Genomic DNA, 114456 nt, shown 5'->3' with positions numbered 1-114456 from the left:
GTGCGGGCCAGCAGCAGGGCCACATCGTCGGTGGAGCCGCCCGGCGGGAGCAGGGTGTGCAGCACGCGGTCGCAGGTCTCGCCCAGGGAGCCGGAGGGCGCTGACAGTGCCTCGCGGAGTATCCGGTTGCCCGCGTCGACGTCCCGCTCGCGGCTCACGAGCAGCCCGTCGGTGTGGAACGCCAGGACGCTGCCCTCCCGCAGCTCCACCTCGGCGCACTCGAACGGCAGCCCTCCGACGCCCAGCGGGGGACCCGAGGGCAGGTCGAGCTGCTGTGCCGGGCCGTCCGGCGGCACCAGCAGGGGCAGCGGGTGACCGGCCCGGGCCAGGCTGCAGCGCCGCGACACCGGGTCGTACACCGCGTACAGGCAGGTCGCCCCCACCTCGCCGGTGCCGTTGTCGCCGCCGGACTCCTGGGACAGCCGGACGACGAGGTCGTCGAGGTGGGTGAGCAGTTCGTCGGGGGCCAGATCGATGTCGGCGAGGGTGCGGACGGCGGTGCGCAGCCGGCCCATGGTGGCCGAGGCCTGGATGCCGTGGCCGACGACGTCGCCGACGACCATGGCGACCCGCATCCCGGACAGCGGGATCACGTCGAACCAGTCGCCGCCCACGCCGGAGCGGGTGGCCGGCAGATAGCGGGACGCCGCCTCCACCGCCGCCGTGCGCGGCAGCGTGCGGGGCAGCAGGCTGCGCTGCAGGGTGAGGGTCGTCTCCCGCTCGCGGGAGTAGCGGCGCGCGTTGTCGATGCAGACGGCCGCCCGGGCGGTGACCTCCTCGGCCAGCAGCACGTCGTCGTCCGTGAACGCCTCGGGGCGCCGGAAGCGGGTGAAGACGGCGACGCCGAGGGTCGTGCCCCGGGCCTGGAGCGGCACGGACATCGTGGAGTGGATGCCGTACTCGCGGATCCGCCGGTAGCGGACCGGGTCCCAGGCGAGCCACTGTTCGAGGTCGCCGGAGGCTCCCGGGGCCACGACCGTGTGCCCCGCGACCAGCGAGGCCGCCTGCGGGGAGCTCTCCGGGTAGACGTCCACCTGCCCCGGCTCGGCGACGGCCTCGGGGCTGCCGGTGCTGACCGATCGGTGGGCGGCCCGGCGCAGGTTCACCGGCGGGACCGGCGGTCCGGCGGACTCGCCGCCGTGCTCCCGCGGGTCGAGCAGATCGACGCTGACGAAGTCGGCGAGCGCCGGGACGCACACGTCCGCCAGTTCCTGGGCCGTACGGTTGACGTCGAGGGTGGTGCCGATGCGCACGCTCGCCTCGTTGACCAGTTGCAGCCGCTCCCTGGACCGGTACTGGTCGGAGAAGTCGTGGGCGGTCACGCACACACCCCGCACCCGGCCGGTGCCGTCGGTGAGCGGTGCCATCCGGGCCAGCCAGGCGTGCGGTCCCCGGCTCTCGCCGGTCGCCTTCATGTATGTCTGCATGTCGAGGGGCCGCCCGGTGTTCAGCACCCGGCGCAGATGCTCTTCGAGCTCGGTGTTCTGCGGCCGGCTGCCGAGGTCGGTGGGCCGCAGGCCCAGCAGCCGCTCGGCGGGCAGCCCCAAGAGGGTCGCCATGGCCTCGTTGACGCCGCGCAGCCGCAGCCGCTCGTCGTAGACCATCGTGGCGCAGGGCGACTGGGTCAGGGCCATGCGCACCAGTGGGTCGTCCTCAAGCCCCTGGCCGGAAGACTCCGGCGGGGACACCGCGAGCCAGTCGGTCGTCTCCCTGCCGTCCGGCGGTCTGCTGTGGGCGACCACCCACACGGAGACGGGGTGGCCGTCGCGGTGACGCAGGGTGAGTGTGCCGCTCCAGCGGGAGTCGTCCGGCGCGGGCGGCGGGTCGTCGCGGTCGGCCAGCAGCGAGACGGCCGGGCGGCCCACGACCTCGGCGGCCGTGTGTCCCAGCAGACGGCGGGCGCCCTCGCTCCACCCGGTGAGCGTGCCGTCGGCGGCGATGACGGCACGGGCGGCCAGGCCATCGTCGAACGGCTCGTCCGGGCTCATCGTCGCGACTCCATGCGGACACTCACAGTGAACAGGGAGGTCAGTTGAGTTCCAGCGTAGTCCGTAGGTGCCCGGCGTGGACTGCCAACCCCTGCACCGCCTCCCCGGCCGGGTGAAGGAGCACATCCGGCCCGAGCGTCCCGTGGGGCGGAAGGAGGCCCCCGCACCCTTGACGGCCCGGTGTGACACATCGACAGAATCTGTTTGGTCGCGATCAGTTGTGAGTACTTCTGGGTTTTGATGAGGGAGAGTCCCCGTGTCGGTCACACGCAGATCGGTTCTGCTCGCCTCCGCTGCCGCACCCGCGGCCGGAACACTGCTCGGCACCCCGGAGGCGTGGGCCGCCGGGGAGGCTCGCGGAACGTCCGGCCGGCGCACCGTCGCACTGCGCGACGGCTGGCGCTTCGCGCTGGTGAACCCGGGTGGCATCACCGACCCCACCGGCGCCTACGCCGACGCCCACCTGCCCGGCCACGACGACTCCGGATGGCGCGAGACCGCCGTCCCGCACGACTGGAGCATCGAGCAGACCCCCACCACCGAACACGGCACCACCAGCGGCACCGGTTTCCTGCCCGGCGGGCTCGGTTGGTACCGGCTGGCCTTCACCCTGCCGCCCACCCTCGCCGGCAAGCGGATCTCGGTGGAGTTCGACGGCGTCTACATGGACTCCACCGTCTACTGCAACGGCAAGGAGGCAGGCCGCCACCCCTACGGTTACACCGGCTTCGCCCTCGACCTCACCGACCTGGTGCACACCGACGGCGCCACCGAGAACGTGATCGCCGTCAAGGTCCAGAACCGGCTCCCCAGCAGCCGCTGGTACTCGGGCAGCGGCATCTACCGCGAGGCACGCCTGGTGATCACCGAGCCGGTGCACGTGGCCCGCTGGGGCACCCGCGTCACCACGCCCGAGATCACCGCCGAGCGGGGTGTCGTACGGGTCGCCACCTCCGTCGTGAACGCCTCGGGCAGGGACGCGGACGTCGAGGTCGTCTCCCGGATCGCCGACCGCAAGGGCCGGACGGTGGCCCGTGCCTCCTCCATCGCCACCGTCACCGCCGAGCGGACCGTGACCCACGAACTCACGGTCAGCAGACCGCAGTTGTGGGGCTTCGAGGCTCCGCACCGCTACACCCTGCACACCGAACTGCGGGTCGGTGGCAGGACCACCGACACCTACCGCACGGTCTTCGGCTTCCGCACCTTCCGCTTCGACCCGGACGAGGGCTTCTTCCTCAACGGCGCCCACCACAAGATCAAGGGCGTCGACCTCCACCACGACCTGGGCGCACTCGGCGCCGCCGTCAGTATCGACGCCGTCCGCCGCCAGATGGAGATCATGCGGTCTATGGGTGTCAACGCCCTGCGCACCTCCCACAACCCGCCCGCGCCCGAGGTGATCCGGGTGTGTGAGGAGCTGGGTGTCGTCATGCTGGTGGAGGCGTTCGACTGCTGGCGCACCGGAAAGAACCGGTACGACTACGGCCGCTTCTTCGACCAGTGGTGTGAGAAGGACGCCACCGAGATGGTGCTCGCGGCCCGCAACTCGCCCGCCGTACTGAGCTGGTCCATCGGCAACGAGGTCCCCGACTCCACCTCCACGGCCGGTCTCGCCATGGCCGACCGGATCATCGGGGCGATCCGGGCCGCCGACGACACCCGCCCGTTGGTCATCGGCTCCGACAAGTACCGCCGCCTGCCCGCCAAGGGCTCCGCGGCCGACCTGATGCTGGCCAAGCTGGACGGGCTCGGCCTCAACTACAACACCGCCCTGTCGGTGGACCAGCTGCACGCGGCCTACCCGCACCTCTTCCTCTTCGAGTCCGAGTCCTCCTCGGAGACCTCGACCCGGGGCGAGTACCAGGAGCCCGAACATCTCAACACCGGCGAGAACCACACGTCCGGAAGGCGCGGGACCTCCTCCTACGACAACAACCTCGCCTCCTGGACCATGAGCGGCGAGTACGGCCACAAGAAGGACCGGGACCGGAAGTGGTTCGCCGGTCAGTTCCTCTGGTCGGGCATCGACTACCTGGGCGAGCCCACGCCGTACGACGTGTTCCCGGTCAAGGCGTCCTTCTTCGGCGCGGTCGACACCGCGGGCTTCCCGAAGGACATGTACTACCTCTTCCAAAGCCAGTGGACCGGCGAGCCGATGGTCCATCTGCTGCCGATGACCTGGAATCACGCGCGGGGTGACACGGTCGAGGTCTGGGCGTACGCGAACGTCGACACCGTCGAGCTGTACCTCAACGGGAAGTCCCTGGGCGTACGGCGCTTCGACACCAAGAAGACCCTCGACGGCCGGGTGTACCTGGAGACGACCGAGGCGACCGGTGACGACAAGACCTTCACCGGCGGCCCGTACCCCGGCAGCTACACCAGCCCGAACGGCAGCGCCGGCAAGCTCCACCTGACCTGGAAGGTGCCGTACGCGCCGGGCGAGCTGAAGGCCGTCGCGCGGCGGGACGGCAAGGTGGTCGCCACCGACGTGCTGCGCACCGCCGGAGCCCCGCACGCGATTCGGCTGACCGCGGACCGCACGGCCGTCGCCGCGGACGGCCGGTCCCTGGTCTTCGTGACCGCCGAGGTCGTCGACCGGCACGGTGTGGTGGTGCCCGACGCGGAGCACCTGCTCTCCTTCGAGGTGGCGAACGGCTCCCTCGCCGGGCTCGACAACGGCCGCCAGGAGAGCGCCGAGCGGTACCAGGCGAGCACCCGGACGGCCTTCCACGGCAAGGCCCTCGCCATCGTCAGGTCCGGCACCGAGGTCGGTGCGGTGAAGGTGACCGCCCGTGCCGACGGTCTGCGCGCGGGTACGGCGACCGTACGGGCCACCTGGGCCGAGGACCGGGCCGAGACGGCCCCGGCCGCCTTCGAGCCCGAGCATCCGGCCCCCGTCGGTTACCCGCACGCGGACGCCGGTTACTCCGGACGCCCGGACACCCTGCCCGCCGCCATGCTCGACGGAGATCCGGCCACCGGCTGGTCCAACGGCTTCTTCAAGCAGGCGACGGCCCTGCTGCCCGCCTTCGACGGGGCACGGGCGCAGGACTGGGTCTCGGTCGACCACGGGCGCACCCGCCGCTTCGACCGGGTGGACGTCTCCTTCACCGTGGACGCCACGCACAGCCTGCCCACGGCGATCGGCGTGCAGGTGTGGGACGGCCGCGCCTGGCAGTCCGCGCGGAACACCGAGATCGGCTGGGCCACCGCCTCGGACACTCCGACCGTGATCACCTTCGAGGCCGTACGAGGCTCCCGGATCCGGCTCACCCTGACGAGCCGCCACCCCGGGGAGCCCCGGGGAGCGATCCGCATCACCCGGCTGGAGACCCCGGCCGCCTGACCCTCAGGGAGCCACGGTCCGGACGGGCGGCGAAACCAGTCCTGTCCGGACCGTTGACGACGCGTCACATCAGCAACAACCATGGCCTGCGTCCGCATCTGGGAGCGCTCCCACGCCGAGCGCCACCCGCACCTTTCGGAGGAGCCCAGACGTGAAACGACGTAGAACCGCCCTGCTGTCCCTGACGGCCCTGCTGGCGGCCGCGCTCACCGCGCTGCCCTCCGCGCCGGCCGGGGCCGACGAGGTCGAGCAGGTCAGGAACGGCACCTTCGACACGGTCACCGACCCCTGGTGGACGACCAGCAACGTCACGGCGGGCCTGTCCGAGGGCCGGCTCTGCGCCGATGTCCCCGGCGGCACCACCAACCGCTGGGACGCCGCCGTCGGGCAGAACGACATCACCCTCGTGAAGGGGGAGTCGTACCGCTTCTCGTTCAGCGCGACCGGCACGCCCGCCGGGCACGTGGTGCGGGCGATCGTGGGCCTGTCGGTGTCACCGTACGACACCTACCACGAGGTGTCCCCGCAGCTCAGCGTCTCCGGTGACACCTACTCGTACACGTTCACCTCGCCCGTCGACACCGCGCAGGCCCAGGTCGGCTTCCAGCTCGGCGGCAGCGCGGAAGCCTGGCGCTTCTGCATGGACGACGTCTCGCTGCTCGGCGGCGTGAAGCCGGAACCGTACGAGCCCGACACCGGGCCCCGGGTCCGCGTCAACCAGGTCGGCTATCTGCCGGCCGGTCCGAAGAACGCGACCCTGGTCACCGACGCCACGGCGAAGCTGCCCTGGCAGCTCAAGAGCTCCGGCGGGACGGTCGTCGCCCGGGGCACGACCCTGCCGCGCGGCGTCGACGCCTCCTCCGGGCAGAACGTCCACACCATCGACTTCGGCGCGTACCGCACGAAGGGCACGGGCTTCACGCTCGTCGCCGACGGCGAGACCAGCCGTCCGTTCGACATCGGCGCGAGCGCCTACGAGCGGCTCCGGCTGGACTCGGCGAAGTACTACTACACCCAGCGCAGCGGCCTCGCGATACGCGACGACCTGCGGCCCGGCTACGGTCGCCCGGCCGGTCACCTGGGCGTGGCCCCCAACAAGGGCGACACCGCCGTGCCCTGTCAGCCCGGCGTGTGCGACTACACCCTCGACGTCAGCGGCGGCTGGTACGACGCCGGCGACCACGGCAAGTACGTCGTCAACGGCGGCATCTCCACCTGGGAGCTGCTGAGCACCTACGAGCGCGCCCGGCACGCCCGCACCGGGCAGGCCGACAAGCTCGGCGACGGCACGCTCGCCATCCCCGAGAGCGGCAACAAGGTGCCGGACCTCCTCGACGAGGCCCGCTGGGAGCTGGAGTTCCTGCTGAAGATGCAGGTGCCCGACGGTGAACCGCTGGCCGGCATGGCCCACCACAAGATGCACGACGAGCAGTGGACCGGCCTGCCCCTGCTGCCCAGCGACGACCCGCAGAAGCGTGAACTGCACCCACCCTCCACCGCCGCCACCCTGAACCTGGCCGCCACGGCCGCGCAGGCGGCCCGCCTGTACCGCTCCTACGACAAGCCGTTCGCCGCCAAGGCACTGGCGGCGGCCCGCAAGGCCTGGTCGGCGGCGCTCGCCCACCCCGACCGCTTCGCCTCCGAGAGCGACGGCATCGGCGGGGGCGCCTACCCCGACAGCGACGTCACCGACGACTTCTACTGGGCGGCGGCCGAGCTGTACCTCTCGACCGGGGAGAAGCGGTTCGAGGAGTACGTCCTGAAGTCCCCGGTCCACACGGCCGACCTCTTCAAGCCCCTCGGCTTCGACTGGGCCCGCACCGGCGCCGCCGGCCGGCTCGACCTCGCCCTGGTGCCCAGCAGGCTCCCGGGCCGGGACAAGGTGCGCCAGTCCGTTGTCAAGGGCGCCGACCGCTACCTGGCCACCCTCAAGGCACACCCGTACGGCATGCCGTACGCACCGGACGGCAACACCTACGACTGGGGCTCCAGCCACCAGGTCCTCAACAACGCGGTCGTCCTCGCCACCGCGTACGACATCACCGGTGCCTCGAAGTACCGGGACGGCGCGTTGCAGAGCATGGACTACATCCTGGGCCGCAATGCGCTGAACATCTCCTACGTCACCGGCTACGGCGAGGTCAGCGCGCAGAACCAGCACAGCCGCTGGTACGCCCGCCAGCTCGACCCGAACCTGCCCAACCCGCCGAAGGGCACCCTCGCGGGCGGGCCGAACTCGAGCATCCAGGACCCCTACGCACAGAGCAAACTCCAGGGGTGTGTCGGTCAGTTCTGCTACATCGACGACATCCAGTCCTGGTCGACCAACGAGCACACGATCAACTGGAACGCCGCCCTGGCCCGCATGGCCTCCTTCGTGGCGGACCAGGGATAGGGACCGGAGCGTGGTGCAGCGTGCCGGGGGAGTCCGCCGACAGGACGCCCCCGGCACGCGCGCGTAGCCTGGTGTCATGCCAGCGGTGCGGGTCGACGGCATCGAGGTCGCGTACGACCGGGCGGGTCGGGGCCCGCCCCTCGTGCTCGCGCACGGCGCCACGACGGACGCCAGGCTGTTCGGTGGCCAGATCGACGACCTGGCCGACGAGTTCACCGTCGTCGCCTGGGACGAACCCGGCGCCGGCCGCTCCTGTGACGTACCGCCCTCGTTCACCCTGGCCGACTACGCCCGCTGTCTGGCGGCCGTCATCGAGGACGTAAACCTGGGCCCGGTCCATGCCCTCGGCCTGTCCTGGGGCGGGACCGTCGTGCTGGAGCTCTACCGGAACCACCCTGCGCTCGTGAGGACGCTGCTGCTCGTCGACACCTACGCGGGGTGGAAGGGCTCACTGCCCGCGGCGGAGGTGCGGTCCCGGGTCGAGGGGGCGGAACGGATGCTCGCGGTCCCGGCGGAGGCGTTCGCACCGACCATGCCGGGCCTGTTCGCCCGGCAGCCACCCGCCGAAGCCGTACGCCTGCTGTCCCTGATGTCGGCCGACACTCGCGCCCAGAGCATGCGGACGGAGCTCACCGTCATGGCCGAGGCCGACCAGCGGGACCTGCTGCCGAACATCGAGGTCCCGACGCTCCTGTTGTGGGGCGAGCTCGACGCGCGCTCGCCCGTGGAGCCGGTGGCCCACCAGTTCCTCGAAGCGATCCCGCAGGCCACCCTGGTGGTGCTGCCCGGTGTCGGGCACCTCACCAACGTCGAGGCGCCGGAGCCGTTCAATCGGACCGTCCGGGAGTTCTGCCGCGCCCACTCCTGACCGGCCCGCGACCGCCCCGTGTCCCGGTTCGTGGCGTGACGGGTTCCCCGGGCGCTCATGGGCGGTCAGGGTGTGCAGCCGGGCCGGGCCGAGCGGCTCGTGCACCTCGGCGTACTCGCCGCGCGGCAGCTGCTTGATCATTGCGAGCCGGGCGGGCACCGGAATGTGACGTCGCGCGACCCGATGTGACCCACATCTCAGGCGTGTCATCTCGCCGGTACCGCTTGGACACCTTCCTGAGCTGGGCGTATTTACGAGTCAGTACCCGAGCGGTACCGTGCAGGCATGCCAGCTCTCAACGTGGAGTTCAGCGACCGCGAACTTGAGGACCTGCGGCAGATCGCCAAGGAGCGGGGTACGTCCATGAAGGCCCTCGTCCGGGAGGCGGCAGCGGCCGACATAGCCCGCCACCGCGCGCTTCAGGAGGGCGCCGAGGCCTTCCGCCGGTTCTTCGCCACCCACGCCGACGAGTTCGCCGCCGCGTTCCCCGACGACGAACGGCCCGCCAAGGGCGAAGGGCGGGCCGCCTGACCCATGGCACCCGTGATCCACATCGACGTGCCCTGGCTGCTTCAGCGCCACGAGGAGGTCCTGCCGGACCAGCCCACCGTCAACGACTTCTCCGCGCTGGTCGCCGCCGTCGCCCGGCACCGCGTCGACCCGCCGCGCCTCGGGGTGAACTCCGACCCGGCCTGGCGGGCCGCCGCGCTGCTGCACACGATCACGGTGCTCCGGCCGCTGCCCTCGGCCAACGCCCGCTTCGCCTGCGCGACCGCTGTGGCGTACATGTTCGTCAGCGGCGTCGGTATCGACCCGCCCTACGGCGCTCTGGTCGACCTGGCCCGCGACCTCTTGTCCGGCACCACCGACGTCTACGGCGCGGCGGGCCGGCTGCGCTCCTGGCAGATCTGAGGACCCGCCCGATTCACGCGGGCCGCATGGAAATGTCGAAAACGGGTGCGAGTCGCGCGTATCCGTTCTCGCGTTTCTGACTTTCTGTCAATGGCGGGGATGTTGTCCGGGCGCCTTGTTGGCCGTGTGGGGGTTGTGCAAGAGTGAAACGCGCGTGCGGGGGGAATGGCCGGATGTCGCACGTGATTTGTGGACCACGTCCGATGTGCCGTCGGTGAATTCGCACCTCCCGCGCCACGCCTAAAGAGGTCGCATCGACCGGGCCTCCTTTTCGGCGGCAGGACTTCTGTGTGTCTCACATGCGTGGGAAGGAACCATCTCAGTGCCCACCCCCCACCCCCCTCGTCCTCCGTATCCCCCGCCCGGCGGGGATCCCGGGGAAGCCGATGAATCACTCGCCGCTCCACTGAGAGGCAGCCCGGAGGGCGGGGTGGCCGCCCATTCCGTCGCGTTGCTGATGGCGCGGCACTACGAGCCGGCGCACGACTACGCGGTCATCTGTCTCGCCTCGTCGGCGCAGGTCGCCGCCATGGTGACCGGAACCGCCTTCCACCGGACCCTCAACCGTCTCGCCTTCGGCGAGTCGGCCGTCGCGCTGCGCCCCGCCCTTCTGGTGACCGTGCGCGACACGGTCCGCGAATGGTCCGGCGACGATCGAATATCAGCCGTTCTGCCCGCGTTGCAGAAACCGGCCGGAGGACGTGGGCTGCGCGCGGCGACGTCCATGACCCCGGAAAATCGCACCCTCGCGGAGCGGGCATTCCAGGCACTTCCCGCCGCCTCACGCTGTTTGCTCTGGCATGTCGAGGTCGAGGCGGATCCCATAAGCGTCCCCGCCGGGCTGCTGGGCATGGACACCGGCATCGCTTCGGCGGCCCTCGAACAGGCGCGTGCCACATTCCGTGAAGGCTGCGTCCTCGCCCATCGCGAACTCGCACCGACCCATGATTGCCGGTTCTACAACCGCCTCCTGGATGTCCCGATACGCCGGGGCGGCGCCCTGCTGCCGGACGTCGAGCAGCATCTGGCGGAGTGCCGCTACTGCCGGAACGCGGCAGAGCAACTGAGCCATTTCGAGGGCTCCTTGGGGCCGCTGATCGCCGAGGCGGTGCTCGGCTGGGGCGCCCGCCGCTACCTCGACTCGCGCCCGGGACGGGCGTCGCACGGCACGCGGGGCGCTCGCGCGGGCCGGCGCGGTGGCGGACGGCGGGGCGGCGGACGGCACGGGCTGCTGTCCCGGCTTCCCGTGCCCGCCCGGGTACCGCAGACGCTGCGCTCCTCCCGGGTGCTGCTCTCGGGCGTCGGCGCGCTCTCGGCCGGGGTGCTGGCGACGGTGCTCATCATCAGTGCGTCCTCCTACGACGGGGAAGAGGCCGACCCGGCGGGCTCCGGCAGCGCCGCCGGCGGCAAGGACTCCGCGTCGGTGGCACCGCCGGGTACGGCAGGACTCCCCGCGGCACGGGGGGTGACACGGCTGCGCAACGCGGGTGCCGACCTGTGCCTCGACATCCGGGACCTGCCGAAGGAGGGCTCGGGCGCGAAGCTGGCGGAGTGCTCGACGGTGTGGACCCAGCAGTGGACCTACGAGGACGACGGGCTGTTGCGCAGCGTCGCCGATCCCGGGCTGTGCCTGGATTCCCACAAGGACGCCGGCGTCGTCGTCCTCGGTACCTGCGCCGACGAGGATGGCGAGCGGGGCGACGACGTGCGCTACGACCTCACCGTGCAGGGGGAGTTGCTGCCCCGCTGGGACGAGCAGCTCGCCCTCGCCCCGGCTGACGACGACCCGGACGCCGACATCGTCGTCAAGGTTCGCGACCGTTCCTCCGGCATTCAGCGCTGGCAGCCGGATCCCCTGCCGACGGCCTCGGGTTCCCTGTCGATCGAGGAACAGGACGACCCGGCGGCCCGCCGCGTGACGGTGTCCGACGGCCGGACGGCGTGACGACGGGTCCCGCAGCGCGAGCGGGGCTGCACGGCGTGCACGCCGTGCAGCCCCGCCCTCACGCCGGGGTCTCGACGAGGTCGGCCGGGCCGATCGTGTCAGGGGCGGTCCGCCGCCGTGTGCAGCAGGCGGGCCAGTGCGCGCGGCCGGGAGAACATCGGCCAGTGCCCGGTGTCCAGCTCCACCAGCTCCCAGGAGTCGCTCTCCAGGAGGGCGGCCACCGCCGGCATCGGCTCGTCCCCGTCGAGGAGGCACTTCACGTACGTCGCCGGGAGTTCGCCGAGGGAGCGGCCGAGAACGGCCGGTTCGGTGAGCGTGACACCGGGGTGCGGGGTCGCGCCGTCCACCATGCGGGCGATCTGCTCGCCCGTCAGCCCCTGCCCCGCGCAATCCTCCGGGCCGAGCGGTGGCCAGTACCCGGAGTGGTCGGCGATGGCCTGCCGCACCTGTCCGCTCGGCCAGTCCGACAGGAACGATTCTCCGTCCACCGGTACGTTCGCGTCCACGAACACCACCCGTCGCAGCCGGTCGCCGATGCGTTCCGCGGCCTGCCCGACCGGGATGCCTGAGTAGCTGTGCCCGACCAGGACGACGTCCCGCAGGCCGAGGCGCTCCACCTCCTCGACGACGTCACGGACATGCGTCTGCTGTCCGGCCGGCTGTGTGCCGCGCTTCTCGGCGAGGCCCGACAGCGTCAGCGCATGGACGTCGTGCCCGGCGGTGCGCAGCTCCGCGGCCACCTCCTCCCATGCCCACGCCCCGAGCCATGCCCCTGCCACCAGTACGAAGTCCGTCATGCGGGCAACGTAGCCGAGGGATCCGACAACGCCCCCCGCATCCGGGCCCGTTCGATGGTCACTCCGGACCGTCCGGGGACGGTGTGCGGTCCGGCTCGGTGTCCGGACCCCGGGCCCGGACGCGCTGCACGTGTTCGAGCGAGTCGCGCAACTCCGCGAGCCAGTCGTCCGTATGGCGTTGCACCAGGCGCACGCACCAGGCCAGCGCGTCGCTGCGGCTGCGGGCGACGCCGCCCGCGATCAGGGTGTCGAGCACCCGGCGCTCCGGTTGACGCAGGCGTGTCATGACCGGCACGGCCACGTGCGTGAAGAGCGTCCGCCGCCCGCCGCACTCCACGCCCCAGGACACCTTTCTGCTGAACCGCTGTTCGGCTTCCCGGGCCACGGCCATCCGGTCCTCCCGGGTGCGCTCCCGGAACTCCTGCACCCGGCTCTCCAGGGCCGCCTCCCGCTCGGTGGCGGAGGCGTCCTCGGTCAGCCGGGGTTCGGGGATGCGGCCGATCACGGTGATCTCCTCGCGGTCGACCGTGAGCTCGGTCAGCTCCTCGAAGAGGTCGTCCGGCAGACGGCCGGTGAACCAGCCCCGAACCCTGTCTCGCTGTTCTGCCGTAATCATGTAATGACGATTACTCGGCCGGACCATGAACACAAGGGGTTACCAAGCGGTCGGCCGAGAGCGAAATCGGAATGTTTCAGGCCGATTAACGAACACCTGGATTTCGGCCATCTGGCCGCTTCACGGCCCTGCGGACCGTGCGGTTACAGGCTTCGGCCGTGCGGTTTCCGTAACTTCGCGCCACTGATTCAATACGCAATGTTACTGAAACCTATGGGGTCGATGTGTGTTTCCGCGGCGGACTCGGCAGACTCGCGCTCGTCGCTCCGGGCACCGATCGAGCTCGGGCCGGCACACCCTGTAATCGATGCGGAAGGATGCACACAATGCGGAACACCGCGCGCTGGGCCATGACTCTCGGCCTGACGGCCACCGCCGTCTGCGGCCCCCTCTCCGGGGCCGCGCTCGCCGCCCCGGGTCAGGCCCCCACCGCGCTCTACGCCCCGTCGGCCCTCGTCCTCACGGTGGGCCACGGTGAGAGCGCGATCGCAGCGACTCCGGAACGCGCGGTCACCCTGTCCTGTGCCCCGAAGCCCTCCGGCACGCACCCGGCGGCCGGCCCGGCCTGCGCGGAACTGCGCGGCGTCGGCGGGGACTTCGACGCCCTGACGGCGAAGGAGGGCGTGATGTGCACCAGGCAGTACGACCCGGTGGTCGTCACCGTCGACGGCGTCTGGCAGGGCAAGCGCGTCTCCTACGAGCGCACCTTCTCCAACGACTGCATGAAGAACGCCTACGGCACCGGCGTCTTCTCCTTCTGAGAGGGCCGGGCCCACAGACCGGGATCGCGCTGAGTCCGTGAAGCGCAGCGGGCCGTGGCTGGGGAGCCGGGCCGTTGTCACGGGAATTCGCGATCTCGCGCAAGGGAGCCGGCGGGCGGAGTGGGGCCGCCCGCCGGCTCCTGGGCTTTGCTACGCCCTGGGCCTCACGCCCGGTCGCGATGACTGGTGTCGCACCACGGGTAGCGGCGACTGCGGCGGCACGTGCACAGGGCCACGCGGAAGCGGTCGGAGGTGACCACGGAGCCGTCCTCCAGCTCCACCTCCACCGGGCCCTCCATCAGCAGCGGGCCCTTGCGCTGCACGGCGACACGACGCGGCGCCGCCGACCGGTCAGACGGGGAGTTCGGCACGGACGACCACCAGCTCTTCCTTGTCATCGGCGGCGGGCAGCAGCCCCCGCTCCCGCAGCCAGCGTTCCCGGCCGCGCAGCACGGGCCCGAACTCGATCCGGTGCCGGCGGGTCACCGCGGCCTTCAGACCGGCGGCGTGCAGCTGTTCGACGGTCACGTCCGGGCCGCTGAGCGCCGACTGCACGAGCAGCAGTACTCCGCCCGGGCGCAGCAGGCCGGGCGCCTCACGGCAGATCCGGTCGACGACCAGGCGTCCGTCGTCACCGGCGTCCCAGGCCCGGGCCGCACCGCGCGGTGGCCTGCGATGACCGTCCGGCGCCGGTACGTACGGCGGATTGGCGAGGATCAGATCGAACGTCCGTCCGCGCACGGGGTCGAAGAGATTCCCGTGCCGGATGCGGACCGAAAGCCCGGCCAGCCGGGCGTTCAGCCGGGCGGCCCATACGGCGCTCCAGGACACGTCCACAGCGGTCACACGGCCGCCCCGGCGCGCGGCTTCCAGTGCCAGGGCTCCGCTGCCGGTGCCCACGTCGAGGACTTCCGCGCCAGGGGGCAACGGCTCGTCGGACAGGGCACCGGCCAGCAGCTCGGTGTCTTCCTGCGGGGCGTACACGCCCGGGGGTACCAGTGCAATCACGGACGCCGAGTACCCCGGTCATCAGGAGATATGAGCAGCTTCCCGGGCAAGCGGTTCACGCAGCGACGAACGTGACGCACGCCAGTCCGCGAGCAGCCGGGTGCCGAAGCGTTCCTCGACGAACTCGGTGGCGTCGATGCCGAAGGCGACGTCCGCGGCGAGATGCGGCTCCTGTTCCAGGAGTCCGCCGATGACATCGTGACGCACCACCTGCTCGTGGACGGCGTCCGCCTCGACGTGCTCGTCGTAGAAGTGCTCGGCGGCGGGGCCGGCGCCCGTGCGGCGCATCGCCTCGGCGAGCCGCCGCGACCCCGGTGAGGAGGTGATCTCCACCGCCGCGAAGTGGCCGACCAGGGCGCCCCTGAGGGCCCGGTGCAACCCGAAGAGGGACATCATGTTCACGGTGGCCAGGGCCTCGGCGGACGAGGCGTCGAGATAGCGGCCGTACCTGGTGTCCAGGCCGAGGTCCGTCATCAGGTCGGCGAACAGGACGGCGTGCACGCGGTCGGCGCGGCCGCCGCCCCACTCGTCGAACTCCACCGCCGCCATCCCCGCCTTCGCCCGGCCGTACAGCCGCGGCAGCACCCAGGCGTGCGGGTCCGCCTCCTTGAGGTGGTACAGGGAGCGCTGTGCCGCGTACTCGCGCAGCTGCCACAGTTCGCCCTCGTCGCGCAGGAAGTGGCTGACGCCGGTGCCGTCGACGGGCTCGACCAGCAGGTCGGCCAGTGCCTCGTCCAGGGTGTCGTGGACGTGTGCGTCGGTGCGCAGCGCGGACAGGAAGCGGTGTTCCATGGCCGCGCGGACGCGCAGCAGGTCGGGGTCCCACTCGCGCTCAGGGGGTACGTCCGCGAAGCCGCGGTAGTGCAGCTCGTAACAGAGGTACAGCGCGAGCTGGAGGTCGTCGCCGTACACCTCGGCCCGGGCGACATCCTCCAGGCGGGGCAGCCGGCCCGCGCCCCGCAGATGAGCGTCGACACCCCTGCTCAGCGGGCCGCGCGGGGTGGGCAGTCGTGGTCCTTCGTGCTCCATGCGCGCCGGGTACCCGTCCGGCGGCGAAGGTCACCCGCCCCGCGGTGCGGGCGCAGCCGCCCGGGCCTGCGGTGGCCCGGGCCCGGCCGGCCCCCGTCAGTCGCTCAGCCGCCCTCGGACTCCTCCTGTTGGGGGTGATGGCCTCGCCGGCCTCGCCCCGGTGCCGGCGGTGGTCGGCGGAGTCCCGGGTGCGGGTCTCGGCGTCCTCGACCTCCCGGAGCACCTCTTCGAGCGCCGTCGCGGGCGGCGGGGTGTGCTGGTCCTCGTTCCGGTCGTGACCCCTGTGCTCGGACACGGCGGTCTCCTTCCTGCGTTCGGTACGTCCGCTCACGGCGGTGGGTGTTCAGCTGGTGGCGGAGGAGGCGATGCGCAGCGGCACCGGGTCCGCGGGGGCCGCCTCCTCGCTGCGGCGGACGACCTCCGCCCACCAGGAGGGGCCGTCCTCGATGTGGCGCAGCAGCACGCCCTCGCGGATCGCCCAGGGGCAGACCGTGACGGCCTTGATGCCGGTCAGCTTCAGCGCGGTGTGCCCGACCACCGCTCCCGCCAGACTCTGCGCGGCGCGCGGGGCCGAGATGCCGGGCAGATGCGCGCGTTCGGCGGCGGGCAGGGCGGCCAGCCGCGTGATCGCCGCCCGCAGGTCCGAGCGGTGCATCTGCCGGTCCACGAACGGGCCGTGCCGTCCGGGGGCCGCGCCGCACAGCCGCCCCAGCTGCTGGAAGGTGCGAGAGGTGGCGACCGCGGTGCGCGGGCCCTCCCAGCGGATGCGTGCCGCGACGTCCCGCAGCTGATGGCGGACCTTGCGGCGCAGCGCCCTCACGCGCTCCGGCGAGGGCGGGTCCTCGTCCTCGAAGAACTCGTGCGTCAGCCGTCGCGCACCCAGCGGCAGCGACGCCACGAAGTCGGGCAGCCGACCACGCCCGAAGGCGACTTCGAGGGTGCCGCCGCCGATGTCGAGCAGGGCGAGCGGGCCCGACCGCCAGCCCATCCAGCGCCGGGCCCCGAGGAACGTCAGCTCGGCTTCGACCTCGCCCGGCAGGGTGCACAGGTCGACGCCCGTGCGGGCCCGGACGGTGTGCAGCACCTCGTGCCGGTTCGGCGCGTTGCGCACCACTGCGGTCGCGAACGCCAGCGGGCCCGCCGCGCCCCACTTGGCGGCGGTCCTGTTCGCCTCGGCCACCGCGTCGACGAGTTGCCCCACGGCCTGCTCCGGGATGGGTCCCCCCGGTGTGACCTGCTCGGACAGCCTGAGTCGCCACTTGGCGGTGTGCACGGGCAGCGGCACCCCGTCCGCAGCGTCCGCGACCACCAGTCTGACCGTGTTCGATCCCACGTCCACCACGCTGATTCGCATGGGCGGTGGGTACCCACATACGGGGCCGGCCAACAGGCGGCACGCTCCGCACCGGCGAGGACGCGCCACCGGCGGGCGGGTGCCGCCGTGTCCCCGCGCACGACGGCCCCGGCAGCTCCCGATGGTCACCTGCGCACGATGGGCCGGCGCCTGCGCGTCCTGCTCCCGCACGCGCGCCGGCGCAGGACCAGGGTGATCAGCGCGCCGCGGCGAAGAACCCGGCCGACGGCCGGAAAGGCGGTGCAGCTCTCGACCGTGGCCGGGGCTCGCGGAAACGGCACCGTTTCGCAGGGGCTGCACGGGAGCGCCCCACGTCACGCCATCTGGCGGCGGACCAGCTCGTGGAGGCGGCCGTTGGTGTCGGCGAGGAGCTGTGCGGGCGGACCCTGCTGGATGACCTTGCCCTCCTCCATCACCACGACCCGGTCGGCGTCCATCACGGTGGACAGCCGGTGCGCGATGACGATCCGGGTCGCGTGCAGGGCCTTGGTGCTCTCGATGACCGTGCGCTGCGTCTCGTTGTCCAAGGCGCTGGTCGCCTCGTCGAAGAAGAGGATCCGGGGCCGGCGGATCAGCGCCTGGGCGATCATCAGCCGCTGACGCTGTCCGCCGGAGACGGCTCCACTGCCCGCCACGATGGTGTGCAGGCCCATCGGCATCCGCTTGATGTCCTCGGCCAGACCGGCCATCTCGGCGGCCGCCATGGCCTCCTCCGGCGTGTACGGCTCGGTGCCGCAGATGACGTCCAGGATCGAGCCGGAGAACGGCTGCGCGTGCTGGAGCACCACACCGCACTGGCGGCGCACCGCCGACTGGTCCAGTGCCGCCAGGTCCTGCCCGTCGTACAGCACACTGCCCGACACGGGCCGGTCGAAGCCGATCAGCAGGCGCAGCAGCGTCGACTTGCCGCAGCCGCTCGGGCCGACGACCGCGACGAACTCGCCCGGCCGCACCTCGAACGACACGTCGTCCAGGACCAGCGGACCGTCGTCCGAGTAGCGGAATGACACCCGCCGCGCCTCGATCGCGCCGGTCAGCGGACCCGGCCGGGTGCTCGCCGTACGCACCTCCGGCGTGGCGTCCAGCACCGGCTTGATCTCCTCGAACAACGGCAGCGCGGCCACCGCCGAGACGAACGCGCCGGTCAGCTGGGTGACGGAGGTCAGCAGCATCGTCACCGACGTGTTGAAGGTGAGGAACGCGGCCGCCGACATCGACCCCCGGGCCGGACCGGCCAGCAGCATGAACATCAGCAGGGTGCACAACGGCAGGTAGACCGCGCCGAGCACCGTCGTGAGGTTCTTGATGGTGCCGACCTTCTGCTGGAGCTCCCGGCTGCGCGCGAACTGAGAGGCCCACGCGGCGTACGCGTAGTTCTCGGCGGCGGCCACCCGCAGCTTGGGCAGGCCGCGCAGCGTCTGGAACGCCTGGTTGTTCAGTTTGTTGGAGAGCACCACCAGCCGCCGCTGCCAGCGCACCTGCCACAGACCCAGCCCCAGGAAGACCGCCGCGATCACGACGAGCATGCCGATCGCGGCCATCGCCATCGGCACGCTGTACCAGAGCAGCAGCCCCAGGTTCATCGCGCCGACCGTCACCGACTGGGCGACCGTCGGGCCCACGCCCGCGAGCAGCCTGCGGATCGCGCTGATGCCCATGGCGGCGCTGGCCAGCTCGCCCGTGGAACGCTCGGTGAAGAACTTCGTCGGCAGCCGGAGCAGCCGGTCCCACACCGCAGGCTGGAGCGTGGCCTCGATCCGGCCCTCCAGTCGCAGGATGGTCAGGTTCTGCAACAGCATGAAGGCCGCCGCCACCACGCTGCTCAGCATCACCGCCAGGCACACCTGCGCGATCAGCCCGGTCTGTGCCTCCGGCACGAACTCGCCCAGCACCTTGCCGGTCGCGACGGGCACGAGCGCGCCGATCGCCACCGTGACCAGACCACTGAGCAGCAGACCGGTCAGGTCGCCGCGCATGCCCTGCATGCAGAACCGCAGCAGCCTCAGCGGAGTGAGTCCGCGCTCGGGCAGCGGACGGTAGAACATCACCGCGCGCGGCTCGAACTCGTCGGCGTTGGCCTTCTCGACCGGCGTCTCACGACCGGTCGACGGATGCACCGCGACATAGCCGCCACGCCGCCACAACAGCGCCACCGGCGCCCCCGACAGGGCCCGCCGTCCGACCAGCGGCCCCACGTCGTCCCGCCACCAGCGGCCGTCGAGCCGTACGGCCCGGGTACGGACGCGGGAGGCCAGGGCGACCTGCTCGACCGGGTCGAGGCGGTCGCCGCCGGTGCCCTTCTGGGTCGGCTCGGTGAGGTGGATCCCGGCCGCCTCACCGACCAGCTTGCAGGCCGCGTAGGTGGCGTCCGCGTCGGCCGCGGTGGTGCGCCGGGAGGAGCGCTCGCCGATGGAGGCGAGCAGCGTCCGGTCGGCCTGGACGCGCACCGCCTCACCGGCCTTGATGCCCTCCGCCGTGCGTGTCTCGTGGGTGCGCTCCAACTGCTCGATCCAGCGGTCCAGCGTGGTCAGCAGCCGGTACTGCTGGTCGACCATGGACTGCCACAGCACGGGGTCCATCAGCAGGTCGGCCGCGGCCTGCGCGCCGTACAGCGAGCCGTACTGCAGGCTGCCCGGCGGCACCTGCATCCAGAACACGTCGTCGTCGGTGGGCGCGGCGGCCCGCTCGGTGGCCATCGGTGCCTGGAACAGGATCGACAGGCTGCGGCCGACCCCCAGGGCGAGCGCGTACTCCAGCGGGCTCGTCGTCGGCGGCACGTACTGCGGGTTGCCGTACTCGTCGTACGACCAGGTCGCGGTGTCGGCGGGCTGGTAGAGCTCGCGCAGGCCGATGCGGTGCACCACGCAGTCCCGCAGCGGCCGGGCCACCAGGGTGTGCTGCGGGCCCGGCACCGGGCCGAGCACCAGCGAGCCCGCCTCCAGCCGGCCCAGATGATGCCAGTGCCCCTGCTGTCCGGCGTCGACCGCGAACAGGTCCACGGCCCCGGACGCGACCAGCCACAGCACCTGCGGGCCTTCGAGGTCGAGGCGGTTGAACCCGGCGCAGTCGATGCGCGAACCCATCTGTCCGAAGGCGCCCAGCACGAGGTCGCCGTCGTGCCCTTCGTGAACGGCCGTCATCTCACCGCTCCCTGACCAGTGCCGCGTACGCGCCGCCGCGGGCCACCAGGTCCTCGTGCCGTCCCCGCTCCACGACCGTGCCGTGCTGCAGGACGACGATCTCGTCGCTGTCGCGCACCGTGCTGAGCCGGTGCGCGATCACCACGCAGGCGCAGCCGCGCCGGCGCAGGTTGTCCATCACGACCTGCTCGGTCTCGGCGTCCAGGGCGCTCGTCACCTCGTCGAGCACCAGGATGCTCGGCCGGCGCACCAGTGCCCGCGCGATCTCCAGGCGCTGGCGCTGTCCGCCGGAGAAGTTGCGGCCGTCCTGCTCGACCTTGCTGTGGATGCCGCCGGGGCGGCGGGTGATCACGTCGTACAGGGCGGCGTCGCGCAGCGCGTCCTCCACCGCGTCGTCCGGGATCGAGGGGTCCCACAGCGCCACGTTGTCGCGGACCGTGCCCTCGAAGAGGAACACCTCCTGGTCGACGAAGGAGACCGAGGCGGCCAGCGCCCCGCGCGGGATGTCCTCGATGCGCTGCCCGTCGATGCGGATCACGCCCTCCCACGGCGCGTACAGCCCGGAGATCATCCGGGACACCGTGGACTTCCCGCTGCCCGAGCCGCCCACCAGCGCGACCTGCTGCCCGGGGCCGACCGTCAGATCGAAGCCGGTGAGCAGGGGCTTGTCGAGCGGGCTGTAGCCGAACGTGATGTTCTCCAGCTCGACATGGCCCTGGAGGCGGCGCGTGGACTCGCCGGCGCCGGGGCGGCCGTAGAGCGGGTCGGCCTTGAAGTTCTCCACGTCCTTCAGGCGGGCCACGTCGGCGGCGAAGTCCTGGATGCGGCCCGCGACGCCGTTCAGCCGGGTCAGCGGGGCAGTGAACCGGGTGACCAGGGCTTGGAAGGCGACCAGCAGACCGACCGAGATGTGCCCCTCGACCGCCCGCATGCCGCCGATCCACAGGATGAGCGCGCTGTTCAGGGTGGCGAGGGTCGGCGCGACCACGCCCAGCCAGGCGCTCGGCACGCCCAGGCGCTGCTGCTCCTCCAGCGTGGTGGCGTGCTGCCCGGCCCACTTGCGGAAGTAGCCGTCCTCGCCGCCGGTCGCCTTCATCGTCTCGATGAGCTGCAGACCCGTGTAGGCGGTGTTGGTGAGGCGGGCCGTGTCCGCGCGCAGCTTCGCCGTGCGCGTGGCGCGCAGCCGGATGACGACGCGCATGGCCACGATGTTCAGCAGCGCCACGCCGATGCCGACGAACGTCAGCTGCGGGTCGTAGGTGTACAGCAGGACCGCGTACAGGACGACCACGACCGCGTCCACGCCCGCCGCCGCGAGGTCGCGGGACAGCGTCTCGGACACCGCGTCGTTGGACTGGAGCCGCTGCACCAGGTCGGCCGGGCTGCGCTGGGAGAAGAACGTCACCGGCAGCCGCAGCAGATGCCGCAGGAAGCGGGCGCTGGAGAGCGTGGAGGAGATGATGCGGCCGCGCAGCAGGTTGGCCTGCTGGAGCCAGGTCAGCACGACCGTGAGCAGCACACACGCGCCCATCGATGTGAACAGCACACCGAGCAGCGAGGTCTGGTTGCCGATCAGGAATTCGTCGATGTAGGTGCGGCTGAGCGCGGGCACCGCCGCGCCGACCGCCACCAGCAGCAGGCTCGCCAGCACCGCCGCGGGCATCGTGCCGGCCGTGCCGCGCAGCCGGGCGGGCATCGCGCCGAGGACTCCGGGCTTGCGGCCGCCCCGGGTGAAGTCCTCGCCGGGCTCCATCACCAGCACGACACCGGTGAAGCTGCCGTCGAAGTCCTCCATGGGCACGAACCGGCGGCCTTTGCCGGGGTCGTTGATGTAGACGCCGCGACGGCCGAAGCGGCGGCCCATGCCGTCGTAGACGACATAGTGGTTGAACTCCCAGAACAGGATGGCCGGTGACGTCACCTCGGAGAGGGCCGCCAGGTCCATCTGCATGCCCTTGGCCGTCAGGCCGTAACTGCGGGCGGCCTTCAGCAGATTGCTGGCGCGTGAGCCGTCACGCGAGACGCCGCAGGCGATGCGCAGCTCCTCCAGCGGGACGTGCTTGCCGTGGTGGCCGAGCACCATCGCCAGGGAGGCGGCACCGCACTCGACGGCCTCCATCTGGAGCACGGTGGGTGTGCGGACGGTCTGCGCCCGGGCCTTGGGAACCTTGCGCTTGGGCGGGGCGGCGCGTCGCCTGTTCCGGGGCTCCTGTGCGGTGGCGCTCATGGCAGCAGCCAGTCGACGGGGCGCTGATCGGCCAGCCGGATCGAGCCGGAGGCCAGCGTCATGGAGGTCAGCTTGAACGGCGGTCCGTCAGCGGAGGACCACCTGTAGCCGCTCTTCGTGGCGGACGACCTGTCCAGCCGGACCGTCACGGCCACCGGCCTGCCCTTCTCGGTGAACTGCTCGCCCAGCTGGCTGTCTCCGAGGAACGCGGTGATCTGCTGCGGGGACTGGGCGGAGCGGTCCACCGACTTCACATGGCCGCGCAGCACGCCGTATTCCTGCGTCGGCACCGACTGCACGGTCAGGTCCACGGGGGCGTCGCCGGGGATCGAGGCGGCGTTGGCGGCGGGGACGTACACGGTCGCGTAGAGCGGGTCCTCGGCGTGGGCGACCTTCTCGACGGCGGCGACGTTCGCGCCGGTCCGGATGATCTGCCCGACGGTCGCGGCGAGCGTGGAGACCCGGCCCGCGTCGAGCGTGCGAACGACCGCTTCGCCCCTGGCCGTACGGACCTTGAGCACGGCAGAGCCCGCGGGCACCTGCTGGCCCTGCTTCGCGAGCACGGCGGTGACCTGGCCCGCGACGGGGCTCTGGAGGACGTAACTGCCCTGCCCGTGCGTGAGGACGGCGGGCGCGCTGACGGTGGAGGTGACCGAGCCGGTCACCGCCCAGACCGAGGCGGCCGCCATCGCGACCACCGTCACCGAGAGCACGAGCCAGCCCTGCGGGCGCGCGAACCGCACCGGCAGGTCGAGTTCCTCCGGTGACTGGAGCTTGGCGAGGGCCTGTTGGCGGAACTGCAAGGGAACTTCCCTCACCCGTAGAAGAGGTACCGACGGCCGTGACAGAAGCTGTCACGGCACCCGAAGAACCCGGAACCGCCGGCTGCGGCTCCGGGACTCAACGGCACTGTGGCTCGATCAGAGACCGGCGACCAGGTTGGTGACCGGGGCCGTGTTCAGGCCGGCGACACCCTCGACGGTGCCGACGGCCGTGTCGACCAGGCCGGAGACCGGAGCGATGCCGTTCACCGTGTCGGTGACGGTGTTCACGGCGTTCACGGACAGACCACCGGAGACGGCGTCGAGCTCGGCGTCGGCGATCTCGACGGTCTCGACCTGGGGGGTGGAGTTCATGATGGAACTTCCCTTCATATGGATATCTCACAAGGGGGGAGCGGCCCCCTCTGGGGACAGATGACGGCCGCGACCGCGAGTGCCGGACTTTCGTTTCCGAATGCCCTGGGCGGCCCCCGCGGTGCGATGGATCAAAGCACGCTGCGGGTTCGCCCTTCCAATCAACCACCTGCCTCACCAGGGAACTTGCGCATCAGTGGCACCGGTCCGTGCAGGTTTGGACACCGCATGGGAGCGAGTTCTTCACATGGGGCACCGCATCGGCGCATTCAGGCCCTAGCTTCAAGGGGTGGCGAATCCGGCACTCCCGCCCCAAAGGCGTGACCGCCGCGGGCCGGGGTGTGGATAACCCCTTTTTCGGTGACCGGGTTGAGCATTCGATGTGCAGATTCGCTGAAGCCAGGACTCGACTCCGTGATGGCGACGGATCGCTTCCGGGCGGATACGGAGCGTTCCGTTCCGCTCTTTCGCGGGATCCCGCTGCCTGAAAGGCCGTCATCCGGCCATGACCCTCCACGGGCCCGCCGGACCCGCCCCTGGCGGACCGGCCCGTGTGAGCAGGCCGGGCGCGGACCGAGGGGTCGGCCTACGGGTGGCGGGAGTTGGCTGATTCGGTGATGCGAAGGGATCACTTGCAAACGGAATTGAACGCCCCGTGCGGCCCGTGCGTACCAACAGCCATCCAGGCGCCCCCCAGAAGCTGCCGGACGGCGGCACACACTCCGTCCCCCAGGAGGAGAGAAGTTTGAGTCACAAGCGAATTCCGAAGCGCAAGGCCGCGATAGCGGCGGGCAGCGTGGTGGCGCTCGGCGCGGCCGCGATCCTGCTCCCCAACGCCAACGCCTCCCAGGACGGTTCGTCCGGTGACGCGGCGGCAGCGCCGAAGACCCTGAAGGCGGGCGACGCCTCGGACCTCGCCTCGCAGCTCTCCGGGCTCCTCGGTGAGGCGTTCGGCGGCTCCTACTACGACAGTGCCGGCAAGCAACTGGTCGTCAACGTCGTGCCGGGCGACAACAACAATGTGGTCGTGCAGGCGAAGGCGGCCGGCGCGAAGGTCCGCGAGGTCGACAACAGCTGGTCGGAGCTCCAGGACGGGGCGTCGACGCTGAAGTCCGAGGCGACCATCGCGGGCACCTCGTGGGCGATCGACCCGCGCACCAACAAGCTCCTGGTGACCGCCGACAGCACCGTGACCGGCGTCAAGTGGGACAGACTGGAATCCACCGTGCGCAAGCTCGGCTCCGGCATGGCCACGCTCAAGAAGTCCTCCGGCACCTTCAAGCCGTTCGTCTCCGGCGGGGACGCCATCTTCGCGGGCGGCTCGCGGTGCTCCCTCGGTTTCAACGTCACCGCGGGCGACGGCTCCCCGGCCTTCCTGACGGCCGGTCACTGCACCCTCGGCGGCAACGAGTGGTCCGACACGCAGGGCGGCCAGCCGATCGCCACCGTCGATCAGTCGACCTTCCCCGGCGACGGTGACTTCGCACTCGTGAAGTACGACGATCCGGCGACCGAGGCCCCCAGCGAGGTCAACACCGGCAACCAGACGGTCCAGATCACCGAGGCCGCCGAGGCGACCGTCGGTCAGCAGGTCTTCCGGATGGGCAGCACCACCGGGCTCGACGACGGTCAGGTCCTCGGCCTCGACGCCACGGTGAACTACCCGGAGGGCACCGTCACGGGTCTCATCCAGACCGATGTCTGCGCGGAGCCGGGTGACAGCGGCGGCTCGCTGTTCACCCAGGACGGTCTCGCAATCGGCCTGACCTCCGGTGGCAGTGGTGACTGCACGGCCGGCGGCGAGACGTTCTTCCAGCCGGTGACCACCGCCCTGGAGGCGGTCGGCGCGACCCTCGGCGCGGGCGGCGGCGCCGGCGACGACGCGGGCGCGGGCCAGGAAGCCGGTGCGGGTGCCGGTGATGAGGCCGGTGCGGGTGCCGGTGATGAGGCCGGTGCCGGTGCCGGCGAGGAAGCCGGTGCCGGTGGCGAGGCCGGTGCCGGTGAGCAGGCCGCCGGCGACGAGGCGGGTGCCGGAGCCGGTGCCGGTCAGGACGCCGGTCATGACGTCGAGGACAACTCCGGTCTGACCGAGTCCCGCTGACCCGCACCACCGTCGGCAGCAGGTCCGACGCGGCCGGCCCGGTTCCGCCCCCTTCCTGGCGGGACCGGGCCGGCCCACCGGCGTCTTCCGTCCGAGTGCCGGTGCCCGCGGCGCTATCCGAGGGCCCTGATCAGCAACAGGGCGATGTCGTCCCGCCGTTCCTCCCCGTCCGCGTGGTACCGCTCCTGGTGGACGAGGCTGTCGGCCAGTTCGTCCAGCGGCCGGTCCCCGGCGTCGGCCAGCCACCCGCCCAGATCCGCGAGAGCCTCCTCGAAGTCCGTGCCGGGCGACTCGACCAGCCCGTCCGTATAGAGGACGAGCAGCGAACCGGGAGGCAGGGCGACCTCCGTCGTCGGATACACCGCTGAGGCGTCGATGCCCAGCAACGGGCCGCCCGCCAGGTCCAGGACGCGCACCCGCCCGTCCGGCCTTCTCAGCAGCGGCGGGGGATGCCCCGCCCGGGACATCACGGCCCGCCCGTGCGCCGGGTCGAGCCGCAGGTACAGGCAGCTGGCGAAGAGGTCGGACCCCAGGTCGAGCAGCAGCCGGTTGGTGCTGCGCATGACCTCCTCGGGCGCCTGCCCGACGGTCGTGTACGCGCGCACCGCGGTGCGGACCTGCCCCATCAGCCCCGCCGCCGTCACGTTGTGGCCCTGCACGTCCCCGATCACGGCGGCCGCCGTCCCCCGGGTGCCGACCAGGTCGTAGAAGTCGCCGCCGATGTCCATGCCCTGCGTGGCCGGCACATAGCGGCCGTCCGCCTCGATGCCGGGCAGTGAAGGCAGGGAGTGCGGCAGCAGCGCCTCCTGAAGGCCGTGCGCGAGCCGGTGCTTGGCGTCGTAGAGCAGCGCCCGTTCCAGCGCCTGGGCGATCAGCCCGGCCATGCTGATCATCACCGCCCGCTCCTCCGTCGGGAACGGGTGCGGCTCGGCGTAGGACAGGACGCACGTCCCCACCGGGCGGCCTTGGGCGATCAGCGGCAGGTAGGCCCAGGCCGCGAACCCGTCGGGGGTCGCGGCCCGGGCCGGGTACAGCCGTTCCAGCTGCTCCTGCGACTCGAGGAACGCGGGTACGCCCGTCCGCAGCACCTGGGTGCCGGGTGTGGGCTCGGTCAGGGGCATCCCGTCGAACCGTTCCACCAGATGCGGGTCCCGGTATCCACGGTGTCCGAGCACCCGCAGCCGGTTCGCCCGCGAGCCCAGCACGACCAGCGCCTGACTGCCCACGGTCGGGGCGATCTCGTCCGCGACCAGCTGCACCACGTCCTGCACCCCGACCGCCTCGGTGAGTGCGCCGGCCAGGTCCAGCACCTGCGAGATGGTGACCAGCCGGGACGGCGTCCCGTCGGGCGGCGGTTCGGTCCGGTTCATCTGCGACACGGCTCTGGACCTGGTGATCCGGACGCTCAGGCCCGTCGTGCTCGGGTACAGCCGGAACGAGAGCCACTCGCCGGGCGGGCGCAGCGCCACGAACGACGTGACGTGCTGGCTGAGCAGAGCGGCCCGGTAACGGTCCTCGTACACCGGGTCGTTGAGCCACGGCACCGAGGCCCACAGCTGGGTGCCGAGCAGTCGGCTGACCGGCACGTTCAGCAGCTCGCCCGCCGCCGCGTTGACGAAGCCGATCCGGCCGTGCAGGTCCAGCGAGACCAGTCCGTACGGCAGCCGGCTCACCATCCGGGCGGCCTCGACCGTGCCGAGCGTGCCGGCCATGCCGCCCACCAGGGGTGCAGCGAGCAGATCGGTCTCGGCATGGGGCGGGACGCTGTGCTCGGCGGCCCGCTCCAGCCGGACGGCAAGCCGGCCGCAGGCCGCGGTCAGATGTTCGCGCTCGTGGTCGGACATCTCCGCCGGATGCGCGCCCGGCCAGGTCACGAAGACCGCGCCGTACACGGTGGACTGGGTGGCGACGGGCACCGCCGCGAGGGCGAACGGATAGGGCAGGACCACGGCGATCCGCGGGTAGAGGCGGGCCATCTGCTCCTCGCCGCCGACCCACACCAGCCGTCGCTCGCGCGCCGCGTCGGCGACCGGGATCGACGCGCTCAGGCCCACCCGTTCCCAGGGCGCGGCGAACGCCCGCGGCAGACCGGCCATCACCGCCATCTCGAGCACCGGCTGGTCCGGCGCCATCAGGTACACCGCGCCGGAGTGGGCGTGCACCTCATCCATCATCGACGCCAGAGCCAGGGAGAGCACGGGACGGCCGACAGGCGTCCTGGCGGCTGCCGGCGCCTGCGCGGACGACTGCCCGTCGGACACGCCGACCACCTCCTCGCACGGCCGCGCGACCGGGTCCAGGAACAAATCTCCCCCTTGGCGGCCCGTCCCGCACGACGAGCGGTCCCGTGGACGACCACGGTTACCGTCGGTCACAGGCGCTGAGGCCCCGCAAGGGGCGCCCGCCTGCCCCGACCGTCCCGACCATGCCCCGTAGTCGCCGGGTGTACGGGCGCTGGGCGTGCGCCCTCTCGCACCGTGACGGCCGGGTCCTCGCGCCCACGCAGGGTCACGGTCGCGCACCATGGGCACGCGCTCAACCGGACGGGTGTCCCCGCCCCGTCCCGCGCCAACCGGGCCGGCGCCTCGTGGAAGTGCCGGTCGGCCGGCGCGTACACCCCGTACCGCCTGTCCATGCGTCCCTCCTGAAGACGCCGAGCCGTCCAGCCGCGCACCGTGTCCGGACCGTCACGCCTGTCGCGAGAACACCGTGCGGAACACATGCGTCAAGACATGTTCGGTTTCTTTCGAGCGGCCCGTGTCGGAGTGGGTCCACGGAACGCCCACAGGGGCTGCGCAGGTGTCCTATTAGCGCTGTAATGGCCAACGTGGTCAGTCAGGGCGCCCAAGAGCGCGGAACGCGATCGTTGCGTGCCGAAGGTGCCCTCAAGGCGATCGCGGTCGATCACGAGTCGCCCGACCGGTTGCGCCGCGTCCTCGAACAGGCACTCGTGTTCGCCGGTGCGGCGTTCGCCGCGGTGTACGCGCCCAGCGAGGACGGCGAGCTGCTGTGCCTGATGGAGTCGGCCGGCGTCCCGAGGACGCTCTACGGACTGCGCGACAGCTACCCGCGCGCCGGGCGCTCCCCGGTCGCCGAAGCCCACCGCGGTGGACGGCCGGTGTCACTGGGCCCGGCGGAACTCGCCGAGCACGTCCAGGCGCGGCGCGTGCCGTCCGGGGGCTTCTTCGTCACGGCACTGCCCGTGCAGGAGGACGGCGGCTGCCTGCTGGCCGTGAGCGAGCGCCCGGAGGGGTTCGCCGCCGACGACCTCAGGTGCCTGGAGCTCATCTCCGAGGCGGTGGCCTTCACGGCCCCGGCCGCGCCCGCCGAGGCAGGCGACCTGCCGCCGAGCGCCTTCAGCCTCGCCATGGACACCGGCCGCGTCCGGATCGGCGACGACCTGCTGGACCTGTTCGGCCTGGACCCCGTGGAGTTCGACGGCCGGATCGAGACGCTGCTCAGCCTGACCGTGCCCGAGGACCTGCCCTCGCTGATGTCGGTGGTGGAGGCGGACCACATGTCCATCGGCGACCGGGAGCTGGAGTTCAGGGTGCTCCAGCCCGCCGGGCCGCCGAAGTGGCTCCGGCTGCGCGGGCGCCTCCTGCCCGGTGGCGAAGGCCGCCCGGCCCGGCTCGTGGGCACGGTCGTCGACGTCTCCACCCTGCGCTCCGACGTCACCGACGTGGCCCGCGTCCAGCGTCTGGCCGCCGCGCTGGCCACCGCCGTCACCGTCCGCGACGTGGGCAAGGCCGTGGTCGCCGCGCTGCGCCGGCCGCTGAGGGCCGACCGGATCGCACTGGCCGAGCTGGAGAGCGAACGGCTCGTCGTCACCGTTCTCGACCCGCCCGAACCCGAGGCCTGGCCCGAGCTGTGGCGGTCGGAGTGGCGCACCGAGTGGCCCGACGCGCCCGTGCGCGCCATGCCCACCCTCGCCGCCGCGCTGCGCGAGGGCCGGGCCCGCATCTGGCCCGCCGGCAGCCCGCTGGAACGCGCCCTGGCAGAGGTCGGCCCCGGTGGCCTCGCCGTCCTGCCGCTGCCGGCCGGCAACCGCATGGCCGGCGCCTGCCTGATCGGCTGGGACACCCCGCACGACTTCGGCACCGACGAACGCGCCCTGCTCACCGCCTGCGCGGGCCTCGCCGGGCAGGCCCTGGTGCGGGCCCGGGCATTCGACGCCGAGCACGAACTCGTCGGCATGCTCCAGCGCCAGCTGCTGCCACGCAGCCTGCCCCGGCTGCCGGGCGCGGAGGCCGTCGCCCGCTACCTGCCGAGCACGGCGGGGCTCGAACTCGGCGGCGACTGGTACGACGTCATCCCGCTGCCCGACAACCACGTCGCCCTCATCATCGGCGACGTCCAGGGCCACAGCGCCGGCGCCGCCACCCTCATGGGGCAGATGCGCACCGCCCTGCGCGCCTACGCCGTCGAGGGGCACCCCCCGGACGTGGTCGTCGCGCACGCCAACCGGCTGCTCATGGACATGGAGAGCGATCTCTTCGCGACCTGTTGCTACGTCGATGTCGACCTGGAGGAGGGCGCTGCCTGGTGCGTGCGAGCGGGGCACCTGCCGCCGGTGCTGCGCTACCCGGACGGCCGGACCGAGATCGCGGAGGCCGAGGGCGGGCCGCCCCTCGGGGTGGTCACCCGGGCCGACTTCCCCATGAGCCCGCTCCGGTTCCCACCCGGCACCGTGATCGCCCTGGCCACGGACGGGCTCGTCGAGACGCCCGGCTCCGACATCGACGACGGCATGGACCACCTCGCCGAGCGGCTGGCCGACGCCGCACCCGCCGACCTGGGGCTGGTCGCCGACGCCCTCCTGGGCGACGCCCCGCGCAGCGACGACGTCGCCCTGCTCCTCCTGCGCTACGACGGCATGGAGCTGCGTCCGCTGCGGGAGAGCTGGACGGTCTGGCGCGTCCCGCAGGCCGTCGGACACGCCCGCCGCTTCGCCCGCCGCGCCCTGCGCTCCTGGGGCGTCACCGTCGACCAGGACGCCGCCCTCCTCGTCGTCTCCGAACTCGTCACCAACGCCCTGGTGCACACCGACGGCCAGGTCCGCATGGACCTCACCCTCGTCAACAACCGCCTGCGCATCGCCGTCGCGGACGCCTCGCCCCGCTCGCCGGTGAGACCGACCAGCATCGGCTGGGAGGCCACCGGCGGCCGGGGCATCCTCCTCGTCGAGGCCCTGACCGCGACCTGGGGCACCCTGCCCGTCAGCGGCGGCAAGCAGGTGTGGGCGGAACTGACGCTCGGCCGCTGAACGGTTCACCGGCCCGCCTCCGCGCCCCCCAGGGCGTGACCGCACGCCCCCGGAGTTCAGCCCAGCCGCTTCAGCAGTTCCTCCGCCAGCGGGGCCGACGACGCGGGGTTCTGGCCCGTGACCAGATTGCGGTCGGTGACCACGTGCGGGGCCCACGGCTCGCCGGCCCGGACGGTCACCCCGGACTCGGTGAGGCGGTCCTGGAGCAGCCACGGGGCGCGGTCGGCGAGACCACCCTGGATCTCCTCGGCGTTGGTGAACGCCGCGACCTCGTAGCCGGCGAAGACGTTCGCGCCGTCCTCCCCGACGGCGGCCAGCAGTGCGGCCGGCCCGTGGCAGACGACACCGAGCGGCCTGCCCGACTCCAGGGCCCGGGCGAGCAGCCGGCCGGACGCGGCGTTGACGGCGAGGTCCTCCATCGGGCCGTGACCGCCGGGGTAGAAGACGGCCGCGTAGTCGTCCAGCCGGACGTCCTCGAGGCGGACGGGACGCCGCAGCTCGGTGAAGGACTCCAGCGCCTTCGCGATCCGGTCGGCGTTCTCCTGGCCCCCGTTCACCTCCGGCGCGAGGGAGGCCCGGTCGACGGTGGGCTCGACCCCGCCGGGTGTGGCCACGACGACCTCGTGCCCGGCGGCCCGGAACGCCTCGTACGGGGCGACGGCCTCCTCGGCCCAGAAGCCGGTGGGGTGCTCGGTGCCGTCGGCCAGGGTCCAGGTGTCGGCTCCGGTGACGACGAAGAGGATCTTCGACATGGTGGGTGATCTCCAGGGGACGGGCCGCGGTCGGACAGCGCGGCGATGACTCGGACGGTGACGACCGTAGGCAACCGTATTGCCGCTTTTCCAATGGGTGAACCAATGACTTCCATAGGAATTTCAATGGCGGTACGCGGTAGGGTCGGATCACGTGAGGCCCATCGACCCCGTCGGCGCGACCGGCACGCCCGCGCAGCCCGACCTCAACCTGCTGCGCACCTTCCTGGCCGTCTACCGGTCCGGTTCCTTCACGGCCGCCGCGCAACTGCTGGGCCTGTCCCAGCCGACCGTCACCACGCAGATCCGCTCGCTGGAGCGGCAGACCCGCCGTGAGCTGTTCCAGCGGCTGCCGCGCGGCGTCGCCCCGACCGCCGTGGCCGACGAACTCGCGGCCCGTGTCGCGGCCCCGCTCGACGCACTGGCCGAGGCCACCGGCCACGGCCCCCGGCAGGAGTCACGCGCCGAGCCGGTCCATCTGGCCGGACCCGCCGAACTGCTGTCGGCCCGGGCCCTGCCCGCCCTCGCCCCGCTCGTCACCGAGGGCGTGCGGCTGCGCGTCGCCCTGGGACTGACCGAGCCCCTGCTCGACGAACTGCGCGCCGGCCGCCACGACCTGGTGATCGCCACCGCCCGGCCCCGCGGCCGCACGCTGTCCGCCGTGCCTCTCACGGACGAGGAGTTCGTCCTGGTCGCCGCCCCCGTCTGGGCCGACCGCATCGCGCGGCGGCCGGTCGCGGACGGCCCCGCCGCGTTGCACGACGTCCCGTTGATCACGTACGCCGAGGACCTGCCCATCGTCCGCCGCTACTGGCGGCACGTCTTCGGCCGGCGTCTGAACTGTCGTGCCGCCGTCTCGGTACCGGACCTGAGGGCAGTCCTGGCACTGGTCACCGCCGGTGCCGGTTTCAGCGTGCTGCCGCGCTACCTGTGCGCCGGGGAGCTGGCGTCCGGTGCTCTGGTGCTCCTCGACGCCCCGGAGGACGGGCCGATCAACACCGGCTTCCTCGTCCAGCGGCCGGGTGCCTCGGGCAACCCGCATGTGACCCTCGTCCGCGACCGTCTGCTGGAGGCCGGCCGTACCTGGTGACACCGCGGGCCGACCGGGTACCCGACGCGGCACAGGACGGAGAAACCGCCACGAGCCGAAGGAAGAGGGAAGAGGAACGTCATGGCACAGCATGTCCGCGACATCATGACCAGCGACCCTGTCACCGTCGGGCCGCAGACCTCTGTCGCCGAAGTGGCGCGCATCATGCGCGACGAGGACCTCGGAGTCGTCCTGGTGACGGACGGCGACGACCTGCGCGGCCTGGTCACCGACCGTGACCTGGTCGTCCGGTCCATCAGCCGGGGCGGCGACCCGGAGCAGACCACCGTGGCCGGCGCCTGCAGCGACGACCTGGTCACCGTCGGTCCCGACGAGGACCTGGGGCACGCGGTGGAACTCATGCGCGAGCACTCCGTGCGCCGCATCCCGGTCGTCGACCACGGGCACCCCGTGGGCATCGTCTCCCTGGGCGACATGGCCATGGAGCGCGACCCGGAGTCGGCGCTCGGCGACATCAGTGCCGCGCGCCCCAACGCCTGACCCGCACCCACCCACCGGACGGTCCCGCGCACCCCGTCGTGCGCGGGACCGTCGTGTGTCGCAGGAACGCGCGGCCGAACGCACGTGGTGAACACGTTTACCGAACACCTCACGGCAGGAGGGGGGTTCGGGAGCGGCACAGGCGCCCCGGGCCGGGTTTGTTCGGTTTTCCGCTGGGGACTCGAACAAAAGCGGAAGCAGAAGGAAGATGATGAGTCGTGGAGTCCATGGACACCAGTGAGAAGCCCGTCGTCCGTCAGCACGAGACCGGCTGGTCCAAGGCGCGCCGTCTGCGCGGCAAGGCCGCGCTGCGGACCTGCCTCCCGGCCGTCGAGGACCGGGGCTGCCCCGGGGCGGTGCACTCCGGGGCGGAGTGGAACATCGTCCGAGGTGAGGACTGACCCCTCCCCGCAGGACAGCGCGGTGACGGTCCGAGTAACTGCGCGCATCGACAACTAAAAGAAGTGATGTTCACATCCGCCGGATCACGACTAAGGTGAGCCGAATGAAGGCTCTCGTGCTGTCCGGCGGCGCAGGAACGCGGCTGAGGCCGATCACCCATACGTCGGCCAAGCAACTGGTGCCCGTGGCCAACAAGCCCGTGCTGTACTACGGGTTGGAGTCGATCGCCGAGGCCGGCATCACCGACGTGGGCATGATCGTCGGGGATACGGCCGGGGAGATCGAGGAAGCGGTGGGGGACGGGTCGAAGTTCGGTCTCGACGTCACCTACATCCCCCAGGAGCGGCCGCTCGGGCTGGCCCACGCGGTGCTGATCGCCCGGGACTACCTCGGCGACGACGACTTCGTGATGTACCTCGGTGACAACTTCATCGTCGGCGGCATCACCGGCCTCGTCGACGAGTTCCGCCGCCATCGGCCCGACGCCCAGATCCTGCTCACCCGCGTGGCCGACCCGCGTGCCTTCGGAGTCGCCGAACTCGACCCGTCCGGCCAGGTGATCGGCCTGGAGGAGAAACCCGACCAGCCCAAGAGCGACCTCGCGCTGGTCGGCGTCTACATGTTCACGCCCCTCATCCACGAGGCGGTCCGCGCCATCGAACCGTCCTGGCGCGGCGAACTGGAGATCACCCACGCCATCCAGCACCTGATCGACGCCCGCGCCGACGTGCGCTCCACGGTCGTCAAGGGCTACTGGAAGGACACCGGCAACGTCACCGACATGCTCGAGGTGAACCGCACGGTCCTCGAAGGCATGGAGCGCCGCATCGACGGCCGGGTGGACGACGCCTCGGAGATCATAGGACGCGTGGTGGTCGAAGAGGGGGCGCGGATCGTCGGCTCCCGCATCGTCGGGCCCGCCGTCATCGGCTCGGGCACCCTCGTCAGCAACTCCTACGTGGGCCCCTTCACCTCCGTCGCCGAGAACTGCCGCATCACCGACAGCGAGCTGGAGTTCTCGATCGTGCTGCGGGACTCCTCGATCCTGGGCGTCGCCCGGATCGAGGCCTCGCTGATCGGCCGACACGTCGAGGTGACCCCGGCCCCCAGTGTCCCCAGCGCCCACCGCTTCGTCCTCGGAGATCACAGCAAGGTGCAGATCACTTCATGAACCTCCTCGTCACCGGCGCCGCCGGGTTCATCGGCTCCCGCTACGTGCGCGCACTGCTCGCCTCGGACGCGCCCGACGCGCCCCGCATCACCGTGCTGGACAAGCTCACCTACGCCGGCACCCTCGACAACCTCGAACTGACCCACCCGCGGCTGGAGTTCGTGCAGGGCGACATCTGCGACGCCGAGCTGGTCGACAAGCTGATGGCCGGTGCGGACCAGGTGGTGCACTTCGCCGCCGAATCCCACGTGGACCGCTCCATCACCGGCGCCGCCGACTTCGTCCGCACCAACGTCCTCGGCACCCAGACCCTCCTGGACGCCGCCCTGCGCTACGACGTGGGCCCCTTCGTGCACGTCTCCACCGACGAGGTCTACGGCTCCATCGAGTCCGGGTCGTGGCCCGAGGACCACCCGCTGCGGCCCAACTCGCCGTACTCCGCATCCAAGGCATCCTCCGACCTGCTCGCGCTGGCCTACCACCGCACCCACGGCCTGGACGTGCGCGTCACGCGCTGCTCCAACAACTACGGCCCGCACCAGTTCCCCGAGAAGGTCGTCCCGCTGTTCGTCACCAACCTCCTCGACGGCCGCAAGGTGCCGCTGTACGGCGAGGGCCGCAACATCCGCGACTGGCTGCACGTCGACGACCACTGCCAGGGCGTCGACCTCGTCCGCACCCACGGCCGGCCCGGCGAGGTCTACAACATCGGCGGCGGCACCGAGCTCACCAACAAGGAGCTCACCGGGCTGCTCCTGGACGCGTGCGGAGCGGACTGGGGCCGGGTGGAGTACGTCGAGGACCGCAAGGGCCACGACCTGCGCTACTCGGTCGACTGGTCCAAGGCCCGCGACGAACTCGGCTACCGCCCCCGCCACGACTTCACCACCGGCCTCGCCGAGACCGTCGCCTGGTACCGCGACAACCGGGCCTGGTGGGAGCCCCTGAAGCGGCGCGTCGCCCAGGAGCGGGCATGAGGTGGCTGATCACCGGGGCGGGCGGGATGCTCGGCCGTGACGTCGTCGAGGAACTCACGAGGCGCGGCGAGAGCGTCATGGGTCTCGACCGCACCGCCCTGGACATCACGGACGCCGGGGCCGTCGACGCCGCCGTACGGGAGCACCGCCCCGACCTCGTCGTGAACTGCGCCGCGTACACGGCCGTGGACGACGCCGAGACCGACGAGGCCCGTGCCCTGGAGATCAACGGCGACGGCCCGCGCCTGCTGGCCCGGGCCTGCGCCGCGCACCACGCCCGCCTCCTGCACGTCTCCACGGACTACGTCTTCTCCGGCGAGTCCCGCACCAGCCCGTACCCGGAGGACCACCCGACGGGTCCGCGCACCGCCTACGGCCGCACCAAACTGGCCGGGGAACGGGCCGTACTGGAGGAACTCCCCGGGGCGAGTGCGGTGCTGCGCACGGCGTGGCTCTACGGCGTCCACGGCTCCAGCTTCGTTCGGACCATGATCGGACTGGAAGCGCGCCGGGACACCCTCGACGTCGTCGACGACCAGCGCGGGCAGCCCACCTGGAGCGCCGACGTCGCCGAGCGGATCGCCGACCTCGGCCCCAGGCTCGGCCCAGAGGCGCACGGCGTCTTCCACGCCACCAATTCCGGCGAGGCCACCTGGTACGACCTCGCCCGCGAGGTGTTCACCCTCATCGGCGCCGACCCGGACCGGGTGCGCCCCACCAGCAGCGCGGCCTTCCACCGGCCCGCCCCCCGCCCGGCGTACAGCGTCCTCGCACACCGCCGGTGGCAGGAGATCGGCCTGCCCCTGCCGCGCGACTGGCGCTCCGCTCTGCACGAAGCACTGCCCCGCATCCGCAAGGAGAGGTCCCAGTGAGACGGCACGGGTTCCCGCCCCGTGCGGCGTGGCGTGCCGAGCAACGCCGAATGTCAGCCGCGGCGACGCGTACGTCACATCGACGCGCGTGAGGCGTTCCCGCCCGCCCGGCGTCGGCCACGTCACCTCGCAGCCCGCCGACAGTGAATCGCTCCACCGTCCGGTGTCCGACCGGTAGGCCCCCATGAAAGGAAACGCCCCCGCGATGTCGATGCGTACGATTGTGAAGTCTGCCTTGGGCGAGAAGAACCTGAGGGTTCTGCGCCGGCTGAAGAAGCGCCTCTCCAGCCAGCCGCCCAAGCCGGCCAAGCCGACCGGACTCGCAGCGATTTCCGACGATCTCAACAAGCTGGCCGTGCATTTCAAGACGGACAAGTGGGGAACGCACCGGTACACCCAGCACTACCAGCGCCATCTCCAGCACCTGAAGAACGAATCGTTCAACCTCCTGGAAATCGGAATCGGCGGTTACAGCCGGACCGGCCAGGGCGGGGCATCGCTGCGCATGTGGAAGCACTTCTTCCCGAAGGCGCAGATCTTCGGAATGGACATTCACGACAAGTCTTTTGTCGACGAAGACCGCATCACGACGTTCGTCGGCGACCAGTCCGACCCCGCGTCCCTGAACGCCGTCGCCGACAAGATCGGCGAACTGGACGTCATCATCGATGACGGCAGCCACCGCAGCCCGCACGTGATCACGACGTTCGAGACGCTCTTCCCCCGGCTCAAGGACGGCGGCATCTACGTCGTCGAGGACACGCAGTCGTCATACTGGCCCGAATGGATGGGCAGCGAGGACCTCGACGCCCGGCACACCAGCATGGCGATGCTGAAGCGGTTGACGGACGGGCTGAACTACGAGGAATTCGTGGATGAGAACTATCAGCCGACCTATACGGACCTCAACGTCGTCGGCGTGCACTTCTACCACAACCTGGTGATCATCGAAAAGGGCAGGAACGCCGAAGGCAGCAACAAGCGGAGTGCGCTGAAGCAGCGCTACGCCAAGTCCTGATCCCGGCGAGTGCGAACAACACCCTCCCGCCGGGTCTGCTCGTCGGCTGTTCCGGCGGCATCTCCAAAAGCGAGGTCGGGCCGACGACGTCACTCCGGCCGGCGGCGGGCGGAGTCCGGCAACCGCCGGGCTCTGCCCGCTCAGGCCTGACTGAACGGTGCGGTGCCTACCGGATGCGTGGGTAGGCGCACGACTTCACGGCGTCGCCCGCGTACTGGCACACCTTGATGGATATGTGGCTTGTCTCGCTCAGGTTCTGCGCGAAGGCAACGCAGTTCCCGTCATTGCTCGCGTCGTTCCCCTTGATGAGGTGGCTGGGTGAGTGTGTGGTGCCCTGTGGTGTGGGCCGGGCGGAGAAGAGCGGAGAGGCGGCCAATTCGACGGTCTTGCTGTCCGGTTCTCGGTCGGCGACGGCGGACACCGTGCCGCACGGTCGGGCGGAGTCCCGGTACGCCACCGCGACCAGGTGGGCCACTTCTTCGACTGCGTCCACAGCGGGGCTCAGCTGTTGAGCCGCCCCCGCAACCGCTCGTAGTGGGCGACGCAGTCCGCGTACGTGGGAAGCAGTCCTGACCGCTCCGCCTCAGCCAGGGATGGCGCCGCGGCGTCCTTGTCGGACAGCACCGGAGTGATGCCCTCGGGCCACTCGAGGCCCAGGGCCGGGTCGAGCGGGTGGATGCCGTGTTCGCGGCCCGGGGCGTAGCCCTCCGAGCACAGGTAGACGACCGTCGCGTCGTCCGTGAGGGCCATGAACGCGTGGCCGAGGCCCTCCGCGAGGAAAACCGCGTGCCGCGTGTCGTCGTCGAGCCGTACGGCCTCCCACGTCCGGTAGGTGGGGGAGCCGACGCGAATGTCGATCACCACGTCCAGGACGGCACCACGGACGCACGTGATGTACTTGGCCTGGCTGGGCGGCACATCGGCGAAGTGCACACCCCGCAGCACGCCCCGCCGCGAGACCGAGCAGTTGGCCTGCGCCACGGACAGGTCGTGCCCCGTCGCCTCGCGAAACTCCGCACCGCGATACCACTCGTGGAAGCTGCCCCGGTCGTCCGGGAAGATCTTGGGCTCGAGTACCCAGGCGCCCTCTATCCCCAGGGGTCGCATGCCCTCACCGCCCTCCGGTCCTGATACGGGAATTCACCTTCCGGCGCACGGCACCGAGCACGCGTCGGGCGCGCCGGGCCAGCCGCAGCGCGACACCGGGTCCCGGCACCGGCGTCACCAGCACGCTCCCGCCACCGGCCCGCAGCGCGAACGGCAGACCGGTGAAGCGGGCCCGGTCGGCACCCGGGTTCAGGCACACGGCCACCCGCCAGACGTTGTCCGAGAGGTCCTCGGGCAGGACCGCCTCCAGCACCGAGCCCGGCCGGTCCGCGTCGGGGGAGAGCGTGCCCGACGTCTCCAGGATCCCACGGGAGGAGACGAACCTCAGCCGCACCTCCGAGCCGCCCGGGACGTGCACCGGGAGCAGCACCCGGAACCGCTCGCCGGAGACGGAGACGTCCCCCAGTTGCACGCGGCCCAGCCCGAGCCGCTTGCCGCGCGCGCCGAGCTCCAGGGAGAGGTTGCCGTGCGGTGCGGTCCAGTACGGCAGGACCGGCCGGTCACCGACGACGCCCACGCCCGGCGCGGGCCGGTCCTCGCGCGGCGCCGGTCCCAGCCGGCACTCCTTGGTCCAGCCACCCGTCTTCACCCGGACGAGCGCGTCCCAGGCGCCGTCACGCGGCAGGTCGGCCGGGTCGACCGTGGCGGTGGCCCGCAGCACCAGCCGGACCTCCCCGCCGTCCCCGGCCGGCACGGTGTCGCGCGTGAACTGAACCGGCTGGAAGTACTGCGCGGCGCTGGAGCGCTCCCGAAGCAGCAGATCGGCCGTGGCCTGCCCGAATCGCGCGGCGGTCTGCGAGGCCACCCACCGCACCGCCTCGGGCACGTCCTTCGGAGCATCGGTCAGCGGCGCGGCCTCGGCGTCGGCGGGGAACAGCATCGGCTCGCCGTCGGACAGGTACTCGGCCGTGAAGCCGATACGGAGCGAGCCGTCGCGCCACTCGATGTCCCCGGGGGTCGCCCGGGGTGCGACACCCGCCTCCCACTCCGCGAAGGCCAGCACGTCGTCGTACCGATCGGCCGCCGTCAGCGTGGCGATGACCTGCTGGGTCGGCTGCAGACCGGCCGCGACGCCGGGCCCGAAGCGCTCCACGACGACTTCGTGAATCTCGCCGAACAGCTCCCTGCGGTAGTCGTCCGGCAGGTTCAGGAACCGCCGCGCCCGCAGCCGCTCGACCATCTCCACGCGCAGCCAGCGCCGGAACAGCCGGTCGCGCACCGGGCCGGGCTCCGTGTACCGCTCGACGACGTCGAGGGCCTCGCGGAGGTTCTTGAAGTAACCGACGGGGTCGAAGCGTTCGAAGCCGGCGTTGGAACCGTCGTCCCGCCGGAGGTGGTAGTAGCAGACGTAGTCGCTGAGCACGGAGACGTTCTCCGCGCGCAGATACGCCTCGGCAATGAAGACGTGGTCCTCCAGGCGCCGCCTGCCCTCGGGAAAGCGCAGGCCGATGCGGTCCAGGAAGGCTCGGCGGACCATCTTGTGCGGGGTGAGGCTGTCGATGAGCGGGGCATTCTCGACGGTGGCCCGCGGGTGGTTGCGGCGGAACAGCTCGACCGGAACCCCGCGGCCCTTGCCGGCCATCTTGCCGACCACGACGTCGGCGCCGTTGGCCACGCCGTAGTCGTACATCCGCTCCAGGGCCTCGTCGCCCAGGTAGTCGTCGTTGTCGACGAACATCACGAACTCGCCCCGGGAGGCCTCGATGCCGACGTTGCGGGGCTTGCCCGACCAGCCGGAGTTCTCCTGGTGGATGACCTTCATCCGGGGGTCCTCGGCGGCGAGCGCGTCGAGCCGGGCCGGAGTCTCGTCGGTCGAGCCGTCGTCGACGAAGATCACCTCGAACTCGTCGGGAGGCAGCGACTGCCGCTGCAGCGAGGAGATGCAGTCCTCGATGTAGATCCCCGGGTTGTACACGGGGACGATGACGCTGACCTTGACCGGCATCGAGTTTCCGGGCCCCTTCGGGTCGCTTGCCGTAGACGTCCTGTTGTACTGCCTGTTGCCCGATGCTAACCCGGTCGGCGGCGCCGTCTCACCTTTCGAGACCTGGCCGTGATCATCTCCGCTCTACGGCAACTGAGCTGCGCTGTCTGTCTGTTCGCGGTCAAGCTGCCTTACGGGCGTGAGCACCCGGCAGCCCCTAGGCTGAGGACGTGCGCCTGCTTCTCATGTCCGATACTCACCTGCCCAAGCGGGCCCGGGAACTGCCCGCCCCCCTGCTGGCCGAACTCCCGCACGCCGACATCGTGTTCCACGCCGGGGACTGGGTCGACACGGCCACCCTCGATCTGCTGCGGGCCCGCTGCCGCAGGCTCATCGGGGTGTACGGCAACAACGACGGGCCGGAGCTGCGCGCCCGGCTGCCCGAGGTGGCGTACGCGGACCTGGGCGGGGTGCGCTTCGGCGTGATCCACGAGACGGGACCCAAGCAGGGCCGGGAGCAGCGGTGCGCCGCCCGCTTCCCCGACCTGGACGTGCTGGTCTTCGGCCACAGCCACATCCCCTGGGACACCACGGCCCCCACCGGCCTGCGCCTGCTGAATCCGGGCTCCCCGACGGACCGCCGCGCACAGCCCCACTGCACCTACATGACCACCACCGTCGCCGAGGGGCTGCTCTCGGACGTTCAACTGCACCGGCTGCCGCCCCGTCCACCGCGCTGAACGTCCCGTCCGGGCCGGGGGCCGACGCCTGCTTCCCGGTCACGTCGCCGGCCTGCGACGTCCTGGTGACGGCCACCGTCCGGCAGGTGCGCGACGAGCTCGTCACCGTCGGTCTCGCCGCGGACGTGGAGATCGAGGGGCACCTCGCCGCCGTCGAGGCGGCACGTCTGGACCTCGCCACCTCACCGATGATCCCGGCCCGGGGCCGCAGACCGTCGGGCGATGGCTGGTGGCGAGGCCTCCGGAGCCGGTCCTGTGACGGATGGCGACCGATCGTGCGGCCTGCCGTCGCGTCACTCACACCTTGCGGCCGGTCAGGTCAGGTCAGGTCACGGGCCGGTGGCTCCGGAGCCCTCACTGTCGCTTGTCTCCCCCTCCGCGAAGCCGGTGCTGTCGAAGCCGGACTCCAGTTCCACCCCGGTGGCATTCAGGAAGAAGGCCACCATCTGGTATTGCCCCACCAGCACGACGATCTCGATCAGTTCGGCGTCGCCGAAGTGCTCGGCCAGACCCTCCCACGTCCCGTCGGACATCGTGGCATCGCCGTGCAGCTCGTCCGCCGCGCGGATCAGGAGCCTCTGGAGGTCCGCCCAGCCGGGTGCCTCAGGCCCTTCGCCGATGCGGTCGATGTCCGCGTCCGTCAGGCCCGCGGCCCTGGCCAGGGGGAGGTGCCGACCCCACTCGTACCGTGCGCCGGTGTTCCACGCGGTGCGCAGGATCAGCAACTCGCGCACTTCTCCCGGCAGCCGGCTTCTGGCGAGCAACTGGCCGCCGAAAGGCATGAACTGCTCGTAGAGATCGGGATGGCGCACCAGCGTGGTGAAGATGTTCGGGATCCCGCCCCCAGGGTCGTGGGGAGCGGCGGCCAGCAGTTCCCGGGTCCGTGGGTCCCATCGTTCTTCGGGGAGCGGCTCCAGCCGCGGACGGGTGGGGCGGGCGGCGTGGGGCTGTGACATGGCGGCCTCCGGTTTCCGGGGGACTCACCTTAGGACCCGCTGAACGCCTGGCAGTGAATGGCCTCGACGTGGCGCGCTCGCATCGGGCGGTGAATCCGGCCGCGCACTGCCGGCGCTGCGCACAGCCGACGGAGGCGGGCACCAGGACCCGGTCGCCGGGCTTGAAACGAGTGACCTGGTCGCCGGTGCCGACGACCACGCCGACGCACTCGTGCCCCGGTGCGGAGCCCAGTTCCGGGCTGAACGCGTTACCGCCGTAGAGGTGCGGGTCGCTGCCGCAGAGGCCGGCCGCGGTCACCTGCACGACCGCGTCGGCGGGGTGGGTGACGGCCGGGCGGGGAGGTCCACGCAGCGGATGTCGTGAAGGCCGTGGGAGATCAGTGCCTTCATCGGATCTCCCCTTCCCCCTCGGCCCGGTCAGTCCGCGATCTTCAGTACCAGCTTGCCGTGGTTGTCACCACGGAACAGGCGCATCAGCGTCTCGGGGAAAGCTGCGACCGAGCCGGACACCACGTCCTCCAAGGACTTCAGCCGCCCCTCCGTCCGCCACGTGGCCATCTGTGCGATGCCCTCCCCGTACCGTTCGGCGTAGTCGAACACGACGATGCCCGTCATCGAGGCACGGTTCACCAGCAGCGACAGGTAGTTGGCGGGGCCTTGCGGCTTGGTGCTGTTGTACTGGGAGATCGCGCCGCAGATCACGACGCGGGCGCCGCGCGCCAGCCGCAGCAGCACGGCGTCCAGCACGTCGCCACCGACGTTGTCGAAGTACACGTCCACGCCGTCGGGAGCGTGCTCGCGCAAAGCCTTGCGCACGTCCTCGCTCTGGTAGTCGATCGCGGCGTCGAAACCGAACTCGTCCACCACCAGGCGGCACTTGGCCTGGCCGCCGGCGATGCCGATGACCCGGCATCCGAGGATCTTGGCGATCTGTCCGACGACGCTGCCGACGGCCCCGGCCGCTCCGGAGACCACGACGGTCTGCCCCGGCTCGGGACGCCCGACCTCGATCAGGCCGAAGTAGGCCGTCAGGCCCGACATGCCGAGCGTGCCGAGATAAGTCGGCAAGGGAGCGGCCGCGGGGTCGACCTTGGTCACGCCGCGCCCGTCCGACACGCAGTACTCCTGCACGCCGAACGTGCCCGACACGTGGTCGCCGACCGCGAACCCGGAGTGCCGGGAGGCGACCACCCTTCCCACCGCGCCGGCGCGCATCACCTCGCCGATCTCCACCGGGCGGATGTAGGACCTGCCCGCGTTCATCCAGCCGCGCATCGCCGGGTCGATCGACAGACAGAGCACCTGGACCAGGAACTCCCCGTCGCCCGGCTGCCCCGCCGGCTCCTCGACATGCTCCCAGTCGGTAGGGCGCGGCTCTCCCACAGGTCGTGCGGCCAGGCGTATCTGGCGGTTGATCGTGCTCATCGGCGGCGACTCTCCTCGGCTGCATACCGTCCAGTCGGTACGGCGGTGAGCGTACGGGGGAACGCGGTCCGAGGCAAGAGCCGGTCCGCTACGACTTACGGGCCCGCCACGACTGACGGCTCACGCGGGCTCGGCACCGGCGCCGCAGCCGCTCCGGCCACGGCGGCGCCCGCGGCACCGGGCGTCGGTCGCGGGCAACGTTGTTCCTGTCCCGGCACCGCCATCTCTTCGAGCAGCGACCAGTAGTCGTCCTGCGGGACGTTCGTTCACGATGCGCGGCGTCTCGGTCAGATGGGGAGGCAGCGTCTGCTGCGCGGTCTTGAAGCGCGCGGACTGGACGGGGGCGGCTCCGGCCTCGTCGTCGCGGAAGGCCTCGACGGGGCGGTACTCCGGCGGCTCGTCCACGCCGCGCGACCAGCCGAACCCCGGGCAGCCGGGTTCGGCGCGCGTCGTTAGGTGAAATCCGGCGGTCCCGGGCCACCGGTCGGCGTGCTCGGGGCGGACTCGGAACTTCACCGTGATGAAGATCATGCGATTCCCCTCGGTGAGGTGCTGGGCCGAGGTGCTGAACGCCGATGTGGTGCTGATGTGCGATGGGCTGATGGCGACACGTTCGTACGAAGTCCGCTCGATGGCGACGTGCCGGGAGCGGCTCCCGTGATCAGGAGGATCGGTGTGGGTGCACCGCCCCTTCCGTCGCGGTGAGCGGCGCACCGGTGCCGCCCCAGCGCAACGCGACGATCTCGGCGGCCACGGACACCGCCACCTCCTCGGGCGTACGGGCCCCGAGGTCCAGGCCGACCGGTGAGCGCAGCCGGGACAGCTCGCGGTCCGTGAGACCGGCCTCGGCCAGCCGCTTTGCCCGGTCGGTGTGGGTGCGGCGGCTGCCCATCGCCCCGATGTAGGCGGCCGGGCGGCGCAGCGCCTCGGTCAGCAGCGGCACGTCGAATTTGGGATCGTGTGTCAGGACGCAGATGACCGTGCGCTCGTCGGTGTCGGTGTCCCGCAGGTACTGGTGCGGCCATCGCGCGACCACCTCGACGCCGTCGGGGAATCGCCGGGGCGTGGCGAAGGCGGGGCGGGCGTCGCAGACGGTGACGCGGTAGCCGAGGAAGTCCCCGATGCGGGCCACCGCCGCCGCGTAGTCGATCGCGCCGAAGACCAGCATCCGCGGCGGCGGCGCGAACGACTGCAGGAACACGCTCACGGAGTCCTCGCGGCGCTGCCCCTCGGGCCCGTAGTGCCGCAGGCCGGTGGCGCCGAGAGCGAGTTCGCCGCGGGCATCGGAGGTCACGGCCGCGTCCAGGCCGCTCGCGCCGAGCGTGCCGACGGTCCGGTCCGGCCGGACCACCAGCGCCGCCCCGCGCCGCGCCGGGCCGTCGGTGACGGTCGCCAGGGTGACCGGCTCGCCCGCCGCGACCGAGTTCACGAGCACGCCGAAGCCGGGATCCCGCTCGGGCGCGACCGCGCGCACCAGCAACGTGATCTCGCCGCCGCAGGTCAGACCGGCGGCGAAGGCGTCCTCGTCGCTGTAGCCGAAGGTCTCCAGCCGGGCCTCGCCACCCGCGGCCGCCTCCCGCGCCAGCTCGAAGACCGCGCCCTCGACGCAGCCTCCGGACACACTGCCCACGACCTCGTCGCCCGGGCCCACCGCCATCGCCGCGCCCGGGTCGCGCGGTGCGCTGCGGCTGACCTGGACGACGGTGGCGAGACCGAACGGGGCCCCGGCCGTGTACCAGCGGCCGAGCACCGGGAGAACGTCACGCACGAGCCGCTCCCTTCCCTGTACGCCCACCCGCCGGGTACCCCGGCGGCGGCAAATTCCGTTGTGGCCCTCCGTGCCGGTCTGCTGCACTGGACAGCAGACGTCACTGAATCCGAAGGAGCTCCAGATGCGCGCAACGTTCATGTCCCCCCAGCCAGGAACGGACCTCTCTCCGAAGGACATGACGCTTCGTGCACATGCTCAACCTTGGAATCCTCGCCCATGTCGACGCGGGTAAGACCAGCCTGACCGAGCGGCTGCTCCATTCGGCCGGGGTGATCGACGAGATCGGCAGCGTCGACGACGGGAACACCCGCACCGACACCCTCGACCTGGAACGGCAGCGCGGCATCACCATCAAGTCGGCCGTCGTCTCGTTCCCACTCGACGGTGCGATCGTCAACCTCATCGACACTCCCGGTCACCCCGACTTCATCGCCGAGGTCGAGCGGGTGCTCGGTGTGCTGGACGGCGTCGTCCTCGTGATCTCCGCCGTCGAAGGGGTGCAGGCCCAGACGCGCGTGCTGATGCGCACCCTCCAGCGGCTGCGCATCCCGACCCTGCTCTTCGTCAACAAGATCGACCGGAGCGGGGCACGCCACGAGGAGGTGCTGCGGGAGATCTCGGCCCGTCTGACACCCGCGATCGTGCCGATGGGGACCGCCGACGGTCTCGGCACCCGGTCGGCCCGCTTCGTGCCCCGCAGCGCACCGGCCGCCGCCCTGGCCGCCGTCGACGTTCTCGCCGACCACGACGACGCCCTGCTGTCCGCGTACGTCGGGAACACCGTCACGGACCCCCTGCTGCACCGGTCCCTCGTCGCGCAGACCCGGGAGGCGCTCGTCCACCCGGTCTACTTCGGTTCCGCCGCCACGGGCGCGGGCCTGGAAGCGCTCCTGTCGGGCATCGAAGAGCTGCTCCCGGCGGCCGACGGGGATGCGGACGGGCCGGTGTCCGCCAGTGTGTTCAAGGTCGAGCGGGGACCGGCGGGGGAGAAGCTCGCCTACGCCCGGATGTTCTCCGGGACCCTGCGCGTCCGTGACCGGGTCCCCTTCGGGGCGGACGGAGCCGAAGGCCGGATCACCGGGATCAGCGTCTTCGGCGACGGCACGGACACTCGCCGGGACACCGTCGCCGCCGGCCGGATCGCCCGCCTCACCGGGCTGGACGACATCCGGATCGGCGACGCGATCGGCGAACCCCGCAAGGCCTACGAGCACTTCTTCGCCCCGCCCACCTTGGAGACGGTCGTCGTTCCGGGCCCGGGCGTGCACCGGGGAGCGCTCCACCTCGCGCTCACCCGGCTCGCCGAACAGGACCCGCTGATCGGCCTGCGCCACGACGAACGCCGCCGGGAGACCTCCGTCTCCCTCTACGGCGAGGTGCAGAAGGAGGTCATCCAGGCCACCCTCGCCGACGAGTACGGCCTCGACGTCACCTTCCGCGAGACCACGCCGCTGTGCGTCGAACGGCTCGTCGGGACCGGGCAGGCCGTCGAGTTCAACAAGAAGGACCCGAACCCGTTCCTCGCGACGGTCGGCCTGCGCGTCGAGCCCGCGCCGGTCGGCTCGGGTGTCGCCTTCCGGCTGGAGGTGGAGCTCGGCTCCATGCCGTACGCGTTCTTCAAGGCCGTGGAGGACACCGTGCGCGAGACGCTCCTCCAGGGGCTGCACGGCTGGCAGGTTCCCGACTGCGCGGTCACGATGACCCACAGCGGTTACTCGCCCCGTCAGAGCCATGCCCACCAGGGCTTCGACAAGAGCATGTCGAGCACGGGCGCCGACTTCCGCGGCGTGACCCCGCTGGTGCTGATCGAGGCGCTGCGGCGGGCCGGGACACGCGTCCACGAGCCGATGCACCGTTTCCGCATCGAGGCTCCGGCCGACACCCTCGGCGCCCTGCTGCCGGTCCTCGCCGGGCTCGCGGCCGTGCCCGAGACGACGCTGAACCAGGACGACCGCTGCGTCCTGGAGGGCACTGTGCCGGCCGCCCGGGTGCACGCGCTCGAACAGCGACTGCCCGGACTCACCCGGGGCGAGGGCGAACTGGAGAGCTCCTTCGCCCACTACGCGCCAATCACCCACGGCACGATCCCCGAGCGCCCGCGCACCGATCACAACCCGCTGAACAGGAAGGAGTACTTGTTGAACGTGACACGAAGGGTGGGCGGCTGAGGTGTGCGCGGCGGCCGAGCGGGAACTTACTCCAGAGTCAGGGGTGTTGACGGTGTCCTGATATGGCCTGACTGTAGTGGACATGCCGACTATCCGAGCGCGTCTGCTGGTCGTCCTGGCTGTCCTCTTCGGTTCCCCCTCGGTGGTGGGTGTTCCGCCGGCCACCGCCGCGTCACCTCCCGGCTCCCTCTGGTTCGACGACCCCACCGTCACCGTGCGGAACGGCCGCTTCACCGATGCGCACGGCCGCGAGGTGGTGCTGCGCGGCTACAACGTCTCCGGCGAGACCAAGCTCGCGGAGAACAAGGGCCTGCCCTTCGCCTCGGTCGCCGACGCCCGCACGTCGGCGACCGCGCTGCGCGCCCTCGGCGGCGGCAACACCGTCCGCTTCCTGCTCTCCTGGGCGTACGCCGAGCCCGAGCGCGGCCGGGTGGACACGGCCTACCTGGCCGCCGCCACCGATCAGATGAAGGCCTTCCTCGACGCCGGCATCCGCGTCTACCCCGACTTCCACCAGGACCTGTACTCGCGCCACCTCTTCGACGACGACAGCTGGTACACCGGCGACGGTGCGCCCAAGTGGGCGGTGGACGCCGGGAACTACCCGGACGAGTCCTGCGGGATCTGCCTCTTCTGGGGGCAGAACATCACCCAGAACGAGGCGGTGAAGCGCGCCACGCACGACTTCTGGCACAACGCGCACGGCGTGCAGGACGCGTTCCTCACCACCGCCGAGAAGACCATGGCCTACGTGCGACAGCACCTGAGCGCCGACCAGTTCAAGGGCATCGTGGGCTTCGACCCCTACAACGAGCCGCACGCGGGCAGCTACGACTCCGGGCAGACCAGCCGCGCCTGGGAGAAGGACGTGCTCTGGCCGTTCTACGAGAAGTTCCGGACCCGCATGGATGCGGCCGGGTGGCGCGACAAGCCCGCCTTCGCGGAGCCCAACCTCTTCTGGAACGCCAACCTCGACTTCCAGAAGCACGAGGGCGGTCTGCTCGACGCCGGGACACTCGGGCCGCGCTATGTCTTCAACACCCATTTCTACGACCAGAAGGCCATCTCCGGCGTCTTCATGTGGGGCAAGGCGGCCGACGGCCAGTACGCGGGCGACTTCCGCACCGTCCGGGACCGGGCCGCCGCCGCGCAGACGGCAGCGGTGGTCAGCGAGTTCGGGCACCCCCTGGCCGGCAACGTCGCCGACAAGGCGCCGACCGTCCTCAAGGCGATGTACCAGGCCCTCGACTCACGCCTGAAGGGCGCCGACTGGTGGTCCGACCCGGCCGCCTCGGGACCCCTGCTGTCGGGCACACAGTGGCAGTGGGACATCTACAACGGCCGTCACCACGAGCTGATGAACGGCAACCCCGGCAAGGTCCTCACCAGCGGTGACGCCTGGAACGACGAGGACCTGTCCGCCGTACGCCTGGACGACGCGGGCAAGCCCGTGCTGCGCCAGGACGCCCGGCTCCTGGACCGCGTCTACCCGAGTGCCACGGCCGGTCGGACCGTCGGTTTCACCTACGAGGACCGCTCCCGGGACGGCTCGACGACCCTGACCTGGAACCCGGTGCCCGGGTCGCTGCCGAACGTGCAACGGCTCGTGGGGTCCGGGCAGTACGGGCTGCTGCTGTGGCGTTCGGACGGCGGCCCGGCCCCCACCGAACTGCACCTCCCGGCGAGCTTCCCGACCGGGTCCACCACGGTCGTCTCCGACCTGGGCACGGTCCACGCCCCGCCGGCGTACACCCCAACCACCCCGGTCGGCGTGGCGCAGGAGCCCGGCGGCACGGGAAGCCGCCGCCTGCTGCTCACCGCGCCGGACTCGGGCGTCCTGCACTACGCGCTGGTGACCAACGGGGCGGCGGCTCCCTCGGCGGAGCTGCTCAGCGCGGCCCGCTCCGAACTGGCGACGTGGGCGGCGAAGGAGGTCACCTAGCGGACGGACTCGTCCAGTCGGCCGTCACATGGCCGAGCCGGACGCGCTGCGGATGGTCACCGACCGGCACGGACACGACCTTCTTCCCGGTGGCGAAGTCGATGGCCGTGACCTGGTCGGTGCCGCTCTCGGAGACCACGCAGGACCTGCCGTCACCGCTGACCGTGGCCCAGTAGGGCTTGGAGGCGGTGACGAGCGGACCCTCCTGGAGGGTGGCGCGGTCGACGACGGTGGCGTAGTCGTCCATGGTGCCCGCGACGCACAGCTTGCGTCCGTCCGGGCTCATCGAGATGCCGTGGTGACGCGAGTCGTTTACGAAGGTCGTGCGGTCGTCGCTGGTGGCCGCGTTCTTCGGCAGGGTCTTGGTGCGGGTGATCTTGTCGGCGGCGATGTCGTACTCGAAGAAGCCGTTGAAGAAGGAGACCTGGAAGTACAGCTTCGACTCGTCCGGCGTGAAGACGGCCGGGCGGACCGCGTCGGAGTAGTCCTTGAGGCCGAGCGCGTCCAGCCGCGGGCGCATGTCGATGACCTTGACCTGCTTGAACGTCGTGGCGTCGACGACGGTGATGCGCCGGTCGCCCTTCGTCCAGTCCAGCCACGGTGCGTCGGTCTGCGTGTTCACGTCGCCGATGGCCATGTTGTAGATGTACTTGCCGTCCTGGGTGAAGATGTTCTCGTGCGGCTTGTCGCCGGTGCCGAACTTGCCCAGTTCACGGCCGGAGACGATGTCCAGCACGTGCACGGTGCCGGAGGTCGACGCCGACACCGCGACCCGCTTGCCGTCGGGGGAGACAGCCATGTGGTCGGAGCGGTAACCCGACACCGGGAAGCGCCAGTTGAGCCGCCCGGACGCGAGGTCGATCGACACGACGTCGGCGAAGCTCGGCCGCGAGACGACCACCGACGTCCCGTCCGGCGTGGAGTACATGTCGTCGACGAACTGGTCGTGGCCCTCACCGACGCTGTTGCGGATCGCCATGAAGTAGATCCACCTGATCGGATCAGCGTTGATCTCCGCCATCCGCTCGGCCTTGTCGGGGACGACGTTGATCCGGCCGATCTTCGCGAAGTCGCCCGTGGAGCGGATGACATCGGCGGTGCCGCCCCAGTTGTTGCCCACGAAGAGCACCTCACGCAGCGCGGTGGAGGAGTCCGGGGTGGCCGCGGTGGCGGCGGTCGCGGGAGCGGTGACGATCAGGGCGAGGGCTGCCGCTACGGAGCACAGGTGCCGGCGTCGGAAGACGGGCATGACTGCTCCCCTCTCTGCTGTGGGGTGAGCTTTGTGAGTGGAACATGCCAAAGCGGGGGTCTGGAATCTGAACACTCGTGCTTTCAGAATGAACTTACTGCAAAGTAAGGAAGGGGCGGCCTTCTCCACAAGACCGCGTACACGACAAAATCGGTGTTCGAACCACGAAGGGAGAGCCGGTGCCGGGCAGACTCAGAGCGCCGACCGGCCGTTACGGCGGCAAAACCGCCGAGGAGCGGCAGGCCGAGCGGCGCCGGCGGTTTCTCGACGCCGCGCTCCAGCTGTTCGGCGACACGCCCGGCTTCCGCTCCACCACGGTCGCGGTGCTCAGTGAGACGGCCGGGCTGTCCACGCGGCAGTTCTACGAAGAGTTCCGGACGCTTGAGGACGTGCTGGCCGCCCTGCACCTCCAGGTCAACGGCTGGGCCGAAGCGGCCGTGCTGGAGGCGGCCGCGGCCGCCTCGGACCTGCCGCTCGTCGAACGCGCCACGGCGATCTTCCGCGCCTACGCCGGCAGCCTCGCCGCCGATCCGCGCCGGATCCGCATCACCTTCGTCGAGATCATCGGCGTCAGCCCGCGCCTGGAGGAGCAGCGCCTCGCCCGCCGGGCCGGCTGGGTCGACCTCATCTGCGCCGAGGCCGACGCGGCCGCCGCACGCGGAGAGGCCGCGCCCCGCGACTACCGCCTCGCCGCGACGGGCTTCATCGGCAGTGTCAACGGCCTGCTGCACGACTGGAGCGCCGGCTGGGTCGACGCGACACTCGACGAGGTCGTCGACGAACTGGTCCGCCAACTGCTGGGCATCCTGTGGCCGCCGGGGTGGAAGCCGGAGGCGTGACGGCGCTCGCCGGGTGCGGGGGAGCGTCCTGCCGCACGCCGCACGCCGCACGCCGCACGCCGCACGCCGCACGCCGCACGCCGCACGCCGCACGCCGCACGCCGCACGCCGCACGCCGCACGCCGCCCGGGACCGGACCTCGACCGGACCCGGACCGCGGACCGGGCGGCGGCGGTCGCCCGAGCGGGTACCGATGAGCCCACCTCGAACAGGATTTGACCGGCTACTGGTCCAACAGCCGCTTCCTGACCGCGGCGAGGACTTCCGTACGGCTGCGCGGGCCGTTGTCGGCTGCGATGAGGTGGTCGCCGATGCGCAGCGAGAAGGTGATCAGGCAGCGGGCCTCGACATCGCCCTCGTCGGGGCAGAAGGCCCCGTAGAGCTCGCGCAGATAGTCCATGCGCCGGTTGTCGGCCCGGCGGAGGCGGCGCGCGACGCCTTCGTCGCGCCGGGCCCAGTCGCGGATCGCGAGCTCGACCCCGGCGCTGGTCACGCGCGTCTCGAGCGACCCCACGAAGTCGAAGAGCCGGCCGAGCCGCTCGCGGGCGTCGCCCCCGTCGCGCTCGATGCGCTCGATGACGTCCTCGGTGACCGCTCGCTCCCAGGTGTCGAGCATCTCCTCCAGCAGGCCGGCGCGGTTGCGGAAGTAGCCGTAGAAACCGCCCTTGCTGACGCCGAGCGCCTGGGCGAGGGCCTCGACGCGTACAGCCTCGGGGCCGCCGGCGGCGAGTGCCCGCAGCCCCTCCTCGATCCACTTGTCCCGTGGTGTGCGGATCGCGCCCATACCGTGTCTCCCCTCACATGCCCCGGCTAAGTATACGGAGCCGTATAGATGGGTCTATGCTCGATCTATACGCCACCGTATAGACAAGGATCTGTCATGAGCGGTCTGCGCCTTCCCTCAACCGACCACACGTCCCGGCCCTGGCGGATCCACGAGATCGCCGGCGACTTCCGGCTCGAGGATCTGTGGGTCCTGCCCACGCCGGGGGGTCCGGACGACCTGCACCACCTGGTCCAGCAGATGGCGGATGGCGGGGGCGGTCCCGACGGCGGCAACCCCGTGGGCCGCTTCCTTTTCGCGGTGCGCTGGAAGCTGGGTGCGCTGCTCGGCTGGGACAAGCCGGGCTCGGGCGTCGGCGGCCGGGTGGCGACGCTGCGCGACCGCCTGCCGGACGACCTGCGCGAGGGGCCGCGGGGGCCCGACCTCGGCGCGGCGCCCTTCACATCAATCTTCCAGACACACGACGAGTGGGCCGCCGAGTACGCCAACAAGACCATGCACGGGGTGATGCACATCGGCTGGGTCTCCGACGGGAACGGCGGCTACCGCGGCCAGATGGCCGTCCTGGTGAAGCCCAACGGACTCCTGGGCTCCCTGTACATGCTCGGCATCAAACCCTTCCGGTACCTGGGGGTGTACCCGGCCCTGATGCGATCGATCGGCCGGGAATGGCGCGAGAACACGGTGCGCCGGACGGCACGCTGACGCCGCCCCCTCCGTAACGCGGGCTCCGTCCGAGCCCCCGCACCTCGCGTGGCGGCGGCTCGGGCGAAAGCACGAGGGTTCACCACAACCGTTCAGACCGACACCAGCACCACGAGATCCGCCGCCACCACCCACGCGATCCCCAGCAGCAGTCCGGCCAGCAGCCGCGCGCGGAGCCTGCGGTACACCGCCTCGTACTCGCCGCGCAGTTCCTCGCCGCGCCGGGCCGTGCGCTGCCACGAGGCCCGGGCGAGGGCGAGGTGTTCCTCCGCGAACCGCCGCTCCATCTCCAACCGTTGGGCCTTCGGCAGCCAGGCCAGCCCGGCGGTGAAGCGGGCGGCGGCCGCGCGGGCCTCCTCGCGTGCGGCGGCGGCCAGCAGATGGCCCTCGACCTCGTTGTGGAACGCCCGCAGGTCCATGGGGAGCCCCTCCATGGCGGTCATCGCGGCGTCAGCTCCCGCTTCGCCGCGGCGATGGCGTCGTGGCGCAGGTCGAACGCCGGGGACTCGCTGCGGATCTTCGGCAGCACGACGAAGTTGTGGCGCGGCGGCGGGCAGGAGGTCGCCCACTCCAGCGAGCGGCCGTAGCCCCACGGATCGTCGGTCACGACCTTCTCGCCGTACTTCGCCGTCTTCCACACGTTGTAGAGGAACGGCAGCATCGACATGCCGAGCAGGAACGAGAAGACGCTCGACACCGTGTTCAGCGTGGTCAGGCCTTCCACCGACAGATAGTCGGGGATCCGCCGCTGCATGCCCCCGGCACCCAGCCAGTGCTGGACCAGGAACGTGCCGTGGAAGCCGATGAACAGCGTCCAGAAGGTGATCTTGCCGAGGCGCTCGTCCAGCATCTTGCCGGTGAACTTCGGCCACCAGAAGTGGAAGCCGGAGAACATCGCGAACACCACCGTTCCGAAGATCACGTAGTGGAAGTGCGCCACCACGAAGTACGAGTCGGAGACGTGGAAGTCGAGGGGCGGCGAGGCCAGCAGCACACCCGTGAGCCCGCCGAAGACGAAGGTGACGAGGAAGCCGGCCGCCCAGAGCATGGGCGTTTCGAACGAGAGGCTGCCGCGCCACATGGTGCCGATCCAGTTGAAGAACTTCACACCGGTCGGGACCGCGATGAGGAACGTCATGAAGGAGAAGAACGGCAGCAGCACACCGCCGGTGACGTACATGTGGTGCGCCCACACCGTCACGGACAGACCCGCGATCGCGATGGTCGCGCCGATCAGACCCGTGTAGCCGAACATCGGCTTGCGGGAGAAGACCGGAATGACCTCGGAGATGATGCCGAAGAACGGCAGGGCGATGATGTACACCTCCGGATGGCCGAAGAACCAGAAGAGGTGTTGCCACAGCAACGCGCCGCCGTTGGCGGAGTCGAAGATGTGGGCGCCGAACTTGCGGTCCGCCTCCAGGGCGAACAGGGCCGCGGCCAGGACCGGGAAGGCGAGCAGGACCAGGACACCGGTCAGGAGCACGTTCCAGGTGAAGATCGGCATGCGGAACATCGTCATGCCCGGGGCGCGCATGCAGATGATCGTGGTGATGAAGTTGACCGAGCCGAGGATGGTGCCGAAGCCGGAGAAGGCCAGACCCATGATCCACATGTCGGCGCCGATGCCCGGGGAGCGGACCGCGTCCGAGAGCGGGCTGTAGGCGAACCAGCCGAAGTCCGCGGCGCCCTGCGGGGTGAGGAAGCCGCCGACCGCGATGAGCGAGCCGAACAGGTACAGCCAGTAGGCGAACATGTTCAGCCGCGGGAACGCCACGTCCGGCGCGCCGATCTGCAGCGGCATGATCCAGTTCGCGAAGCCGGCGAACAGCGGCGTCGCGAACATCAGCAGCATGATCGTGCCGTGCATCGTGAACGCCTGGTTGAACTGCTCGTTCGACATGATCTGCAGACCAGGCCGGGCCAGCTCGGCGCGCATGAACAGCGCCATCACACCACCGATGACGAAGAACGCGAACGACGTCACCAGGTACAGCGTGCCGATCGTCTTGTGATCCGTGGTCGTCAGCCACTTCAGGTGCCTCATGCCCCGCCTGTGTCCGCGCCCGGCCCGGACGTCACACTTCACCGACGCGACGAGAATCACGAAAACGGGTGTGACGATCGAGAACTTGCCGGACACGAACGGGACATGAGCAACGACGAGATCTTCGCCGCTGCCTACCGCGAGCACTACTGGGCGGTCAGCCGCTATGTCGCGCGGCGGCTGGACGGGCGCGCCGGCGAGGTGGAGGAAGTGGTGGCGGAGGTGTTCACGGTGGCCTGGCGGCGCCGGGCCGACGTCCCGGCCGCCGCGCTGCCCTGGCTTTACGGCGTGGCACGCAACTGCCTGGCCAACGCGGTACGCGGTCATGGACGGCGCCGCCGGCTCGTCGACCGGCTCGGCAACGACGACACCGCCCACGGACGGCACATCGCGGCGGGGCCGGATGCCGACACCCCTGGCGGCTGGGTGCACGAGGCACTCGCCCGGCTCTCGGCGGCCGACCAGGAGGTGCTGCGTCTGACGGCCTGGGAGCAACTCGGCATCGACGAGGTAGCCGTCGCCCTCGGCTGCGGCAGCCGGGCCGCCGCCATGCGGCTGCACCGGGCCCGGCGCCGCCTGAGAGCCGAGATCGACCGCATGCGTCCCGAGCCCCTGATCACCGAGCACTCCTGCGTGACCGCCCCGAAGGAACACGGCCATGGCTGACGAACTCGACCTGCTGCGCAGCGCCGACCCGGTGCCGTCCGGCGGCCCCCGCTTCGCCGACGGTCCCCTGGACCACAACGCCGAGCGCCGACTCGAGCAGCTGATGCGGGACCGGGAGGACCCGATGTCCGGGCGTCTGCCGGATCCGGGCGACCAGCCGCCCGGGTCCCTGCGGGGCGGGCCGGGGCGGCTCTCCGGTCGTCTGCGGAACCGGCGGGGTTTGCCATCCGGGCACCCGCCGTACCGGCCGGGCCGGCCTTCCGGCCGCCTGCTGCCCGGCTCACGCCGGTCCCGGCCGCGGTTCAGGCCGGCGTGGGGGCCCCGGCTGGCCTGGGGGCTGGTCGCCACGGCCGTCGTCGCCGCCCTGACCCTCACCTTCGTGCTGAGCGGGCCGAGTACCACGCCCGCGGTCGCCGCGCCCCGTCCGCTGGTGATCGAGTCGGGTTCCACACCCGTGCCCCTGGACCGGCTGGCCGAGCGTGCCGCCGCCGTGGCCGACGGCGCGGCCCGTCTGCGCAAGGGCACGCACGTGCAGTCCTGGAGCCTCGGAATGTCGGACGACAAGCCCCCGATCACCCTGCCCGAGGAGCGCATCGTGCGCTGGCGGCCCGACGGCAGCCACACCGAACTCGTCGTGGCGACCGACCCGAGGCACCCCGGCCGCCCGGTCCTCTCCGACGCGGCCGGCACACCGCACCTCGTCGACGACCGCCACGTCCTCCTCGACCGGACGTACCCGCCGAGCTGGAGCGACGCCCCGCCTCAGTCACCGCCACCGCGGGACCCGGCTCGGTTGCGTGCCTATCTCAAGGAAGCCCGGTTCACGGACGCCCCGCTGACCACGCCCGAGCTTCTGGACGCCACGGCGATGCTGCTGGACCACTGGACCCTCGGGGCGCGCGAGAGCGCGGCGCTCGCCCGAGTCCTGGCCGGCGCCGAGGGGCTGCGACCGGTGGGCCGGGTGACCGACCGGCTGGGCCGACGCGGCCAGGCCTATGTGAACGACGCGCCGGGCGTCCGCCGCATGCTGATCATGGACCCGGCCACCGGTGCCGTCCTCGGGCTGGAGAGCACCGTCACGGAGCCGGAGCCAGCGTTCGGCGTCGAGGAGGGCGACGTCATGTCGTACAGCGCCTGGATGCGCTGATCACACCGGTGGCACCGAGTCGCCGGGCGGCGGCCTCCACCGCCTGTCCCGGCACCACGACGACCCGCTACTCGTCCCAGGCCTGGACCAGGGTCTGTTCGGCGATCTTGCCGTCGCGCAGCGCGATCATGGACTCGGACAGGACGCGCACCCCGTCCGCGTACCGGCAGCTCTCGCTGTAGGCGGCCTCGTCGCCCTGGATGACGCACCGCTCCAGCGTGTGCGACATGTCGCGGCTGTAGACGTCCTCCAGCATCCGGCCGATCTCGTCCCTGCCGTGCAGGACCTTGGGGTGGCTCGGCTGGGTCGTGCGGTCCACGATGCGCATCTCCGCGTCGTCCGCGTACAGGGAGAGCAGGATGTCCGGGGTCTGTCCTTCCACGGCCCGGCGCAGGGTCTCTCGGTCGAAGGCGGGGTCTGCCGCGGTTCCCATGATGACCTCCTTCGAAGGGCGCCCCGGCGGGAGCGGGCCGCGAGGCTCTCTCCTGTCGAGCCTCCTCCCGCCCGGTGGTCACTGCAAGCGCAGCCGGGACACCGGGGCTGAGGGGTGAGCGGCACGGTCCGCCCGTGTTCCCGCGGGGGCCGGTCCGCGTTGCGACGGGCACGTCTGACACGACGTGCCGTCGCCGCCGTTGGTCTCGCCGCCGCCTTCACCGGCCTCGTCGCGCCGCCGGCGAACGCGACCGACGTGGAGGGCAGGAGCCCGCTCGGCCCGGCGGCCACGCTCCACTCGCCGACCGTGAGCGACATCCCCGCCGAGCACAGGACGAGATCCCGCGGTGCTCCTCACCCCGGCCGGGCTGAACCGGCTCACCGGCCTCGACCAGCTGAACCGGGTCGCCGGCCTGGCCTCACCGGTCTTCGGCCGCCTTCCGGACGTCGGCCGACGGCTGCGCGCGAGGTGGGGGCCGCCCGGATCCGGATGGCCCCCACCCCGCCCGGACTCAGTCCGCCGTGGCGAGGAACTGTGTCGCCGCCAGCTCCGCGTACAGCGGATCGGCCGTCACGAGCTCGCGGTGCGTACCGACGGCCCGGACCCGGCCCGCGTCCATCACCACGATCCGGTCGGCCATCGTCACCGTGGACAGCCGGTGCGCCACGACGAGGACCGTGGTCGTCCGGGCCACGTCGGCGACGGTGTCGCGCAGCGCCGCCTCGTTCACCGCGTCCAGCTGCGAGGTCGCCTCGTCGAGGAGCAGCAGCCGGGGGCGGCGCAGCAGCGCACGGGCGATGGCGACGCGCTGCCGCTCACCACCCGACAGCCTGGTACCGCGGTGCCCGACGAGCGTGCCGAGGCCGGCCGGCAGCCGGGAGACCAAGTCGTCGAGACGCGTCGTCTTGAGCACCCGCGCGAGGGCGTCCTCATCCGCTTCCGGATTGCCCAGCAGCAGGTTGTCCCGCAGGGAGCCCGACAGGACCGGCGCGTCCTGCTCCACGTAGCCGATCGCGGCGCGAAGCCGGGGCAGCTCCCAGTCGTTCAGGTCCCGCCCGTCCAGCGTGATCACGCCGGACTCGGGGTCGTAGAACCGCTCGATCAGGGAGAAGACGGTGGTCTTGCCGGCGCCGGACGGGCCGACGAACGCCGTCATGCCCTGCGCGGGCACGGTGAACGTCACTCCGTGATGGACGTAGGGCAGGTCGTCGGCGTAGCGGAAGCGGACGTCGTGGAAGGCGAGGGCCGCGGGCCGTGCGCCCGGGGAGGGCAGCGGCGCGGCCTCGGCGGCCGGCTCGGCGGGCAGACGCAGCGCCTCCTCGATGCGGGTGAGGGCCGCGGCGCCCGTCTGGTACTGGGTGACGGCGCCGACGACCTGCTGTATCGGCGACATCAGGTAGAAGACGTACAGCAGGAACGCGACCAGCGTGCCCACGTCGACCGTACCGGTCGCGACCCGGGCGCCGCCGACGGCGAGCACCGTGATGAAGGCGATCTGCATCGAGAGTCCCGCCGTGTTGCCGGCGGCCGCCGACCACTTGGCGGCGCGCACGCTCTGCCGCCACGACTCCTGCGCCGCCTCGTGCAGCGTCCGCTCCTCGCGGTGCTCCGCGCCGGACGCCTTCACGGTGCGCAGGGCGCCGAGGATCCGCTCCAGCGACGCGCCCATGACGCCCACCGCGTTCTGCGCCTGCCGGCTGGCCTTGTTGATGCGCGGCACGATCACCCCGAGGACCACGCCCGCCCCCAGGATCACGGCGAGGGTGACGCCCAGCAGCACGGCGTCCACCAAGCCCATCATCACCACCGTCGCGACGAGCGTGAGGCCGCCCGTGCCCAGGCCGACCAGCGAGTCGGTGGTGACCGCGCGCAGCAGAGTGGTGTCGGAGGTGATGCGGGCCATCAGGTCCCCGGGTTCGCTGCGGTCCACGGCTGTGATGCGCAGCCGCAGCAGATACGACGACAGGGCGCGCCGCGCGCCGAGCACCACCGATTCGGCGGTGCGGGTCAGCACGTACGAACCCAGTGCGCCCACCGCCGCGTTGGCCAGGACCAGGGCCGACATGGCGAGCAGGGCGCCGGTGATGGCCCGGTCGTGCGACAGGTCGTCGATCAGGCCCCGCGCGACCAGCGGCAGCAGCAGCCCGGTCGCCCCGGTGACCAGCGAGAGCAGCGCGCCGGCGAACAGGGACCAGCGGTGCGGCCGTACGTATCCGAGCAGCTGCCGCCACGCGGGTGTGGCGTTCTGGGTCTCTGCGATGCTCACGGCGCTCCTTCGGCGTCGGCGGGCGTTCAGGCTACGTCGCCGCCGGCCCGCGCGGCCCGCCCTTTGCGCACAGCCGGGGGTGGCCGATCCGTGCCCCTTACCGATCAGTCGCGCGTAGGGTCGGAAAGGAACGGACCCCGGCCGACGAAGGAGTCAGCACCATGGCCCAGGAAGTACGCGGCGTGATCGCACCCGGCAAGGACGAGCCGGTGCGGATCGAGACGGTCGTGGTGCCCGACCCGGGTCCCGGCGAGGCCGTGGTGCGGGTGCAGGCCTGCGGGGTGTGCCACACCGACCTGCACTACAAGCAGGGCGGCATCAACGACGAGTTCCCCTTCCTGCTGGGCCACGAGGCCGCCGGGGTGGTCGAGACGGTCGGCGCCGGCGTCACCGATGTCGAGCCCGGTGACTTCGTGATCCTCAACTGGCGTGCGGTGTGCGGGAAGTGCCGGGCCTGTCTGCGCGGGCGGCCCTGGTACTGCTTCGACACCCACAACGCCGGGCAGAAGATGACCCTCGCCTCGACCGGCCAGGAGCTGTCCCCGGCCCTCGGTATCGGCGCCTTCGCCGAGAAGACGCTGGTGGCGGCCGGGCAGTGCACCAAGGTCGACCCGGGCGTCGCGCCGCAGGTGGCCGGGCTGCTGGGCTGCGGCGTGATGGCCGGCATCGGCGCCGCGATCAACACCGGGAACGTCGGCCGGGGCGACTCGGTGGCCGTCATCGGCTGCGGCGGCGTCGGCGACGCGGCCATCGCCGGATCGCACCTGGCCGGAGCGGCGACGATCATCGCCGTCGACATCGACGACCGGAAGCTGGAGACCGCCCGCGCCATGGGCGCCACCCACACCGTGAACTCGCGCGAGAACGACCCGGTCGAGGCGATCCGCGAGCTCACCGGCGGCTTCGGCGCCGATGTCGTCATCGAGGCCGTCGGCCGCCCGGAGACGTACAAGCAGGCTTTCTACGCCCGTGACCTCGCCGGCACGGTCGTCCTCGTCGGCGTTCCCACGCCCGAGATGAAGCTCGATCTGCCGCTGCTCGACGTCTTCGGCCGCGGCGGAGCACTGAAGTCGAGCTGGTACGGCGACTGCCTGCCCTCCCGTGACTTCCCGATGCTGATCGACCTGCATCTGCAGGGGCGTCTTGACCTCGGTGCGTTCGTGACCGAGACGATCCAGCTCGACGAGGTGGAGAAGGCGTTCGCGCGGATGCACCACGGCGACGTGCTGCGCTCGGTGGTGGTGCTGTGATGACCACGCGCATCGAACACCTCGTCACCTCCGGACAGTTCAGCCTCGACGGCGGCACCTGGGACGTCGACAACAACGTGTGGATCGTCGGCGACGACCACGAGGTGATCGTCATCGACGCCGCCCACGACGCCGACGCCATCGCCGAGGCCGTCGGGGACCGTCGGCTGACGGCCATCGTGTGCACGCACGCCCACAACGACCACATCGACGCCGCCCCCGCCCTCGCCGAGCGCACCGGCGCCACCATCTGGCTGCACCACGACGACCTGCCGCTGTGGAAGCAGACCCACCCGGACCGCGAGCCGGACGCCTGGCTGGTCGACGGCCAGGTGATCGAGGCCGGCGGCGCCGACCTACGGGTGATGCACACCCCGGGGCACGCGCCCGGCGCGGTCTGTCTCCACGACCCGGCACTGGGCACCGTCTTCACCGGCGACACCCTGTTCCAGGGCGGCCCCGGGGCCACCGGCCGTTCCTTCTCGCACTTCCCGACGATCATCGACTCGATCCGCGACCGGCTGCTCACACTGCCGCCCGGGACGACGGTCCGCACCGGCCACGGCGACTCCACCACCATCGGCGCCGAGGCCCCGCGGCTGGAGGAATGGATCGCCCGGGGCCACTGATCGCGTGTCGCCGATAAAAGGCGACAGAAGATGTCCGGCTTACCCGTCACGCTGAAGGCGACACGCAGTCAGCTCACAGGAGGTCGGACATGTCAGCTCCGTTGCAGGGCAAGGTCGCACTGGTCGCCGGTGCGACCCGGGGCGCCGGACGAGGAATCGCCGTGGAACTCGGCGCGGCCGGCGCCACGGTCTATGTCACGGGCCGCACCACCCGCGCCCGCCGCTCGGAGTACGACCGGCCCGAGACCATCGAGGACACCGCCGACCTGGTCACCGCCGCCGGCGGCCGGGGTGTCGCCGTCCCCACCGACCACCTCGACCCGGCGCAGGTCCGGGCCCTGGTGGACCGGATCGCGGACGAGCAGGGCCGCCTCGACGTCCTCGTCAACGACATCTGGGGCAGCGAGAAGCTCTTCGAGTGGGAGACCCCGCTCTGGGAGCACGACCTCGACAACGGCCTGCGCCTGCTCAGACTCGCCGTCGAGACGCACGCCATCACCAGCCACCACGCCCTGCCCCTGCTGCTGCGCAACCCCGGCGGCCTGGTCGTCGAGGTCACCGACGGCACCGCCGAATACAACGCCGCAAACTACCGAAACAGCTTCTTCTACGACCTCGCCAAGGCGGCCGTGCTGCGCATGGCCTTCTCCCTCGGTCACGAACTCGGCCCGCGCGGCGCCACCGCCGTCGCCCTCACTCCGGGCTGGATGCGCTCGGAGATCATGCTGGACGCCTTCGGAGTGCGCGAGGAGAAGTGGCGCGATGCCCTGGAGCACGTCCCCCACTTCGCCATCTCCGAGACCCCGCACTACGTGGGCCGCGCCGTGGCCGCACTCGCCGCCGACGCGGACGTGGCGCGCTGGAACGGGCAGTCGCTCTCCAGTGGCGGACTCGCCCAGGAGTACGGCTTCACCGACCTCGACGGCAGCCGCCCGGACGCCTGGCGCTACCTGGTGGAGGTCCAGGACGCGGGCAAGCCGGCGGACACGGCCGGCTACCGCTGACACCCACAGGACCTGACCTCCGTTATCAACCGCTGTGCGGAGACATGCCCCACCTCGTACCGGTGGGGTATGTCACTGTTCCGTCGCAGCGCGGCCGACAGTACAACCGGAACCCGCCCCCGCCCGTCTAGCTGGCAGACATCGCACACTCAAACTTCCGCGAAAGGGCATGACCAGCCATGGGGGACGTACGCAGACGGAGTGCCGTCGCACTGGGGATCACCGCGCTGGTGGCACCGCTCACGCTCGTGCTCGGCGCCACGCCGGCCGCCGCCGCGAGCTGCACCACGCAGACCGGCCCGTACCAGAAGCAGGTGGAGAAGTTCCTCGGCCGTCCGGTCGACGGCAGGCAGTCCGCCGCCGACTGCAAGGCCATCAAGGCCTTCCAGACCAAGCACGGCATCTCCCCGAACATCGGCTACGCCGGGTCCGTCACCTGGGGCGTGATGGACCTGATGCAGAAGCAGAAGGCCGTCGGGAAGAACCCCAACAAGGACGGCAAGTGCCCGGTGAACAAGGGCCGGATCGCCTGTGTGAACCTGACGCTCCAGCTGAGCTGGATCCAGGACGGCGACAAGCTCGTCTACGGCCCCGTCCCGGTGCGCACCGGCCGCGACGGGTACGAGACCCGCACCGGCCTGAAGAAGATCTACTGGCGCAACATCGACCACGTCTCGTCCATCTACGACGTGCCGATGCCCTACGCCCAGTTCTTCGACGGCGGCCAGGCCTTCCACTCCGTCGGCGTCAGCATGTGGAACCCGCCGGGCTCGCACGGCTGCACCAACATGACCAAGACCGACGCCAAGAAGTACTGGTCGCTGCTGAAGAAGGGCGACGACGTCTTCGTCTACGGCCGCAAGCCGGGCACCTGATCCCGGGCACCCGGCCCGCACCGGACGCCCCCTACCGCGGGGCGTCCCCGAAGTCCGGGATCTCCAGCCTGACCCCGCCCTGCCGCGCCGACTCGTGCGCGATGATGCCCGGCAGGGTGTAGCGGGCGGCCACCCAGGCGTTCACCGACGGCAGCGTGCGGTCGTTGACGGCGGTGACGAAGTCGTCCACCAGGAAGTGGTGGCTGCCCTCGTGGCCGTTGTGGAGGTGGTCGAACTCGCGCGGCAGTCGCGCCCGGTCGTGCACGGGGGCCGACCCGGACGTGAAGGCGGCCCGCAGCTCCGGTGCGATGTGCTGGAGTGACGGGTCGTCAGGGGACATGGTGGGCTTGGGCTCCAGCAGTTCGCTGATGTCCTTCACCCCCTGCTTGTCCTGCCACAGGGCGACCGTGGCGAGCTGCTCCATGCTCGCCTCGGTGCCGAAGAAGCGGAAGCGCGACTCCCGTATGTGCGAGGGGTAGCCGACCCGCCGGAACTCGTTCGTACGGAACGAACCGCCGCCCGCCACCTCGAAGAGGGCGGTGGCGTTGGAGACGTCGTTGCCGAACTGGCTGACGTCCTTGTCGAAGACGCCGTCGCCCCGGTCGTCGACGACACCGATCGCCGACACGCTCACCGCGTGCGTCTTCCAGGCGCCCAGCACCCCGCCGACCGCGTGCGTCGGGTACAGCAGCGGGGGATAGCTGGCGGTCGCCTTCCAGTTCTCGCCGCCGCTGTACTGGTAGGCCTCGTAGAACCCCAGGTCCATGTCGTGGACATAGTCGCCCTCGGCGTAGAAGAGCCGCCCGAAGGCGCCCTCGGCGATCTGGTTGCGGGCGTGGACGGTGGCCGGGTTGTACTCGCTGGTCTCGCCCATCATGTAGGTCAGTCCGGTGGCCTTGACCGCGTCGATGATCGCCGCGATCTCCTCCGTGCTGATCGCCATGGGAACCGCCGAGTACACGTGCTTGCCGGCGTTGAGACCTTGGAGCACCAGCGGCCCGTGCGTCCAGCGCTGGGTGAAGATCGCGACGGCGTCGACGTCCTCCGACTCCAGCATGGCCTGGTAGGACGGGAAGGTGCCCGCCAGCCCCTGGGCGGAGGCGAGTTGTGCGGCCCTCTCGGGCAGCAGATCGGTGACGTAGACGGCGCTGACGCCGGGGTGGGCCTGGAACAGGGTGGCGAATTGGCCCGAGAACTGTCCGGCGCCGACGATGCCGAGGGAGAACGTCATGGAACGCGTGCCCTTCACTGGGAGAGGATCAGGTTGATCTGTTCATTGGTCTGGTCGAGGCTGCTCACGGGCTTTCCGTTGCCGTAGATGTCCTCCATCGCGGGCGCCATCAGCGCTGTCATGTCCGCCGAGTAGCTGGCGATGGGATAGGAGAAGGTCCGAAAGCGCTTCTTGTCGGCCACGGGCTCGGTGAAAGCCGAGACGTCGATGCCCTTCTTCCGGTACGCGGCGACGGCCGCCGCGGTCCCGGCCGGGGTGGCGGGGAAGACGACCCCGGACGCGCCGACGACGGTCTGGCACCGGTCCGAGGCAAGGTAGGCCACCCACTTGCGGGCGCCCGCCTTGTTCTTGGAGGCCTTGGTGATGGAGTCGGCGAGGCCGTTCATCATGGTGGCGCGCTTGCCCGTCGGGCCGGCCGGCGTCAGGGCGGTCTTGATGTCCTTGCCCTTGAAGCCCGCGTACGTGGAGATCATCCAGGCACCGTCGAACGCCGTGGCCGCCTTGCCCGCCGCGACCTGGGTGTTCGCCTGGTTGGACTGGACGTTGTAGTCGGACAGGGGCGGCATGTAGCCCTTCTCCGCCAGGCCGAAGTACCACTGGATCACGGACTGGAAGGTCTTGCTGTCGTACTGGTACTCCGTGCCCCAGCGCGGCTTGTCGAGGTAACTCCAGCCGGCGGAGGCGGCGAAGTTGCTCCACTGGGTCTGGCCGTCGCCGAACCCGCCGCCGTTGCTGGCCAGGCCGTACACCTGGACGTTGTTCTTGTCGAAGCCCGGCTCGTCGCCGCGCTTGCCGTTCTTGTCGACGGTGAGACGCGCGATGGCCTTCTCGAAGGTACCGCCGTCCTTCGGGTTCCAGGAGAGGTCGTTGAGCTGCTCGGCCGTGAGACCGGCGTCCTTCGTCAGCTTCTCGTTGTAGAAGAGCGCGACGGTGTCCCAGTCCTTCGGCGCGCCGTAGCGGTGGCCGTCCTGGCCGACCCAGTTGGCGGCGAGGCCCGGCTGGTAGTCGGAGTCCTCGATGCCGAGGTCGTCCAGCGGTTCGAGGACCTTCAGGTCGGCGAACTGCCCGAAGTTCTGGATGTGGTCGGTGAACACGTCCGGCTGGGTGCCCGCGATGAACCCGGCGGTGAGCTTGGTCCAGTAGTCGCTCCAGCCCAACTGCGTGATCTTCACATGGAGTCCGGGGTTCTCCTTCTCGAACCCCTTGGCGCAGGCCTGGTAGGCGGGCAGTTGGTTGGCGTCCCAGAGCCAGTACGTGACGGTGTGCGCGGAGGACCCGGCGGCACCCCCCTGCGCGCACCCGCTGACCAGGGACAGGGCCAGCGCTCCGGTCGTCGCGACGAGCGGACGAAGTCGAATTCGCATCACGGTCCCCTTACTTGATCCCGGTGAAGCCGATGGAACTGACGATGCGGCGGGCGAAGCAGGAGAACAGCACCAGCATCGGCAGCGCGGCGATCAGCGTCGCGGCCATGAGCCCGGACCAGTCGACGCCTGTCGCCGGGGTCTGCGCCCGGAAGACCGCCAGCGCCACGGTCAGCACCCGCGAGCTGTCGCTGTAGGAGACCATCAGCGGCCAGAAGTAGTCGTTCCAGGAGGTGATGTACGTCAGCACGGCCAGCGTGATGATCGGCGTGGACGCCATCGGCAGGACCACCCGGAAGAAGATCTTGATCTTCCCGGCGCCGTCGAGCAGCGCGGCCTCCTCGACCTCCCGGGGGATGTTCATGAAGAACTGCCGAAGGAAGAACACCGCGAACGGGGTCATGAACAGGCTGGGCAGCGCGATGCCGAGCAGTGTGTCCACCAGGTGCAGTTGCTTGATGAGCACGAAGTTCGGCAGCAGCGTGAAGATGGTCGGCACCATCATTCCGGCCAGGAACAGCCCGAACACCTTGTCCCGGCCCCGCCAGCGCAGCCGCGAGAAGGCGTAGGCGGCCATCGCGGAGAAGAAGATCTGGCAGCCGGTGATCAGGGTGGAGACGAGCACCGAGTTGAGCAGGTAGCGCCAGAAGTCCAGGCCGCCGCCCGCGCCGCCCTGCGCGATCGCCTCCTCGGCCGGCTGGAGGCCCAGGGCCCGTTCGAAACCGCTGGTGGTGAGGTCCACCGGCAGGGGGTTGGTGGGGTCGGCGTTCAGGCCCGCGTTGGTGGACAGGGCGGTACGCAGGATCCAGTAGAACGGCAGCAGGGTGATGAGGACGATCAGTCCCATCACGGTCCAGGCGGCGGCCCGCCCGAAGGGGAACCTGCGGCGCACCGGCCGCAGGGTCGTCGGTGTCGTGGTCGTCACGGCAGCCATGGCGGTCTCTCCCTTCCGTCAGCCGAGGTCGGTCCGGCCGGCCCGGGTGAGCCGGTACTGGAGGATCGTGATCGCGCTCAGCACGACCAGCAGGGCGACGGACATGGCCGAGGCGTATCCGAACTGGAAGCGGCCGAAGGCCGAGCCGTAGATGTAGTACTGCAGGACATTGGTCGCGTTGGCCGGGCCGCCCGCGGTGGTCACGGCGACGGTGTCGAACACCTGGAACGACCCGATCACGGTCATGATCAGCACGACCGCGAGCACCGGCCGCAACAGCGGCATGGTGATCCGCCAGAACATCCGCCACTCGCTCGCGCCGTCCACCCGGGCCGCCTCGTACATGTCGTTCGGGATGGCCTGCAGACCGGCGAACAGCAGCAGGGCGGTGTACCCCACGTGCCGCCACACGTTGATGAGCGCGATGGTCGGGATCGCCCAGGTCTCGTCGGCGAGGAACGGGATGCGGTCGGCGCCGAGGCCGCTGACGATCTCGTTGCCGATGCCGAGCTGGGTGTCGAGGATCCAGAGCCACACGAGACCGGCGACGACGTTCGACATCAGATACGGCGTCAGCACGATCCCGCGCAGCATCGCCGACCGGGTCAGCCGCTGGAGCAGGACGGCCATGGCGAGCGCCGCGACCGTCTGGACGCCGATGTTGATGACGACGTACTCGACGGTGACCCACAGGGAGTCCCAGAAGATGGGGTCGTTGACCATGCGGACGTAGTTGTCCAGGCCCACCCACTCCGCCGGTGTCAGAAGGTTGAAGCGGGTGAAGCTCAGATAGATGCCCCGCAGGGTCGGCCAGAGCAGGAAGACCAGGAAGCCGAGCAGCGCCGGCGCGATGAAGAAGGCGGCCAGCCGCCCGTCCCCCCGGTCCTCGCCGGACACCCCCTGCCGTGCCCTGGCCCTGCTCTCGGCCTCCGCGGCGCCGCCCGTGGGCAGACGCGACGGAGGACTGCTGGAGGCGATGGGCATCGGGAGACTCCCTCGCTGCGGCGGCTCGTCCTCTGGCGGTGACTTACTTTTGGTGCGAAACAATTGCTGCGTCAAGGGCCCTGCAAACATCTTTTCCCAGGAACCGTCACCGGCCTAGAGTGGTCCTGTTGGTTTCAGTGCGAAAAAAAGGCTGAGGGAGTCGGGACGTCCATGACCGAAGGCACCGCCGACTGGTTGCCGCTGAGCCCGGGGGAGCGCTCCGTGGCGATCGAGGTGCTCGTCCACGGCCCGCTGTCGCGCACGGAACTCGCCCGCAGGATGGGCCTGTCGGCGGGCAGTCTCACCCGGCTCACCAAGCCTCTGATCGAGTCGGGCCTGCTGGTCGAGGTATCCGAGGCGGGAGTGCCCGCACAGGCGCGGCAGGGCCGCCCCTCCCAGCCGCTGGACGTCGTCGCCGACTCGGACTTCCTCCTCGGCTTCAAGATCACCGAGGACACGGTCTACGGCGTGGTCACCACCCTGCGGAGCCACATCGTCGCCCGCCACGACCGCCCGCTCACCACCCACGACCCCGACGAGGTCGCCGACGTGCTGGCCGAGATGACCGCCGAACTCGCCAAGGCCCACCCCCGGCTCGCCGGGATCGGCATCGGGGTCGGCGGCTTCGTCCTGGACCGTGCCGTGGTGGGCGAGTCCCCCTTCCTGCTGTGGCGCGACGTCCCCCTGGCCGACCTGGTGGCGGAGCGCACCGGGCTGCCGGTGGTCGTCGACAACGACGTCGCCGCCCTGGTCGAGGCCGAGACCTGGTTCGGTGCCGGGCGGGGCCTGGACCGCTTCGCCGTCCTCACCATCGGCGCCGGCCTCGGCTACGGGCTCGTCCTGGGCGGCAAGCGAGTGCCCTTCGCGGAGGAGGACCGGGGCTTCGGCCGGCACTGGATCGTGGACCCTCACGGGCCGCTCACCCCGGACGGCAGGCGGGGCAGCGCCGTCTCGCTGCTGACCATCCCCAGCATCCGCTACCAGATCCGGGCCGCCACCGGCAGCGACCGGACCTACGAGGAGATCCTCGCGCTGGCCGCGGCCGGGGACCCGATGTGCGCCCGGGTCGTCACGGAGGCCGCGCGGGCCCTCGGCACGCTCGTCGCGCAGATCTCCAACTTCGTGATGCCGCAGAAGATCCTGCTCGCGGGGGAGGGGGTGGGGCTGATGGACGTGGCCCGCACGACGGTCGAGGAGACGGCCCGTGACCACCGGCACCCGCTGGCCGCCCCGGTCGACCTGGAGACGAAGGTGTCCGACTTCCACGACTGGGCCCGTGGTGCCGCCGTGCTGGCCATCAAGGTGCTGGTGCTGGGATCGGCCGAAGCGTGAACGATGGTGAACGCCTCGGCGGCGAAAGGTACTCACAGGCGGTGGATGTGAACAGGCTCACGTTTACCGGGAGATGGACGTGATCAGTAACACTGTCCGAAATGCACCATTAGTTCGTCTTCACTCACATCGCCTTCACGTCCGGCGACGTATGCTTCACAGCATGTCCACCACCGTTGAAACATCATCCGAGCGATCGGCTGACGAGGTCAACGAGGAGATCCGTGCGCTGTGGCGCCGGTCGGGCGGGACACTGAGCGTCGAGCAGCGCGAGGAGTACCAGCGGCTCGTCCTGGAGTGGGCCTCCGCGGCCCCGCAGTAGGAGTCCGCGGCCCGCCCCTCGTCCTGGCCCGTCGACGCATCGGCCCCTCGCCAAGGGGCACCCCTGATCGAACGGGTGCCCTTCTCGCGCTGACCTCGGCCGTCGTCTACGGCATCGTCGTTCCCTGCGCTCTAGGCTTCGCTCGAGCAGGGCGGTACCCCCGGCGAGCGGCGTGCCGTCCCGGCGCGGGCATCACAGCGCCGTCACCTTCTACACCGGCCGGCCTGGCGATCGTCGACATCGACGCCCCCCGGCCGAGCCTCCGCCCGCGACCACATCCTGCCAGGCATCCCATCGGGGACCAGGTCGATCTCACCGGCCTGGTTACCGGCATCGAGATGGCCTCCCGCCTCATTGAACCCGCTCTCCTCGTGCTCGCCGTCCGCGGGCGCATCAAACGCTGACCGTCCTGAACCGGCCTGACCGACTCCCGTGCACGGTGCGACCGAACCGTTGCCGGCTGCGTGCCTTACTTGCCTGCACCGTCGGTCAAGCCCCTGAACTGCGGGCCGACGGCCGCAGGCTGGCGGCCACACCCATTCCGCCAAAACCGGCCAGAAGAGAGGCGGATAACCAATGGTGGTGCTTTCCCCATTACCTCCACACTCTTTGCATGCCCACGACAGCCGGGTCGTGGGAACAGGGGTTAGGGGAACATCCATGTCAGCACTGACTCGGACCGGGTTGACGTTCGCGGCCACTGCCGCGCTCGTCGTCCCCATCGTTACGGGTGTAACCGCCGGCACCGCGGCGGCGCACGCTTCGTGCACTTCGGCACGCCCTGGTGATCGTGACTCCAGCTCCTGGAACGCCACGGGCAGCGACAGCCGGATGCGCAGTGGTTCCAGCACGAGCTGCCCCATCAACAGCACCGCCCGCCCGGGCGACCGGCTGGACTATCACTGCTACACCATCGGCAGCGATGGTTACAGCTGGACGTACGTGCGTAATGACACCCGGAGCCCGGACACGTACGGATGGATCCGCGACGACGTTCTGTCCGACGGCGGGAGCGCTGTGTCGTGCCCCGAGTTCGACTGAAGCGACGTCTCGGCGCGATGCGCTGACCAGCTCCACCAAGGGGCCCGCAGCCGCACCGGCCGCGGGCTTCTCCCGTGCCCAGCGGGTTGGGAGTCAAGACTGGTAGGTGCGGATGTTGAGGTGTCGTCCGAGCGCATCCGCCCCAGCGGGTCGGCCAGCAGGAAGGCGAGAGGGGTGATGCCGTAGCCGGCGTCGAGGGCGATGAGAACCGGTAGGTCCCCACCGCAGAACGACGAAGCCCCTGGCCGGCTCAAGGAGCTGACCACGGGCGGACCTTGACGCCAAGCTCAGGTGCCGCTGTCGCCGGAAGAGGCGGAGTGGGTGGGCAAGCTCCTCGCGGGGGCCGGGCTGCTCCAGCAGCCCGGCCCCCGTCCCCCGGTTTCCCCCGTTGTTCTCCTGCGGATCTAGCTCATGGAGTCCGAGGCGCAGCGGGACCCGCTGTCCCACGGGTACTTCTTGCCCAGGCAGACGTACAGATGGACCGTCCCGCTGCCCGCCCCGTTGGACTCCCAGGAAATGGGCTCCCCACCGGAGGTGGAGGTGTCGTCCACTGCGAGCGGGCCGTAGCGGCCGTTCGCGTCCACGACGTACGCGCGGGCCGCGGCACCGTCGGCCTGGTGGTCCTGTACGTAGTTGTAGTAGCCGTCGTCGAAGTAGGCGTGTCCGCTGCTGGGCTTGCACACGGTCGCCCGAACGGTGCCGCCGGACAACCCCTGGGAGTTGGCCACGGTGGCGCGCACCGTCTCGCAGCGGACGGCGGCGTGTGCCTGGGCCGGCAGCGCGAGGCCGAGGGCGAACAGGGCCGTGGTCGCTCCGGTCAGCAAGGCCGTGGCCCGCCAGGTGCCTCTTGCCATGGTTCGAGTCCCTTTCATTGGTTTTCCTGGTGGTCGGTGGCAGTGCTGGTGTGGGGGTCGGCGCCCGCGGGTCAGGCGGCCCAGCTGCCGGTGGACTTCGCGTCCGAGCGGAACTCGAAGGCGAACAGGGCGCCGTCCCGCACGTTCCTCGCGATGACGTTCCACTGCCCGGCGCGGGCGAGGGTGTAGTTCGCCTGGCACTCCAGGCGCCCGTTGGCCTCGAAGCAGACCTTCACGTAGCGGTTCGTGTTGGGCTTGATGTTGATGTCGGCGCACGCGCTTGAGGTGCTGAACACATCGCCCGCCGGGAGCCAGTACGTTCCGGCCGGCTTGAGGTAGCTGTTCGCGCTGCCGTAGCAGGAAGCCGGCGCGATGTCGTGTGCCTGGGCCGCCGGAGCGAGGCCGAGGGCGCCGCCTGCGAGTACGGCCGATATCGCGGTCGCGGCGATGCGCTGACGCATGGGCATGAGGTATCCCCCTGGGATCGACGAGTCGGGTGGGTGGGTGCTCCGGCCGGGGCAGCACCGAGCCTGCTGGGGCGGGCCGGACAGGGACAAGAGCCGTCGCTGTCCCGGACAGCCCACTGGCTGTCCGGCCTGGTCAGCGCTTTGTCCGGATCTTGTCCGGATCATGAGGACCGTGGCGGGAAACGGAATTGTGTGGCCGTTCGAGCAGGGCCGACGATGTGCGACATGGAGATCAGGGGGGACGCGGGCCCGCAACAGGCGTGTGACATTGCCGAGTTCATCGCCGCCATGCGGGAGCTCAAGGAACGGGCGGGGCTGACATACCGCCAGTTGGAGGAGCGTGCCGCTGAGCACGGCGAGGTGTTGCCGCGCAGCACCCTGGCCGATGTGCTGCGCGGCCGGACCCTGCCACGTCCGGAACTGCTGGCCGCCTTCGTACGAGCCTGCGGGGACGGCGAGCGGGCGGCGCAGTGGCTGGCGGCCCGGGACGGCCTCGCCCGAGGGGAGGTCACCGAAGCGAGAGGTGCAGATCCGAGGCGAGGCGTCCGCCTCGGCGCGCGGGTGTTCGGGGTTCCCGTCCTGCCGGCGTCGGTGGTCCTGGTGGCGATCCTCGCCGCCGCCGTCTGGGCTCTGGTCCCTTCCCGGGACGACGGCGGCTCGAAGGGCGTGGGGGGCGGGGGCCTCGCCGCGGCCGACGCGCGGTCCCAGTTGCCCAGGGGCCGTGTGCAGATCCGTCCGGTCCTGGCGGACGACCTTTGTCTGACGGACGGTTACAGCAGCCGGTACGAGTCACTGGTCGCCGTGCAGCGGCCGTGCGACGAGGTCGCGCCCCAGGAGACGACGCTGGTTCCGCTCGGCGGGAATACCTTCCGGATCCGCTGGTACCACCCCGACCACGGCCCCGGCTGTCTGAAGGCCCTGGCCGGGGGGCCGGGTTCCGGGCTGCTGGAGCCGTGGGACGACTGCGGTAAGGCGACCTCGTTCCAGATCGCGCCGGCCGGGCCGGACGGAAGCCGACGGTACTCGCTGAATATCGACGGCCGGGGCTGCGCGGCCATCAATGACGCGGACACCTCGGAGGGAGCCGAGGCCGTGGTGGAGCCGTGCCGTCCGAAGGACAGTCAGGTCTTCGTCATCCGGTCGGCGCCGTGAGCTCGGGAGTCAACCTCGCTGTTCGAACACGACCCGCTACCGTGCCTGCTGGCGTTTTGTCCCGATTCGACCCCGACATGGACGCGTGGATCGCGCGCGAAAGCGCCGGCCGGAGGTGTTCGAATCCGTAGGTGGTATCTCGAGCTCAGGCCGTGCGGGCACGCCTCGGTGAACAGCCGCTGCTCATCGGCTTCGGCCATCAGCCCACCTTCCGCGTACCTCTGGCCTGGCCCATTGAGTACGACCGCCGCGCCTCGTGGTCGTCCTCAGGAGGCAGCGGTACGGCACGGCCGTGCGAAGGCCGCTGTCGCGGCTGAGGTGATTGACATGAGCCGCAGCATCCGACCCCGACTGTGCGTAGCTGTCGCGCCCCACCGCATGGTAACGGCTGTTATCATGCCGGTATGGCGAAGACACAGCTGGGCGCGCGCGTGGATGAGGACGTTGCGGAACTCGCGAAGAAGCGCGCCGCCGACCTGGGACTGAGTGTCGGGGACTACCTCGCCAGGCTGGTACAGGACGATGCCAGCGGCCTGCGCGCCCGAGCGGTGGACGCGGCCGCCCGCTTCCTGGCCGAACACCAGGCGGTCTTCGACGAGGCCGAACAAGCCCAGCAAACGCCCAAGGGAGCCCGCGCGGCCTGATGGATCTGCACATCGACGTTCCCTGGATCCTGCAGGTCGCCGAGGCCGCCGGGGTGGACGATCCGGCCCCCGACGACTACGGCGTTCCCGTCTCGGCGGTCGCCCGCCACCGGGCCGAGCTGTTCGAGCAGCCCGTCTACGGCGGCCCCTACGCCAAAGCCGCCGCCCTGGTGCACACGCTGGGCCGGTGCCGCTGGCTGGAGCGCTCCAACATGGCCGTCGCCGCCGCGTCCGGTGTCATGTACCTCGAAGCCGCCGGGATCTCGGTCAAGCCCGGCCGTGAGGACGCCATCGCCCTGAAGGACCTGCTGCTTGACCCCGCCTGCACCGCGGGGAAGATCGCCGCTCTGCTGCGGACCTGGCCCACCACCACCTGATGCCCGCAGACCCCGCCCTCCGGGGTCGGGCGGGAGCAGGCCGCTCGCGCAGGGTGGTGAGCGACTTACCGCCGGCCTCGAGGCCCTGCCCGGCGAGCTACGGGAGCTGTTCCCACCGCTCCGGGGCGTTCAGGCTTTCCCGTGCCTGCTCGCCGGTGGGACAACCCTCCGCGATCTGCTGTCGGACAAAGGCATCTCCCCGCCAACCGGTGATCCTGAACAAGGAGGTGACGAGCGAGGGCGAGGTTTCGTGAATGCCGCCGCCCAGGCCGCATTCACAGGTGCGTCACCGCCGCCGGACACTGTCACGTCGGCTGACGAGTGGGAGACGGCGGTTGACGTCACTTGTCTGGGTAGTTCGGATTCTCGGGCAGCAGTGGTGAAAAGATCACCTTGCCGTCCTTCCAGCGCGCCTGGTACTCGCTCTCGCCACCGGAATGACAGCACTGCGGATCCGTTGGCAGGTACACGGGATAGGACAGGGTGACCGTCTTTCCGTCCTGGCTTTTGATCGTTGACTGGGCGGCCGCGGCCACGTCGTAGCCGGCGTACTGGTTGCCGTAGAAGAAGAACACGGAAACGCATTTCCCATCGACGCTGCCGGTGCAGCGACCGTGGATCGCACGAAGGGGCCCACGGAGGTTCTTCAGAGTGCTGGCCTTGGTGTCGGCCGTGTATCCCAGGCGCTTGATGCGGAGCACCGCCCGGTCCACGTCGAAGGGCTCTCTTCCAACCTGTGAGGGCTTATCCGCCGACGGGCCCGTGGTGCCCCACAGGGAAACGGACGGGCTCGACTCCGGTTGAACCTTGTCCGCTGGCCCTCCGCACGCTGTCACCAGCGTCAGGCAGAGCACCGCCGCTGCGGCCGGGAAACTCACCGCTCGTCGCACGCCGTCACCCCGAGAAAGACCCGCTCCAGCATTCCGTACCGCATAGCTTTCAGGTCCTCCTGGGAGATGTTTCGTGTGACGTGTGAGCAAAGCTCGGCAGCCCAGCTACTGGCGGATGCCCGTCTCAGTTGGAAGACCACCGTGGTCCCGAAATCCGTCTCGGTCTCCTGGGTGGTGCTCACCGGCACGCTCAGCAACAGGCGCTCACCGTCGGGGGAGGGCACGACGGCCCGAACGTGAGCGGCTGCGGGTATACGGGTTCGAGTGATGAGCCCGCCGGGGCCCCACCGCTCCACGATGCCCTGCCTTACGCTGACTGTCTCGTCGCTGCCGGAGAGGAACATCGTGGCGCGGGCGACGTCTGGGGGGATGCTGTACTCACGCCGCCCACCCTTGGTATCCCATACTTCCGCACTCCCGTCTTTGCCGAGCAGCAGCAGACGCCGGCCGTCGCTGCTGAACCGCACAGCGTTCCGATCGGCGAGCGGAACGCGGGAGCTGGGGATGACGACGGTGACCCGCCGCCGGTCGCGGAGATCCCAGACCTCCACGCCGCGCAGGTCCGGGGTGGCCACGGCGATCCGCTCGGACGTGGAATCGGCTGCCAGAGTGGTTGCGTACCGACTCCGTTCGGCTCTCGAGTTCTCCCGGAACAGCAGCGTCTCACCCACCTTGCGGCCGGTTGTGACGTCCCATTGCGAGACGGCGCCTGCCACGAGGGCGACCAGCCGGCCGTGCCGGGTGAATCCCAGGCTACGGAGCTCCGTGTCCTGGGGCGCCGACCCGAGGGGCCGATCAAGGTGTATCCGCCGCAGTACCTCAAGGGAGGGCAGCTTGTAGAGCGTGACCAACTCCGCAGAGCTACCGTTCACGGCCAGCGTCTGTTCCTCGGCGTCGAACGCAAGCCGCGCGGACGTCTGGTACCCGCCCCGGCCTTTCGCTGCGATCCTCCGTCCGGTCGTCGGGTCCCAGACCGCGACGTCCCCGCCAGCGCCTACCGTGACCAGATAGCGGCCAGAAGGGGAGAAGTGCGCGGCCTCCTGGTCGCCGCCGGTGCTGAAGATGTCGGCGGTGGAGAGCGAGCCGGGCGCGGGGGCCGTGGCGACCAGTACTTCCGTCCCGCGGGCGAAGGCCATGCGGCGGCTCGCGCCAGCCAGGGCGTAGCGGGTGTAGCGGCCCTTGGTACCGTCCTCGGCCAGAACGAGAAGCCGTTGTCCGGTGGCGGTGTCGTGCACGGTCACAGCTCCGTTGCCGCGTGCCAGCACGACACGGTCGGAGATGCCGACCAACTCGCCGATCGTCATGTCTTCGGTGCTGCAAGCCAGGCCCTGGAAGAGGCGGGGCTCCGGCTTGTCGGCGGAGACATCGGTCAGCCGCCACTTGTCGTCGGCGCATATCGTGGCGACCGGGCGGGGACCCGGGGCGAACTCGGGCTCGTTGAAGCCGGGGACAGCCATCAGGCGCCCGGAGCCCGTGTCCCAGACGCCTTGGGACCGGACCCCCGGCCCGGAGGCCACGACGTGCTTGCCGTCCGCGGCGAAGACGAATCCAGTGGGTGAGCCCTCAAGCAGCGCTTCCAGGGTGACGGGTGCGGCGGTGGGCCGGTCGAGGTCCCAAACCTGGGCCCTGTCGTCGTTTGGAGGGTGGGCCAACAGGCGGCGTCCCGTGCGGTCGAAGCGCAGCTCGTCCACCGCCTGAGCGGTGCTGCTGGTGCTCATCGCGGCTCGTAGGGTCAGCAGGGTCCCCTTGGCGCGCAGGTCCCAGATCTTGATGCGGTTGCCGTCGCCTCCCAGGGCGAGCCGGGTGCCGTCGGGACTGACCGCGACGGCCGAGACGTCGTCCATGCGGACCATCAGGGAGGGGCCGTCGGCCCCGACACGCCATACCGACAGTCGGCCCGCAACGTTTCGTACCGCGATGACCTGGCCGGAGTCGTCCAGCGCTGTCTGAGCGACCTCCCCGCCCGCGGGCAGGATGGCGTCGTACGGGGCATCGGCCAGATAGCGGGTGAACAGGTTGTCGTGTGCTTGTTGGGTGGGCGCGGCGCGCCAGGCGGCGACGGACAGTAATGCGGCCTCTTCCCGATGGGAGTCCGCCTGGCCCTGGGCCTGTTGCACGAGGCCGGCCGACAATTCGGCGGCTTTGCTGCCACGTACCGAGTGCACTCCTATGCCGGCCAGGGTTCCCAGTACCGCAGTGACTGCCGCCGCGACGATGGCTTTGCGGGACCGCTGGCGCCGACGCCACTCATGGCCAGCCTGGAGGTATTGGCGTTCACTGTCGGGGATGTCGTCCGACCGGTCGCGCAGTTGCTCCCATGCCTGCTTGAGTTCGGAGCCGCGTAGCAGCAGGGCGTGGTCGCGGCCGCTTTGTTCCCAGCGCACGATGCGTTCGCGCACATGCTCCTGCCAGCTCCGAAAGTCGCGGTCGGCGTCGACCCAGGAGCGCAGCGCAGGCCAGTGTTCGAGTAGCGCTTCGTGGGCGAGAGCGACCGTCTCCATGCCGTCGGACGCGCGATCGAGGTGCACCAGACGCTGTACGGCGAGGAGCTGTGCGGCCTTCCAACAGGCGGGGTGCAGCTCGGTGCGGCGTGCGGTGCGCCCGGTGTCCACCGGGTTGTTCAAGCCTCCGTCGCCCGGGCGAACAAGTTGTACGAACAGTCGCCGCACCTCATCGTGCACGTCGCCCAGCCGCTCCTTGACGACACGTTCGGCATGCGACGCGAGGGCGCCCGCCACTCGGCCGATCTCCTCGTAGGCGGCATGCGTAAGGATGCCCTGACGCTGTTGCTCCCATAGCAGGGTGAGGGTGAATTCGAGTAGGGGCAGCGCGCCGGGGCTGCGGCCGGCGTCCGAGAGCAGTCGGTCGGCGAGCGAGTCCTCGAAACGTATGGCCCCGTGGAATGAGGCGATCGGGGACAGCACCACCTCACGGAGCTGGTCCTCGGCCAGGCGGTCGACGAGCACTGGCGACGCCTCGCACACCCGCTCCAGAACGGGGAAGCACTGCATGGCCTTCAGGAAGTCCAGTCGCAGGGCGAAAACCAGCCGCACCAATGGTCCGCCGTCAGCGGTGCGCCATCGGGTCATGGTCACCAATTGGTCGACCAACTCATCGGCCGCGTCGGGCGAACAGCGGAACAGCATCTCGAACTGATCTACGATTAGGGCGAGCTGGGTCGTTCCGGTGCGGGTGAGTAACTCCCTGACAATCGGAGCGGTCCCTCCCTCCCGAAGCCGTCCGGCGAGTCGTTCGGCCTGTTCGAGTCGGTCGAGCGGCTTGATGACGTCGTCCGGCGCGTTGAGTAAGGGGAGCAGGGCGGAAGCGAGCATGAACTCCGCTCGCAAGGCGGGTTCCGGGACCAGCGAGGCGATGCTGTAGTCCCCACGTTTGCGTAGCTGGGGTACGAGACCGGCGTGGATCAGCGATGACTTGCCAACTCCGGACACCCCGATGACAGGGACGATCGACGACGTGGTGACCGCCTCGGTCAACGCCTTTATCTGCTTGGCTCGCCCGAAGTAGTGGGTGGCGTCCTGCTCCCGGAACGACTCCAACCCACGGAACGGCGATGGCGGCGCGGCATGGCGACGCAGTTCAGGGTGAACCCCTAACAGGACGCCGGCGGTGATGGCGTAGGCCGCCCGTTGAAGGAACCTTCCGTCGGTGGCGACAACCATGCCGACCACACCCTTGAAGTGCTCGTCCCACAGTGGCGTGCCACTGAAGCCCTGTCGGATTTCGCAGGCACTGGTGCTCTCGAACTGCAGCCAGCCCCGTCCGCGGTCGTCCACGATCGTGCCGAGCGACCAGACGCCCTCGTCGTCGCCGGCCGGGAAGCCGAATGCCCGGAAAGGGTGGCCGCGCACTGTCTCAACGTCCAGCAGCCGCACAGGCTCAGCCCCAAGCGGCGGATCCTCATCAAGCGCGAGGACGGCAATGTCACCAGAGCCGTCCTCCGCGACGGGTATGTGTGTGATGAGCCGCGCGCTCTGTCGGCGGGCTGCTCGTCCGGCAAGGGGAAAGTCCAGATCGACGGTGAGCCCCACAGCGAGGGGACTCCCCTCCTGTTCTCCGGCGACGGCCGAAACCACATGCGCGCACGTAAGCACGATCCTGGGGCCCGCCAGAAAGCCAGCCCCCTGCGGCGTGGCCCACGCGCCACGCGCCCACAGGCGAGCAATCCCGGGATTGGGCGCAAGTCCGGGCACCGCTGCGTCCCCGCGCCCTTATCCCGCCGCGGCGCCGTCGCGCGCGGCGACGGCCTGGGTGATCGGTACAGCCTCCGGTTGCTGCCTGTCCCACTCCATAGTGAGGGTGAGTGACCCCTCGCCGGCGGCTTTGGCGAGAAAGACGCCCGCCTCCGCCGACAGCTTCAACCCAAGCTCAAGAGTGATCTTGTCAGGTTGCCGTGGCAGGTCGGTCACCTTGGCGAGTACAGCATGCGCGGCCTCGCGCACACTCTCCAGACCGCGCTCCAGCGTCTGGGATGCTTCAGCAACCATCCCACCGGGTCTGGCAACCCTGACCACCGCCTGCGGCCCGTTGTCGACCTCTACCAGCACAGAACCGCCGCTTTCCAGCGGCACCCTAAGCAATTCAGGCATCGAGCCCCCCGCCACCTACTGCGATGTGATGCGCGCCACCCTAGTTCCTGCAAGAGGTGCTCGTGCCCAGATCGGCAATTCACCAGGATGCGTACGGCCCGGCGGCACCGACCGGCCCACCTGCGCCGTTTACGTGGGCACCCGCTACCGGGGCACCGTCCACGCCCAGTTCGACAGTGGCCAGCACCGGCACGCGCAGACGCTCCGGGAACAGCACGTCCGCCTGGACGACCGCCATCCGCGCAATGCGCCGGCCCACCTTCTGGCGGGCAGACCACGAGCGCATCCGGCGATGGGCCGGCGGCATTATCACCGATCCCCGCCTGTACTCGACACCTCGCCCTCGGCCAGGCCGGGCCCGCGAGCGGGCTGTGGCCCGTCGCCGCGGGCCGGGTCGCCGCGGTCCTCGTCCTCCTGCCGGACGCGGCACGTCATGCCCGCCGCCTGAAGCTGCCGCCGGTGCGCTGCCCCCAGGCCGTCCTCATCGGGGCCGGGGCCGCCCTCGGCCCCGGGCTGTATCTGCTCGCGGTCCAGCGGCAGTTGCCGGCCGTAGCCGTCGTCCCGGCCTCCCTCTACCCGGCCCTTCCCGTGGTGCTCGGCCTCGTCCTGCTGCACGCGCGGATCAGCCGCCGTCAGGCGGTGGGGCTGCTGGGGGCGGGCGCCGCGACCGTGCTGCTCGCCCTGGGCTGAGGGGAGCACCCGGCCGCCGCGGGCCGCCGGGTTCATCCCCACGTGGCCGAGTAGTACTGCCGATACGCCTTGCGGTCCTGCTCCGCGCGGATCCACCGGGTCGCCACCAGGGCGACGAGGCTGCCCGCGATGACGAGCATCCCGGGGCCCACATTGCGCGGGTCGGTGAGGCGGCTCAGCAGCGTCGACACGTCGGTGCCCGTGATCGGCGCCGTCGAGCCCGGGGAGGCGGCACCACCCGGCGAGGCTGACGGTGCAGGCGCGGCGCCCGTGCCACCGGCCGACTTGGCCACGATCAGCTTGACTCCCAGCTCGGTCAGCGCCTTGGTCACCGGCTGGAAGAACGTTGTGCCGCCCGCCCTGCAGTCGCCGCTGCCGCCCGACGTCACGCCGAGCGCGACGCCGTCGGCGAACATCGGGCCTCCGCTGTCGCCCGGTTCGGCGCACACGTTCGTCTCGATGAGCCCCGTGACGGTGCCCTCGGGGTAGTTGACCGTCGCGTTGAGCGCGGTCACCTCTCCCTCGCGCAGTCCGCTGGTGCTGCCGCTGCGGAAGATCTTCTGCCCGACCTCCGCATCGGCGACGCCCGTGATCCGCACGCCCTTGCCGTCACCGACCGCCACGATGTCCGCGCCCTCGCCCGCGCGGCCGCTGTCGTACTTCACCAGGGAGTAGTCGTCGCCGGGAAAGCTGCCCTTGAGTGAGGTGCCGACCTGGTTCCGGCCACGGTCGTCGGCGAACCAGACGGACCCGTCGGGCCCGCAGTGCCCGGCCGTGAGGATGAAGTCGCTCGTCCCGTCGGTCACGTTGAACCCCGCCGAACAGCGCCCGGCGGTCGACAGGATGGGCTGTGCGCCGTTGATCCGTGTCGTGAACGTGCCCTCGGTGCGCTCCATGCGCACGAAGGAGCCGATGCCCTCGGCGACCTCGGTCATCCGGGACCAGTCGGAGGCGGAGACGGTGCTGTCGCCCCGCACCACCACCTGGTTGCTCTTGTAGTCCAGGGCCCACGAGGTTCCGGAGACCCGGGGGGCCGAACGCAGGGCCGCCGCCGCGGACTTGAGGTCGCTCATGCTGTGGCTGACCATCTTGGCCCGTGCGCCGGCACGCTTCACCTCGGCGGCCGCCTTCTCGTCGGTGACGGCGACGACCGGCCGTCCCGCCGAGTCCACCCAGCTGCCGGCCGTGCGGGAGTTCCCGAGCCGGGACACCAGGTCGGTGCCCTCACCGGTCGCCGGTGGCGCGGTGAACGGGACGCCGATGGACGGGGCCGGGGGCTCGCTCGCCACGGCGTTGGTGACCATCGCTCCTCCGAGGAGGAGTCCGCCGACGGCCGCCAGCCGTGTCACTCGCCGGACGACCCGCCGTCGTGCGTGCCTCATGCATGGCTCCCGAACCCGAACATCACGGTGCGAACACCGCGGAGCCCTCCTTGAGTTGAGTGCCCCTCATCCATACGGGGCGGAGCCGCGCCGTGTTCATCGCACCGGTGATCCCTTCGGCCTCACCCGGCCACCGGGGCCCCGAGCAGGGTCCCGCTGCGCGCGTCTCCCCACACCGAGTCCGGATCGACATAGGGCCGCAGCAAGGCAGTGAGCGCCGGGTCCCCGCGGCCGTTCAGCTCGTCGGAGGCGATCTTGCGGGCGATCCCGGCGAGGAAGTCCGCGACCTGCACCCGCGCGTCGTCGCGTGCGACGACGAGCCGCACCCCGGTCAGGCCGATCCCAGCCCGCCGGGCCGCCCCCTCGATCCACGCGATGCGCTCCGGCGTCAGCATGTTCTGCCGGTCGTGCACGAGTCGGAGCGGCCGTCCGTCCCCGTTCCAGAGCGCGGCCGTCGCCACGATCGCCGGGAGCAGCGGATTGAGCAGCGGGATCAGGGGCGGCCCGTACCGCAACCCCTCCCGGTAGGACACCGCGCGGGACCGGGTCGCGGCGAGCCGCTCCAGGATCCATGCCGCGTCCGTCCGTGGATACGCGCGCCGCAGGGCGTCGACCGTGCCGTAGAAGGCCTCCACCGGGTCCCCGTCGTGGCGCACCCGCAGCAGTCGGTTGGCGGCTTCCAGGAACGCCCGCCAGCCGTCCTCCCCGAAGGCCGGGCGCCCGACGCGGAACAGGGCGATCGCCTCGGCCCGGTCGCCCAGCAGCAGGCCGACGGCCCGGTCCACCACGAAGAAGCTCTTCTCCATGAGGTGCACCCGTGCCTGCCCGTGGATCGGCCCCTCCGGCGCGAGCAGCCACTCCAGCACCGCTCGGTGTTTCTCCCGCAACAGGTGGTTCGCCTTGTACTCCTCGGCCGGTGACCGGATCCGGTCCCGGATCTCTCCCACCGTCGCCGCGGCCGACGCCACGGACAGCGAGACACCGGCGTGCGCGAACACGTCGGTGTTCCCGCCGGTGAGGTTCTCACCGTCCGACCCCGACTCGTCGCACGCGATCTCCAGTGCCGCGCCCGCCGCACCGCCCCGCTCCCGGTCCGCGAGATTCCCGCTCACCGCACAGCCCCCTATCGTGTGCCCATGACCAGGATCCCGCAGGAGTCGTCCGGTGAACCGAATCCCCTGCAGGCCCTCACGCTGGACCGCCTCCGGCAGCGCACCAGCGTCAAGTGGCGCACGTATCCCGAGGACGTCCTGCCGCTGTGGGTGGCCGAGATGGACGTTCCGCTCGCCGAGCCCGTCGTGCGGGCCGTCACCGACGCGCTGCACCTGGGTGACACCGGCTACCCGGCCGGCACCGCCTACGCGGAGGCCCTGGCCGCCTTCGCCGGGAAACGCTGGGGCTGGCACGGGCTCGCCGTGGAGCGCGCCGCGATCGTGCCCGACGTCATGCTGGGCGTCGTCGAGATGCTCAAACTGGTCACCGGCCCCGGCGACACGGTGATCGTCAACCCGCCCGTGTACCCGCCGTTCTACCCCTTCGTGGAACACATGGACCGGCGGGTGGCCGAGGCCCCGCTCGGCGCGGACGGGCGGATCGACCTCGATGTCCTGGAGGACGCCTTCCGGCAGGCCGTGGCGGGTGGGCGGCGGGCCGCACACCTGCTGTGCAGCCCTCACAACCCGACCGGCACCGTGCACACCGCCGAGGAACTGTCCGCCGTCGCCGGGCTCGCCGAGCGGTACGGCGTGCGCGTCGTCGCCGACGAGATCCACGCCCCGCTCGTGCTCGGCGGAGCCGGTTTCGTGCCGTATCTGAGCGTGCCGGGCGCCGAGCGCGGCCTGTCCTTGATGTCGGCCTCGAAGGGCTGGAACCTGCCCGGGCTCAAGGCCGCCCTCGCGATCGCCGGGCCCGGTGCCGCCGCCGACCTGGACCGGATGCCCGAGGAGGTGGGACACGGCCCCAGTCACGTCGCCGTCATCGCCCACACCGCCGCCCTGCGCGACGGCGTCACCTGGCTGGACGCCCTGCTGGCCGGTCTCGACGGCAACCGGCGGCTGCTCGCGGACCTGCTGGCCGAGCACCTGCCCGCGATCCGCTACCGGCCCGGCGACGCCACCTACCTGGCCTGGCTCGACTGCCGCGCCCTCGGGCTCGGCGACGACCCGGCCGACGTCTTCCTGCGCCGCGGCCGCGTCGCCCTCAACTCCGGCCTCCCCTTCGGCTCCGGCGGCACCGGACACGTCCGCCTCAACCTCGCGGCCTCGACGGAGGTGCTCACGGAGGCGGTGGGCAGAATGACGGCGGCGTTGCGCTGAAAGCGGGGACCCGCTCGTACACTTCCCGCCATGGGCGACAGGACATTGGACGAACTCGGCGCGGGCAAGTACCTGCTGATCACCAGCTACCGCAAGAACGGTACGCCGGTCGCCACCCCCGTCTGGGTGGTACGCGACGGGGACGCGCTCGGTGCCTGGACGTCGGCCGAGTCCTGGAAGGTGAAGCGGATCCGCAACCGCGCCGACGTGCTGGTGGGCCCCTGCGACCTGCGCGGCAACCCCACCGGCGGCCAGGTGCCCGCGACGGCGGAGATCTGCGACCCGGCCACCACCGCCCGCTACCGGAAACTGATCGCCCGCAAGTACGGCCTGACGGGCCGGCTGACCCTGCTCGGCAGCCGGCTGCGCCGGGGCCCGGACGGCACCGTGGGGATCCGTCTCACCCTCTGACCTCGGCAAGCGCTTTCGGCCGCAGGGAGTGGACGCACCGTGCGCGGGAAAGCACACCTGCCATGAGTCGAATTCCCGTCCTGCGCGCAGCCGTCGTCGGCACCGGCCACCGGGCCCAGCTGTTCACCCGCGGCCTCGCCGAACCCACCGAACGCGACGGAGCGCTCGCCCTCGCGGTCGGGCTGGCGGCCAACCGGAGCTTCGAGACGGGCGGGCCGGTGCGCACCGACGAGCTGCTCGCCGGCTGAGGGAGGCTCAGCTCCAGGCCCGGTACGGCTCGTCCAGCAGCTGGAAGACAGGCTCGCCCCGCACCGGGTCCTTGGCCGTGGACAGCCGTACCCGGTCCCCGCTGTGGATGCCGATCGGCGGGCCCATCACCCGGCCGCGCACCACGAACCCCTCGGCCATCTCGATCTGCGACACGTTCCGTGCCGCCGGGGTGTTGCGGTGCACCACCGTGGAGTGGCGGACGGTGCCCGTGCCCTCGGCGCGCTCCGTGCGCAGTTCACTGCCCCGGCAGACCGGACACAGCAGCCGGTGGTACATGGCGGTGCCGCACCAGGTGCAGCGCTGGAAGAGGATGGCCTCCGCGTTCTGGCCCCTCGGGTCGAGCAGACCCGTCGCGGAGCCGGCTGCCTGCTGAGCGACGCTTCCTGAGTGGTACACGCTGGTCAACTCCCTGCACTCGGCCGGAATCCGCGCACGCGATCACCCGCGCACACGTGTGCGCGGTTCGCCGTGCCACCGTGCACGCAGCACAGAGTATGGCACTCAGTGCCACTCGTAAAGGCACTCCGTACCCTCAATGTGCGGGGTCTCAGCCCCGCCCCAGCGTCGTCTCGATCTCCTGCACGACCCGCCACAGGGGCGCCCCGCGCCGTGACACGACGACCACCACGTCCTCCGGCTGCTCCCCGGCCGGCGGCACGGGCCCGCCGCCGAACGCCGCCTGCACATAGGCCATCGCGTGGTCGACCGCCGCGCTCGCCTCGCCCTGCCCGTCCGAACGCAGCCACGACCGCAGTGCGTTGTTGTGCGCCGCGACCACCGCCGCCGCGATCACGTCGGCCTGCAGCGTGCCGTCCCGGCGGGCGGCGAAGCGCCGGCGCAGGTACTCGGCGAGAGCCCGCTCGTAGCGCCACACCACCGACAGCTCATAGGCGCGCAACCCGGGCACCTGCTTGGTGAGGCGGTAGCGCTGCACCGAGAACGTCGGGTTCTCGGCGTACATCCGCAGCACCAGCCGGGCCGCGGCGCAGACCCGCCCCACGGGTTCGTCGTCGTCGCCGCCGTCGGCGAGGAAGGCCGTCATGTCGGCCAGGCACCGCTCGTGGTCCGGGAAGACCACGTCCTCCTTGGAGGGGAAGTAGCGGAAGAACGAGCGCCGTCCGACACCGGCGAGCGCCACGATGTCGTCGACGGTGGTCTGCTCGTACCCCCGCTCCAGGAACAGCTGGAAGGCCGCCGCCACCAGGGCGTCCCGCATGGGTGGCTTTCCGGCGCCGGTCTCGGCCTTCTCGGAACTCATGAGCGGGAACGTAGCACCCATAAGGCACCTGATGGCACTCAGTGCACTCCTGGGGAGGTACTGAGTGCTCTTCCCGCCGAGCCGATCGGCCTCTGAACCGGAGGCGCGGCAGCCGCGTATCTAGCGGCAGGACGATCCTCGAAGCGGGGGCCCTGGACCCGGACGAAGGAGAGCAGCGTGTCGACACCGTCCGAGCCCCGGCCGCCGCACGACGGCCCGGCCCTCGAACCCATCCGCGTCCTGCGGCCCCGCCGCACCGACGCCCTCGCGGAACTGATGCGGGAGTTCCGCCAGGACACCGGCCAGGAGGACAGCGGCTACGAGTCCGTCGCGCTCCCGGGGAGGCCACCGCCCGGCTCCGAGGCCCTGACCCGGGAACGTCCGCCCGTCGCCCGCGCGACCCGCCCGCCGACGGAGGCCGCACCGCCGGGGGCCGGACTGCGCCGCGCCGCCGTCGTCGTGGCCGTCCTCGCCGCCGCCGTGATCGGCTTCGGCGGCGCGCTCCTGCTCCGCGGCGAGCCCGTGGACGCCGGCGCCGCGCCCGCGCCCCACCCGCCCCGGTCCGCCGCCCCCGCGCCTGACCCCACCCCCACACCGCCCGCCACGGCAGCCGTGGACCCCGACGGCACGGGCACCCTGCGCGAGGGGGCGAGCGGCCCCGAGGTGACCGAACTCCAGCAGCGTCTCCTGCGCATCCCGGACGTCTACCGGGACGGCTCCACCAGCGGCAGCTACGACCCCGCCCTCACCGCGGCGGTCGCCCGATTCCAGCTCTGGTACGGCATCCGCGGCGACGAGACCGGCGTCTACGGCGATGACACCCGGGCCGCGCTGGAGTCCCGCACCGATGTGTGACCATGGCCGGCATGGACGAGTTCATCGACCGGCTGAACCCCGACATGTACGTGGTCACGGCCGCCGCGGGCGGTGAGCGGGCGGGCTGCCTGGTCGGCTTCGCCTCGCAGTGCTCGATGCGGCCCGTGCGGTTCGTCGTCTGGCTCTCCGAGCTCAACCACACCTTCCGGGTGGCGCGGAACGCCGAAGTCCTCGCCGTGCACCTGCTCGGCCGGGAACAGCACGGCCTCGCCGAGTTGTTCGGCGGGCACACCGGCGACCGAACCGACAAGTTCCAGGACGTCCGCCTGCGGGAGGCGTACGGCGGGGCCCTCGTCCTGGAGGACGCGCCGGCCTGGTTCGTCGGCCGGATCGTGACGCGCGCCGGCGGCGGCGACCACATCGGCTTCGTCCTCGACCCGGTCGAGTGGGGCGGGCACGAGGACTGTGACGGGCCGCTGCTGCGCCTTTCCGACGCCCTCACCATCGACCCCGGTCACCCGGTCGACTGACGCCGCTGCCCGTCCCTCGAACGCAGGGCAAGGGCTGGGGAAAGCAGCGGCACGGCGGGGCCACCCGGCGTCACCCTGGGCCGGGGCGACGCACGGCGCCCGAACCGCCGCGAACCGAAGGCCACGCCCATGAACGGCTCCCGCATCCCGGGCCTGGTGCTGCCCATCCTGTTCCTGCTGGCCCTGCTCGTGGGCCTGTGGTGGTACTGGAGGCACCGCGGGGACTCGTGAGGTGGCTTCGCCCCTACCGTTCCCGCCCCCCGGGAACCCGGACGTCCACCACGCACACGTCGTCCCGCCGCTCGCCCGGCAGCATCCGCGCGAGCAGCGGCCGCAGCGACCCGGGCTCGTCGCCGTGCGGAGCCGCCACCGCCTCGGCGAGCTGCTCCAGGCCCCGGTCGATGCTGTCCGGGGGGTGCTCGACCAGGCCGTCGGTGTACAGGATGAGCCGGTCGCCCGGATCGAGACGGCACTGCGCCTCCTGGTAGACCGGCGTGGCGGTCGCCCCGAGCACCATGCCGCTGGGGCGCCGCAGGTACCGTGCCTCGCCGTCGCGCAACAGCAGCGGCGGGGGATGCCCCGCCTGGGCCCAGATCAGGCGCCTGCTGCGGGGGTCGTAGCGGGCCAGCACCATCGTGGCGCTGGCGTGGGAATCGCGCGAGTGCAGCAGCAGCGTGTTCAGCCGGGCGAGCGCGCCGGTCAGCGACGAGCCCGTGATGACCATGCCCTTCGCGGTGAACCGGAGCTGGGCCATCGTGGCCACGGCGTCGACCCCGTGCCCGGCGACGTCGCCGACCACCAGCAGCGCGTCGCCGTCGGGAAGTTCGATGGCACTGAACCAGTCACCGCCGACGTGCACGCCCGACTGGGCCGGCAGATAGGCGACCTCGACGCGCAGCCCGGCCAGGTGCACGGGCCGGTTGGCCATCGGCAGCAGCGCGTGCTGGAGCCGGGAGACCAGGGTCCGCTCGGCCTGGAGTACGTCGTGCTGCGTCAGGATCGCCCGCTCGCTCTCGACCAGCGCCAGCTCCGCCCGCCGCCGGGCGGTCATGTCCTGTACGAAGCCGTGCACCTCGACGGGCGTGCCGTGCCGGTCGGCCACCGCCTCGGCCACCAGCCGCAGGTGCCGGACGACGCCGCTCGTCCGGATCCGCAACGGCACGTCGAACGGACGCCCCTCGTGGAGGAGAGCGTCGACGGCGCGGGTCAGCGCGGGTGTGTCCTGCGGCAACGCGAGCTCCGGCACCTCGGACAGGCCCACCGGACCGCGCCCGGGGTCCCGGCCGAGGAGGGAGAACACCTGGGTCGACCAGGAGGCCTCCTGTGTGACCAGGTTCCAGTTCGCCCAGCCGAGATTGCCCAGCCGTTGCAGGTCCGCCAGCCGCTGCTCCTGCCGGTCGGAGGAACCGTGCCGGATCCACGAGACGACGAGGGCGTCGCCCAGCGGCGCGACCCGGGTCGTGTACAGCGACAGTTCGGCGACGCCCGCCACGACCTCTTCGTGCGCGAACGGCTCGCCCTCGTACGCCTTCCCGGTGGCCAGCACCCGCAGGCAGCCCCGCCACAGCGGCTCGGCGGTCAGGGTCGGCCGCAATTCCAGCAGCCGCCGCCCGGCCGGCTCCTCACCGGTCCGGCCCAGCAGGTCGCCCACCTGCGCGGTGGCGGCCTCCACCCGGAAGTCCTCGATCTCATCCGTCGCCGCCCGCAGCGGCGTGAGCAGCATCGCCGCTACCGGCAGCGCCTCGAACAGCGCCTGCACCGCGCCCGAGGCGGCGACCGAGCCCCGCTGGGGCGGGGTGTCGAAGGCGCGCAACCGGCCGGCACACAGCCTGGTGAGGCCCCGCAGGTGGGCGCGGTCGCGCGCGGTGAAAACCCCGGCACGGCCGCGTAGCACGCCGATGCAGACCTCGGCCGGGCCCGCGGTGCGCACCGGCAGCCAGGCACGCGAGCGCCACCGGCCGGGAGGGTCGCCGATGAGCAGGTACTGCCGCTCGTCCGCGGCGAAGTCCTCCAGCCAGCGTGGCTCGCCCGCTCGCAGCGCGTCCAGCGCGGCCATTCCGCTCAGCGGCGGTACCTGGCGCCACTGGGCCGCCAGTTTGTCGTCGACGCCCGCGTGGCCGATCAGCCCGAGACCGCCGTCGGGCCTGCGTGCGTAGATCAGGACCGCGTCCGCCGACATGTCGGGGCCGAGATGCTCCAGCAGACACCGGGCGAGGTCGTGCGGTGTCATCACCTGGACGAGGGCCTTGCCGAGGCGGGCCAGGGCGGCGGCGACGTCGTCCGGCACGGCCGAATGCTCCAGGACGGCGGCCTCGGAACCGGGGACCTCGATGCCGACGGCCACGCTGGGGCCGGTCGGCGCCGGGGCGAGGCCGCCGAGCGTGATCCAGCACTCCTCCAGCAGGGTGTGACGGGCGGCCTTGGCCCGCTGGAGCAACTGCTCGCCCGCCGTATCGGCGGTACACCCGGTCAGCGCCATTACCGCGCCCTTGGCCCGTTCCACGACAGCCGAGGTGGCCGCCTGGTCGCGCAGCCGGTCCAGCTCGGCGCGCTGCCGGGCGACTATCCTGGCCAGTTCGGCCAGGTCCGGTGCGGCACCGGGCTGCCCCGGCGTCACGGGCTCGCTCGTCACGCGTTGAGCATTGCACACCTGGCCCGAGGGGAAGAACGCCTTGTGCGCACCTATTGATCGCCGGCCTCGGGCAGCCCCTGGTCACATCGGCCTCGCGGGCACGGTCAGTGGCCGTCGTGCGGATACAGCCACAGCCGCAGCAGCCGGCTGAGCCGTGGCATCACCAGATAGGTCAGGACCGGCAGCAGGATCAGCGGGAAGACGGCGGCCCGCACGGGAAGGGGCCAGCCGGTGGTGTGGGGCGTCACCAGCCACTGGACGAGCAGGGTGAAGGGGTACGCGCCGAGGAAGGTCGTGAGGACCATCTTCCACCGGGGCGGGGCCTGCACGGTGGTGCCCGGCAGACCGAACCAGGTCTCCATCCCGCTCGTCGACTGGCGTTCGCTGCTGACTTCGGTGGCGATGTCCCCGATCCGCCGGTGCCAGTGCGCGCGCTCCTCGGACTTCAGCCAGGCGGCCAGCCGGTGCTGGTCGGACCAGCGCAGCACCGCGTGGTAGCGGTGGCCGTCCTCGGGTGCCAACCAGGAGACGCCCTCGTTGCCGGGGAACTGTCTGGCGCAGCGGGTGATGCCGTGCGTCCACTCCTCGAAGCGCTGCTCCCGGCCGGGGCGCACCTGCCAGGTGAGGACGGTGGTCACCGGTTCGCCGCGCCGGACTTCCGTGGTGCTCATTCACCCACGGGTGCCACGAGACGGCCTGGTCATGCCCGCCCGCTCAGGGCTGGCGGTTCGCCTCCACCAGGGCCTGGGTGACCGCGCGGACGCTGCGCGCGATGTGCTGGAGCTGCATGACCTCGGCCGCGTACAGCTTGATCGTGTGCTCGATGACGCCCTCGTGCAGGCCGAGTCCGGGCAGGTCGGCGCGGGCGGTCTGGAGGGCGGTGCGGGCGACCCGGATCTCGTTCTGGACCTGGATCTGGGCATGCCGTGCGAGGAGGACGGGGTGCCGGATGAACACCGGGTATCCGGCGTAACGCGTGGGCACCAGCTCGCGCAGCCACTTGGCCGCCGAGCGCTCCCAGTCGTAGCTGCCTGGCATCTTGACCTGGCAGGGCCAGTCCGGGCTGATGCGCGTGGTCGTCAGGGGCATGATCATCGCTCTCGGGTGTGCGGCGTCGTGAGGGTGGACGACGAGTCGGGGCGGCCCCGGCCTAGGGGATGACCGGGGCCGCCACGAACACCCGGGACGCCGGAGTGGGTAGGACCCGGCTCCACGGGTGGGAAACGGATCCGGAACAACCGGGTCGCGATCCGTGAGCAGTATTTATATATGCCAACCGGTTTGCAAGGAGCATGAAAACATTCATGCGCGCTTTGTTGTGGATGCTCCCGCTGTGGACCGGAGTGTGCTCCTCAGTCCCGGAGGAAGAACTGGTGCTGGTCGGCGACCTGCTCGTACTCCTCCAGCCGGGCCTGCGTGCGCTCCGGATCCGCGTCCGTCATGGCCTGCAGCAGCGCCGAGCACATCACGCCCGGAGCCGCGTAGGAGTCGAAGACCAGTCGCGAACCGGTCCCCAGGGCGAAGACGACGTCCGCCTCGTCCGCGAGCGGCCCGAGCGCCAGGTCGGTGATCAGGGCGACCTTGAGCCCGGCGCCCCGCGCGACCCGCACGGCCGTCAGGGTCTCCTGGGCGTGCCGGGGCATGGAGAACGCCAGCACCCATGTACCGCCCGCCTCACGCGACTGCAGCAGCGCGTCGTAGGCGACGCTGCCGCCCCGCGTCACCAGCCGTACGTCCGGATGGATCCGGCGGGCGGCGTAGGCGAAGTACTCCGCCAGCGAAACCGAGATGCGCAGGCCGAGGACCGTCAGGGGGGCGGACGAGGAGAGCTTGCGGCCGACGTCGATGACCACGTTCGGGTCGGCGAGGTCGCGCCGCAGATTCTCCAGGTTCTCGATCTCGGCGTCGACGGCCGCCTGCAGTTCGTTACCCCGGTTCTCGTCGGCGGCACCGACGGCGAGGGTGCCCAGCGCGATCGACTGGAGCTTCTCCCGCAGCGCGGGGTATCCGCTGAAGCCGACGGCGGAGGCGAACCGCGTCACCGAGGGCTGGCTGACGCCGACCCGGTCCGCGAGATCCGTGATCGACAGGAACGCCGCCTCGGTGATGTGCTCGATCAGGTACTGCGCGATGCGCCGTTGCCCGGGGGACAGCCGGGGCCGGTCGAAGAGCGCCCGGAGCTGGGCGGACGGGGAGACCTCCGCTTCGGGGGCGGCTTTCCCCGAGGTGATCGCGGATGCCTGTGCGCGTGCCTGCTGCGGCGATGGCACCGGTGCGCCTCCTTCGTCTCCCACGGACGTTCAACATAGCTCACCCACCGTGGTGACCAGGGCTTCTTCCGGGAGCATGAGCTGCCCCGCACGGGGTTACCCGTCCGCCGGGCGGGAACCCGCCGCTCCACACGATCCCGAGAGGAGCCACCGTCATGACCGTCCCCGAGGAAAACCGTCCCAAGACGGAGACCACCGACGAGCTGCCGGCACACCACGACGATGGCCGCTCACGGGCGCAGGGCGGGACCGGCCGCACGATGCGCGAGGCCCTGGAGGAGGCCGAGGTCCGCCCCGACGACTACGACGACCGGTAGGGCATCCCCCCGGCATCCCGACCCGACCGACGACGCTTGCGGCAGGAGAGACGGCATGGGCGCGCTGAGTGCGCTGGAACAGACCCTGGAGAACCGATGGGACGCGCTGTGGGCGCGGCTCCTGGACAAGGAACCGGTAGAGATCCTCGACGCGCTGCGACGCGAGTGCGACGACAACGCGGTCGTGTGCCGTGAGGGCCGCGTCATGGTCCCCAACGCCTACGACGTGGAACTGCCCGACGACGTGCACGACCACCTGACCCGGACCGGCACGGACGTGGGACAGGCCCTCACCGACAGCCTGTCCCGCCATGCCGAGCGCCGCGGTTACGAGTTCGCCGGCCCGCTGGCGGTCCACGTGGCGAGGTGCGCCGAAGTGCCCAACGGCCGCTACCGGGTGGCGGGCCGGGTCATGCGGCACGTGAGCGCGGACGGGTTCTTCCACGCGACCCACTGATCCACGCGTTCCCTGAGCACTCACCGGCGATACACCGTGATCGAGTGCCCGACGTCGTCGACGGGGCGGCTGCCGCGGAGCAACCCGGCCAGCCGCCCCGTGGCCTTCGCCGCGGCGGAATCGGACACGACCAGCAGCCCGCGCACCTCACGGGCCGGCACCCGCAGGGGATCCGAGGCGCGGATGCCGTAGAAGGACGGCACCCCGCTGCCCTTGTACACGAGCCAGACCCGCTCACCCGAGTACCGGTCGCGGAGCCGTTCCGCGAGCCGCCCCAGGTCCTGCCCCCAGTCCACGTTCGAGTCGTGCAACCACTCCCGGGTCCTGCCCGGCCCCCCGAACGCCTCGTTGGAGTAGGGCAGATAGTAGGGGTACGCCCGCACCGAACTCACGGCGGCGAACGCCACCAGCACGGCCACTCCCACGGACACCCACCGCCGCCGCACCACCAGCGCACAGCCCGCCGCGACCGCCAGGAACAGCGGCAGGAACACGGCGTACCGGGTTCCGAGGTCCCGCGCCGTCTGCATGGCCGCCACCAGCAGCACCAGCGGAGCCGCCAGCACGTACGGTGCGGCGGGCCGCAGCCGCCGGACCGCGATGACGGCCCCGACGCCCACGGCCCACAGCGCAAGCACCCCCAGCGGGGTCTTCACCAGCAGCGCGGCCGGCAGGTAGTACCAGAGCGAGCCGTCGTACCGTCGCCCGAACAGAAAGCCCTGCCAGGGCCGGTTCTCCAGACCGAACTGCACCCGCATCCCGTCGCGGTAGGCCTCCGGAAACGGCATCGTCGCGACCAGCAGTCCCGGCAGTCCGTGCACCACCGGCACATGCTGCTCCGGAGTCCAGCGCAACCGCGGATCGACCATCAGATACGTGGCCCACACGAGCGCGGTCGCGGCCAGGGCCACCAGAACCGCGCCGGCGACCGCCCGCAGCAGACGCCGGCCCCCCGCGGACGCCTGCCACACCGACACCCCCGCCAGCACCATCAGCACCGGCACAGTGGGCAACGCACTCATCTTCGTGGCCAGCGCGGCACCCGACGCCACCCCCGCGAGCGGCACGTACAGCCGTGGTCTCCGGCGCGCCCGCCACAGCAGCCACGCCGACGTCAGCACGAACCCGGCGGCCGGCACGTCCAGCGTGGCGAGCGAGCCATGGGCGATGACGTCGGGGGAGAAGCAATACAGCGCGAGCGCCGCCAACGCCCCGGCAGGCCCGGCCAGTTCACGGGCGAAGGCGAACACCACCAGCCCGAACGACAGAGTCAGTGCGATCACCGGAAGGCGGGCCCACAGCATCAGCCGCCAGGGGTCGTTGCCCGACTCGTACAGCAGATGCCGGCCCGACGCCCCCTGATCCCCCGCGACATCAGGGTGGGCCTTCGGATCCGCGAGGGCGACGCCCGCACCGATGACCAGCTTGCCCAGCGGGGGATGCTCGGGGTTGTGCCGCAGCCGGTGTTCGCGCACGTACTGCGCGGCGGCACCCACGTACACCGGTTCGTCGATCGTCGGGGTCTGCCGCACGGCGGTCGTGACCATCGCGAAGGCCATCTGGGCGAGCAGCACGGTCACCAGGAGCGGCACCGGCCACCATCCGACGGGCCGGTGCGCGGGGCGGGCAGGGGGAGAGAGCGGCACGCGCCGGGGAACGGCGGGAGCGATCCGGAGGTCCCTCATGGGCCCACTGTGCATCAGCCCCCGCCGTAGAAAGCGCTACCGCCTCACGAGGCGCACCGACAGTCCGTCAGCGGTGTGGACGGGCACGGCCCGCAGCGTCCGCGAGTCCAGCTCGACTCTGTCGAACCGGCCGCGCACCTGCGGAGCGGACAGCACCGGGACGGTCGTCCCCGCGACCGGCGGCCGCTCGGCATCCAGCCGCAGCGACAGCACACCGCCCCGGCCCAGCAGGACCCGCCGGCCCACCGTGAGCGCCGGGCCGTGGTTCGCGGCCAGCGGCAACTCCAGCGTGGACTCGCACTCCTGGACGTACGAACCGCGCACCCGCAGCACCTTGCCCGCGCGCAGCGTGCCGCCCGTGACCCGGACGTCGCCCTCTCCCAGGGCGTTCGGCGAGGCGGCGACCAGCGTGCCGGCCTCGACGGCGGTCCCGCCGCGGTAGCGGTTGTGGCCCGTGAGCGTGAGCGTGCCCGTGCCGCGCTTGATCAGCCCGCCGTCTCCGCCGATGTCGTTGCGCCAGCTGTCGGCCGCGTGGAAGCCCCCGGCCGCAGCGTCCAGCGTCACGACGACGTCCCGGTCGAAGGCGCCGTAACCGTCCGCCGCGGCGAACAGGTTGAGCCGGCCCCACTGCTCGAAGCCGTCCAGCAGGACATACCCGGAGGGCAGCGCGGTCGTCCGCAGCACCTCGCGCCGCTGAGTCGCGGTCAGGTACGGCAGCCGCGTCTCCAGCAGCACCTCCGCGCCCCTGGGCACGGTGAGCGGGTCCTTGCGGCCGCGGCGCGGCAGGACGTACGTCAACCGGTGCCCGACCGCATGGGCGTTGGCCTTACGGTCGGCGTAGGCGTCACCGGCGCCCGGGTGGGCATAGTCGTACAGCGTGTCCGCCGTCGTACCGGTCCGCTGCGTGAAGTAGGCGAGGGCTTGGGCACGGGCCGCGGTCTTGAGCTCCGCGTTCGCCGGGTCCGCCAGGGTCGCCGCGGTCAGGGCGGTGGCCATGATCCGGCCGCCGATGACGTCGACGGTGGAGTGCATGCCCGACATGATCCGGGTGTGGCTGAGCTCGAACGCCCGCGTCACGAGTTCCTGGAACCGCTCGGGCACCGCGTACGCCAGGGCCAGACCCGCCAGGTGGAAGGCGTTGGTGTGGCCGCTGGGGAAACCGCCGTCCTCCGCCGCGTTCTCGGAGCGCTGGCGCAGCAGCTGCGGGGCGACGACCACGTCCGATTCGTACACCGGGTAGCCGAGGGCGTCCTTCTCCCCGGTGTCGACGACCTCGCTGTCCTCGTTCATCCGCCACGGGCGCGGGTACTGGAAGGTGAACTTGGCCGGATTGCCCGAGGCGAACGGCCCGCGCACGGTGTCCACCAGCCTGGCCACCTGGCCGAGGTCCGAGTCGTACGAGCCGGCCCCCAGCGCGGACCCGGCCGGGGCGTCGGCGGGCAGGGTGTCGTTGATCTTCCCGGGGGGAGTGCCGTCCGGGGCGGTGGTGATCGACGTGACCGCCCTGGCGCCCGCCTTGTACAGCCCGGCGAGCGGGCCGAGACCGCCGATCATGGCGTAGCTCTGGTGCTGGCGGTCGTAGAGGAAGGCCTCCTTCGCCTGCGCCTCGGTGCGGGCCTGCGTGATGCGTGCGCAGTAGCGCATGTTGGCGCGCAGCACCTCGCGGTCCAGGACCCGGCCGGTGTCCCAGGCGTCGCCGGTCTTCCACACCTTCGCCATGCCGCCGAGGATCCGGACGACGGCGTTGGTCTGCGGGGTCTGGTTCGTGACGACGTTCGACTTGTAGTCGTCGACGAACGCGGCGAAGCCCGTGGCGGCCTTGGCGTCCGCCGCGCCGAGCCACGACACGACGGTGGGTGCGGCGAGCAGGCCCGCCGAGGCACCGAGGGAGGTCCTGAGAAAGCCCCGCCTGTCGACGGTGGCGGCGGAACGGTGCCCGGCTGATGACGGCATGGGTGCGCCTCTCTGGAATTCTGCGGGAAAGGTGTCATGGCGTTGCGCGACGGTGCTTCGGCCGTGTCGGCCGCGTGTGCTGCGTGGTGCCTCTGATGACTCTGTGGCGCCTGTTGCCTACGAGCGAAGATCTACGGCCGTGTGGTGACCCTTCGGCGAGGGTCCGGCCACCAGGCCGTGTCCGGAAGGTGAACGGCGGCCGGGCTCACAGAAGCGAACGGGCCAGGGCCAGCGCGCCCTCGACCGGCGGCACCCGCAACGGGTGCGGCCGGGCCCCGGGCAGGGCCTCGGCGAGCGCGGCGGTGAACGCCTCGTACAGGGAGGGCTGGGCGAGCACCGTGCCGCCCGCCACCACCACGTCGTCCACCGGGACGCCGCGTGCGGCGAGCCGTACGACCAGCCCGGCGAGCGCCCGTCCGCCCTGGACGATCACGGCCCGGGCGAGGGGCGAGCCCGCCGCGGCGGCGGCGAACACGGCGGGGGAGCGACGGCCCCACTCCGCGGAGACGTCCGTGGCGGCCTCCAGGGCGGCTCCGAGCGCGGGCACCTCGGCCACGCCGAACGCGGCGACCAGCCCGGTCGCCAGGGCGTCGGGCTCCTCACCGCGGTCGTGCGCGGCCCAGACGGCCCGTGCGGCCTCACGGACCAGGCCGGCCGCGCCGCCCTCGTCGCCGAGTACCGCACCCCAGCCGCCGACCTGGACCGGAGCACCGTCGGGCAGCCGCCCCACGGCGACCGAACCGGTGCCGGCGACCAGACCGACGCCCTTGTCCAGCCCCGCGGCGGGAACGAGCAGCTCGGCGTCGCCCACGACCAGGGCGGGGACCCCCAGCCGCTCCTGAAGCGCGGTCCGGATCCCCGCGCACTGGCGTGGTGTCTCGCAGGCGTGGCCGCCCACGGCGAGCGCGGACGGCCGTACGCCGGGAGGCAGGGCCCCGGCGACCAGAGCGGCCAGCCAGTCGGCGGCGGCCCCGGAGTCGTGCGGCCGCCACCCGGTACTGCTGCGAACGCGGTCGACGAGGTCCTCGCCGTCCGCGAAGGCGCGCAGATGCGTCTTGGTGCCGCCCACGTCGATACCGACCACGTAAGGCGTGGAGTCCTGCACGGGTCCTCTTTCGTCGTTGCGCGGACACGGCGAACGGCAGGCGAACCGCGCGCCGGACCACGGCAGTTGAAGAGGTCAGGAAGCCCCGGGACGGGCTTCTGCCGAACACGGCAGGCGAGTACCGTGAAGTTCGTTAGGAAGTTAACTAACGAAGTAGGGTGCGCGTCAAGAGGCACGGAATTCCCGGTGCCGCGCGACCTTCGCGGCCGCCTGCCCGGCCGCAGCACGACCTGGGGAGACCATGCACCTGAGTGAGAGTGCCCGTGTGGTGTTCGACGTACTGGCGGGGACGGGAGCGGCCACCCGCCCTCAGCTGGCGGCCGGTGCGGGCCTTTCCAAGCCGACCGTCTCCACCGCCGTGGCCGAGCTCGAGGCCGCGGAGCTCGCCGCCCACTCCGGGCGGGCCTCCGGCGGCACCGGCCGCAGCGCCGCCGTCTACCGGCTCGGCCCGGCCGCCGGAGCGGTGCTGGCGGTCGATCTGGGGCCCGCCAAGACGCGGGTGCGTGGGTGCGCGCTGGACGGCACGCTGCTCGCCGAGGGCACCGGAGACAGATCCGAGGCGGCGGGCACCGTCGCCAAGGTTCTCGACGCGCTGCCCGCCGGGGCCCCGCTGCGGGCCGTCGTCGTCGCCGTCGGCGATGTCACCACCCGGGGCGGGGAGGGTGCCGGGGAGCGCCCCGCGACCGCCAAGGCCGGCCCGGTCTTCGACGCCATGGCCGTCGCGCTGCCCGAGGGCGTGCCCGTCCACCTGGAGAACAACGTCAACTGCGCCGCCCTCGCCGAACTGCACGAAGGTGCCGCCGTCGGCCGTGACACCTTCGGCTACCTGCGCATCGGCGTCGGTATCGGTCTCGCCGTCGTCATCGGCGGCCGGGTGCTGCGGGGCGCGAACGGCGCCGCCGGTGAGGTGGCACGCCTGCCCTACCCCTGGGACGAGAGCCGCGCCCCGCGCCACGAGGGCCTGGAGCAGCGCATGGGCTCGCGCACGCTGCTGCGCCGGGCGGCCGATGCCTGGCAGGAGGCCGACGGCCCCCGCCCGCGCACCGCCGAGCGGCTTCTCGCCCTGGCCGGGCAGGGTCACCCCGCGGCCCGGTCGGTGATCGACGCGCACGCCGCCGACGTGGGCCGGCTGGCCGCCGCCGTCGCCGCCGTGCTGGACCCGGGCCTGATCGTCCTCGGCGGCGGCACCGGCGCGGACCCGCAGCTGCTGCCGGGAGTGCGGGCCGAGCTGGCCAGGCTGAGCTGGCCCACCGAGGTGGTGAGCAGTGTGGTGGGCGACACGGGCACCGTGGCGGGCGCCAGCCGGCTCGCGGTCGCCCATGGAATTCAAACCGTGACCGGAGCTGTGCGGGCGAAGCATTGACGGCTGCGCCATCGGTCTGCCAATGTCCGGACAAGCGCTTTCTGAGTCGGCCGGGACGCCGACTCCGGGTGAGCCTCCCGCTCGTACGCGAAGTACGGCAGCCGCACGAGGGCGTGCTTGTGCGACTCCGGCCGTCATGGCCGGGGGCCCCACCCGTCAAGGCGATGCGGCCGGGCGAGGCCGTGCCCCCGGAAAGCGAAACCTCCTGCACAATGCACCCGTGCCGCCTCGGCTGGCGCCGTGCTTCTTCCGCTACGACGAAAAGGGATTGAAGATGACCAGTGTGGGTGTGCGGCGCTCCCGCCGACTCGGCCGTGGCGGCATACGCCGCGTTGTTCCCCTCGCTGCCGTGGCCACGGCAGGTGCCCTTCTGCTCTCCGCCTGCGGGTCGGACTCCGGCTCGGGCGGGACCTCCAAGTCGCTGACGTTCTGGATCTCCACGGTGCCGGGGCAGGACGCGGGCTGGAAGAAGATGGTGGCGCAGTACAAGAAGGAAACCGGCGTCACCATCAAGCTCGTCAACATCCCCTACGAGGGCTACACGACGAAGCTGCGGAACTCCGCGCAGGCCAACTCCTTGCCCGACGTGGCGGCCGTGCCGGCGCTGGACCCGATCTGGTCGAACAAGCTGATCGACCTCAGCTCCGTCGCCAACGACAAGAACAACAAGATCAACGCCAACTTCCTGGCCAAGGACTCGTCCGGGAAGGTGCTGTCCATCCCCTCGGACGTCACCGCGTCCGGCCTGTTCATCAACAAGTCGCTCTTCGAGAAGGCCGGGGTGTCCTACCCGACCTCGCCCCAGAAGACCTGGACCTGGACCGAGTTCATCAAGGCGGCGGACGAGGTCCGGGCGAAGACCAAGGCCAAGTACTCCCTGACGTTCGACCAGTCGCCGTCCCGGCTGCGCGCCATGGTGTACGAGCTCGGCGGGAAGTACGTCCACGCTGACTCCTCCGGCAAGTTCTCGGTGGACGCCGCGACCAGGAAGGCCGTGAAGCGCTTCGTCGAGATGAACGACGACAAGACCATGCCGAAGTCGGTGTGGACCAGCGGCGCCGACCCGTCGGCCATGTTCCAGAGCGGTGACGTGGTCGCCTACTGGTCCGGCGTGTGGCAGGTCGCCGCCTTCGCGGAGAGCATCAAGAAGTTCGAGTGGGCGAGCGTCCCGACCCCCGCCGAGCCGGTCCAGGCCAGCGACGTCAACAGCGGCGGCATGGTCGTGGGGTTCAACAACAACGGCGACGCGGCCACCGCTGCGAACAAGTTCATCTCCTGGCTGTACAAGCCGGACAACTACCGCGAGCTGTGTGAGGCGTCCGGGTTCCTGCCCGTCGAAAGCGGTCTGAACCCGCAGTACCCCTTCAAGTCCGAGGCGGCGCAGGCGGCGTTCAAGCTGTACAACGAGTCGATCCCGCTCTACGACCCGATCTCCGGCTACTTCAACACCGCGCAGACGAAGTGGGTGCTGAAGGGCAAGAGCCTCGCCGATGACCCGACCAAGACGGAGCTCGGCAAGGCGATCAACGGCCAGCAGTCCGCCGACAAGGCTCTGGACAACATCGTGGCCGGCTACAACCAGCAGGTCGGCGGCTGAGCGTAGGTCGGAGGGCCCGGGCGGCGGGGTCAAGACGCCGTCGCCCGGGCCTGGGCACCCATGTGACGCCGGGCTCACGGCATGAGCCCGAAGGAATCCATTCCACCAGCACGGAGTCAGGAAGATGACAAAACGCGCCTCGGCCGTGTCCGCGAGCCCGCCCAGGGGACGCAGCAGCTACACCCTTGCGCCGCTCGTCCTCATCGCGGCCAACGTCGTGCTCTTCGCGCTGTTCTTCGTCTGGCCGGCGGTGATCGGGCTCGTCTACTCCTTCACGAACTACACGGGCGTGGGGGTGTTCCAGTTCACCGGACTGGACAACTACCGGAACCTGCTCGGGGACGCCACGTTCTACGGTGCGCTGACCCGGACGCTGCTGTACACCATCCTCTTCGTCCCGCTGAACTTCGCGCTCTCGCTGCTCGCCGCCAATCTGGTGGTGAGCAAACACGCCAAGGGCTCGTCGGTCGCCCGTGTCATCTTCTTCATCCCGTGGCTGCTGTCGCCCATCGTCGTGGGCGTCCTGTGGCGGTGGCTGTTCGGTGAGAACTTCGGACTGGTCAACTACGTCATCGAAGAGCTCGGCGGCGCCGCCGTTCCGTGGCAGTCGAACGCGGACCTGTCGCTGCTGGTGGTGGTGATGGCGGCATCCTGGATGTGGACGGGTTTCACGATGCTGCTGTTCATCGCGGCGATCAAGAACGTACCGGTGTCGTACTACGAGGCGGCCTCGCTCGACGGCGCGGGTCCATGGCGCCAGTTCATCAGCATCACGCTGCCGAGCATCGCGCCCACCTCGTTCATCGTCATCCTGCTCAACACGATCAACGCGATGAAGGAATACCCGGTGTTCGTAGCCCTCAACAACGGCGGACCCGGAACGTCGAACAACCTGCTTGTCCAGTACATCTATGAGACCGGCTTCAAACGGGGCCAGATCGGCTACGCGAGCGCCGCGTCATTCGTGCTCATGCTCATCCTGATGGCCGTCGCGATCATCCAGCTGATCGTCAACCGGCGGGTGGAGAACCGATGACAACCACAGACATCCCACGCCCGCTCGATGCCGAGGCCGAACAAGCCGTTTCCAAGAAGCGGCCCCGCAACGCGGCCGGCGGTGGGCTCCGGCGGGCGGTGCCCGCGACGACACTGCTGTGGATCCTGGCGTGCCTCTACGGTCTGCCGGTGCTGTGGTTCATCCTCAGCTCCCTCAAACCGGCCGGGGACCTGTTCTCCTATCCACTGACGCTGGTTCCGCACGACGTCACCCTGTCGGGTTACCTGACCGCGTGGCGCAGTGCCAACTTCTCGCAGTACTTCGCCAACACGGCCCTCGTGTGCGTGATCACGACGATCCTCACGGTGGGTGTCAGCTGCTGCACCGGGTACGCGCTGGCCAAGTACGACAACAAGTGGCTCAAGGTCTTCTTCGTCTGCATCCTGGCCACCACGATGCTGCCGGGGGAGGTCATGCTCGCCCCGGAGTTCCTGGTGGTCCGCGACCTGGGCCTCTACAACTCGTTCGCCGGCGTCATCCTCCCGGCCGTGCTCACCGCGACCGGATGCTTCATGTTCCGCCAGTTCTTCCTGACGGTTCCCGACGAACTCGTGGAAGCCGCACGCATCGACGGCGCCCGCGAACTCTCGATCTTCCTCCGGATCATGGTGCCGCTCTCCCGGCCCATCATGCTGACCCTCGCCATCCTGTCCTTCCAATGGCGGTGGAACGACTACATCTGGCCGCTGCTGATGCTCAACGACCCCAACAAGTTCACCGTGCAGATCGGCATCCAGAGCATCGTCGGCGCGCAGAACATCAACTGGTCGGTCCTGCTCGGCGCGTCGGTCATCTCCATCATCCCGCTGATCGCCGTCTTCCTGGTGTTCCAGCGTTACGTCATGAACGCCGACATCAACGCCGGACTGAAGGACTGACCTTGCCCACGCCGCTCGACCACGAGTTCGTCCGCGCGGTGGCCCTCGCCGCCGACCGGCTGGCCGCCCCGCTGGCGGCCCGCCCCGACGAGGAACCCTCCGGCGTGCCCCACCGCGCTCTGGCACGCCGGGTGAAGACCCTGGTCGCCGCGTACCGGTCCCCGGACTCGGCACTGCACGGCAGCAGACAGGCCGTCGCCGCCGCGACGACCCACCTCCGCGCCCTGCGCGCCGCGCAGACGACCACCGGCCTCTTCGCCGGCGGCGACAACGTGCAGTCACCGCCGGACTCCGGATTCACCGTCAACGACGTGTGCGACGCGCACCTCCTCGTCGCGGGCGCGGGGCCCGAACTGCGCGACGTCACGGCCACGCTCGCCGAGATCGCCCGCGCCGCCTCCGGCAGTCTCCTGACCGGTGGGGTGCACACCCCGAACCACCGCTGGGAGCTGTGCGCGACGCTGGCCCGGCTGCACCGGTCGTTCCCCGACGACCGGTTGCTCGACCGCATCGAGGAGTGGCTGTCCGAGGGCGTCGACATCGACGCGGAGGGCCTGTACTCGGAACGGAGTGCCAACTACGCGGCCCACGTGTCCAACCCCTCGCTGCTGCTGCTGGCCGACGTGCTCGGCCGCGCCGACCTGCTGGACGTCGTCGAACGCAATCTCGCCACGACCCTGGACCTCATCAGGCCGGACGGCACGGTCGAGACCGTCCACTCACGACGGCAGGACCAGAACCACCCGTTCCCGCTGGCGCCCTACCTGGCGCACTACCGGCTGCTCGCGATCCGCACCGGCCGGGGCGACTTCAGCCGGGCGGCGCGGCTGGCGGCCGCCGGCGGCATCGACGACCCCGACCTGCTCGCCGAGACCCTCCTCACCCCGGACCTGAGCCGCGACCTGCCGGCGCCGGCTGCCGAGGAGATTCCGCGGGGCCGGTACATCGCCACCGCGCGCCTCGCCGCACGCACCTCGGCCACCGCGCACACGGTGGTGTACGGCGGCTCCGACGTGCCCCGGCACCGGCGCATCCGCTCGGGCCTCGCCTGCAATCCCACCTTCCTGCGCCTGTTCGCCGGCGACGCGGTCCTCGACGCGGTCCGTCTCGCACGGGGATTCTTCGACCTGGGCCCCTTCCGTGCCGCCGCCGTGCAACAGCCCGCCGACCACCAGTACCGGCTCACCGAAACCCTCACGGCCGCCTACTACCAGCCGCTGCCGTCGGACCGGCGCCGGGACGACGGCGCCTACCGTTTGGCGGACGAGGGGCGCTTCTCGGCCGCGATGGCCTTCCCGGACCGGCCTCGGGACGAGGTCTCACACACGACCCGCGTAGAGGTGGACCTGAGGGAGGACGGTGCCGACCTGCGGATCGACATCAGCGGACCACGGGTGCCCTGGGCCCTCGAACTGACCTTCCGCCCGGGCGGTGTACCCGAGGGCGCCGTACCGATCGGCGACGGGCGCTGGTGCCTGACGACCGGACCGATGACCTACCGGGCCGGTGACGACGAGATCCGGGTCGAGGCCCACGTCGAGGCCGGCGAACCGCTGGCCGCGCCGGACCGGAGCGACGTACTGCGGTACGACCCGGGACAGGACTACACCGTGGTGGGCGGCACCGATGCGACGACCGGAAACCGCGTCTACATCGGTGGGCACGGCCCGCACACGCTGACCGTCGCACTTCGCGCCCGCCGGCCCGCACCTGTCGCGTGACCCCCGACGGCCCCGCGCCATGGCCACCTCAGGCATGCAGTGCACGTCCTCGCGGTCCGCTGCGGCCCGGCGGGCGACGCGAGCGGGGAACCGGAACTGACGCGGTCCGCCTGAGAACGGCTCACCCCTCGCCGGCCGGGTCCACGACCTCCGGTGCCTGGGCGGCGAGTTCCCCGAGCGGCTCGCCGCTGAGCCGGCACACCTTCCACTCGTCCAGGAGTTCCGCCCCGAGCGACGTGTAGAAGTCGATGGCCGGCGTGTTCCAGGCCAGGACCCACCACTCGAAGCGGTCGTAGCCGTTGCGCCGGCAGGTCGCGGCGAGGGCCGCGAGGAGGGCCTTGCCATGCCCCGCGCCCCGCGCATGTGGCCGTACGTAAAGGTCCTCCAGGTGCATGCCGCGCGTGCCCGTCCAGGTCGAGAAGCGCGGGAACCACAGCGCCAAGCCCACGGTCTCACCCGTGTCGTCGTCCTCGGCGATCAACGCGTGGGCGGCCGGATACGCGCCGAACAGGGCCTCGCGCAGCTGCTCCTCGGTCGCCCGGGCCTGCTCGACGGCCCGTTCGTAGGCGGCGAGTTCACGGATCATCACCCGGATCTCGGGGATGTCGTCCAGGGTGGCGTGTCTGATCACGGGCAGATCATGCCTCACCCCGACCCGGCCGGTCCTGCACGCGAGGCAGCGCCGGCTCCGGGACGATCAGGTCCGCCCGCCCCCGGGTCGCGGCCACCAGCCCGGCATTGCGCTCGTCCGAGCGGGTCACCCAGGCCACCGCCTCCTCGTGCGTCTTGCCGAACCGCTCGTGCCGGGCGACCAGCCGGCGGACGCGCTCACGCTCGGGCGGCTCGCAGAACCACACCTCGTCGAGAAGGGGACGGACACGGCTCCAGGCGCCGGTGTCCAGGAGCAGGTAGTTGCCCTCGGTGATGACCAGACGGGCCGTCGCAAGCACCGGGATCGCGCCCGCGACCGGCTGCTCCAGGACGCGTTCGAAGCCCGGGGCGTAGACGACGTCGTCGCCGGGCTCGTCGCGCAGCCGCCGCAGCAGGGCCGCGTAGCCGGCCGCGTCGAACGTGTCGGGGGCGCCCTTGCGGTCCCGGCGGCCGAGGCGCTCCAGCTCGGCGTCGGCGAGGTGGAAGCCGTCCATGGGGACGTGCGCGACCCAGGGCTCACCGGCGCCGTTCAACTCCCGCACCAGGTGCTCGGCGAGCGTCGACTTGCCCGAGCCGGGGCTGCCCGCGATACCGAGGATCGCGCGCCGGCCGCCCCGCGGGAGGGCCCGGGCGCGGTGAACGAGGTCGTCGAAGGTGAGCGGCACAGGGAGAGTCTGTCACCCGGGCTCGGACCGGAGCACCGGGCGCCCCCCTCGCGCCCAGGCGTGTGGCGTGCGCCACTCACTGGAACAACGCCGGGCGGGGAATCGGACCTGTATGACGCAGCTCGGTCTCCCCGAAGACATCCACGCCTGTCTCTTCGACCTCGACGGCGTCGTCACCAAGACGGCCGTCGTGCACGCCGCCGCCTGGAAGGAGATGTTCGACGCCTTCCTGCGCGAGCGTGACGGCGCGGACTTCCGGCCGTTCGACGCGGCGGACTACGACGAGTACGTCGACGGGCGACCACGCGCCGACGGTGTGCGCACCTTTCTCGCCTCCCGCGGCATCGACCTGCCCGACGGCGCTCCGGACGACCCACCGGGCGCCGAGACCGTGCACGGACTGGGCAACCGCAAGAACGACCTGGTCCTCGAGAAGATCCGCACCGACGGCGTCGAGGCCTACGACGGCACCCTGCGCTATCTGGAGGCCGTCCGCGCGCACGGTCTCAAGACCGCGATCGTCTCCTCCAGCGCCAACTGCCGTGACGTGCTGCGCTCGATCGGCGCCGAGCACTTCTTCGACGTACGCATCGACGGCGTGGTCGCCGCCGAGCGCAAGCTGCCCGGCAAGCCGCACCCGGACACGTTCCTCGCCGCCGCCGAGGACCTCGGCGTCGAGCCCTGCGCGGCGGCCGTCTTCGAGGACGCCCTGGCCGGAATGGACGCGGGCCGTGCGGGCCGTTTCGGGTACGTCGTCGGAGTCGACCGGGTCGGGCAGACCGACGCGCTGTACCGGCACGGTGCCGACATCGTGGTGAGGGACCTCGCCGAGCTGGGGGACACGCAGTGATCACACAGCGGGCGTACAGCGTCGAACCCTGGACCGTCCGCGAATCGGAACTCAACCTGGACGTCCTGGCGCAGAGCGAGTCGGTGTTCGCCCTGTCCAACGGCCACATCGGCTGGCGCGGCAACCTCGACGAGGGCGAACCGCACGGCCTGCCCGGCTCCTACCTCAACGGCGTCCACGAATTGCACCCGCTGCCGTACGCCGAGGCCGGCTACGGTTACCCGGAGTCCGGCCAGACGTCCATCAACGTCACCAACGGCAAGGTGCTGCGGCTCCTGGTCGACGACGAGCCGTTCGACCTGCGCTACGGGCGGCTCGTCACCCACGAGCGGACCCTCGACCTGCGGCGGGGCGTCCTGGAGCGGGTCTGCGAATGGACCTCCCCGGCCGGCTCCACCGTCCGGGTGCGCTCCACACGCCTGGTGTCCCTCACCCAGCGCGCGATAGCCGCCGTGGCCTACGAGGTGGAGCCCGTCGACGGACGCACCCGTGTGGTCGTCCAGTCGGAACTCGTCGCCAACGAGAGCCTGCCCGAACCGGACGGCGACCCGCGCGCCGCCAAGGCGCCGAAGTCGCCGCTGGAACCGGAGGAGGACCTCGCCACGGGCAGCCGGCTGCGCCTGGTCCACCGCACGCGCCGCAGCGGCCTCAGGGTCGCCGTGGCCGCCGACCACACCGTCACCGGCCCCGAACGGACCATCACGAGCAGCGAGTCCAACGTGGACGTGGCCCGGCTGACCATCACCTCCGTCCTGGAGCCGGGGGAGCGGCTGCGCGTGGAGAAGCTGGTCGCGCACGGCTGGTCCGGTGCCCGCTCCCGGCCCGCGATGAGCGATCAGGTCGAGGCGGCCCTGGCGGCGGCCGGACACAGCGGCTGGCAGGGGCTGCTGGACGAACAGCGGGCCTACCTCGACGACTTCTGGGCGCGCGCCGACGTCGAGATCGACGGCGACGAGGAGATCCAGCAGGCCGTGCGCTTCGCCCTGTTCCACGTCCTTCAGGCCGGCGCCCGCGCCGAACAGCGCGCCATCCCCGCCAAGGGACTCACCGGCTCCGGCTACGACGGCCACGCCTTCTGGGACACCGAGGCGTTCGTGCTGCCGCTGCTGACCTACACCGCGCCGAAGTCCGCCGCCGAGGCCCTGCGCTGGCGCCTGGACACCCTGCCCGCCGCCCGGGAGCGCGCCGCCCAACTCGGTCTGCGCGGCGCCGCCTTCCCCTGGCGCACCATCGACGGCTCGGAGGGCTCCGCGTACTGGCCGGCCGGCACGGCGGCCTTCCACGTCGGCGCGGACATCGCCGACGCCGTCGTGCGGTACGTGGCCGTCACCGGCGACGAGACCTTCGAACGCGAGGTGGGTGTGGAACTGCTGGTGGAGACCGCCCGCCTGTGGCGCTCCCTCGGCCACCACGACGACCGGGGCGCCTTCCACATCGACGGCGTCACCGGACCGGACGAGTACAGCGCCATCGCCGACGACAACACGTACACCAACCTCATGGCGCGGGCGAACCTGCTCGCCGCCGCCGACGCCTGCAAGCGCCACCCGGACGAGGCCGCGCGGCTCGGCGCCGACGAGGAGGAGCGGGCCGCCTGGCGGGACGCCGCCGAGGCCATGCACGTTCCGTACAACGAGGCACTGCGGGTCCACGAACAGCACGCCGGCTTCACCCGCCACCAGCGCTGGGACTTCGAGCGCACCGGCCCGGACCAGTACCCCCTGATGCTCCACTTCCCCTACTTCGACCTCTACCGCAAGCAGGTCGTCAAGCAGGCGGACCTGGTGCTGGCGATGTACACCTGTGGCAGCTTCTTCGAGGAGTACTTCGACGAGGAGCAGATCGCCCGGAACTTCGCCTACTACGAGCCGCTGACCGTCCGGGACTCGTCCCTGTCCGCCTGTGTCCAGGCCGTCATGGCAGCCCGGGCCGGCCATCTCGACCTGGCCGGCGACTACACGGCCGAGGCAGCGCTGATGGACCTCGGCGACCTGGAGCACAACACGCGCGACGGACTGCACATCGCCTCGCTCGCCGGTACCTGGATGGCCCTGGTCGCCGGGTTCGGCGGCCTGCGGTGCAGCGACGGCGCACTGCGGTTCGCGCCCCGCCTGCCCGAACGCTACAGCCGGCTGGCCTTCAGGGTGGGTTTCCTCGGCCGGTGTCTGCGCGTGGAACTGACCGCGGACCAGGCCACGTACACCCTGACCTCCGGCCGGCCCCTGACCCTCCACCACCACGGGAGCGAACTGACGGTGAGCGAGGAGGCACCCGTCTGCCGGCCCATTCCCGAGCCGACCACCGCCCGGCCCCCAGCCAGCCACCGCACCGGGCACCGCACACCCGCTGAGCCTGCCCCCCCCGGGTCAGGCACTTGGCCGAGTCCGCCCTGCACACCCCCGACCCGAGGGTTAGCATGATCGTAAAATCCGATCATCGGGGAAGCGGTGGAACATGCCTGATGGTGCGAGCGCCATCCTCGTCAGAAGGCGAAAGCGCGAACGGCCGGCCGGGCCGCGCACCACCCGCATGGCGCACGGCACCCGGCCGCTCGCCGTCCTGGCCGCCGCGTTCGTCCTGGCGCAACTCGCCCTCGTCCGGCCGGTCCTGGGCCTCGGCTGGGACGAGATCGTCTACGTCAGCCAGGTCACCACCCATCACCCGGCCGCCTTCTTCAGCGCCCCCCGCTCCCGTGGGGTCTCGTTGCTCGTGGCGCCGGTCGCGTCCTGGTCGTCGTCCGTCCCGCTGCTGCGCGTCTACCTCGCCCTGCTCTCCGGGCTCGCCCTCTACCTGGCCCTGCGCGCCTGGCGGGGCCTGTTCCCGACCCGCGTCCTGGTCGTCGGCGGGGCCCTGTTCGCCTCCCTGTGGCTGACCCTCTTCTACGGCCCGCAGGCCATGCCCAACTACTGGGTCGCGATCGGCGCCCTGATCGGCGTCGGCTGCTTCCTGCGCGCCGGAACGGAACGACCCGCCCCGGCGGTCCTGTGGGGTCTGGCGGCGGGCGCCGCGCTCATGGCCTGGATGCGGCCCACCGACGCGGTCCACGTGGCAGTGCCGCTGCTCGTCCTCGCCCTGGCGCGCCGCCACTGGCGGCTTCTTCTCGTACTCGCGGCGGGACTCGCCGCGGGCGCCGTGCCCTGGGTGATCGAGGCGTACACCGCCTACGGCGGCCTGGGGGAGCGGCTGGCGGAGGCCTCCCGCATCCAGGGCGGACTGGGCTGGCAGATCGCCGTCGACGACCAACTGCGCAGCCTGGGCGGACGGGCCCTGTGCCGACCGTGCACCGGGCCGATGCCCAGCCCCCTGGTCACCGTCTGGTGGTTCGTCCTGCCCGTTCTGGCCGGCCTCGCACTGGTCGTCGCGGCCCGGGCCCGGCGCCTGGAACGGACCGCGGTCCCGCTGGCCTGCGCCACCACGGCCGCCCTGCCGTACCTCTTCATGATCGGCTACGCGGCGCCGCGCTTCCTCCAGCCGGCCTACGCGCTGCTCGCGATCCCGGTCGCGGACGCCCTGTGGCGCCTGGTCAAAGCCCCGGGCGGCTCATGGCGTCCGGTGGCCGTCACGCTCGTCGCGCTCGGCCTGGCCGGGCACCTCGCGGCGCAGCTCGCCGTACTGAACGGCGCCGTGACCCGCAACACCGAGAGCCGCCGTGACTGGGGCCGCACCGCCGACGCCCTGCACCGTCTCGGCGTCCGTTCGCCCTGCCTGCTCATCGGTCACGAGGCCATCCCGATCGGCTACTACACCGGCTGCTCCTCGGGGGCGACGTCCGGCAACAACGAGAACATCACCGTGGCCGGCATCCTGCGCACCGCGGGCCGCCTCCCGGTCGCGCACCTCGCACCCGCCGGCGCCACCCCGCCCCGCTACGCCCGCTCCTGGCCCGTGCACCGGATCTCGGACCTGGACGTCCGCGTCGCACCGGGACCCTGACATCCTGGACGCGTTTCCCACCCGTCCGGCTCAGGCAGGAGGCGGTTGTCGGTCACCATCGAGGGGGCGCGGCGTGGCGGCGAGCGAGCACGCGGGCAGACGGGGGGGAGTTCTTCACTCCGGGCTCCTCGTCCCTCACGGAGTTCCTGACGGCGCACCGCCCCGAGCTCCTGAGCACCCGGCGCGTCCTGGCGGACGGTGTCCGGGCCGAGGGCGCCCCCCACGGCACGACCGTGCCGGCCCTCACCCACCGGGACGGCGCGTGCTGATCGCGGGCGACCGGCGGGCGACGATGGGCAATCACACCCCCGGCCGCAGTTCCTTGCGCCACTTGACGATCTGCTTCTCCGCATCGCCCGTGTACGACCAGGGCGTGCGGGTCGCGCGGGTCCCCAGCATGCCCAGCAGGACGCCCGCGACGTCCGTGACGCCGGCGGAGCAGGCCGCGTGGGCCAGGTAGCCGAAGTCGCGCAGCTCGGCGGGCGCGATCGCGGTCTCCGTCCGGCTCATGACCCAGCGCTGCCAGGTCCGCCGGACGTCGTTCACCGCGCCGTCGTGGTTCCAGTGCTGCGAGAGTCCCACGGCGGAGTGCCTGCCGTGTGCCGCGTCGAGGGCGAATCGGTACTCCTCGACCCGGGCGTACTGCACCAGCACCGGCAGCGGGCAGCCGGGCGGTGCAACCCCGGCCGCGTCCCGGGCGAAGTCGTACATGAGGCCGTGCGTGCCGTGCCAGCGCGCCGAGTAGTAGTGCAGCACCTGCAGGTGCCCCTCGACGTTGTACGGATCACGCGCGTGCAACTCGTCCCACCAGCGCCCCAGTTCCTGCCGGCGCACCCCCGACGGGTACAGGCGTGCCACCGAGATCAGCGACACCCAGGGCGTCGGATCCTCCGGGTACGCCTCAGCCGCGGTCAGGCAGGCCAGCACCGCGGCGTCCACGCGGTGCTGGTCGATCGGCACGCCGCGCCCCGCCGCGATGGCCGCGTTGAAGGTCCTCACCGTCTCCGTCGCCGCCCGCAGCACCAGCGCGTCGGGGCTGTGGGCGTCCGCCGAGAGCCAGGACTCCACCGTCGAACTGCCCGCGCAGGCCTGCGCGAGCCGGCGTATCCGGTGCCCCCGGGCCGCCCAGTCGCGGCCGGTGACACCCAGGAGGTCGCGCAGCCCCTGCCAGCGGCCGATCACCAGGTCCTGGCGGGCGGAGGTGAGGTCGGTGTCCCCGCAGTCGGGGTCGAAGTCGGGAGTGAAACCCCGTCTGAAACTGCCTCGCGCCATCGGGGTTCCCCTCAGAAGTCGGTGGAGAGGCCTTCGTGGACGCGGGCGTGGGCGTCCTGTTCGCCGGGCACGTAGTCCGCCTCGACTACGCGTGAGGCGTCCAGTTTCGCGGGCCGGTAGTAGTCGCTGCCCTGCCTCCAGTACCAGAGCATCGGGATCAGCCCGACCGCGAGACCGCCGATGCCGATCGCGACCGCGGCGCTGTTCAGCTCGCCCAGCGACTCCACGAAAACCCAGAACATGAACAGGGCGCCGCACAGCGGCCACAGGCCGCCGAAGACGAAGTCGGCCGCGGACTTCAGCAGCATCCTGCGGTACGCGACGACCACCGCGAGCCCCGCGAGCCCGTAGTAGACCGCGATCTGCAGGCCGATCGCCGAGATGGCGTCCGAGAGGATGTCGCCCACCGACCCCAGGGCGTTGGAGGCGATGAACATCAACAGAGCCACCGCCCCGACCACCACGATCGCCACCCAGGGCGTGTTCCACCGGCGGTGCACCCGGCCCAGGGCGGACGGCATCGTACGGTCCCGGCCCATCGCGAAGAGCGAGCGCGTGACCTGGATGAGGGTCGTCTCCAGCGTGGCGATGGTGGACAGCATCACGGCCACGATCAGCAGCTTGCCGCCCCAGCCCGGCCAGACCTCCTCGCCGAGCACCGCCAGTACGTTCGCGTCGTTCTCCTCGATCTGCTTCGAGGACAGGATCACGTTCACCGCGATCGTGAACACCTCGAACAGCAGGAAGACGATGCCCACGCCGATCAGACCCGCGAGGCCCGTGGTCCGGCGGCTGTTGCGGGTCTCCTCGCTGAGGTTGCTGGTGACGTCCCAGCCCCAGTAGTAGAACGCCGCGATGAGCGCGCCGGACGCGAAGCCTGCCATGCCGTCGAAGTGGGAGAAGCCGAGCCAGGACCAGTCGAAGGCGCGGGCGTTGTCCGTGTGGAAGAAGGCGAGCACCGCGAACAGGGCCAGGATGACCAGTTCCACACCGGACATGATCAGCTGCGCCCGGACGGTGAGCCGGGCGCCGCCGGGCACCACGCCCAGCATGACGAGGAACCAGGCCGCGCCGACCACCGTGGCCAGCGCGGTGTTGTCGGCGAGCGTGTCGTCGAAGAGCGCGAGGGTCATGGACCCGGCGGGCAGCGAACCGGCCACCATGAAGATCGTCGCCGAGATCACCAGGGCCCAGCCGCTGATGAAGCCCAGGAAGGGGTGGAGCGTGCGCCCGACCCACGAGTAGCTGGCGCCCGCGTTGACGTCGATCCGGCCGAGGTAGCTGAACGCCAGCGCGATGCCCAGCATGGGTATCGCGCAGTACAGCAGGGCGGCCGGGCTGGCCGGCCCCACCGCACCGACCAGTACGGCGGTGGTCGCGGCCAGCGAGTACGCCGGGGCGCTGCCCGCGACCGCCATCACCACGGTGTCGAACGTGCCGAGGACGTTGGCCTGCAGCCCTCTGCCCCTGCTGTTGCTCATGGATGCGCTGCTTTCGCTTGTGCACGTCGGCCGGAGGCGGGTATGCCGTCCCGACGACGGGGGTGGCGGTGGAGCTCGCCGCCGGACGGAGGAGGGTGGCCTCGGGCCCGGGGACGATGAAAAGGGGATGGTGGATACCGTGCTGCCGCCGCGTCGGCAGTCGGTCACACCGTGTGTGCGAGTGATGATAGCCCCACTCTTTGATGTTTCAAGCTTGACTGGTGGGTAACGTCCGGGGCCGCCTCGGGTTTCGACTCCCGCTGATCCGCCGGACATTGGGCCGCCCTCGTCGCCGGCGGGATCCGCCGAGGTTAGAGCCCGTGTTACGGGAAACGCGGAACGGACAGCAGAGACGAACGAGTCGACGCAGCGACAAGGAGGCAGGAGCGATGGGCACGGAACCGATGCGCCCCGAACCGATGGCGGACGACGTGTACCAGCCCACCGGGACCAACGAGGAGCAGGAGGACGCCGCGCCGCTGGACCTGCAGGACGCCGTCGACGAACGGACCTACGACGACACCCTCGACGAGGGCTACTCCCCGCCGGAGAAGCCCCTCGGCGTCACCAAGCGCGGCACCACCGCCGCCGAGCAGCGCGAGGGCGAGACCCTGGACGAACGGCTCGCCCAGGAGGTCCCCGACGTGTCCGCCGAGCCCGTGGGGGACGGCGTGGGCGACAGTCCCGACAGCGACGGCGAACCGGTGGACCCCGAGGCGGGCACCGCACGGGCCGGACGTCTGGTCGCCCCGGACGAGGGGGCGCACGCCGACACCACGAAGGAGAGCGTCGCGGCCGACGTCGGCATCGACGGTGGCGCGGCGGGCGCCGAAGAGGCCGCCATGCACGTGGTCGAGGAGGACGGCATCCTGCCCGACGACGACGGCACAGGGTGAACCACCCGCCTGCCGGAGGTCATGTCGGCAGCCTGGAGGCCACCGCACCCGGACGCGTCCGCGCCGGGCCGGTGGCCTTCCGCATGCCGAGGCACGGCTAGGTGTACTGACCCGTGAGGTTGGGGACGCGGCTGGCGGGTGGTTGGCCTTTCAGCGCGGTGTGTCCGCGGTGGTGATTGTAGGTGTGCAGCCACTGC

The 114456-nt window shown here is 71.2% G+C and carries 99 protein-coding genes and 4 pseudogenes (1 of these 103 only partly in view); 51 read left to right on the top strand and 52 right to left on the bottom strand.

What is annotated here, in order from left to right; all coding sequences use genetic code 11:
• Nucleotides 1–1988, bottom strand: partial view of a SpoIIE family protein phosphatase gene (locus ACIQHQ_RS19650; protein WP_402613170.1) — the 5' portion only. It extends 400 nt beyond the left edge of the window; 1988 of the gene's 2388 nt are visible here — the first part of the coding sequence; the start codon lies at nt 1986–1988; its stop codon lies off the left edge, out of view.
• A 256-nt stretch (nt 1989–2244) separates the two neighbouring features.
• Between ACIQHQ_RS19650 and ACIQHQ_RS19645 the strand changes: the two genes are divergently transcribed.
• From ACIQHQ_RS19645 to ACIQHQ_RS19620, 6 genes are all read left to right on the top strand, one after another.
• Nucleotides 2245–5340 carry a glycoside hydrolase family 2 TIM barrel-domain containing protein gene (locus tag ACIQHQ_RS19645; RefSeq protein ID WP_402613169.1) on the top strand — a complete coding sequence of 1032 codons (3096 nt, stop codon included), beginning with the start codon at nt 2245–2247 and terminating at the stop codon, nt 5338–5340.
• Nucleotides 5341–5491: 151 nt separating this feature from the next.
• Entirely contained in the window at nt 5492–7735 is a 2244-nt protein-coding gene (locus ACIQHQ_RS19640; RefSeq protein ID WP_402613168.1) for a glycoside hydrolase family 9 protein, read from the top strand.
• Nucleotides 7736–7811: 76 nt separating this feature from the next.
• Complete coding sequence (locus ACIQHQ_RS19635; RefSeq protein ID WP_402613167.1) at nt 7812–8603, top strand: alpha/beta fold hydrolase; 792 nt, start codon at nt 7812–7814, stop codon at nt 8601–8603.
• A 285-nt stretch (nt 8604–8888) separates the two neighbouring features.
• A complete protein-coding gene (locus ACIQHQ_RS19630; protein ID WP_283972723.1) occupies nt 8889–9134 on the top strand; it encodes a hypothetical protein in 246 nt (81 codons plus the stop codon).
• A 3-nt stretch (nt 9135–9137) separates the two neighbouring features.
• The gene (locus ACIQHQ_RS19625; RefSeq protein ID WP_402613166.1) at nt 9138–9515 is read left to right on the top strand and encodes a toxin Doc; all 378 of its coding nucleotides are present in this window, start codon (nt 9138–9140) and stop codon (nt 9513–9515) included.
• Between the two features lie 322 nt (nt 9516–9837).
• Nucleotides 9838–11460 (top strand): RICIN domain-containing protein, encoded by a 1623-nt coding sequence (locus ACIQHQ_RS19620; protein WP_402613165.1) that lies wholly within the window; start codon nt 9838–9840, stop codon nt 11458–11460.
• Nucleotides 11461–11558: 98 nt separating this feature from the next.
• On the opposite strand, the gene ACIQHQ_RS19615 is transcribed toward ACIQHQ_RS19620, so the two are convergent.
• Both ACIQHQ_RS19615 and ACIQHQ_RS19610 read right to left on the bottom strand, forming a co-directional pair.
• The gene (locus ACIQHQ_RS19615) at nt 11559–12257 is read right to left on the bottom strand and encodes an alpha/beta fold hydrolase (protein WP_402613164.1); all 699 of its coding nucleotides are present in this window, start codon (nt 12255–12257) and stop codon (nt 11559–11561) included.
• Nucleotides 12258–12315: 58 nt separating this feature from the next.
• On the bottom strand, nt 12316–12873 hold the full coding sequence (locus ACIQHQ_RS19610) for a hypothetical protein (protein WP_402613163.1): 558 nt from the start codon (nt 12871–12873) through the stop codon (nt 12316–12318).
• Between the two features lie 326 nt (nt 12874–13199).
• On the opposite strand from ACIQHQ_RS19610, the gene ACIQHQ_RS19605 reads away from it, so the two are divergent.
• The gene (locus tag ACIQHQ_RS19605; RefSeq protein ID WP_402613162.1) at nt 13200–13634 is read left to right on the top strand and encodes a protease inhibitor; all 435 of its coding nucleotides are present in this window, start codon (nt 13200–13202) and stop codon (nt 13632–13634) included.
• A gap of 164 nt (nt 13635–13798) precedes the next feature.
• On the opposite strand, the gene ACIQHQ_RS19600 is transcribed toward ACIQHQ_RS19605, so the two are convergent.
• From ACIQHQ_RS19600 to ACIQHQ_RS19565, 8 genes are all read right to left on the bottom strand, one after another.
• Nucleotides 13799–14005, bottom strand: a complete 207-nt coding sequence (locus ACIQHQ_RS19600; protein ID WP_033308553.1) for a CDGSH iron-sulfur domain-containing protein — start codon at nt 14003–14005, stop codon at nt 13799–13801.
• Nucleotides 13986–14642, bottom strand: coding sequence for a HemK2/MTQ2 family protein methyltransferase (locus tag ACIQHQ_RS19595; protein WP_402613161.1), 657 nt, complete (start codon nt 14640–14642; stop codon nt 13986–13988). Before ACIQHQ_RS19595 ends, ACIQHQ_RS19600 begins: the two co-directional genes overlap by 20 nt.
• Nucleotides 14643–14663: 21 nt before the next feature.
• A complete protein-coding gene (locus ACIQHQ_RS19590) occupies nt 14664–15671 on the bottom strand; it encodes an iron-containing redox enzyme family protein (protein WP_402613160.1) in 1008 nt (335 codons plus the stop codon).
• Between the two features lie 343 nt (nt 15672–16014).
• Nucleotides 16015–17025: a Ppx/GppA family phosphatase gene (locus ACIQHQ_RS19585; protein WP_402613159.1), complete on the bottom strand. Its 1011-nt coding sequence runs from the start codon at nt 17023–17025 to the stop codon at nt 16015–16017.
• A 314-nt stretch (nt 17026–17339) separates the two neighbouring features.
• Complete coding sequence (locus ACIQHQ_RS19580) at nt 17340–20165, bottom strand: NHLP bacteriocin export ABC transporter permease/ATPase subunit (protein ID WP_402613158.1); 2826 nt, start codon at nt 20163–20165, stop codon at nt 17340–17342.
• A 1-nt stretch (nt 20166) separates the two neighbouring features.
• A complete protein-coding gene (locus ACIQHQ_RS19575) occupies nt 20167–22392 on the bottom strand; it encodes an NHLP family bacteriocin export ABC transporter peptidase/permease/ATPase subunit (protein WP_402613157.1) in 2226 nt (741 codons plus the stop codon).
• Nucleotides 22389–23195: an HlyD family efflux transporter periplasmic adaptor subunit gene (locus ACIQHQ_RS19570; protein WP_402613156.1), complete on the bottom strand. Its 807-nt coding sequence runs from the start codon at nt 23193–23195 to the stop codon at nt 22389–22391. Before ACIQHQ_RS19570 ends, ACIQHQ_RS19575 begins: the two co-directional genes overlap by 4 nt.
• 117 nt (nt 23196–23312) lie before the next feature.
• Nucleotides 23313–23528 carry a type A2 lantipeptide gene (locus ACIQHQ_RS19565; RefSeq protein ID WP_402613155.1) on the bottom strand — a complete coding sequence of 72 codons (216 nt, stop codon included), beginning with the start codon at nt 23526–23528 and terminating at the stop codon, nt 23313–23315.
• Nucleotides 23529–24273: 745 nt separating this feature from the next.
• Between ACIQHQ_RS19565 and ACIQHQ_RS19560 the strand changes: the two genes are divergently transcribed.
• Complete coding sequence (locus ACIQHQ_RS19560; RefSeq protein ID WP_402613154.1) at nt 24274–25629, top strand: S1 family peptidase; 1356 nt, start codon at nt 24274–24276, stop codon at nt 25627–25629.
• A 113-nt stretch (nt 25630–25742) separates the two neighbouring features.
• Here ACIQHQ_RS19560 and ACIQHQ_RS19555 read toward each other — a convergent pair whose 3' ends face one another.
• A complete protein-coding gene (locus tag ACIQHQ_RS19555; RefSeq protein ID WP_402613459.1) occupies nt 25743–27899 on the bottom strand; it encodes a SpoIIE family protein phosphatase in 2157 nt (718 codons plus the stop codon).
• A 548-nt stretch (nt 27900–28447) separates the two neighbouring features.
• Between ACIQHQ_RS19555 and ACIQHQ_RS19550 the strand changes: the two genes are divergently transcribed.
• Nucleotides 28448–30895 carry a SpoIIE family protein phosphatase gene (locus ACIQHQ_RS19550; protein ID WP_402613153.1) on the top strand — a complete coding sequence of 816 codons (2448 nt, stop codon included), beginning with the start codon at nt 28448–28450 and terminating at the stop codon, nt 30893–30895.
• 56 nt (nt 30896–30951) lie between these two features.
• Here the strand turns inward: ACIQHQ_RS19550 and ACIQHQ_RS19545 are convergent, their stop codons facing one another.
• Entirely contained in the window at nt 30952–31647 is a 696-nt protein-coding gene (locus ACIQHQ_RS19545; RefSeq protein ID WP_402613152.1) for a type 1 glutamine amidotransferase domain-containing protein, read from the bottom strand.
• A 154-nt stretch (nt 31648–31801) separates the two neighbouring features.
• Here ACIQHQ_RS19545 and ACIQHQ_RS19540 point away from each other — a divergent pair, with 154 nt between their 5' ends.
• From ACIQHQ_RS19540 to ACIQHQ_RS19510, 7 genes are all read left to right on the top strand, one after another.
• Nucleotides 31802–32737, top strand: a complete 936-nt coding sequence (locus tag ACIQHQ_RS19540) for a LysR family transcriptional regulator (RefSeq protein ID WP_402613151.1) — start codon at nt 31802–31804, stop codon at nt 32735–32737.
• An 81-nt stretch (nt 32738–32818) separates the two neighbouring features.
• Entirely contained in the window at nt 32819–33238 is a 420-nt protein-coding gene (locus ACIQHQ_RS19535; RefSeq protein WP_402613150.1) for a CBS domain-containing protein, read from the top strand.
• 218 nt (nt 33239–33456) lie between these two features.
• Nucleotides 33457–33639 (top strand): hypothetical protein, encoded by a 183-nt coding sequence (locus ACIQHQ_RS19530; RefSeq protein WP_402613500.1) that lies wholly within the window; start codon nt 33457–33459, stop codon nt 33637–33639.
• 104 nt (nt 33640–33743) lie between these two features.
• Nucleotides 33744–34811 (top strand): glucose-1-phosphate thymidylyltransferase, encoded by a 1068-nt coding sequence (locus tag ACIQHQ_RS19525; RefSeq protein WP_402613149.1) that lies wholly within the window; start codon nt 33744–33746, stop codon nt 34809–34811.
• Nucleotides 34808–35788, top strand: coding sequence for a dTDP-glucose 4,6-dehydratase (gene rfbB / locus ACIQHQ_RS19520; protein ID WP_402613148.1), 981 nt, complete (start codon nt 34808–34810; stop codon nt 35786–35788). Before ACIQHQ_RS19525 ends, rfbB begins: the two co-directional genes overlap by 4 nt.
• Nucleotides 35785–36660 carry a dTDP-4-dehydrorhamnose reductase gene (rfbD, locus tag ACIQHQ_RS19515; protein WP_402613147.1) on the top strand — a complete coding sequence of 292 codons (876 nt, stop codon included), beginning with the start codon at nt 35785–35787 and terminating at the stop codon, nt 36658–36660. Before rfbB ends, rfbD begins: the two co-directional genes overlap by 4 nt.
• 205 nt (nt 36661–36865) lie before the next feature.
• On the top strand, nt 36866–37678 hold the full coding sequence (locus ACIQHQ_RS19510) for a hypothetical protein (protein WP_402613146.1): 813 nt from the start codon (nt 36866–36868) through the stop codon (nt 37676–37678).
• A gap of 166 nt (nt 37679–37844) precedes the next feature.
• Here ACIQHQ_RS19510 and ACIQHQ_RS19505 read toward each other — a convergent pair whose 3' ends face one another.
• The 3 genes from ACIQHQ_RS19505 to ACIQHQ_RS19495 are packed head-to-tail and all read right to left on the bottom strand — an operon-like array spanning nt 37845 to nt 40730.
• Entirely contained in the window at nt 37845–38171 is a 327-nt protein-coding gene (locus tag ACIQHQ_RS19505; RefSeq protein WP_402613145.1) for a hypothetical protein, read from the bottom strand.
• A gap of 8 nt (nt 38172–38179) precedes the next feature.
• Nucleotides 38180–38785, bottom strand: a complete 606-nt coding sequence (rfbC, locus tag ACIQHQ_RS19500) for a dTDP-4-dehydrorhamnose 3,5-epimerase (protein ID WP_402613144.1) — start codon at nt 38783–38785, stop codon at nt 38180–38182.
• Between the two features lie 4 nt (nt 38786–38789).
• The gene (locus ACIQHQ_RS19495; protein ID WP_402613143.1) at nt 38790–40730 is read right to left on the bottom strand and encodes a glycosyltransferase family 2 protein; all 1941 of its coding nucleotides are present in this window, start codon (nt 40728–40730) and stop codon (nt 38790–38792) included.
• A 209-nt stretch (nt 40731–40939) separates the two neighbouring features.
• Here ACIQHQ_RS19495 and ACIQHQ_RS19490 point away from each other — a divergent pair, with 209 nt between their 5' ends.
• Nucleotides 40940–41449 (top strand): metallophosphoesterase family protein, encoded by a 510-nt coding sequence (locus ACIQHQ_RS19490; RefSeq protein ID WP_402613142.1) that lies wholly within the window; start codon nt 40940–40942, stop codon nt 41447–41449.
• A 329-nt stretch (nt 41450–41778) separates the two neighbouring features.
• Here ACIQHQ_RS19490 and ACIQHQ_RS19485 read toward each other — a convergent pair whose 3' ends face one another.
• The 5 genes and pseudogenes from ACIQHQ_RS19485 to ACIQHQ_RS19465 all read right to left on the bottom strand — a co-directional run bounded on the left by ACIQHQ_RS19485 (nt 41779) and on the right by ACIQHQ_RS19465 (nt 45598).
• On the bottom strand, nt 41779–42405 hold the full coding sequence (locus ACIQHQ_RS19485; protein WP_402613141.1) for a carboxymuconolactone decarboxylase family protein: 627 nt from the start codon (nt 42403–42405) through the stop codon (nt 41779–41781).
• A gap of 133 nt (nt 42406–42538) precedes the next feature.
• Nucleotides 42539–42703: pseudogene (locus ACIQHQ_RS19480) on the bottom strand (alcohol dehydrogenase catalytic domain-containing protein); the annotation flags it as partial.
• Between the two features lie 119 nt (nt 42704–42822).
• Nucleotides 42823–43830: an NADP-dependent oxidoreductase gene (locus tag ACIQHQ_RS19475; RefSeq protein ID WP_402613140.1), complete on the bottom strand. Its 1008-nt coding sequence runs from the start codon at nt 43828–43830 to the stop codon at nt 42823–42825.
• Nucleotides 43831–44033: 203 nt separating this feature from the next.
• Nucleotides 44034–44361: pseudogene (locus tag ACIQHQ_RS19470) on the bottom strand (putative quinol monooxygenase); the annotation flags it as partial.
• A 130-nt stretch (nt 44362–44491) separates the two neighbouring features.
• Nucleotides 44492–45598, bottom strand: a complete 1107-nt coding sequence (locus ACIQHQ_RS19465; RefSeq protein WP_402613139.1) for an XdhC family protein — start codon at nt 45596–45598, stop codon at nt 44492–44494.
• A 188-nt stretch (nt 45599–45786) separates the two neighbouring features.
• Between ACIQHQ_RS19465 and ACIQHQ_RS19460 the strand changes: the two genes are divergently transcribed.
• Entirely contained in the window at nt 45787–47769 is a 1983-nt protein-coding gene (locus ACIQHQ_RS19460) for a GTP-binding protein (protein WP_402613138.1), read from the top strand.
• Nucleotides 47770–47851: 82 nt separating this feature from the next.
• The gene (locus tag ACIQHQ_RS19455; protein ID WP_402613137.1) at nt 47852–49711 is read left to right on the top strand and encodes a cellulase family glycosylhydrolase; all 1860 of its coding nucleotides are present in this window, start codon (nt 47852–47854) and stop codon (nt 49709–49711) included.
• Here the strand turns inward: ACIQHQ_RS19455 and ACIQHQ_RS19450 are convergent.
• Nucleotides 49704–50960 (bottom strand): YncE family protein, encoded by a 1257-nt coding sequence (locus ACIQHQ_RS19450; RefSeq protein WP_402613136.1) that lies wholly within the window; start codon nt 50958–50960, stop codon nt 49704–49706. The genes ACIQHQ_RS19455 and ACIQHQ_RS19450 overlap by 8 nt on opposite strands.
• A 179-nt stretch (nt 50961–51139) precedes the next feature.
• On the opposite strand from ACIQHQ_RS19450, the gene ACIQHQ_RS19445 reads away from it, so the two are divergent.
• A complete protein-coding gene (locus tag ACIQHQ_RS19445; RefSeq protein ID WP_402613135.1) occupies nt 51140–51799 on the top strand; it encodes a TetR/AcrR family transcriptional regulator in 660 nt (219 codons plus the stop codon).
• A 223-nt stretch (nt 51800–52022) separates the two neighbouring features.
• Here ACIQHQ_RS19445 and ACIQHQ_RS19440 read toward each other — a convergent pair whose 3' ends face one another.
• Entirely contained in the window at nt 52023–52583 is a 561-nt protein-coding gene (locus ACIQHQ_RS19440; protein WP_402613134.1) for a TetR/AcrR family transcriptional regulator, read from the bottom strand.
• A gap of 96 nt (nt 52584–52679) precedes the next feature.
• Here ACIQHQ_RS19440 and ACIQHQ_RS19435 point away from each other — a divergent pair, with 96 nt between their 5' ends.
• Nucleotides 52680–53288, top strand: coding sequence for a DUF2867 domain-containing protein (locus ACIQHQ_RS19435; protein ID WP_402613133.1), 609 nt, complete (start codon nt 52680–52682; stop codon nt 53286–53288).
• Nucleotides 53289–53380: 92 nt separating this feature from the next.
• On the opposite strand, the gene ACIQHQ_RS19430 is transcribed toward ACIQHQ_RS19435, so the two are convergent.
• Together ACIQHQ_RS19430 and ctaD are read right to left on the bottom strand one after the other, a co-directional pair.
• Entirely contained in the window at nt 53381–53731 is a 351-nt protein-coding gene (locus tag ACIQHQ_RS19430; RefSeq protein ID WP_402613132.1) for a hypothetical protein, read from the bottom strand.
• Complete coding sequence (ctaD, locus tag ACIQHQ_RS19425) at nt 53728–55335, bottom strand: cytochrome c oxidase subunit I (protein WP_402613131.1); 1608 nt, start codon at nt 55333–55335, stop codon at nt 53728–53730. The genes ACIQHQ_RS19430 and ctaD overlap by 4 nt, the downstream gene beginning before the upstream one ends.
• A 105-nt stretch (nt 55336–55440) precedes the next feature.
• Between ctaD and ACIQHQ_RS19420 the strand changes: the two genes are divergently transcribed.
• Both ACIQHQ_RS19420 and ACIQHQ_RS19415 read left to right on the top strand, forming a co-directional pair.
• On the top strand, nt 55441–56001 hold the full coding sequence (locus tag ACIQHQ_RS19420) for an RNA polymerase sigma factor (RefSeq protein ID WP_402613130.1): 561 nt from the start codon (nt 55441–55443) through the stop codon (nt 55999–56001).
• On the top strand, nt 55994–57148 hold the full coding sequence (locus ACIQHQ_RS19415; protein ID WP_402613129.1) for a CU044_5270 family protein: 1155 nt from the start codon (nt 55994–55996) through the stop codon (nt 57146–57148). Before ACIQHQ_RS19420 ends, ACIQHQ_RS19415 begins: the two co-directional genes overlap by 8 nt.
• A 67-nt stretch (nt 57149–57215) precedes the next feature.
• Here the strand turns inward: ACIQHQ_RS19415 and ACIQHQ_RS19410 are convergent, their stop codons facing one another.
• Nucleotides 57216–57581: a nuclear transport factor 2 family protein gene (locus ACIQHQ_RS19410; protein ID WP_402613128.1), complete on the bottom strand. Its 366-nt coding sequence runs from the start codon at nt 57579–57581 to the stop codon at nt 57216–57218.
• A 511-nt stretch (nt 57582–58092) separates the two neighbouring features.
• Nucleotides 58093–59847, bottom strand: coding sequence for an ABC transporter ATP-binding protein (locus ACIQHQ_RS19405; RefSeq protein WP_402613127.1), 1755 nt, complete (start codon nt 59845–59847; stop codon nt 58093–58095).
• A gap of 161 nt (nt 59848–60008) precedes the next feature.
• Between ACIQHQ_RS19405 and ACIQHQ_RS19400 the strand changes: the two genes are divergently transcribed.
• From ACIQHQ_RS19400 to ACIQHQ_RS19385, 4 genes are all read left to right on the top strand, one after another.
• Complete coding sequence (locus tag ACIQHQ_RS19400) at nt 60009–61097, top strand: S-(hydroxymethyl)mycothiol dehydrogenase (RefSeq protein WP_402613126.1); 1089 nt, start codon at nt 60009–60011, stop codon at nt 61095–61097.
• A complete protein-coding gene (locus tag ACIQHQ_RS19395) occupies nt 61097–61726 on the top strand; it encodes an MBL fold metallo-hydrolase (protein ID WP_402613125.1) in 630 nt (209 codons plus the stop codon). Before ACIQHQ_RS19400 ends, ACIQHQ_RS19395 begins: the two co-directional genes overlap by 1 nt.
• An 89-nt stretch (nt 61727–61815) precedes the next feature.
• The gene (locus tag ACIQHQ_RS19390; protein WP_402613124.1) at nt 61816–62730 is read left to right on the top strand and encodes an SDR family oxidoreductase; all 915 of its coding nucleotides are present in this window, start codon (nt 61816–61818) and stop codon (nt 62728–62730) included.
• 179 nt (nt 62731–62909) lie between these two features.
• Nucleotides 62910–63605 (top strand): L,D-transpeptidase family protein, encoded by a 696-nt coding sequence (locus ACIQHQ_RS19385; RefSeq protein ID WP_402613123.1) that lies wholly within the window; start codon nt 62910–62912, stop codon nt 63603–63605.
• 31 nt (nt 63606–63636) lie between these two features.
• Here the strand turns inward: ACIQHQ_RS19385 and ACIQHQ_RS19380 are convergent, their stop codons facing one another.
• The 4 genes from ACIQHQ_RS19380 to ACIQHQ_RS19365 are packed head-to-tail and all read right to left on the bottom strand — an operon-like array spanning nt 63637 to nt 68118.
• Nucleotides 63637–64836, bottom strand: coding sequence for a Gfo/Idh/MocA family protein (locus ACIQHQ_RS19380; RefSeq protein ID WP_402613457.1), 1200 nt, complete (start codon nt 64834–64836; stop codon nt 63637–63639).
• Nucleotides 64837–64850: 14 nt separating this feature from the next.
• On the bottom strand, nt 64851–66200 hold the full coding sequence (locus tag ACIQHQ_RS19375; protein WP_402613122.1) for an ABC transporter substrate-binding protein: 1350 nt from the start codon (nt 66198–66200) through the stop codon (nt 64851–64853).
• A gap of 10 nt (nt 66201–66210) precedes the next feature.
• The gene (locus ACIQHQ_RS19370; protein ID WP_402613121.1) at nt 66211–67134 is read right to left on the bottom strand and encodes a carbohydrate ABC transporter permease; all 924 of its coding nucleotides are present in this window, start codon (nt 67132–67134) and stop codon (nt 66211–66213) included.
• Nucleotides 67135–67152: 18 nt separating this feature from the next.
• A complete protein-coding gene (locus ACIQHQ_RS19365; protein ID WP_402613120.1) occupies nt 67153–68118 on the bottom strand; it encodes a carbohydrate ABC transporter permease in 966 nt (321 codons plus the stop codon).
• A 171-nt stretch (nt 68119–68289) separates the two neighbouring features.
• On the opposite strand from ACIQHQ_RS19365, the gene ACIQHQ_RS19360 reads away from it, so the two are divergent.
• The 3 genes from ACIQHQ_RS19360 (at nt 68290) to ACIQHQ_RS19350 (ending at nt 70813) form a co-directional block, all read left to right on the top strand.
• Nucleotides 68290–69450 (top strand): ROK family protein, encoded by a 1161-nt coding sequence (locus ACIQHQ_RS19360; RefSeq protein ID WP_402613119.1) that lies wholly within the window; start codon nt 68290–68292, stop codon nt 69448–69450.
• A gap of 163 nt (nt 69451–69613) precedes the next feature.
• A complete protein-coding gene (locus ACIQHQ_RS19355) occupies nt 69614–69772 on the top strand; it encodes a hypothetical protein (protein WP_180989589.1) in 159 nt (52 codons plus the stop codon).
• Between the two features lie 831 nt (nt 69773–70603).
• Complete coding sequence (locus ACIQHQ_RS19350; protein WP_402613118.1) at nt 70604–70813, top strand: hypothetical protein; 210 nt, start codon at nt 70604–70606, stop codon at nt 70811–70813.
• Between the two features lie 404 nt (nt 70814–71217).
• On the opposite strand, the gene ACIQHQ_RS19345 is transcribed toward ACIQHQ_RS19350, so the two are convergent.
• Nucleotides 71218–71667: a hypothetical protein gene (locus tag ACIQHQ_RS19345; RefSeq protein ID WP_402613117.1), complete on the bottom strand. Its 450-nt coding sequence runs from the start codon at nt 71665–71667 to the stop codon at nt 71218–71220.
• Nucleotides 71668–71738: 71 nt separating this feature from the next.
• Nucleotides 71739–72134, bottom strand: a complete 396-nt coding sequence (locus tag ACIQHQ_RS19340) for a hypothetical protein (RefSeq protein ID WP_402613116.1) — start codon at nt 72132–72134, stop codon at nt 71739–71741.
• A 225-nt stretch (nt 72135–72359) separates the two neighbouring features.
• On the opposite strand from ACIQHQ_RS19340, the gene ACIQHQ_RS19335 reads away from it, so the two are divergent.
• The 3 genes from ACIQHQ_RS19335 (at nt 72360) to ACIQHQ_RS19325 (ending at nt 74307) form a co-directional block, all read left to right on the top strand.
• Nucleotides 72360–73286 carry a helix-turn-helix domain-containing protein gene (locus ACIQHQ_RS19335; protein ID WP_402613115.1) on the top strand — a complete coding sequence of 309 codons (927 nt, stop codon included), beginning with the start codon at nt 72360–72362 and terminating at the stop codon, nt 73284–73286.
• A gap of 404 nt (nt 73287–73690) precedes the next feature.
• Complete coding sequence (locus tag ACIQHQ_RS19330) at nt 73691–73930, top strand: hypothetical protein (protein WP_402613114.1); 240 nt, start codon at nt 73691–73693, stop codon at nt 73928–73930.
• Entirely contained in the window at nt 73930–74307 is a 378-nt protein-coding gene (locus tag ACIQHQ_RS19325; RefSeq protein ID WP_402613113.1) for a fic family toxin-antitoxin system, toxin component, read from the top strand. Before ACIQHQ_RS19330 ends, ACIQHQ_RS19325 begins: the two co-directional genes overlap by 1 nt.
• A gap of 341 nt (nt 74308–74648) precedes the next feature.
• Here ACIQHQ_RS19325 and ACIQHQ_RS19320 read toward each other — a convergent pair whose 3' ends face one another.
• From ACIQHQ_RS19320 to ACIQHQ_RS19305, 4 genes are all read right to left on the bottom strand, one after another.
• Nucleotides 74649–75197 carry an LppP/LprE family lipoprotein gene (locus ACIQHQ_RS19320; protein WP_402613112.1) on the bottom strand — a complete coding sequence of 183 codons (549 nt, stop codon included), beginning with the start codon at nt 75195–75197 and terminating at the stop codon, nt 74649–74651.
• Entirely contained in the window at nt 75182–79408 is a 4227-nt protein-coding gene (locus ACIQHQ_RS19315; RefSeq protein WP_402613111.1) for a trypsin-like peptidase domain-containing protein, read from the bottom strand. The genes ACIQHQ_RS19320 and ACIQHQ_RS19315 overlap by 16 nt, the downstream gene beginning before the upstream one ends.
• Before the next feature lie 18 nt (nt 79409–79426).
• Nucleotides 79427–79804, bottom strand: a complete 378-nt coding sequence (locus ACIQHQ_RS19310) for a CU044_2847 family protein (protein ID WP_402613110.1) — start codon at nt 79802–79804, stop codon at nt 79427–79429.
• A 79-nt stretch (nt 79805–79883) separates the two neighbouring features.
• Nucleotides 79884–80090 carry a hypothetical protein gene (locus tag ACIQHQ_RS19305; RefSeq protein ID WP_402613498.1) on the bottom strand — a complete coding sequence of 69 codons (207 nt, stop codon included), beginning with the start codon at nt 80088–80090 and terminating at the stop codon, nt 79884–79886.
• Nucleotides 80091–80119: 29 nt separating this feature from the next.
• Between ACIQHQ_RS19305 and ACIQHQ_RS19300 the strand changes: the two genes are divergently transcribed.
• Nucleotides 80120–80494, top strand: coding sequence for an EamA family transporter (locus ACIQHQ_RS19300; RefSeq protein ID WP_402613455.1), 375 nt, complete (start codon nt 80120–80122; stop codon nt 80492–80494).
• Between the two features lie 32 nt (nt 80495–80526).
• Here ACIQHQ_RS19300 and ACIQHQ_RS19295 read toward each other — a convergent pair whose 3' ends face one another.
• Together ACIQHQ_RS19295 and ACIQHQ_RS19290 are read right to left on the bottom strand one after the other, a co-directional pair.
• Complete coding sequence (locus tag ACIQHQ_RS19295) at nt 80527–81876, bottom strand: S1 family peptidase (protein ID WP_402613109.1); 1350 nt, start codon at nt 81874–81876, stop codon at nt 80527–80529.
• A 122-nt stretch (nt 81877–81998) separates the two neighbouring features.
• The gene (locus ACIQHQ_RS19290) at nt 81999–82988 is read right to left on the bottom strand and encodes a hypothetical protein (RefSeq protein ID WP_402613108.1); all 990 of its coding nucleotides are present in this window, start codon (nt 82986–82988) and stop codon (nt 81999–82001) included.
• Between the two features lie 24 nt (nt 82989–83012).
• Between ACIQHQ_RS19290 and ACIQHQ_RS19285 the strand changes: the two genes are divergently transcribed.
• The 3 genes from ACIQHQ_RS19285 (at nt 83013) to ACIQHQ_RS19275 (ending at nt 84850) form a co-directional block, all read left to right on the top strand.
• Nucleotides 83013–84191 carry a MalY/PatB family protein gene (locus ACIQHQ_RS19285; protein WP_402613107.1) on the top strand — a complete coding sequence of 393 codons (1179 nt, stop codon included), beginning with the start codon at nt 83013–83015 and terminating at the stop codon, nt 84189–84191.
• A 30-nt stretch (nt 84192–84221) separates the two neighbouring features.
• Complete coding sequence (locus ACIQHQ_RS19280; protein ID WP_402613106.1) at nt 84222–84602, top strand: PPOX class F420-dependent oxidoreductase; 381 nt, start codon at nt 84222–84224, stop codon at nt 84600–84602.
• Between the two features lie 62 nt (nt 84603–84664).
• On the top strand, nt 84665–84850 hold the full coding sequence (locus ACIQHQ_RS19275; protein ID WP_402613105.1) for a hypothetical protein: 186 nt from the start codon (nt 84665–84667) through the stop codon (nt 84848–84850).
• A gap of 7 nt (nt 84851–84857) precedes the next feature.
• On the opposite strand, the gene ACIQHQ_RS19270 is transcribed toward ACIQHQ_RS19275, so the two are convergent.
• Complete coding sequence (locus ACIQHQ_RS19270; protein WP_390993364.1) at nt 84858–85268, bottom strand: zinc ribbon domain-containing protein; 411 nt, start codon at nt 85266–85268, stop codon at nt 84858–84860.
• A 151-nt stretch (nt 85269–85419) separates the two neighbouring features.
• Nucleotides 85420–86130, bottom strand: coding sequence for a TetR family transcriptional regulator (locus tag ACIQHQ_RS19265; RefSeq protein ID WP_402613104.1), 711 nt, complete (start codon nt 86128–86130; stop codon nt 85420–85422).
• A gap of 177 nt (nt 86131–86307) precedes the next feature.
• On the opposite strand from ACIQHQ_RS19265, the gene ACIQHQ_RS19260 reads away from it, so the two are divergent.
• On the top strand, nt 86308–86985 hold the full coding sequence (locus tag ACIQHQ_RS19260; RefSeq protein ID WP_402613103.1) for a peptidoglycan-binding protein: 678 nt from the start codon (nt 86308–86310) through the stop codon (nt 86983–86985).
• Between the two features lie 2 nt (nt 86986–86987).
• Nucleotides 86988–87476, top strand: coding sequence for a flavin reductase family protein (locus tag ACIQHQ_RS19255; protein ID WP_402613102.1), 489 nt, complete (start codon nt 86988–86990; stop codon nt 87474–87476).
• Nucleotides 87477–87720: 244 nt separating this feature from the next.
• On the opposite strand, the gene ACIQHQ_RS19250 is transcribed toward ACIQHQ_RS19255, so the two are convergent.
• The 4 genes from ACIQHQ_RS19250 to ACIQHQ_RS19235 all read right to left on the bottom strand — a co-directional run bounded on the left by ACIQHQ_RS19250 (nt 87721) and on the right by ACIQHQ_RS19235 (nt 92378).
• On the bottom strand, nt 87721–90108 hold the full coding sequence (locus ACIQHQ_RS19250; protein WP_402613101.1) for a SpoIIE family protein phosphatase: 2388 nt from the start codon (nt 90106–90108) through the stop codon (nt 87721–87723).
• 104 nt (nt 90109–90212) lie between these two features.
• Nucleotides 90213–90779, bottom strand: a complete 567-nt coding sequence (locus ACIQHQ_RS19245; RefSeq protein ID WP_402613100.1) for an antibiotic biosynthesis monooxygenase — start codon at nt 90777–90779, stop codon at nt 90213–90215.
• Nucleotides 90780–90822: 43 nt separating this feature from the next.
• Nucleotides 90823–91203, bottom strand: a complete 381-nt coding sequence (locus ACIQHQ_RS19240) for a hypothetical protein (RefSeq protein WP_390993354.1) — start codon at nt 91201–91203, stop codon at nt 90823–90825.
• 257 nt (nt 91204–91460) lie between these two features.
• Nucleotides 91461–92378, bottom strand: a complete 918-nt coding sequence (locus ACIQHQ_RS19235) for a MurR/RpiR family transcriptional regulator (protein ID WP_402613099.1) — start codon at nt 92376–92378, stop codon at nt 91461–91463.
• Nucleotides 92379–92533: 155 nt separating this feature from the next.
• On the opposite strand from ACIQHQ_RS19235, the gene ACIQHQ_RS19230 reads away from it, so the two are divergent.
• Nucleotides 92534–92695 carry a hypothetical protein gene (locus ACIQHQ_RS19230; RefSeq protein WP_402613098.1) on the top strand — a complete coding sequence of 54 codons (162 nt, stop codon included), beginning with the start codon at nt 92534–92536 and terminating at the stop codon, nt 92693–92695.
• Between the two features lie 55 nt (nt 92696–92750).
• Nucleotides 92751–93152 (top strand): DUF3662 domain-containing protein, encoded by a 402-nt coding sequence (locus ACIQHQ_RS19225; protein WP_402613097.1) that lies wholly within the window; start codon nt 92751–92753, stop codon nt 93150–93152.
• Between the two features lie 20 nt (nt 93153–93172).
• Here the strand turns inward: ACIQHQ_RS19225 and ACIQHQ_RS19220 are convergent, their stop codons facing one another.
• The 3 genes from ACIQHQ_RS19220 to ACIQHQ_RS19210 form a co-directional block, all read right to left on the bottom strand.
• Nucleotides 93173–94837 carry an ArnT family glycosyltransferase gene (locus tag ACIQHQ_RS19220; protein WP_402613096.1) on the bottom strand — a complete coding sequence of 555 codons (1665 nt, stop codon included), beginning with the start codon at nt 94835–94837 and terminating at the stop codon, nt 93173–93175.
• A gap of 36 nt (nt 94838–94873) precedes the next feature.
• Complete coding sequence (locus tag ACIQHQ_RS19215) at nt 94874–96790, bottom strand: phosphatase PAP2 family protein (protein ID WP_402613095.1); 1917 nt, start codon at nt 96788–96790, stop codon at nt 94874–94876.
• A 205-nt stretch (nt 96791–96995) separates the two neighbouring features.
• The gene (locus ACIQHQ_RS19210; RefSeq protein ID WP_402613094.1) at nt 96996–97895 is read right to left on the bottom strand and encodes an N-acetylglucosamine kinase; all 900 of its coding nucleotides are present in this window, start codon (nt 97893–97895) and stop codon (nt 96996–96998) included.
• A gap of 241 nt (nt 97896–98136) precedes the next feature.
• Between ACIQHQ_RS19210 and ACIQHQ_RS19205 the strand changes: the two genes are divergently transcribed.
• From ACIQHQ_RS19205 to ACIQHQ_RS19185, 5 genes are all read left to right on the top strand, one after another.
• The gene (locus ACIQHQ_RS19205; protein WP_402613093.1) at nt 98137–99258 is read left to right on the top strand and encodes an ROK family protein; all 1122 of its coding nucleotides are present in this window, start codon (nt 98137–98139) and stop codon (nt 99256–99258) included.
• Nucleotides 99259–99532: 274 nt separating this feature from the next.
• Complete coding sequence (locus ACIQHQ_RS19200) at nt 99533–100855, top strand: extracellular solute-binding protein (RefSeq protein ID WP_402613092.1); 1323 nt, start codon at nt 99533–99535, stop codon at nt 100853–100855.
• A 124-nt stretch (nt 100856–100979) separates the two neighbouring features.
• Complete coding sequence (locus tag ACIQHQ_RS19195) at nt 100980–101891, top strand: carbohydrate ABC transporter permease (RefSeq protein ID WP_402613091.1); 912 nt, start codon at nt 100980–100982, stop codon at nt 101889–101891.
• Nucleotides 101888–102790, top strand: coding sequence for a carbohydrate ABC transporter permease (locus ACIQHQ_RS19190; RefSeq protein ID WP_402613090.1), 903 nt, complete (start codon nt 101888–101890; stop codon nt 102788–102790). Before ACIQHQ_RS19195 ends, ACIQHQ_RS19190 begins: the two co-directional genes overlap by 4 nt.
• A 2-nt stretch (nt 102791–102792) precedes the next feature.
• Nucleotides 102793–104511: a hypothetical protein gene (locus ACIQHQ_RS19185; RefSeq protein ID WP_402613089.1), complete on the top strand. Its 1719-nt coding sequence runs from the start codon at nt 102793–102795 to the stop codon at nt 104509–104511.
• A gap of 121 nt (nt 104512–104632) precedes the next feature.
• Here the strand turns inward: ACIQHQ_RS19185 and ACIQHQ_RS19180 are convergent, their stop codons facing one another.
• Both ACIQHQ_RS19180 and ACIQHQ_RS19175 read right to left on the bottom strand, forming a co-directional pair.
• Nucleotides 104633–105142, bottom strand: a complete 510-nt coding sequence (locus ACIQHQ_RS19180; RefSeq protein ID WP_402613088.1) for a GNAT family N-acetyltransferase — start codon at nt 105140–105142, stop codon at nt 104633–104635.
• 7 nt (nt 105143–105149) lie between these two features.
• Nucleotides 105150–105827: a nucleoside/nucleotide kinase family protein gene (locus ACIQHQ_RS19175; RefSeq protein ID WP_402613087.1), complete on the bottom strand. Its 678-nt coding sequence runs from the start codon at nt 105825–105827 to the stop codon at nt 105150–105152.
• Between the two features lie 112 nt (nt 105828–105939).
• On the opposite strand from ACIQHQ_RS19175, the gene ACIQHQ_RS19170 reads away from it, so the two are divergent.
• The 4 genes and pseudogenes from ACIQHQ_RS19170 to ACIQHQ_RS19155 all read left to right on the top strand — a co-directional run.
• The gene (locus ACIQHQ_RS19170) at nt 105940–106677 is read left to right on the top strand and encodes an HAD family hydrolase (protein ID WP_402613086.1); all 738 of its coding nucleotides are present in this window, start codon (nt 105940–105942) and stop codon (nt 106675–106677) included.
• A pseudogene (locus ACIQHQ_RS19165) lies at nt 106674–109027 on the top strand (glycoside hydrolase family 65 protein). The gene ACIQHQ_RS19170 and the pseudogene ACIQHQ_RS19165 overlap by 4 nt, the downstream one beginning before the upstream one ends.
• 104 nt (nt 109028–109131) lie before the next feature.
• Entirely contained in the window at nt 109132–110610 is a 1479-nt protein-coding gene (locus ACIQHQ_RS19160; protein WP_402613085.1) for a hypothetical protein, read from the top strand.
• Nucleotides 110611–110683: 73 nt separating this feature from the next.
• Nucleotides 110684–110911 (top strand): annotated as a pseudogene (locus ACIQHQ_RS19155) (proteasome subunit beta); the annotation flags it as partial.
• On the opposite strand, the gene ACIQHQ_RS19150 reads toward ACIQHQ_RS19155, so the two are convergent.
• Nucleotides 110911–111882, bottom strand: coding sequence for a hypothetical protein (locus tag ACIQHQ_RS19150; RefSeq protein ID WP_402613084.1), 972 nt, complete (start codon nt 111880–111882; stop codon nt 110911–110913). The pseudogene ACIQHQ_RS19155 and the gene ACIQHQ_RS19150 overlap by 1 nt on opposite strands.
• An 11-nt stretch (nt 111883–111893) precedes the next feature.
• Nucleotides 111894–113363, bottom strand: coding sequence for an APC family permease (locus tag ACIQHQ_RS19145; protein ID WP_402613083.1), 1470 nt, complete (start codon nt 113361–113363; stop codon nt 111894–111896).
• A gap of 404 nt (nt 113364–113767) precedes the next feature.
• Here ACIQHQ_RS19145 and ACIQHQ_RS19140 point away from each other — a divergent pair, with 404 nt between their 5' ends.
• Nucleotides 113768–114259, top strand: a complete 492-nt coding sequence (locus ACIQHQ_RS19140; RefSeq protein ID WP_402613453.1) for a DUF5709 domain-containing protein — start codon at nt 113768–113770, stop codon at nt 114257–114259.
• The last annotated feature ends 197 nt before the right edge of the window (nt 114260–114456 follow it).

The sequence above is a fragment of the Streptomyces sp. NPDC092370 genome, assembly GCF_044755265.1.
Classification (GTDB): domain Bacteria; phylum Actinomycetota; class Actinomycetes; order Streptomycetales; family Streptomycetaceae; genus Streptomyces.
Note: the sequence above shows the minus strand (reverse complement) of the source record. Positions and strands in the feature narration are given on the sequence as shown.

Coding starts and splice junctions, on each gene's coding strand:
- ACIQHQ_RS19635 (WP_402613167.1), top strand. CDS start 7,812: ATGCCAGCGGTGCGGGTCGACGGCATCGAGGTCGCGTACGACCGGGCG.
- ACIQHQ_RS19630 (WP_283972723.1), top strand. CDS start 8,889: ATGCCAGCTCTCAACGTGGAGTTCAGCGACCGCGAACTTGAGGACCTG.
- ACIQHQ_RS19625 (WP_402613166.1), top strand. CDS start 9,138: ATGGCACCCGTGATCCACATCGACGTGCCCTGGCTGCTTCAGCGCCAC.
- ACIQHQ_RS19615 (WP_402613164.1), bottom strand. CDS start 12,257: ATGACGGACTTCGTACTGGTGGCAGGGGCATGGCTCGGGGCGTGGGCA.
- ACIQHQ_RS19610 (WP_402613163.1), bottom strand. CDS start 12,873: ATGATTACGGCAGAACAGCGAGACAGGGTTCGGGGCTGGTTCACCGGC.
- ACIQHQ_RS19605 (WP_402613162.1), top strand. CDS start 13,200: ATGCGGAACACCGCGCGCTGGGCCATGACTCTCGGCCTGACGGCCACC.
- ACIQHQ_RS19590 (WP_402613160.1), bottom strand. CDS start 15,671: ATGGAGCACGAAGGACCACGACTGCCCACCCCGCGCGGCCCGCTGAGC.
- ACIQHQ_RS19585 (WP_402613159.1), bottom strand. CDS start 17,025: ATGCGAATCAGCGTGGTGGACGTGGGATCGAACACGGTCAGACTGGTG.
- ACIQHQ_RS19580 (WP_402613158.1), bottom strand. CDS start 20,165: ATGACGGCCGTTCACGAAGGGCACGACGGCGACCTCGTGCTGGGCGCC.
- ACIQHQ_RS19575 (WP_402613157.1), bottom strand. CDS start 22,392: ATGAGCGCCACCGCACAGGAGCCCCGGAACAGGCGACGCGCCGCCCCG.
- ACIQHQ_RS19565 (WP_402613155.1), bottom strand. CDS start 23,528: ATGAACTCCACCCCCCAGGTCGAGACCGTCGAGATCGCCGACGCCGAG.
- ACIQHQ_RS19550 (WP_402613153.1), top strand. CDS start 28,448: ATGGCCAACGTGGTCAGTCAGGGCGCCCAAGAGCGCGGAACGCGATCG.
- ACIQHQ_RS19545 (WP_402613152.1), bottom strand. CDS start 31,647: ATGTCGAAGATCCTCTTCGTCGTCACCGGAGCCGACACCTGGACCCTG.
- ACIQHQ_RS19535 (WP_402613150.1), top strand. CDS start 32,819: ATGGCACAGCATGTCCGCGACATCATGACCAGCGACCCTGTCACCGTC.
- ACIQHQ_RS19525 (WP_402613149.1), top strand. CDS start 33,744: ATGAAGGCTCTCGTGCTGTCCGGCGGCGCAGGAACGCGGCTGAGGCCG.
- rfbB (WP_402613148.1), top strand. CDS start 34,808: ATGAACCTCCTCGTCACCGGCGCCGCCGGGTTCATCGGCTCCCGCTAC.
- rfbD (WP_402613147.1), top strand. CDS start 35,785: ATGAGGTGGCTGATCACCGGGGCGGGCGGGATGCTCGGCCGTGACGTC.
- ACIQHQ_RS19510 (WP_402613146.1), top strand. CDS start 36,866: ATGTCGATGCGTACGATTGTGAAGTCTGCCTTGGGCGAGAAGAACCTG.
- rfbC (WP_402613144.1), bottom strand. CDS start 38,785: ATGCGACCCCTGGGGATAGAGGGCGCCTGGGTACTCGAGCCCAAGATC.
- ACIQHQ_RS19495 (WP_402613143.1), bottom strand. CDS start 40,730: ATGCCGGTCAAGGTCAGCGTCATCGTCCCCGTGTACAACCCGGGGATC.
- ACIQHQ_RS19485 (WP_402613141.1), bottom strand. CDS start 42,405: ATGTCACAGCCCCACGCCGCCCGCCCCACCCGTCCGCGGCTGGAGCCG.
- ACIQHQ_RS19475 (WP_402613140.1), bottom strand. CDS start 43,830: ATGAGCACGATCAACCGCCAGATACGCCTGGCCGCACGACCTGTGGGA.
- ACIQHQ_RS19455 (WP_402613137.1), top strand. CDS start 47,852: ATGCCGACTATCCGAGCGCGTCTGCTGGTCGTCCTGGCTGTCCTCTTC.
- ACIQHQ_RS19450 (WP_402613136.1), bottom strand. CDS start 50,960: ATGCCCGTCTTCCGACGCCGGCACCTGTGCTCCGTAGCGGCAGCCCTC.
- ACIQHQ_RS19440 (WP_402613134.1), bottom strand. CDS start 52,583: ATGGGCGCGATCCGCACACCACGGGACAAGTGGATCGAGGAGGGGCTG.
- ACIQHQ_RS19435 (WP_402613133.1), top strand. CDS start 52,680: ATGAGCGGTCTGCGCCTTCCCTCAACCGACCACACGTCCCGGCCCTGG.
- ACIQHQ_RS19430 (WP_402613132.1), bottom strand. CDS start 53,731: ATGACCGCCATGGAGGGGCTCCCCATGGACCTGCGGGCGTTCCACAAC.
- ctaD (WP_402613131.1), bottom strand. CDS start 55,335: ATGAGGCACCTGAAGTGGCTGACGACCACGGATCACAAGACGATCGGC.
- ACIQHQ_RS19420 (WP_402613130.1), top strand. CDS start 55,441: ATGAGCAACGACGAGATCTTCGCCGCTGCCTACCGCGAGCACTACTGG.
- ACIQHQ_RS19415 (WP_402613129.1), top strand. CDS start 55,994: ATGGCTGACGAACTCGACCTGCTGCGCAGCGCCGACCCGGTGCCGTCC.
- ACIQHQ_RS19410 (WP_402613128.1), bottom strand. CDS start 57,581: ATGGGAACCGCGGCAGACCCCGCCTTCGACCGAGAGACCCTGCGCCGG.
- ACIQHQ_RS19400 (WP_402613126.1), top strand. CDS start 60,009: ATGGCCCAGGAAGTACGCGGCGTGATCGCACCCGGCAAGGACGAGCCG.
- ACIQHQ_RS19395 (WP_402613125.1), top strand. CDS start 61,097: ATGACCACGCGCATCGAACACCTCGTCACCTCCGGACAGTTCAGCCTC.
- ACIQHQ_RS19390 (WP_402613124.1), top strand. CDS start 61,816: ATGTCAGCTCCGTTGCAGGGCAAGGTCGCACTGGTCGCCGGTGCGACC.
- ACIQHQ_RS19385 (WP_402613123.1), top strand. CDS start 62,910: ATGGGGGACGTACGCAGACGGAGTGCCGTCGCACTGGGGATCACCGCG.
- ACIQHQ_RS19380 (WP_402613457.1), bottom strand. CDS start 64,836: ATGACGTTCTCCCTCGGCATCGTCGGCGCCGGACAGTTCTCGGGCCAA.
- ACIQHQ_RS19375 (WP_402613122.1), bottom strand. CDS start 66,200: ATGCGAATTCGACTTCGTCCGCTCGTCGCGACGACCGGAGCGCTGGCC.
- ACIQHQ_RS19370 (WP_402613121.1), bottom strand. CDS start 67,134: ATGGCTGCCGTGACGACCACGACACCGACGACCCTGCGGCCGGTGCGC.
- ACIQHQ_RS19365 (WP_402613120.1), bottom strand. CDS start 68,118: ATGCCCATCGCCTCCAGCAGTCCTCCGTCGCGTCTGCCCACGGGCGGC.
- ACIQHQ_RS19360 (WP_402613119.1), top strand. CDS start 68,290: ATGACCGAAGGCACCGCCGACTGGTTGCCGCTGAGCCCGGGGGAGCGC.
- ACIQHQ_RS19355 (WP_180989589.1), top strand. CDS start 69,614: ATGTCCACCACCGTTGAAACATCATCCGAGCGATCGGCTGACGAGGTC.
- ACIQHQ_RS19350 (WP_402613118.1), top strand. CDS start 70,604: ATGCGCAGTGGTTCCAGCACGAGCTGCCCCATCAACAGCACCGCCCGC.
- ACIQHQ_RS19345 (WP_402613117.1), bottom strand. CDS start 71,667: ATGGCAAGAGGCACCTGGCGGGCCACGGCCTTGCTGACCGGAGCGACC.
- ACIQHQ_RS19340 (WP_402613116.1), bottom strand. CDS start 72,134: ATGCCCATGCGTCAGCGCATCGCCGCGACCGCGATATCGGCCGTACTC.
- ACIQHQ_RS19335 (WP_402613115.1), top strand. CDS start 72,360: ATGGAGATCAGGGGGGACGCGGGCCCGCAACAGGCGTGTGACATTGCC.
- ACIQHQ_RS19330 (WP_402613114.1), top strand. CDS start 73,691: ATGGCGAAGACACAGCTGGGCGCGCGCGTGGATGAGGACGTTGCGGAA.
- ACIQHQ_RS19325 (WP_402613113.1), top strand. CDS start 73,930: ATGGATCTGCACATCGACGTTCCCTGGATCCTGCAGGTCGCCGAGGCC.
- ACIQHQ_RS19310 (WP_402613110.1), bottom strand. CDS start 79,804: ATGCCTGAATTGCTTAGGGTGCCGCTGGAAAGCGGCGGTTCTGTGCTG.
- ACIQHQ_RS19305 (WP_402613498.1), bottom strand. CDS start 80,090: ATGCGCTCGTGGTCTGCCCGCCAGAAGGTGGGCCGGCGCATTGCGCGG.
- ACIQHQ_RS19295 (WP_402613109.1), bottom strand. CDS start 81,876: ATGAGGCACGCACGACGGCGGGTCGTCCGGCGAGTGACACGGCTGGCG.
- ACIQHQ_RS19285 (WP_402613107.1), top strand. CDS start 83,013: ATGACCAGGATCCCGCAGGAGTCGTCCGGTGAACCGAATCCCCTGCAG.
- ACIQHQ_RS19280 (WP_402613106.1), top strand. CDS start 84,222: ATGGGCGACAGGACATTGGACGAACTCGGCGCGGGCAAGTACCTGCTG.
- ACIQHQ_RS19275 (WP_402613105.1), top strand. CDS start 84,665: ATGAGTCGAATTCCCGTCCTGCGCGCAGCCGTCGTCGGCACCGGCCAC.
- ACIQHQ_RS19265 (WP_402613104.1), bottom strand. CDS start 86,130: ATGAGTTCCGAGAAGGCCGAGACCGGCGCCGGAAAGCCACCCATGCGG.
- ACIQHQ_RS19255 (WP_402613102.1), top strand. CDS start 86,988: ATGGCCGGCATGGACGAGTTCATCGACCGGCTGAACCCCGACATGTAC.
- ACIQHQ_RS19245 (WP_402613100.1), bottom strand. CDS start 90,779: ATGAGCACCACGGAAGTCCGGCGCGGCGAACCGGTGACCACCGTCCTC.
- ACIQHQ_RS19240 (WP_390993354.1), bottom strand. CDS start 91,203: ATGATCATGCCCCTGACGACCACGCGCATCAGCCCGGACTGGCCCTGC.
- ACIQHQ_RS19230 (WP_402613098.1), top strand. CDS start 92,534: ATGACCGTCCCCGAGGAAAACCGTCCCAAGACGGAGACCACCGACGAG.
- ACIQHQ_RS19225 (WP_402613097.1), top strand. CDS start 92,751: ATGGGCGCGCTGAGTGCGCTGGAACAGACCCTGGAGAACCGATGGGAC.
- ACIQHQ_RS19220 (WP_402613096.1), bottom strand. CDS start 94,837: ATGAGGGACCTCCGGATCGCTCCCGCCGTTCCCCGGCGCGTGCCGCTC.
- ACIQHQ_RS19215 (WP_402613095.1), bottom strand. CDS start 96,790: ATGCCGTCATCAGCCGGGCACCGTTCCGCCGCCACCGTCGACAGGCGG.
- ACIQHQ_RS19205 (WP_402613093.1), top strand. CDS start 98,137: ATGCACCTGAGTGAGAGTGCCCGTGTGGTGTTCGACGTACTGGCGGGG.
- ACIQHQ_RS19200 (WP_402613092.1), top strand. CDS start 99,533: ATGACCAGTGTGGGTGTGCGGCGCTCCCGCCGACTCGGCCGTGGCGGC.
- ACIQHQ_RS19195 (WP_402613091.1), top strand. CDS start 100,980: ATGACAAAACGCGCCTCGGCCGTGTCCGCGAGCCCGCCCAGGGGACGC.
- ACIQHQ_RS19190 (WP_402613090.1), top strand. CDS start 101,888: ATGACAACCACAGACATCCCACGCCCGCTCGATGCCGAGGCCGAACAA.
- ACIQHQ_RS19170 (WP_402613086.1), top strand. CDS start 105,940: ATGACGCAGCTCGGTCTCCCCGAAGACATCCACGCCTGTCTCTTCGAC.
- ACIQHQ_RS19160 (WP_402613085.1), top strand. CDS start 109,132: ATGCCTGATGGTGCGAGCGCCATCCTCGTCAGAAGGCGAAAGCGCGAA.
- ACIQHQ_RS19150 (WP_402613084.1), bottom strand. CDS start 111,882: ATGGCGCGAGGCAGTTTCAGACGGGGTTTCACTCCCGACTTCGACCCC.
- ACIQHQ_RS19145 (WP_402613083.1), bottom strand. CDS start 113,363: ATGAGCAACAGCAGGGGCAGAGGGCTGCAGGCCAACGTCCTCGGCACG.
- ACIQHQ_RS19140 (WP_402613453.1), top strand. CDS start 113,768: ATGCGCCCCGAACCGATGGCGGACGACGTGTACCAGCCCACCGGGACC.